The sequence below is a fragment of the Streptomyces coeruleorubidus genome (assembly GCF_008705135.1).
Classification (GTDB): Bacteria; Actinomycetota; Actinomycetes; order Streptomycetales; family Streptomycetaceae; genus Streptomyces; species Streptomyces coeruleofuscus.
Genome location: NZ_CP023694.1, coordinates 4,847,311 through 4,961,020, shown reverse-complemented (window position 1 = coordinate 4,961,020; position 113,710 = coordinate 4,847,311). Strand labels below are relative to the sequence as shown.

The following is a 113,710-nucleotide window of genomic DNA, read 5'->3' as shown; positions in this document are numbered from 1 at the left end:
TCGCGGAGGACGCCGTCCTCCTGCGGGAAGGTCTCGTCCACCTGCTGGAGCGCTTCGGCCACCGGGTGCTCGCCGCCGTGGGCGACGGCCCGGCCCTGCTCGCCGCCACCCGGGAGCACCGCCCCGACCTGGTGATCACCGACGTCCGTATGCCCCCGGGCCAGACGGACGAGGGTCTGCGCACGGCCCGCCGGCTCCAGGCCGAGCAGCCCGGGCTGGCGGTCCTCGTGCTCAGCCAGTACGTCGAGCAGACCTTCGCCGACGAGCTCCTGGACGACCGCGGCAACAGCGTCGGGACGGGCTACCTCCTGAAGGAACGCATCGGCGACGTCGAGGAGTTCGCCGACGCCGTGGCCCGTGTCGCCGCCGGTGCGACGGTCGTCGACCCGGAGGTCGTACGCCAGCTCCTCGCCCGCCGCCGCGACCCCCTGGACCGGCTCACGCCCCGCGAACGCGAGGTCCTCGGCCTCATGGCGGAGGGCCGCTCCAACGCGGCGATCGCCCGCCGCCTGGTCGTCACGGACGCGGCCGTCGCCAAGCACATCGCGAGCATCCTCCAGAAACTGGACCTGCCCCCGGCGGCCCCCGACGACCACCGCCGCGTACTGGCGGTACTGGCCTACCTGCGCGCCTGACTCCCCACCGGCGCGCCGCTCAGGGACCTCGTCCCCACCTGCCGAGCCCGCACCGCGCGCAGCCCCAGGAACACCAGCAGCCCGAACGGCGACAGAAGGATCGTGAGAACCAGCAGCGGTCCCATCAGCAGGGCGGAGATCTCCAGCCGCCTGCCCTCCCGGTACATCCACTGCCCGATCAGCAGGTCCCAGGCGATGACCTGCGCCCAGACGGCACCGGCACCGTCCGGGAGGGCCGTCAGCTCGCGGAAGCTGCCGAGGTCCGGACTGCTGACCGCGGTCCACAACTCGGGGAACACCGGTACCGCCAGCGCGACATACACGAAGAGCACCGGCAGCACGGTCAGCGGTGACCCGGCGATGCGAGCGGTCGGCCCCCACGCCGGCGCGAAGATCATGAGCAGCCAGACGGGCGCGGCCAGGAGGAAGGAGAGCTCGAAGAGGAATCCGGTCATGACACGAGGTCCTTCGACGCGGGAGCACCTGTCGCGTCCGTCGCCCCGCGCGGAGGAGACGTCCGGCCCGTGCGCAGAGCCCCGTACACCCCGAGAGCGACGGCGAGCAGGATCAGCCCGGCCGCCCCCAGCGTCGCCCCGTCCGGACGCATCAGCGGCTGGCCGCGCAACGCCTGCCAGAGGACCAGCGCGAAGACGGCGGCGTACGCACCCGAGGCGACCAGCACGAGACGCGGCCGGACCCGATCGTCGGCGAGACGGGCGAAGCGCGGTGCGAGGACGGTCAGCACCATGAGCAGCAGCGGCAGGAGTTGCAGCGCGTGCATGCCGAAGAAGTGCGGGATCCGCAGATCACCGCCGGTCGTGGACCAGCCGGTCAGAGGCATCGAGGGACCCCCGTCCGGCACGCCCACGCTGTGCGCGCCGACCACCTTGGAGACACCGCGCTCCTGCCCCGGCGCGGGCTGGGTCATCAGGAAGCCGACGGCGGCCCCGGCCAGCGCCAGCAGGATCCCGGAGCGCATCGCCCAGGCGGACGCCCGGTCGGCGATCCGGGCGCGGAGCAGCAGCACGGCGACGACGAGCGTGCCGGCCCACAGGACGACGACCGTGACGGCCATCGCGTTGAACAGCGCCTCGTCGAACGGTGTTTCGTGGTTGAAGTGGCTGCGCTTGCCGCGGACGACCTGCCCGGTGATGATCACCATCTCGACGAGGCTCGCCAGCGCGACGACGGTCCCCGCCCACCAGCCCACGCGCCGCCGGTCGGGGAGCAGCGACAGCATCCAGGCGAGCGACAGGCAGTACGCCACGAACGACACCGCGAACTTGAACGGCTTGGCCCAGATCGGCGCCCCCACGAGGACGCGGTCGTCGACGAGGAGCCCCACCGCGGACACGACGGCCAGGACCGCCATCGCGGCCGAGAACACCACCAGCGGCCGATGCCAGGACGTACGTAAGAACACCATGCCCACCCCTGAGCTAGACACGAGTGAATCGGCCGTAATAGATACCGGCACTATCCACTATCCGATAGCCCCACTATCTATGATTGGCGCCGGGCCGGCAAGGGCCGACACCGCGGGCAGGGCGAATTCCAAGGAGTGGATCGGCGTTGCGCATCGGAGAGTTGAGCCGGAAGACCGGGGTGCCGGTGCCGACGATCAAGTACTACGTCCGCGAAGGGCTGCTCCCCGCGGGCGAGCTGACCAGCCGCAACCAGGCGAGCTACGACGAGACACACGAACGCCGGCTCCGGCTGATCCGTGCCCTGCTCGACGTCGGCGGCATGAAGGTGGCGGAGATCGCGGACGTGCTGGCGGCCGTCGACGACCCGGAACGCCCGCTGCACAAGGTGCTCGGCGCGGCGGCCGACCGCATGGGCGGCACGCCCGCCGGCCACGACGACGCCGAAACGGCGGCCGCCCGCACCACGGTGGCCGGCCTCATCTCCCGACGCGGCTGGCACGCCCACGAGTCGAACCCCGCCGCCGACGACCTCGCCAGAGCCCTGGCCGCCCTGACCCGGCTGGGCCACGGATCCTTCGCCGAACTCCTCGAAACCTACGCCGAAGCCGCCGAACAGGTCGCCCAGGCCGACCTGGCGTACGTGGACCGGCGGGTCGCCCTCGAGGACATGGTGGAAGGCGTGGTCATCGGCACGGTCCTGGGCGAGGCGGTGTTCAGCGCACTGCGCCGCCTGGCCCACGTCGACGCGTCGGCCAGGCTGTACGGGGCGGAGGGGGTGCCGGAGGGCGACAAGGGCTAGCCGCGTGCGGGGCCCGGCCGGTGCTGAACCCTTCGGTAATGTGTTCGCCCGAGGCGGTCCGAACGGCTGCCGGCGTCAGACGGACCGGGGGAACACCGATGACAAGCGCTCACGCCTTATCCGAGGCAGGGAGCAGCCCACCGCCGGGGCACGACAGGGTGATCGACGTACGGGACCTGCGGATGCGCTACCGCACCCAGGACGTCCTGAAGGGGGTCGGGTTCACGGCCCGGCGAGGCGAGGTCGTCGTGCTGCTCGGGCCGAACGGCGCGGGCAAGACGACCACGATCGAAGTCCTGGAAGGCTTCCGGATGCGCTCGGCCGGTGACGTGAGCGTCCTCGGCACCGATCCGGCCCGCGGGGACGAGCGGTGGCGTGCGCGCCTGGGCATCGTCTTGCAGTCCTGGCGCGACCACGGCAAGTGGCGCGTGCGGGAACTGCTGGCCCATCTCGGCTCGTACTACGCGCCGTACTCCACCGACCTCGTACGGCGGCCGTGGGACGCCGACGAGCTCATCGCGGCCGTGGGCCTGACCGGGCAGGCGGACAAGCGGATCGGAACCCTGTCCGGCGGGCAGCGCAGGCGTTTCGACGTGGCCGTCGGCATCGTGGGCAGGCCCGAGCTGCTGTTCCTGGACGAGCCGACGGCGGGTCTGGACCCGGAGGCCAGGAACGAGTTCCACGGCCTGGTCCGGGGGCTCGCGGACGAGAACACCACCGTTCTGCTGACCACGCACGACCTCGCCGAGGCGGAGAAGCTCGCCGACCGGATCCTCATCCTGGCCGGTGGCCGGATCGTGGCCGACGGCCCGGCCGAGGAGCTGTCCCGGCAGGCGTCGGCCGAGGCCACCGTGCGCTGGACGCGGGACGGGCGGCCCTTCGAGGAGTCGACGCCCGAGCCCACCCGGTTCGTCCGCCGGCTGTTCGAGGAGCACGGCGACGCGATCGGCGGACTGGAGGTGCGCCGGGCGAGCCTGGAGGACACCTACCTGACGATGGTGCGGGAGCTGGAGGCGGGGAGCGTCCCCGAGGAACGGGCGGCGGCACACGCCTTCGGGGAGGAAGCGCGATGAGTCCGGTGTGGTACGCGGCGGGACTGGGAGTACGGCGCGGCTGGACGGAACTCCGGCAGACCTTCACCACCGGCCAGGACGTGTTCGGTTACGCGCTCTGGACGGTCCTGGTCATGGTGCCGCTGTTCCTGGCCGGGGACGATCCGCTGAAGGGCGCCGGCATCTCGGCCGGCGCGTTCATGCTGCCGAGCCTGCTGGGCATGACGCTCGCCTTCACCGGGATGACGACCACGGCGCAACTGCTCGCGACCGAGCGCGAGGACGGCACCCTGCTGCGGGCCAAGGCCGTGCCGCACGGCATGGTCGGCCACCTCGTCGGCAAGATCGTCATGGTGTCGGGGACGGCACTCGTCTCCATGGCCCTCCCCTTCGCCGCCGGCGTGTTCCTGGTCGACGGGGTGGCCCGGCAGGGCGGCGGAGCGCTGCTGACGCTGGTGTGGGTGATCCCGCTGGGCCTCCTGGCGACCCTGCCGATCGGCGCGGTCATCGGCTCACTGGTCAGCAGTCCGCGCACCGTCGGGTTGCTGATGCTCCCGGTGATGGGACTCGTCGTGGTCTCCGGGATCTACTTCCCCTTGTCGGAGCTGCCCGAGTGGCTTCAGACGGTCGCGCAGATCTTCCCCGTGTACTGGCTCGGCCTGGGCCTGCGGGCCGCGTTGCTGCCGTCCGAAGCGGTCGCCGCCGAGATCGGCGCCTCCTGGCAGCACCTGGAGACAGCCGGCGTACTGGGCGCCTGGGCGGTCGCCGGGCTGCTCCTCGCACCGTCCGTCCTGCGCCGGATGGCCCGCCGCGAGTCCGGGGCCGCGATGGCGGAACGGCGCCAGAAGGCGATGCAGCGGGTCGGTTAGTGATGCGCGGGGAGCTGCGAGGGTGGTGGGAGCGCGGCCGGGCGTCGGCGGAGGCCAATCCGCTTCTCGTCGACATCGGTGTCGCGCTCCTGGTCCAGGCCGCGATGACCATGCCGTTCGTCGTGCCGCGGGCGGCCGGGGCGCCGCCGGCGACCTGGGCCGCGTACGGGCTCAGCGCGCTCTCCGTGCTGCCCCTGGTCTGGCGGCGGCGCGCGCCCCTCACCGTGCTGTTCGCGGTGCTGGCCGCCAACGCGCTGTACCGGCTGACCGTGGACGGGCCCGGGCAGCCGTTGCCGTACACCGGGCTTGTGGTCGTGTACACGATCGCCGCGCTGTCGCCCGCGCGGGGGCGGCTCGTCGCCGGGGCCGTTCTGCTGCTCGCAGTGCCGGCGGGGGTGTGGCTCAACACCCGCTCGGCTCGTGAACTGACCTTCTCCGTCTTCGTGTTGGCTGCCGCCTATGTCTTCGGGCGGCTCACCGACGCCCGCCGGCGGGCCCACCGCGTCGAGGCCGAGCAGGCCGCCGCCCGCGAACGCGCCCGGATCGCACGGGAGATGCACGACATCCTCTCCCACGCCGTGAGCCTGATGATCGTGCAGGCGGAAGCCGGGCCGGTGGCCGTGCGTGCCGCGCCCGAGCGGGCCGAGGCCGCCTTCGACGCCATCTCCGCGACCGGGCGGGACGCCATGGTGCAGTTGCGCCGGATGCTGGGCGTGCTGCGTGAGGACGACGACGGGAGCGGTGCTACCGGTTCGCGCGAACCGCAGCCCGGGATCGCGGAGTTGCCCGGTCTGATCGACCGGGTGCGGGCCGGCGGTGGGCTGGATGTCGTGTACGGGACGGCGGGGCGCGTCCGGCCGTTGCCGGGGGCGGTCGCGGCGACCGTCTTCCGGGTGGTCCAGGAGGCCCTCACCAACACCGTCAGGCACGCCGAGGCCCGTACCGTGACCGTACAACTGACTTACGGAGACAGTGACTTGTGTGTGCGAGTGACCGATGACGGGCGCGGGCCGCAGGTGGGGGGTACCGGCCGCCGGGGCGGGCACGGGCTCGTCGGGATCCGGGAGCGGGCGGCCGCCCTCGGGGGGAGCGCGGTGACCGGGCGGAGGGCCGACGGGCGGGGGTTCGAGGTGCGGGTGCGGCTTCCCCTGCCGGCCGCGGTGGAGGCCGGGCTGTGACGATCCGGGTGGTGGTCGCCGACGACCAGGAGCTGGTGCGCAGCGGCTTCGCGCTGATCCTGGACGTCCAGCCGGACATCGAGGTCGTCGCGGAGGTGGGCGACGGGGCCGAGGCCGTCGAGGCGGTGCGGCGGCACGCCCCCGACGTGGCGCTGCTCGATGTGCGCATGCCGCGCATGGACGGGATCGAGGCCTGCCGTGCGATCAGTGCCGCGAGCGACTGCCGGACGGTGATGCTCACGACCTTCGACTCCGACGAGTACGTGTACGACGCGCTGCACGCGGGCGCGAGCGGCTTCCTGCTCAAGGACGTCCGCCGGGACGACCTCGTCCACGCGGTACGGGTCGTCGCCCGGGGCGACTCGCTGCTCGCGCCGACCGTGGCCCGGCGCCTCGTCGAGCAGTACACGCGATCCACGAGGCACCCGCGGCCCGCAGCCCGGCTGGACGTGCTGACCGCACGGGAGCGCGAGACGCTGCTGCTGCTCGCCCGGGGCCTGTCGAACGCCGAGATCGCGGCGGAGCTGGTGGTCAGCGACCACACGGTCAAGACGCACGTCGGCAACGTGCTGGCCAAGCTCGGACTGCGGGACCGGATCCAGGCCGTGATCTGCGCGTACGAGACCGGGCTCGTCGCGGCCGGGGACCCCCCGCCCGGGGGAGCGGACCGGGCCGGCCCCTCCCCCACGTCGGCGAGGAACTGACCCTCCGAGACCCCCCGCGGGGGCGATCCGCGCGCACGCGCAACTCCCGAGGATGGAGCCGTACCTCACAACGACGGCTCACACTCACGGAGTTGACCATGTCCCGTACCGCTTCCCTGCTGGCCGCCGTGCTCCTCGCGGGAGTCGTGGCGGGGCCGTCCGCCCTCCCGGCCGCCGCCGCCACGCCTCCTGACCGGGCCCCCGCCCACTTGGCCGCCCAACACCAGAACCCCGCCCTCGCCGCCGCCATCGCCGGCCTCCCCAGCGCCGACGCGACCGCCGCGCTCGTCCGCGTCGGGGGCGACGAGGGCGTCTGGCGCGGCAGTTCTGGCGTGCACGACCTGCGCACCGGCCGGCCCGCCGATCCGGGCGCCCGCTTCCGCGCCGGTTCCGTGACCAAGGTCTTCACGGCGGCGGTCGCCCTGCAACTGGCCGCCGAGGGCAGACTGGACCTGGACCGCAGCGCCCGCTCCTACCTGCCGGAGCTGATCCCGGCGTCGTACGGGGGCGTCACCGTCCGGCAGCTCCTGAACCACACGCACGGCATCCCGGCCCCGGACTTCCCGGCCACCACGGTCGAGGAGGCATACGCCGACCGCTTCCGGGTTCACGACCCCCGGGACATGGTCCGCTCGGCGACCTCCAAGAAGCCCGAGTTCGCGCCGGGCGAGCGGCAGCACTACCTCAACATCGGCTACACGATCACCGGCCTGCTGATCGAGCGCGTCACCGGTGACACGTACGAGCGTCAGGTCGCTCGGCGCATCCTGCGCCCGCTCGGGCTGCACGACACGTACCTCCCCGGGAAGAACCCGCGCATCGCCGGCCGGCACAACCACGGCTACCAGACCATGCGGCTGGACGACGGCACGACCGGCCTGCGCGACGTGTCCGTGTGGAGGGCCACGGACGGCTGGGCGGCCGGGGACATCATCTCGACCACGGCCGATCTCGAACGGTTCACCAACGCCCTGTTCCAGGGCCGGGTCGTGCGCGGACCGCTCCTGGAGGAGATGTTCACGCTGCCGGAGGTGACCGACTTCAGGACCGGGAAGCCGGCCGCGTACTCCATCGGCCTCTCGATGAAGGAGCTGGGCGGCCGCGAGGTGTGGGGCAAGACGGGCGGGCGCTGGGGCTACAACGCCGCTATCGCCTCCACCCGCGACGGCAAGCGCACCCTCGTCTACAGCGTCAACTCCACCGACGCCAAGGGCCAGGACATGAACAAGGTCGCGGAGAACATCATGGTGGCGGTGTACGGGCGGCCGTAGCAGCCCTCACACGGTCGGCGGAGCCGCCCGTACCAGGCCCGTCTGGTAGGCGATGACGACCAGTTGCGCACGGTCGCGGGCGTTCAGCTTGGTCATGGCGCGGTGGATGTGGGTGCGTACGGTCAGCGGGCTGAGTGTGAGGTCCTCGGCGATCTCGGTGTTGGACCTGCCCTCCGCGGCCAGGGCCATCACCTCGCGTTCGCGGACCGTGAGGTCGGCGAGGCGCTCCGGTGGGGCCAGGTGGGTGTCGGGGGCGGGTGCCAGGAGGAAGCGGGTGATGAGGGAGCGGGTGGCGACGGGTGAGAGGAGCGCCTCGCCGGAGGCCACCGTGCGCAGGCCGGCCAGCAGGGTGTCGGCGGTGACGTCCTTGCCGAGGAAGCCGCTGGCACCGGCGCGCAGTGCCTGGGCGACGTAGTCCTCGGTCTCGAACGTGGTCAGGATGAGGACGCGGGTGGCGGACAGGTCCGGGTCGGCGCAGAGCGTGGCCGTGGCGGTGAGGCCGTCGGTGCCGGGCATGCGGATGTCCATGAGGACGATGTCGGGGTGGTGGGCGCGGGTCAGCTCCACCGCCTCCGCGCCGTCGGAGGCCTCGGCGACCACGTCCATGTCCGCGCAGGAGTCGATGAGGATCCGGAACGTGGCCCGCAGCAGGGCCTGGTCGTCGGCGAGCAGCACCCTGATGGTCATGGCGTGGTTCCTTCGGCGGGGAGGGGGGACGGTTGCAGCGGGAGCGCGGTGGCGACCTCGAAGCCGCCCTGGGGGCGGGGGCCCGCGCACAGGTGGCCGCCGATCGAGTGGGCCCGTTCGCGCATGCCCATGACGCCGAAGCCGCGGCCCTGGGGTGCCTCCGCCTCCGGTTTGCCGGTGCCGTCGTCGGTGACCGTGATCAGCAGGCGCGAGCCGGTGTATGCGAGGCGTACGCGGGCGGCCTCGGCGGTGGCGTGCTTGGTGACGTTGGTGAGCGCCTCCTGCACGATCCGGAACGCGGTCAGGTCGACCCCGGGTGAGAGCGGCTGCGGCTCCCCCTCCGTGGTGACGCTGACCTCCAGGCCGGCCGACTCGCACGCCGCGACCAGCTCGGGCAGGCGGGCGAGGCCCGGGGCGGGTTCCAGTGCCGTGGAGCCGGGGTCGGCGTCGTGCTGGTCGTTCTGGCGCAGCAGGCCCAGGGCGGCCTTCAGCTCCCGGAGCGCGGAGGACGTGGTGCCGGTCAGGTCGGTGAGGATCTTCTGCGTCTGCTCCGGGTGGGTGAGGGCGAGGTGCGCGGCCGTTCCGGCCTGGGCGTTGGCCAGGGCCATGTGGTGGGCGACGACGTCGTGGAGCTCGCGGGCGATCCGCATCCGTTCCTCGGTGACGCGCAGGCGGGCCTCCTCCTCCCTGGTGCGCTCGGCGTGTTCGGCCCGGGCCTGCACGGCGTGGAGGTAGGCGCGCCGCAGCCGCGTCATGTTGCCTGCGGCGAGGGGCAGCATCAGCCAGAAAAACGGGCCGATCGTCCTCAGCAGCAGCGAGAGGTGGTCCATGGAGTCGGTGAACACGGCCGCGAGGATCACCGCCAGCGTGGTGATGATGCCGTAGAGGCGGGTGGTCCTGCGGTCGGTGAGGGTGGCGAGCCAGTACAGCGCCGCCATGACCGGGGCCAGCAGCAGCGGCGTGACCAGATAGCCGAGGGCGACCGCTGCGACCGTGCAGCCGCCGGCGACGACGACGGCGGTGCGCGGGTGGGTGCGGTGCTTGAGCAGGACGAGACAGGCGACGCCGGTGAGGACGGTGGCGGTCATGTCCTGGTCCGGCGGTTCGGCGCTGGGCAGGGTGAGCGAGCCGCCGAGGGCCGCGCAGCCCATCAGCGCCAGGACCATCGCCAGATCGACGAGGAACGGGTGGCGCGCCGAGAACTCCTCCAGGCGATCCGCGTAGCGCCGCTCCAGGCTGATACTCATCGGGCTCTCCGGGGTGTGGGCTGGGGACCATCGTGGTCGACATCGGGCGGGAACGCCCGAGCGGCCGCCCGTGTCCTTCGCCACGGGCGGCCCTGATGCCGGGGGGTGTGTGTCAGGTCCGCGCCGGTTCCGGCTCGGGTGCGGTGTCCGCCGCCGGTTCCCGCGCCTCCGGCCTGCGGGCGAGCGCCTCTCCCTCCACGTCGACGCGGGGCAGCACCCGGTCCAGCCACTTCGGCAGCCACCACGCCTTGTGGCCGAGCAGGGCGAGGACGGCGGGCACGATGGCCATCCGGACGACGAACGCGTCGAACAGGACGGCGGAGGCGAGCCCGAACCCGATCATCTTGATCATGGAGTCGCTCTCGCCGATGAACCCGGCGAACACCGCGATCATGATCAGGGCCGCCGCCACGACCACCCGGGCGCTGTGCCGGAAGCCGGACGTGACCGCCTGCGCGGGCGACTCGCCGTGGACGTACGCCTCCCGCATCCGTGAGACGAGGAACACCTCGTAGTCCATCGCGAGGCCGAAGACGATGCCCACCAGGAAGATCGGCATCAGGCTCATGATCGGGCCGGTCTGCTCCACGCCGAGGAGTTCGGCGCCGTGGCCCTGCTGGAACACCACGACGACCACGCCGAGCGAGGCGAGCACCGACAGAAGGAAGCCGAGGGCCGCCTTGAGCGGGACGAGCAGGGACCGGAAGACCACCAGCAGCAGCACGATCGCCAGGCCGACGACCACCGTCAGGTAGGGGACCAGCGCGGCCTGCACCTTCTGCGCGATGTCGATGTTCATCGCGGTGGTGCCGGTGACCTCGTAGCTCGCGCCCGTTCCGGACTCGATGCCGGACCGCTCGTCGCGGATCGTCGTCACCAGGTTCTTGGTCTTCTCGTCGGTCGGCGCGGTGGACGGCACGACCGAGAAGACGGCGGTGTCCCCGGCGTCGTTGAAGCGGGCCGCGGAGACGGACACGACGCCCTTGGTGGCGCCGATCTCCTCGGCGATCTCGTCCGCTGCGCCCTTGGGGTCGGCGGCGCCCTTGCCGTCCACGACGACGGTCAGCGGGCCGTTGAAGCCCGGCCCGAAGCCCTCGGCGAGCGCGTCGTAGGCGCGGCGTTCGGTGGTGGAGACCGGCTTGGCCTCGTCCCCGGGCATGCCCAGCTGGAGGCCGGCCGCGGGCAGGGCCAGGGCACCGAGGCCGACGACGCCGAGGAGCAGGACGGGTATCGGGCGGCGCAGCACGAACCGGGCCCAGCGGGTGCCGCCGTTGTCGCCGCCGCTCTCCTCGATCCGGCCGCTCTTGCGGGCCCGCCGGGTGAGCACGGCGTTCGGCCAGAAACCGAGCAGGGCCGGGACGAGCGTCAGCGCGATCAGCACGGCGACGACGACCGCGCCGGCGGCGGCCAGGCCCATCTTGGTGAGCATCGGGATGCCGACCACGGCGAGCCCGGCCAGCGCGATGACGACGGTGAGCCCGGCGAACACGACAGCGGACCCGGCCGTGCCGGCGGCGAGTCCGGCCGCCTCCTGCGGCGCACGGCCCTTGGCGCGCTCCTCCCGGTAGCGGGACACCACGAACAGGGCGTAGTCGATGCCGACGGCGAGGCCCAGCATCATCGCCAGGGTGCCGGTGGTGGTGGACAGGCCGAGGGCGCTCGACAGGGCGAGGATCGTGGCCATGCTGACGCCGACGCCGACGAGGGCGGTCAGCAGGGGGAGCCCGGCGGCGGCCAGGGAGCCGAAGGTGACGAGGAGGACGACGGCGGCGATCGCGACGCCGATCACCTCGGCGGTGCCGCCCGGCCCGGCGTTGGACTCCAGCGCGGTGCCGCCCGCCTCGACGGTCAGCCCGGAGTCCCGGGCCTGGTCGATGGCGCGCTCCAGATGGGTCCGGCTGGCGTCGGTGAGGTCGTTCGCCCCGACCTTGTAGGTGACGGTCGCGAAGGCGGTCGAGCCGTCCTTGCTGATCGTCTTCACCCGGAACGGGTCGACGGCGCTCGCGACCTGCGTACCGTCGCCGAGACCGGTCACGGCCTTCTCGATGGCCTGCTTGTTCCCGGCCGCGGTGACCTTCTCGCCGCCGGGCGCGATGAACACGACCCGGGCGGTCGCCCCGTCGGCCGTGGCCCCGGGGAAGCGCTCTTCCATCAGGTCGAACGCCTTCTGGGACTCGATGCCGGGCATCGAGAACTCCTCGTCGGCGGCCCCCGGCGCCTTGAGGGCGCCGAGCCCGACGGCGGCCAGGACGGCCGCCCAGACCAGGGCGACGTACCAGCGTCGCCGGAAGGCCAGTCGGCCCACTCGATACAGGAAAGTTGCCACGGCAGCAGGTCTCCACATCTGGTGTCGATCGTCTGCCAAGGCTCTCTGCGAGCGGGCCGTCCCGTCGTCGTGCGGCTGCCGACAATCCCGGCTACTCGGAACGCAGTACGAGCGAGGCCTCCGTCCACCTCGGGTACGAGATTCCCGAGCCATCCGGCGAGTCCTGTGCTACCGTCGTTGTTGTTGCAGTTTTGGTTCCCAGAGACTTCGAGTGCTCTATCGACCTTTTGTCGACGAGCACTCTTTTTAGTTTTCGAGGATTTTCGGATCTCTCCGAGGGTGATCATTTCAGCAACTCCGAGTCCGTAAAGTGCGGGTCTCGGGTTTGTCCCCCTAAGGGAGATTCAGCATGGCATCTGGCACTGTGAAGTGGTTCAACGCGGAAAAGGGCTTCGGCTTCATCGAGCAGGAGGGCGGCGGTCCCGACGTGTTCGCCCACTACTCGAACATCGCCACCTCCGGCTTCCGCGAGCTTCAGGAAGGCCAGAAGGTTACCTTCGACGTCACGCAGGGCCAGAAGGGCCCGCAGGCCGAGAACATCGTGCCCGCCTGACGCTGACGCGTCCGACGTGACCGGGGCCCGCACCGTGAGGTGCGGGCCCCAGCCTTGTTTGCATCCAACACCCGGCTCAGTCTGCGAATCCTGGTGCGGCCCGTTCACAGCCGCCGGGAATTCCCCGATACGTGCCGCATCGAGGAAGGATCCCCTTGGATCGCACCGCTCGCAAGAACAACGGCTCGCCCCACTCCCGTAAGGCCGGGGGCCGAGGCACGTCGGCCCGTGGCGCCGGAGCGGCCCGCGGCGGCCACGGACGCCGCCCCGCGCCCGGCGGGGAGTTCGCGCCGCCGGCCACCATCACCCCGGCGCTGCCCCCCGTCGAGGACTTCGCCGGTCTCGGCCTGCCCGACCGGCTGCTGGCCGCACTGGGCGCCGAAGGCATGACCGTGCCGTTCCCGATCCAGGCGGCGACGCTGCCCAACTCCCTGGCCGGCCGGGACGTGCTGGGCCGCGGGCGCACGGGGTCGGGCAAGACGCTCGCCTTCGGCCTCGCCGTACTGGCCCGCATCGACGGGCAGCGGGCCGAGCCCCGGCAGCCGGTGGCCCTCGTCCTCGTCCCCACCCGGGAACTGGCCCAGCAGGTCACCGACGCGCTCACCCCCTACGCGCAGGCGTTGCGCCTGCGGCTCACCACGGTGGTCGGCGGCATGTCGATCGGCCGCCAGGCGAGCGCGCTGCGCGGCGGTGCCGAGGTCGTCGTCGCGACGCCCGGCCGGCTCAAGGACCTCATAGACCGCGGCGACTGCCGGCTGGACCGCGTCACCGTCACCGTCCTGGACGAGGCCGACCAGATGACGGACATGGGCTTCATGCCGCAGGTGACCGCGCTGCTCGACCAGGTGCAGCCCGGGGGCCAGCGGCTGCTGTTCTCGGCCACGCTGGACCGCAACGTCGACCGCCTGGTCCGCACCTACCTCCACGACCCCGTGGTCCACTCCGTCGATCCGTCGGCCGGCGCGGTCACCACCATGGAGCATCACCTGCTGCACGTGGAGGACGCCGACAAGCACGCCACCACGACGGAGATCGCCGCCCGCGACGGCCGTGTGATCATGTTCCTGGACACCAAGCACGCCGCCGACCGGCTGGCCAAGAAGCTCCTGGCCGTCGGGGTGCGCGCCTCGGCCCTGCACGGCGGCAAGTCCCAGTCCCAGCGCACCCGGACCCTGGCCCGGTTCAAGGACGGCGAGGTCACGGTCCTGGTGGCCACCAACGTCGCCGCCCGCGGCATCCACGTCGACAACCTCGACCTCGTCGTCAACGTGGACCCGCCCGCCGACCACAAGGACTATCTGCACCGGGGCGGCCGTACCGCCCGGGCCGGCGAGTCGGGCACCGTCGTCACGCTGGTCCTGCCCCACCAGCGCCGCGAGACGGCCCGCCTGATGGCCGACGCCGGCATCTCCCCGCGCGTCACCCGGGTCCGCTCGGGCGAGGCCGAACTGAGCCGCATCACCGGTGCGCAGGCGCCGTCGGGCGTCCCCGTCGTCCTCACGCCGCCGCCCTCCGAGAGCGGCCCCGCGCGCACGAGTTCCGCCCCGCGCGCACGGCGCGGCAGGCCCGCCCGGGGCCGCCGCCGCTGACCCGCTCCCCGGAGCGTTCGCCGGGTCCCTCCCCGGATCCCCCCGGGATACCTCCCGTGAGCGGAGGCCTGGCTCGGCGCGGCCCCCGGCGGGGCGCCGACCGCCAGGTCTTCCGCCTCGACGCGGGTGCCGCCCGTCGTCAGGGCGGCCGGCCGGCGCAAGCGTTGAGCGGCCCCGCGCGCACGGGTTCGGGCCCGGTCCCGGCAGGCCCGCCCGGGGCCGCCGCCGCTGACCCGCTCTCAGGAGCGGAGGCCGCGCGGCCGCGTCACGTGCCGGTCCGCGCCGGAGACAGCCGCACCACCGTCCCCTCCCCGTTCGACGACAGGAGCAGGGAGCCGTCCGGGGCGGTGGTGAGACCCGCGAACCGGGGGGCCACGCCGGGCAGTCCGTGGGCGAAGAGGGCGGGGGCCTGACGCGGCGGCGTGCTGCCACGGGGGATGCCGACCGCCAGGTCTTCGGCCTCGACGCGGGTGCCGCCCGTCGTCAGGGAGACGGACCAGAGCCGGCGGTTCGCGGTGTCCACGGTGAAGAGTTCGTCGCCGTGGACGGCCAGCCCCTGGGGAGCGCCTAGGCCGTCCGCGACCGGCACCGGCTCGCCGTCGTCGATGCGCAGTACCGCCCCGCGCCGGTCGTCGCTGACGTAGCAGCGCCCGTCGGCGTCGAGCGTGACGTCCACGGGGTGGTCGAGGCCTTCGGCCAGGACCGTGACCGTGTCCGCCTCGTCGATGGCGATGACGCGGCCGGCGCCCGTCTCGGCGACGACGAGGGTGCCGTCGGGCCGGACCGTGATGCCGAGGGGCTGGTTCAGGCCCGTCGCCCTGGTGCGGGTGGCGCCGGTGGCGGGGGCGTAGGTCTGGACCGTGCCGAACTGCGAGGTCGTGTGCAGGACTTCGCCGTCGGCCGTGATGCCGTGGACGAAGGGCTGGAGGATTTCCGTGGTGACGTCGCCCGAGGCGCCGGCGTCGGGCTCCTCGGGGCGGGCCACCCGGTAGTGGTCGGCCGCGTACACCGTGCCGCCGAGGTCGATCGTCACGCCGTAGGGGCCGTCCAGGCCGCGCGGCACGACGGGGCGGGTGCGGCCGTCGGGGCGCAGTTCCGTGATGCCGCCGCTCGCGAAGCTGGAGACGAACATGCGGTTCTCCGCGTCGAACGCGGCGTTGTCCAGGCCCGTGACACCGCTGGTGACCAGCGAGCGGGAGCCCGTGCCGTGCAGGTCGACGCGGGTGACGATGCCCTCGGGGCCACGCGACAGGACGTGCAGGACGCCGCCCTGGTCGAAGCGGACCGCGACCGGGTCGTGCACGTCCTCGGCGACGACCTCGGGCACACCGCCGTCGGGCGGTATGCGCCAGACCTGCCGGCTGACCATGTGCGGGTAGTACAGGCAGCCGTCCGGGCCGAGTTGCATGGCGTTGCCGAGGGCCAGTCCGTCGGTCAGGACGACCGGGTCGCCGCCCTCGGGGAACAGCTCCAGCAGCCGGCCGTTCATCCTCATCTCGTTGACGAAGAGCCGGTCGCCGACGCACGTGATGCCGTTGGGCACCTTCACCTCGTCGCATACGAGGCCGTACCCGCCGTCGGGACTGCGGCGCCACACCCGGCCGGGGACGAGGTCGGCGATGTACATCGAACCGTCCGTCCCGAAGGCCAGGTCGTCGGGCGACTGCACCGGGCCGTCCGGCGGGACCACGACCTCGACGTCCCCGGTGGCCGGGTCGACGGCGCTGATCTGCCCGGCGAGGAACTGCGCGACGTACAGCCGCCCGTCGGGGCCGAACGCGACGCCGTTGGAACCCCAGAGGGGATTGGGTGAGTTGAGGCGGCGGGCCTGCCAGCGGGTGCTGCGCACGCCACTCGCTTCGTACCTGCCCGAACGCCCCGTCACGAGCCCAGCACCTCGTCCATGCCGCCCTCCGCCCGCCAGCGCCGGATCAGCTCGTAGAACGCGATCGGGCCGTCGCCGTACGACTCGCTGCGGGGTCTCGGCATGCCCTCGGCGTTGTAGTAGCCGGGGGTGCACTCGGACTGGAACTTGTACAGGTCCACCGACTTCTCGCGGATCACGGCCCCCCAGGAGGCCTCCGCCCCGGCCGTCGGCTCCACGCACCGGACCCCGCGCCTGCGGGCCTCGCCGATCACCTCGGCGACGTGCGTGGCCTGCTCGTCCAGGACGTGCACGTAGTTCACGGAGCTGGCGGACTGCACCGAGCCGAGCATGAACAGGTTGGGGAAACCGCGGCTGTAGAAGCCGTGCAGGGTCCTCGGGCCGGTCTGCCGCCAGGCGTCCAGCAGGGCGACGCCGTCCCTGCCGTGCGCGGGGAGCTGCCCGGACAGCAGGCCCGAGACGCCGACCTCGAAACCGGTGCCGAAGATGACGCAGTCGACCTCGTGCTCGACCCCGCCGACGACGACGGCGTGCTCGGTGACGCGCTCCACGCCCCCGTGGTCGGCCGTGTCCACGAGGGTGACGTTCGGCCGGTTGAAGGTCTCCAGGTAACTGTCGCTGAAGGTGGGCCGCTTGCACATGTAGCGGTACCAGGGCTTGAGCTTCTCGGCCGTCGCCGGGTCCTCGACGATCGCGTCGACCCGGGCCCGCAGCTCGTTCATCTTCTGGAAGTCGGCGATCTCCTCCAGACGTTCGCGCTCCTCGGGCGTGAGACCGGTGAAGCCGTCGGTGGGGATGAGCTTCTGCTGGAGGCGGGCCGTGCTGGTCCAGCCGTCGGCCACCAGGTCCTCCTCGGCCGGGCCGCCCGTGACGACCGCGAGGAAGTTGTCCCGGCGCCGCCGCGCCCAGCCGGGCTTCAGCGAGCCGGCCCACTCGGGGTCGGTGGGGCGCTGGCCGCGCACGTCCACGGAGGACGGCGTGCGCTGGAACACGTACAGGTGCCGGGCGTCCCGCCCCAGGTGCGGCACGACCTGGATGGCCGTGGCGCCGGTGCCGATGAGGGCGACGCGCTTGTCGGCGAGCTTGTGCAGTCCGCCGTTCGCGTCGCCGCCGGTGTAGTCGTAGTCCCAGCGGCTGGTGTGGAACATGTGGCCCTTGAAGGTCTCGATGCCTTCGATCCCGGGCAGTTTGGGCTGGCTGAGCAGCCCGGTGGCCACGACCACGTGGCGTGCGGTCATGCGGTCACCGCGGTCGGTGGTGACGACCCACGCGGACTCGCCCTCGTCCCAGCGCAGTTCGCTCACCTGCGTGCGGAAACAGGCGTCGCGGTAGAGGCCGAAGTGCCGTGCGATCGCCTGTGCGTGCTGCCGGATCTCCTCGCCCGGCGCGTACTTCCACTTCGGGACGTAGCCGAGCTCCTCCAGCAGCGGCAGGTAGACGTACGACTCGATGTCGCAGTGGATCCCCGGGTACCGGTTCCAGTACCAGGTGCCGCCGAAGTCGGCGCCCTTCTCGATGATCCGGACGTTCTCCACGCCGGCCTGGCGCAGCCGGGCGCCGGTCAGCAGGCCGCCGAACCCGCCGCCGACGACCACCACGTCCATGTGGTCGCGCAGCGGCTCCCGGGTGAACCCGGGCTCGGCGTACGGGTCCTCGTCGAAGTGGCCGAACTCGCCGGTGGTACGCCGGTACTGGCGGTTGCCGTCGGGGCGGATCCGCCGGTCCCGCTCGGCCCGGTACCGCTCGCGCAGGGCGTCCGGGTCGAAGCCGAGGGTGTCCGGGGTGTGGGGGGCGGACATGGGTGTCCTCTTCCTCTCGTGGGGCGTCGTGGGGCGCAGTGGGGCATAGCGGGGCGCCGTGGGGCGATCAGACGGCGGCCCAGGCGTTGTCCACCGGCAGGACGACGCCGTTGACGCCGCTCGCCGCGTCGGAGGCGAGATACACGATGGCGGCTGCCTGCTCCTCCGGTTCGCAGATGCGGCCCATGTTGACGAAGTGCCTGCCGACGACGGCCGGTCCGTGGGCCTCCCGGTCGATGTGGACATCGGCGGTGATGTCGGTGGCCGTGCCGCCCGGGGCTATGGCGTTGGTGCGGATGCCCTGGTCCCGGTACATCACCGCGAGGGAGCGGGTGAGCCCGAGGACGCCGTGCTTGGAGGCGGTGTACGCCGTGCCGGCCGCGCTGCCGCGCAGCGCCGCCTCGGACGCGGTGTTGACGATGGCGCCGCCGCCCGCCGCGATCATGTGCGGCAGGGCGGCACGGGTCAGCAGGAACGGTGCGGTGAGGTTGATCCGCAGGACCCGCTCCCACTCGGCGTCCGTGACGTCCGCGGCGGCGGACATGCTGTCCATGACTCCGGCGTTGTTGACCAGCACGTCGATGCCGCCGAAGGTGTCGACCGCGGCGGCCACGACCGCGTCGACGACGGCGCTGTCGCTCAGGTCGCCCGTGACGGCGACGGCCGTTCCTCCGGCGGACTCGATGGCACCGACGACGCTCTTGGCCCCCGCGGCGTTCAGGTCGGCGACCACGACCCGCGCTCCCTCCTCGGCGAACCGCAGGGCGGTGGCGCGGCCGATGCCGGAGGCGGCTCCGGTGACGATGACGCTCTTGCCCGACAGACCCGTGGCACCCATGGCGCTCCTCTGCTCGTCGCGTTGACCCGGCGTCAGGCACAGTACTGGTTTTTGTCTCAGTGCGACATAAAGACGCGGAGTGCCAACAGGTCGTTTCACGCCATGAAGGCAGGGCTCGACGTAAAATAGAGTGGGCGCGCGGCAAGTCGAGGAGGGCGCATGGCCGGACGATCGGGTGGGGCCACGGGCCGGCCACCACTGACGGAGCGGCGACGCGCCGAGACGCGTATGGAGATCGCCGAGGAGGCGGTCCGGCTCTTCGCCGCGAAGGGCGTGGCGGCGGTCACGGCGGAGGACATCGCCTCCGCGGCAGGGGTGTCGACGCGCACGCTGTGGCGGTACTTCCGCTCCAAGGAGGAGTGCGTACGCCCCCTGCTCACCACGGGCCTCGAACTGCTGACGGACCATCTGCGCGACAGCGGGAGCACTCACGACTCGCTCGCCGAGGCGATCCTGGGCATCCGCTACGACGACGACACCGCACCGCGCCTGCGGGCACTGCGCGATCTGCTGCGGCTGTGCCGTGACGAGCCCGGGCTGCGGGCGGTGTGGCTGGAGGCCCACTACGACGCGGAAGCCGCGTTCGCCGCGATGATCTCCGACCGTACGGGCCGGCCCGCCGGCGATTTCGCGGTCCGGGTGGAAGCGGGCGTGCTGAACACCGCGATGCGCGTCGCGGTGGAGGACTGGGCCCTGCGGTCCGACGGAGTGAGGGGGCCGTCCCTCGCGGAGACCATCACGCGCGCGCTGCGGATGATCGACGTCGCCGAGCGGGGTTGAGGACTCGGCGCAGGCCCCCCTCACCGCCAAGTCGTCTCCGGACGGACACGGGGAGAGCGGCTGAGGTCGCCTGCTACAAGCTGGGCGGGCCCTGCTCGATCCGGCGCAGCACCGGTGCGAGCCGGTCGATCGACTCGCTGGTCTGGATCTGCCGCTCGTCCCACCAGGTGGCTCCGGCCTCGGCCAACGGCCCGATCACATCACGGGTCCGCTCCACGTCGCCGCCCGGCGTGGCACCGCCGAGGACGATCTCGAAGGGAGCTTCGGACGGGCCGCCCTCGCGCTGCCCACGGACGTAGGCGACGAGGTCACGGACCTGGTCGAGGGGCGGCACGTGACCGTGCCTGGCGTCGGTGAACAGGGGAACGACACCGTCCCAGCGGGCGGCCCGGCGCATGGGCGGGCGGTTGGGCCAGAAGCCGGCGACCCAGACCGGCGGCCGGGGACGTTGCACCGTGGCGGGCAGCAGCGTCACGTCCCGGACCCGGTAGTGCCGTCCGTCGTGGTGCACCGGCTCGCCCGACCAGTATCGGCGGAGCAGCTCCAGGCCTTCGTCCAGCCGCTCGGCCAGCACCTTGGTGTCCGTGGTGTCGCCAAAGCTGGCGTACTCGTCCTCGACGGGCCCGCCCAGCCCCGCGCCGAACGTGACCCGGCCCCCGCTCACGGCGTCCAGGGTCGCCACCTGACGGGCGAGCTGCTGCGGACGCCGCCGGGCGACCGGAGTCACCAGGGTGCCGAGCCTGATCCGGGACGTCGCCAGCGCGGCGGCGGTCAGCAGCATCCAGGGATCCCCGAACGGCCTGTCCTCGTGCTCGCGGTGCACCACGTGGTCCCAGACGAACAGCCCGTCCCACCCTGCCTCTTCCACCGCCACGGCCACCTTCGCCACGGTCCTGGGATCGGCGAAGTCACCGAAGTTCGGGATGTTGACCGAGAAACGCATCCCCGCATCGTGCTGCACGGCACAGGCACGGACAACGGATCATCCGGCCAGACTCCGCACCCTTCGCCGCACAGCCGCGCCCCCGACCCGGCCGTCACCATGCGGTGCGGCGGGCCGAGGGCGTCTTATGGGCGTGTGCGGGACGAAGGGCTAGTCAGCCGTCACGTCCGTCACCTTCCAGCGCTGGTTGGAGCCGGAGTTCGGCTGCCAGAGGCCGACCGAGGCGCCTTCGTTCGTGGACTGGCCCCCGACGTCCGGGAGCTGGCCGGTGGCGGCGTTGACCAGGGTCCAGGTGCCGTCGCCGGTCGTGGACATGATCCACTCGGTGGCCTTGTCGCGGCGGCCCTCGTCGGGCTCGGCGACCAGGGCGCCGTCGCGCACGGCCAGGCGCTTGTCCGACGCGGTCTCGGTGAAGACGTACCGCTTGCGGTTGTCCGTGCCGCGGATCTGCTCCACCCGCCACTGCTGACCGCTCGGGTCGGCGGCGTTGGCGCTCTTGATGACCAGACCCGTGCCGTTGTCGGCGAGGGTGAGGTCCTTGCCGCTCTGGACGCCGGTCAGCCGGTAGGTGTGGCCCTTCTTCAGCTCGGCCGCGTCCTTGGCGACGCCGGACACGCCCTTGACGAGGAGGGACGTCACCGACTGGGCCGGCACGGTGACCGTGGCCTGCTTGCCGGAGACCCGGACCGCCTTCTGCTTCTCCAGCTTGCCGTCGGCGCTGGTCACCACGGGGGTGACGGTGGCGCGGGAGGAGACCCGGCCGAACTTCGACAGGTCGAGGGTGACCTCACGGGACTCGGTGGCGCTGTTGACGTGGACGACCGTCGCCGCGTCGCCCTTGCGGGAGACCGCCGCGGTGCTGGAGGTGTCGTCCGTCTTGATCAGCCGGTCGCCGGGCTTGATGAAGTGCGTGAAGTTGCGGGCCGTGTCGAACTTGGTGTTGGTGTAGACGGGGCAGGTCTTGAGCGTGTCCTTGGAGGTGCAGCTGAACGGGAGCTGGATCTCGCCCCAGTTGCCGCCCTTCGCGGACTCGCCGCCCGGCTTCATGTTGTCGTAGTCCTCGACGGGCTGCCAGAACACCCAGGCGCGGGGCTCCAGTTCACGCAGGTCGTCGACGATGCGCTGGGCCAGGCCCAGGCCGGGTCGCATGTCCGTGAAGCTCTGGCCGTCGCCCCAGTCGCCCTCGACCTCGCTCATCCACAGCGGCTTGTCGGCGGCCTTGGCCAGGTCGCGGACGGTGGTGCGCTGGCCGGTGCCGTAGGTGTGGACGTTCATCTGGGCGACCAGGTCACGGACCTCCTGGGGGTAGGAGTTCCAGTTGGTGGCGAAGGTGCCGGGGTTGGTCTCGTCCATGGCGGATATCTCCGCGCCGCTCCTGGACTTCTCCAGGACGGGGGCGAGCGCGCGGAGCACCTTCTGCTGGAGCTCGGGGCCCATGTGGGCGCCCTCCTGGCGGCCTCCGGTCGGCTCGCCGTCCGGGCCGAGCTTGGTGCCCCAGTAGTTGGTGTTCGGCTCGTTGAACGGGTCGAGCGTGTCGACCTTGATGCCGTGCGCCTTCTCCAGCCGCTCGGTCGCGCCCACCAGGTACTTGGCGAAGTCCTCGACGGACTCGGGCTTCAGCTGGTCCTTGCCCGCGTCGAAGTTGCCGGAGACGTAGCCGCTCTCGGTCATGAACCAGGGCGGGGAGTTGCTGAAGGTCTCCCAGTGGGTGATGTCCTTCTTGATGCGGTCGACCCACCAGCGCTGCGTCTTGTCGGCGTGTCTGTTCCAGTCGGCCGGGTCCTCGGCGTCCCACCAGTCGACGTCCTCGCGGGTGGTGCCCGCCGGGGCCTTCCACCAGCCCTCGACCGCGCCGCCGGCCCGCAGGTAGTCCTTGACGTCCGGGGCGTTGCCGCCGCCGATGTTGTAGCGGGCGATGTTCAGCGCGAGGCCCTCGTCGCCGAAGAGGAGCTTGTAGAGCTTCTCGCGGACGGCGGGCGGGTAGTCGCCGGTAGCGTTGGCGAACCAGACCAGGCTCGTGCCCCAGCCTTCGAACTTCTCCTGCTTGTAGGAGGGGTCGGGGCGGACGGTGACCCCGGCCGCCTGAGCGGCGGGCTCGGCGTGCGCGGCGGGCAGGGTGGTGGTGGCCAGGATGGTTCCGGTCGCCACGGCGGTGACGCCGATGGCCCCGAGGAGCCTTCTCTTACGGGTGCGGTGTGCCATCTCGAGTACTCCAGCTCTTCTGCGTCCGCGTGTCCCGGCGGGGGCAGAGATCGGGGCCCGCGTGGGGCGAGTTGTACTGTTTCGCGGCTTTCTCGTACGGTTTCGACTAGGCAATGTTTACGTAAACATCCACTGGCGGGATGTCTACACTGTCCGAATCTCAGGGGTCAAGGAGTCGTTCCGGACCGAAATTTGCGCCGGCTGCGCGGCGAGGGAAGCGAGGGGCAGGTGGGCACGGTGGACGGTGAGAGAGAAGCCATGGGCACGAGCCGTACGAGAAGGCGTCCGGCCCGTCCCCGCCAGGGCGCGTCCATGGCGGACGTCGCCCGGCTCGCCGGTGTCTCCTCCCAGACGGTCTCCCGCGTCTCCAACGGCTTCCCGGGCGTCACCGAAGACACCCGCCGGCAGGTCCTCGCCGCCATGCGGGAGCTGGGCTACCGCCCCAACAGCGCGGCGCGGGCGCTCAAGCGCGGCGAGTTCCGCACCCTCGGCGTGATCACCTTCTCCCTCTCCACCATGGGCAACATCCGCACCCTGGAAGCCATCGCCACCTCCGCGGCCCAGCACGGTTACGCCGTCACGCTGCTGCCCGTCGCCGTCCCCACCCAGGACGAGGTGAACGGCGCCTTCTCCCGTCTGGGCGAACTCGCCGTCGACGCCGTCATCGTCATCATGGAGATCCATCTGCTGGACGCGGCGACGGTGTCGCTGCCGCCCGGTGTGCAGGTCGTCGTGGCCGACTCGGACGCCGGCGACCGCTACACCGTGGTCGACACCGACCAGGCGGGCGGCGCCCGGGACGCCGTACGGCATCTGCTGGACCTCGGTCACGAGACCGTGTGGCACCTGGCCGGCCCGGAGGGCTCCTTCGCCGCCCAGCGCCGCGCCAACGCCTGGCGCGACACGCTCACCGCGGCCGGCCGCGTCACGCCTCCCCTGGTCAGGGGCGACTGGTCGGCCGAGTCCGGCTACCGGGCCGGGCTGCGGCTGGCCGACGAGCCGGACTGCACGGCGGTGTTCGCGGCCAACGACCAGATGGCCCTGGGCCTGCTGAGGGCCCTGCACGAACGCGGCCTGCGCGTCCCCGGCGACATCAGTGTCGTCGGCTTCGACGACATCCCCGAGTCCGCGTCCTTCCTGCCGCCCCTGACCACCATCCACCAGGACTTCGCCGAGGTGGGGCGGCTGTGTGTGGAGGGAGTGCTGAGCAAGATGCGGCAGGACGGGGAGGAGCACGGGACGACGCTGGTGCCTACGCGGTTGGTGCGGCGGGAGAGTACGGGGGCGCCGGGGGCGCGGGCGTGAGGCTGGGCGGGGCAGGCCCTGCGGTTGGTGGGAAGACATCCCGACTGCCGGCGTGACCCCAATGGGCCAAGATCGTTTGGCAGGCCATGAACAACATCAAGCGCGTAGTTTCCGCTGTCTCTCTCGGGGCCGCACTCCTCGGAGTTCTCGCGTCTCCCGCCAGCGCTGTTCCCGACCCCCGTAGCCACCGTGGACTGCGCCGTGCAGGATGTCACCGGGCTTGTCGACCCTGCCGGCCTGGGAGTGCCCGCCGAGGTCCCCGTAACGGGCTGCCTGGCCCCCTGAGTCAGCTGTTTGCTCAATGGTGCGGCGAAGCCGTGCGGCAGCGTCATGCCGTGCGGCCCGTCGCCGGGCATGCCCGCCCCTGGGGATCTCTGCCGGCTGATCACGGCGGCACAAGCGCAAGCCCTCAAAACCCGAACAGCCCTGCCGCGTTGTCGTGGCACACCGCCCGCAGCCAGTCGTCTCCGAGGTCGAGCCGTTCCAGGGCGTGGAGCTGGTCCACGTACGGATAGGGGATGTTGGGGAAGTCGGAACCGAGCAGGACACGGTCGCCGAGTCCGGCCAGCCGGGGCAGGGCCCGGCGGGGGAACGGCATGAAGCTCTCGCTGAAGTCGGTGAACGCCATCGTCGTGTCCAGCCGCACCTCCCCGTACCGCTCGGCGAGGCCGAAGAACTCCTCGTACTCGGGCATCCCCATGTGCGCGACGACCAGCCGCAGCCGGGGGTGCCGGGCCAGTACCCGTGCGATCGGCTCCGGGCCGGTGTGCTTGCCGGGCGCGGGCCCGGACCCGCAGTGGATCACCACGGGGATCCCGGCCTCGGCCAGCAGCCCCCACGCCGGCTGGAGGAGTTCATCGGCGGGGTCGTACGCCCCCACCTGCACATGCGCTTTGAAGACCCGCGCCCCCGCCTCGACGGCCTCCTGGGCGTACGCCTCGACGCCCGGCTCGGGGTAAAGGGTCGCGGTGTGGAGACAGTCGGGGGTGCGACGGGCGAAGTCGACCGCCCAGCCGTTCAGCCAGCGGGCCATGCCCGGCTTGTGCGGGTACACCATCGCGGTGAAGGCCCGTACCCCGAACTCCCGCAGGATGTCCGCCCGTTCCGCCTCCTCCTTCCGATAGGTGATCGGCCACTCCAGCCCGCCGGTCATCGGCCCGAGCCCGTCGAAGTACTCCCACACCTTGTGCAGCACCCGCTCGGGCATGAAGTGCGTGTGCACGTCGACCAGCCCGGGAAGCCCGAGGCGCCCCCAGAAGCGGCGGACCTCACCGGCCTCCGCGCTCGTGGACGCGTCACTGTCAGTGGGCGCGTCAGCCGCCACGCGGTGATCATCCATGCCGCCCACGATCGCGCCGTGGGCGGCGGCGAGTCCACTCCTTTGCGCGAGGGGCGCGTGAGGGATCCGTCACCCGGGCTGTGTGGGAGTGGGAGCGGGTGTTACCGCCCAGGGCCGGACTCCGGCCGCCGAGCCGGACGCCGGTCACCGGTCGCGCAGGTGGGCCGCCTCCACACGGTGCAGGTGGATCAGCACGTCGTGGCTGCGGGCGAGTGCTACGTCGTGCTCCGGCTCCGGGTATGCCGTGCCGATGCTGCGGGTCGGCCGGGCGGCCAGTAGCCAGTTCCGGGCCGGTTGCGGCGCGGTCCGCAGGTCGACGACGTAGTCCCGGTGGCGCACCCGGTCGAGTGTCCGTTCGTTGCTGCCGGGCCCCGCCGGACCGAGGGTGAACCGCCGCACCTCCCCCTCGGGTCCTGTCGCATGGAACGAACCCCGGGCGAAGGTGAAACCGACGCTCACGTACCCGTCACCGAACCGGTCGCGCAGAAACGCGCCCTGCATCTTCGGGTAGTGGACGGGGTCGTCCGGAACGTAGGCGACGTGTGCGTTGTGCGCCGACAGCAGGACCTTGTTCCCCGTGTGCTCCGCCCACCAGGCCACGTTGTCCGCCATGACCGAGTCACGGAAGCGCAGGGCGGCCCGTAGCTGCTCCGGGTCCTCGAAGTCGAAGGCGTAGCCGCGCGCGGTCTGGTCGATGGCCGTGGCGTGCCGCACCGCCCAGTCGTACGCTGCCCGGTCGGCACCCGGCGCCTGCTGCTTCAGCAGCTTCAAAGCCTTACCGGTCCGGTCCGCCCTTTCCTTGCGTTCGGCGTACGGCAGTTGCAGATACTGCTCGATGTACGCGCCCGCCGCCGTCGTGGGCCGCAGCCCTCGGTACAGCGCGGTGAAGCGGGCGAGGAGGCCGGGGTGAGCACGGGCCACGTAGCCGGTGACCTCGTCGTACAGCTCGGGGCCGGCCCACGCGAAGTCGTCGCCCATGAATTGGACCGGGTCGTCGGGGTGTCGGCGGTTGTACGACCGCATCCATTCCACGAGCGCCAGATACTCGGCGTTGTTCCACCACAGGTAGTCCCGCTGGAACTCCTCCCGCATGATGCGCCGCGGGTCCCCCTCACCGCGCAGCACGTAGGCGTTGAGGCGCAGGCCGGTGCTCCAGGGGGCTTCCAGGGCGAAGGTACGGAAGCCCTGTTCCTCGACGAGGTGGCGGAAGACGCGGTGCTTGAGGGCGAAGAACTCGTGCGAGCCGTGGGTGGCTTCGCCCAGGCCGACGACCCGGGCGTCACCGATCATGCGGTCGAGGGGACGCAGGTCGCGGGTGTCCCCACCCGTTTCGACGGTGCGCAACCGGTGGGAGGCGCGATCGAGGGCGTCGACGACGGTGGAGGCGGGCGCGGTGACATGTGCGGTGGTCGGTGCGCTGTTCGGTGCGCCGGCCGTGACTGCCGGGCCGGCCGGCGCAGCCACGGCCGGGATGCCGACTGCGACGGCGCCGAGTGTGACGAGCAAGGTCAGAGCGATGGCGGTCCGATGCCGTGTCATGATCCAAGGTTTCCGCCGCACGGCCACGGAAACCATGCGGTTGACCGCCGACCTGAGGTGGGGGAGGCCTCCAGGCGGACACGGGGGTTTTCCGCAGCGCACAGGCACAGATCAAGTCGCCCACCCAGGGTCTCCGCTCGCCGGCCTGTGCGCGGGCTCGGCCACTCCGAAGTCACGGCTTCGGGCCGCCCCTTGGAGGCCGGTACGCCGCCGCGACCCGCTCCCGGAACGGCCGGCGCCCCACCGCCTCCGCCACCTCCCTCAGCAACTCCCCCAACGGCATCGAAAGCTCCGCGTCCAGCTCCGCCATCGCCGCCACCGTCGCTTCCCACTCCGCCTCGATCTGCGGCAGCAGGGCACGGGCCTTCGGCGTGAGGGCGACCAGGCGGCGGCGGGCGTCCAGTGGGTCGGGGGTGTGGGTGACCAGGCCCACCCGGGCCATCTGCGCCGCCGTCTGACTCGCGGCCGAGTGCGTGACGCCCACGGCCGCGGCCAAGTCGCGCACCGACAGGGGGCCTTCGGCCAGGAGGGCCCGTACGACCGGGGAGAAGCGGGGCCGGTACTCGGCCAGGCCCTGCTCCTCGTAGACCTTGGCCACGTCGCCGTCCAGGAGCTCCAGGACGTGGCGGAGGAGAGTGCCTACGGCGACCGGATCCGGGTGATTCCTCGCACTGTTCACGCTGATAATCTAACAGCGCTGTTACATCTGCCGAGGGTCGAGGAGAGTGCGTCTCACATGGCCGAGCTCTATCCCCCCATCGAGCCGTACGCGCACGGCATGCTCGACGTCGGCGACGGCAACCGCGTGTACTGGGAGGGTTGCGGGAATCCGGAGGGCAAGCCCGCACTCGTACTCCACGGCGGGCCCGGGTCAGGCGCGGGGCCGTTCTGGCGCCGGCTGTTCGACCCGGCGGCGTACCGCATCGTGCTCTTCGACCAGCGGGGGTGCGGACGCAGCACACCCGACGCCGCCGATCCGCGAACCTCGCTCGACGCCAACACCACCCCGCATCTCATCGCCGACATCGAGCTGCTGCGCCGGCACCTCGGCATCGGGGAATGGCTCGTCATCGGCGGCTCCTGGGGCGTGACCCTCGCGCTGGCCTACGCCGAACAGCACCCGGGACGCGTGTCCGAGCTGGTCCTCTTCAGCGTCACCAACACCACCCGCCGCGAGGTGGAGTGGGTGACCCGGGACATGGGCCGGATCTTCCCGGGGGAATGGGACCGGTTCCGTGACGCCGTGCCCGAGGGGGAGCGCGACGGCAGCCTGGTGGATGCGTACGCCCGGATGCTGGCCGACCGCGATCCGGCCGTACGGGAGCGGGCCGCGCGGGAGTGGTGCCGGTGGGAGGACGTGCACGTGTCCACGCACCCCGGGCACAAGCCCGATCCCCGTTACCAGGACCCGGACTTCCGGCTGCGCTTCGCCCGCCTCGTCACGCACTACTGGCGGCACGCCGGCTTCCTGGAGGACGGGGCGCTGTTGCGCGACGCCGGGAAGCTCGCCGGCATCCCCGGCGTGATGATCCACGGCCGCATGGACATCAGCGGTCCTCCGGACGTCGCATGGCGGCTGGCCCAGGTGTGGCCGGACGCGGAACTCGTGCTGATCGGCGAGGAGGGGCACGGGCTGTCGGGCGATGCCACGACGGAGGCGGTGCTGGCGGCCACGGACCGGTTCCGGCCGGTCCGCTCCGCATGAAATGCCCCGCCTGAGTGACCTGTCACCGGCCGCCGGCCGACCGCTTGGCACCGCACGTCGCCAGACTGCACCACCGGCGCCGCCCGCTCTCGTCGAGGAACAGCCAGCCGCAGTCCCGGCTGAGGCAGCCGCGGACGGTGAACCGCCGCGGATCGGCGAGCAGTTCCCCCGCGCTGCGGGCCACCGCGCAGACGGGCAGGCGCAGACCGGCGGAGGGTGACGGCTGCCAGCGTCCGAGACCGTCCTCGCCACGCGTGAAGACCGACAGCCGCGCGGCGTCCTCCACCGCCGCGGCCACCGCCTTGAACGCCCGGCCGTCCTGCGGATCGGTCAGGCAGGAGTACAGGTCCGTACGCAGCCGGCGGGCCTCGGCGAGGACGGCGGCGGCCTCGGCCGGCTGGCGCAGGGCCTGTTCCCGCAGCCGGGTGACCTGCCGGTCCTCGATCAGGTCGAGGTGACCGGCCCATACGGCGAGGGTGGCGTAACCGCGCAGCCAGTCCGACCCGGGCAGCCGCTCCCCGCCCCACCCGGCGTAGGTGTTGCAGAACTCCAGCGCGGGGTGTCCGCTCGTACTCCATGGCAGCCACTGGTCGCCGACCCGGACCGCGTAGACGGGCACGGGAGGCCGGTCCAGCCGGGGGTCGGCGCTCAGTATGCGCTCGTGGAGCGTGCGCAGTTCGCGCCCGGGCTCGATGCCGAGTTCGTCCGCCAGCAGGGCGCGGGTGCGGTCGTACAACTGGAGAGCGTCGGCTTGGCGGCCCGTCCGGTACAGGGCGGTCATCCGGGCGCCGACCAGCCGCTCACGGGTCGGGTGCTCCTCCAGCAGCGGTGTCAGGTCCGCCGCGACACGGTCGTGCAGACCCATGGCGAGCTGGGCCTCCGCCCGCCGCTCCAGGGCGGACAGGCGCAGTTCGCCGAGCGTGCCGCCGAGGCGCGAGCGCAGCCGGTCGTCGGCGACGTCGGCGAGCAGCGGGCCGCGCCAGAGCCCGAGGGCCTGGTCGTACAGGCGGATCCGCTCCGCGGGGTCACCGGCATCGGCCGCCTGCCCGACGAGCCCGACGAACTCCTGGACGTCGAGCCCATGAGGCCCCTGAGGGCCCTGCTCCACGGCGTAACCGTCGTGCCGGGTCTCGACGGACACCCCGTGCGGCCTGAGGGCGGCACGCAGGCGACCGACGTAGGTGTGGACGGTGGCGCGGGCGGAGACGGGCGGCTCGTCGTCCCACAGCAGGTCGATGAGGCGGTCCGTCGGAACGGCGCGGCCCGCGTGCAGCAGCAGGACCGCCAGCAGGCACCGCTCCTGGCGGCGGCTGCCCACCAGCACCTGCCGTCCCTCGTGGCGGGCGGCGAACGGACCGAGCAGTTGGAACTCCATGGCTGTCCGGCAGCCTAACGGGACGTCGATGGTCAGGCTTTGGTCAGAGGCCGGGGAGAGACTGGCGCACGCCGCTTCCTTCACACCTCTGCCCAGGGAGAACCATGCGACGAACCGCCCTCGCGACGCTGACACTTGCCGCCGCGCTCGCCGGGACGCAGCCCGCGTCCGCGGAGACGGTCGCCGCGGAGGCGAAGGGCTGGGAACCGGCACCCTCCGCGCCGTGGGACGTCGGCGCCGGCGTGCGGTGCGACTTCCCCGTCCACGGCGAGCCGGTCGTCGACGAGGTGGTGCGGCGCGTGCTGAGCACCTACCCCGACGGCTCCGTGCGGCGGGTCGCGTACAAGGGCGATCTGGTCGTACGCGTCACGAACACCGAGACCGGCGCCTCCTACGACGCCGACGCGAGCGGCTCGGCCGTCGTCGAGCACCGGCCCGACGGCTCCCAGCTCTGGGCCGTGCACGGACCGGTGCTCGTCGGGGTCGGCCAGGACCAGGGCAGCCTGCCGCGCGGCCTGTACCTCGTCGACGGCGTCTACACGATGGAGATCAGCCCGACGGGATACAAGTCCGTACGCCTCCTCCACGGGACGACGGACGACCTGTGCGCCCGCATCGACTGAACGGGCATCACGTCCCGGCATCTCCTTGAGCCTCCTCGGCCACGGGACGACGAACGACCGTCTGCCTCCGTCAAGGAGAGGCCAGGTAGGTTGATCATTCGCGTCACGAGGGGGGGCCGGGGGACAGCATTCGCCCCTGCCGGAAGAAAAATTGAAGAAAGTTGTCGTCGGATGTCGAGCGCTCGTTCCCGGCTCCGACTCAGGGGTGACAGCGCGCCGGCGGGGCGCGCGGGATGAGGGGACACCCGAGATGAAGTACGTCGCGATGATCTACGGCAACCAGGCCAAGTGGGACGCCTTCCCGGCCGAGGCATGGCCGGAGGCCATTGCCAAGCAGGAGGCGTTCAACAAGAAGTACCGGGAAACCGGAGAGCTTCTGGGCGCCTACGGCCTGGCGGACGCGGCCAGCGCCCAGCTCGTGCGCCGCAAGGACGGGGCCCCGGCGGTCACCGACGGGCCCTACCTGGAGACCAAGGAGTACATCGCCAGCTTCTACCTGCTCGACTGCGAGAGCCAGGAGCGCGCTCAGCAGATCGCGGCGGACATGCCCCTCGCCGACGTGGAGCCGGTCGAACTGTGGCCCGTCCTGCACGAGTCCGCGGCGGACGTGTGAGCGTGGATCACGGCGTCGAGGACCTGCTGCGCGAGCTGGCGCCGCAGGTCCTCGGCGTGCTGCTTCGCCGGTACGGCGCCTTTGACGCGTGTGAGGACGCCGTACAGGAAGCCCTGCTTGCCGCGGCGCTGCAGTGGCCCGCCGAAGGAACGCCGGACAATCCGAGAGGCTGGCTGGGCACCGTCGCCTCGCGCAAGCTGGTGGACCACGTGCGCAGTGAGCAGGCACGGCGGCGCCGTGAGGACCGTATCGCCCTGGCCACCCCGCAGGCGGAACTGCTCAGCCGCGCCGCCGACGCCGAGCCGGCCACCGACCGGGACGACTCCCTCGCGCTGCTGTTCCTGTGCTGCCACCCGGCGTTGTCCGCGCCGAGCCGGATCGCTCTGACGCTTCGCGCGGTCGGCGGCCTGACCACCGCTCAGATCGCCGCGGCCTTCCTGGTCCCGGAGGCGACCATGGCCCAGCGCATCAGCCGGGCCAAGCAGACCATCAAGACCTCAGGCCTGCCGCTGCGCATGCCCGAGGCGGCAGACCGCGCCGAGCGGCTGGCCGAGGTGCTGCACGTGCTGTACCTGATCTTCAACGAGGGATACACCACCACGGACGGCGCCGACCTGACCGCGCCCGCGCTGTCGGCCGAGGCCATCCGGCTCACCCGGCTGCTGCGCCGTCTGCTGCCCGACGACGCCGAAACGGCGGGCTTGCTGGCGCTGATGCTGCTCACCGACGCGCGCCGTCCCGCTCGCATCGGTCCCGGCGGTGACCTGGTGCCGCTGGCGGAGCAGGACCGGGGCCGGTGGGACCGCCGGCTCATCGCCGAGGGCATCGACCTGATCAGCAAGACCCTGCCACGAGGCCAGACCGGCCCTTACCAGTTGCAGGCCGCCATCGCCGCCGTCCACGACGAGGCGGAGCATGTCGACGCCACGGACTGGCCGCAGATCCTCGCGCTGTACGAACTGCTGGAGCACGTCGCTCCCAACCCGATGATCACCCTCAACCGCGTGGTCGCCGTCGCCATGGTGCACGGGCCGGCCGCCGGACTCGACCTGCTCGCGACACTGCAACCCGACAAGCGCATGGCACGCCACCACCGCCTGCTCGCCACCAGAGCCCACCTCCTGGAGATGCTCGGCCGGCACGACGCGGCGGCGGACGATTACCGCGATGCCGCCCGACGCGCCACCAGCTCACCGGAACGGCGCCACCTCGCCTCCCGTGCGGCACGACTCTCACCAGGAGCGAGTTGACCGGCGATGTCCGAGCCGGCGGTACCAGCATGGGGCGGAGGCCCGGACATTGATCGTCCGGGCCATCGACGCCCTGCACTGATCCGGCAGCGCGAGGTCAGCCGTACAACGCCACCCGCGGCTCCACCGTCCCCCCGGCCTCCGGATTGAGGACGGTCACCCGGTACCGCTCCTCAAGCGTCTCCCCCGCCCCCAAAACCCGCTCCGCGCCCACAAGGTCCGTGAACAACGTCCCCGTCTGGCTGCCCAGCCGCACGGCCACCCAGCAGCCATGCCCCGTGCGCCGCTCGACCTTGATGTCCGACGGCGCCAGGAACGGTCCGGTGTCCGGGGACGTCACCAGGAGTTGGGGGGCGACGGTCGTGGGTGCCGGCGTGGTGTTGCGGTAGGTGACGGTGAACTCCTGGGGGGCGTCGGCCCGGAGGGGGCCCGTGGGCAGGTCGACGAAGTCGGTGGGTATGGCGGGGTCCTGCGCCTGGGAGGACGTCACGGTCACCGCGGGGGCGACCGCCGGTGTGGCCGCGAGGGCGGGTCCCGCCGTGGCCAGGCCGGTGACGGCGATGACGGCGGCAAGGAGGGCGATTCTGATACGACTGTTCTTCGACGACACGTCGGTTGTCCTTCGGTGGGGGGAGGGATTCGCTCGGGTGAACTGGTCGGCCGAACAACGGTCTTGGCCAGGTATGGCCTCAGACTACGCAGCGGATCCTAGGCAACGACCCGGCCCCCGCAGATCGGCCGAACCGCCGACGCACCCCGCATCGCCGCCGCGTACCCTCCACCGTTCCGAAAGTGAACGGCACGGCAACTACCGCCGGGTATCGGAGAGATCGCGTGGAAGTAGGTCCACAAGGCCGACCTCCTTCCCCTCCCACCTCCGAGTGAGCTAGAAACTTCAACGACCCAGCCACACCACAGGGTGCTCGACGGCTCATGCGTCGCACCCGAGGGGGAAACACCACAGTGAACAAGCAAGCTCATGGACCGAGACGGTCCGGCACCCGCGCGCGCAGACGCCTCCCGCGTCTGAGGATCGCCATCGCCGCCGCCGTCTCCTTCGCTCTCGCCGGAACCGCCGCCCAGGTGATGGCCGCCGAGCCCGACGGGAGCGACGGGCAGCCGCCCGTGCCGTCCCTGTCCTGGTCCGACTGCCAGGGCGGCTTCGAGTGCGCGAACGCCGACGTGCCGTTGGACTACCGCGACCCGCAGGGCAAGACCATCACTCTGGCGGTCATCCGCAAGAAGGCCCCGGACCAGGCCAAGAAGAAGGGCACGCTCTTCCTCCAGCCCGGCGGGCCCGGCAACTCCGGCGTGGACTTCGTGCGCAACAACCACGCCGGCCTGCCCGCCGCGATGCGCGACTCCTTCGACGTCTTCGGGTACGACGTACGCGGCGTCGGGCGCAGTTCAGCGGTCACGTGCTGGGACGACCAGACGTACACGCAGGCCATCAGAGCCGCCAAGGGCGTCCCCGGCCCGGACGCCTACGAGCCCGCCGTGAGCCAGGCCGCCGCGTTCGCCCAGGCCTGCCAGGACAACGCGGGCGAGCTGGCGCCGTACGTGGGCACCGAGTACGTCGCCCGCGACATCGACCTGTTGCGTCAGGCCCTCGGTGAGGACCAGCTGACGTACTACGGGCGGTCGTTCGGCAGTTACATCGGCACCGTCTACGCCGCCCTGTTCCCCGAGCGGGTGCGTGCGCTCGTGCTGGACGGCGGCTACGACCCCGAGCACTACGCGAACCGGCCCTACGCCTACGACCGGCCCCAGTACCTGGCCCTGGACGGCGCGATGAGCCGCTTCCTCGACTGGTGCAAGGCGGACCAGGACACGTGCGGGTTCGGCGACGGCGATCCCCGGGGCGCGTTCGAGAAGCTCAAGGCCGACCTGGACGCCAATCCCGTGCCGACCGCGAACGGCGGGCAGGCGAACGGCTACACCCTCGTCTACCGCCTGATGTTCAACATCAACGAGGGCAAGGTCATCTGGCCGTCTCTCGGTCAGGCCCTGCGCAAGGCGCAGCAGCGCGACAACACCTCGTTCCTGCTGCGGCCGCCGTCCCCGGCCAGCTACGACTTCCTCAACCCGAACGTGGCCGTCGAGTGCGTCGACAAGGACTACCCGCGTGACCCGGCCCTGCTGAAGCGGCAGGTCACCAGGAACGCCGAGCTGGCGCCGCTGCTGGGCCCGGCCATGGCGTACGGCCCGCCGACCTACGACCACCAGCACGCCACCACCTGCGTCCAGTGGACCGGCGAGAAGCCCAGCCGCTACGACGGTTCCTTCCGGGCGAAGGGCTCCGCGCCGATCCTCGTGCTCGGCACGACCGGCGACCCGGACACCCCGTACCGGGACGCGGTGGCCCTGTCCCGGCAGCTCGACAACGGCCGGCTGCTCACCTTCAAGGCCGAGGGCCACACCGCCTTCGGGCGCAGCGCCTGCGCGACGGACGCCGTCACCGGCTACCTGGTGGACCTGAAGGTCCCGGCGCGTGGCACGACCTGCGCGGACGAGACCCAGCCGCCGTCCGCCACGCCGAAGGTGGCCCCGCCGGGCACCACCCTCGGCGAGCTCCGCAACGGTGTGAACGAGCGCCTGGACCGCCTCGGTTCCCTGCGCTGACCGACCGCACCACGGCACCCCGGGTGCCGGGCCGCATCAGGCCCGGCACCCGGGGTGTTCGCGTATGCCCGAAGCGGTTCCTGCGGTTCCTCCCTCTTGACCCCACCTTGCGCAGGCACGTACAACTGCACTCGCCCCCCGCAGAAAACGGTTACTACCACTTACTGCCCACCACTGGGGAAGGTCCCTCACCATGAGAGCTTCGGGAGAACGGCAAGAGCCCGCCGCGGACACAACGGCCGGTCACCCGACGGCCGCGTCCCGCCGGGTCGTGCTCAAGGGCGCCGCCGTCACCGCCGGACTGGCCGCGGCCGGGATCGCCGCGACCGGCCCGGCCCGCGCCGCGGACGCCCCGCCGGGCGGCCGGGAGAGCGTCACCGCGCGCATGGGAGGCACCTCCATCACCCTGTCCCTGGTGGACGGCACGCTCCGCTGGTCCGCCCGCCGCGACGCCCGGACGGTGATCGGCACCTCGGCCCTGGGCCTCAGGCTCGGCGACGGCACCGTCCTCGGCGCGGACGTCAGGGTGACCGGGCAGCGGTACGGCACCCACCGCACCACCTGGACCCCGGTCTACGGCCGCAACGCGACCGTCACCGACCACTACCAGGAGCAGCGCTGGCACCTGGAGGACCGGGCGTCGGGCATCCGCTTCGGCGTCCAGGTCCGCGCCTACAAGACCGGCGTCGCCCTGCGCTACCTCCTCCTCGACGAAGGCACCGCCACCGTCGCCGACGAGCTGACGACGTTCGCCTTCCCCGACGGCACCACCGTCTACAGCGCCCGCGACGAGAACGCCTACGAGCCGGTCGCGCCGGGCTCCATACCGGTCACCGGCGCGGCCGGCACCGACAACGGCCCGCTCACCGACCTTCCGCTCACCGCCACCCTCGCCGGCGGGCTCATCGCCTGCGTCTGCGAGTCCTCGCGCGTCGACTACCCGCGGCTGATGCTCGGTTCCGTCGCCGGCGAGCCCCACACCCTCTCCGCGTTCCTGATGGAGCACACCGCCCGCGGCACCGGCCCGGTGGAGACGACCTCCACCGTCACCACGCCCTTCGCCACGCCGTGGCGCGCGGTGGTGATCGGGGCCACCCACGCCGAACTCGTCGACAACGCCGAGCTGGTGCTCAACCTGGCGCCGCCGAACGCCCTCCCCGACACCTCCTGGATCAAGCCGGGCAAGGTCTTCCGCTGCGAGCTCTCCACCGCCGCCGGGCTGGCGGGCGTCGACTTCGCCGTGGCCCGGGGCATCGAGTACATCGAGTACGACGCCGGCTGGTACGGCCCGGAGTTCACCACCCCGGACGCGACCGAGCCCATCGCCGCCATCGACCTGCCGTCGGTCATCTCGTACGCCACGAGCAAGGGCATCGGTCTTTTCCTCTACGTCAACCGGCTCGCACTGACCGACGCTGACTCCCTCTTCGGCCTCTACAAGAGCTGGGGCGTGCAGGGCATCAAGCTCGGCTTCATCAACGACGGCACCCAGTCGATGACGAACCAGATCATCGACTGGGCGAAGGCGGCCGCCAAGTACGAGCTGCTGATCGACATGCACGACGACGTCCGGCCGTTCGGCTACGAGCGGACGTACCCGAACTGGATCAGCCTGGAAGGCGTACGCGGCAACGAGCAGTTCCCGACCGCCACGCACAACGTGACGCTGCCGTTCGCGCGCAACATCGGCGGCCCGATGGACTACACGATCTGCTACGGCCAGTCCCGCGACAAGACGACCAACGCCCACCAGATGGCGATGGCCGCGGTGTACTACCAGCCCCTCAACTTCCTCTTCTGGTACGACAAGCCGTCCAAGTACGGCAACCCGGCCAACTGGCCCGGCCTGCCGTGGTTCAACGCCGTGCCGGTGACCTGGGACGAGAGCCGCACCCTGGCCGGCGCGATCGGCGAGTACATCGCGGTCGCCCGCCGCAGCGGCTCCGCCTGGTACCTGGGCGCGATGACCGACGAGTCGTCCAGGACCCTGTCCCTGCCCCTGTCCTTCCTCGGCAGCGGCACCTACACGGCGACGGTCTACGCCGACGGCACCCCGGGCACCAGCCCGTTCCGGACCCCGGTCGTGGTCAGCACCCGGACCGTCACCGCCGCCGACACGCTCGACGTGGCCATGGCGCCGGCGGGCGGACAGGCGGTCGTCCTGAAGCCGAGCTGATCCCCGGGCGGGTGGGGTTCTCCCCAGGGCCCGGGTCCACCGTCCGGTGGACGGCAGGTTCAACCGAGTACCTCTGTCCGCCAACTGGCCAGCTCGGCAAGCATTTCGGGCATGAATTCATTATCTGTGCGCGTGGCGCGCTGGAGTGCGCGGCACCCCTGGCGGGCGGTCGCCGGCTGGCTGGTGTTCGTGGCGCTGTGTCTGGGGGCCGGCAGTGCCGTCGGCACGAACAGCGCGAAGACGGCGGACTACCGGGTCGGCGAGGCCGGCCGCGCCGAGGCCCTGGCGGCCGAGGCGCATCTGGAGCGCAGGGCCGCCGAGCAGGTGCTGATCTCCTCCCGTTCGGGCGGTGCCCTCGACGAGGGTGCCGCCCGCGCCGCCGCTGACGACCTGACCGACCGCATGCGGCGACTGCCCGAAGTGGCGGGTGTGGCCGACCCGTTGCTGTCCAAGAACAGACAGACCCTGATGGTCGAGGTGGCGCTGAAGGGCGAGGAGCGGGACGCGAAGGACAAGGTCGACGCGCTCGTGGCGCAGACCTCGGCGGTGCAGAAGAGCCACCCCGGGCTGCTGCTGGAGGAGACCGGAAGTCCCTCCGTCAGCAAAGGCGTCGACAAGCAGCGCAGCGACGACCTGGCGCTGTCGGAAGCGATCACCCTTCCCGTCACCCTGGTCACGCTGATGGTGGTGTTCGGGTCGGTGACCATGGCCGGGGTGCCGTTGCTGCTGGCGCTGTCCTCGATCGCGGCGGCGGTCGGGCTGTCCATGGTCGTCTCGCACGTGTCGCCCGACGCCGGGGTCGGTACCAACGTCATCCTCATGATCGGCCTCGCGGTCGGCGTCGACTACACGCTCTTCTATCTCAAGCGCGAGCGGGAGGAACGGGCCCGCTCCGGCGGGCGGCTGTCCTCCGAGGCGCTGGTGGAGCTGGCCGCCGCGACCTCGGGCCGGGCGGTCGTGGTCTCCGGGCTCGCGGTGGTGGCCTCCACGGCGACGCTGTACCTGGCCTCCGACGTGATCTTCTCCTCCCTCGCGACCGGCACCATCGTGGTCGTCCTGGTCGCGGTGGCCAGTTCGCTGACGGCCCTGCCCGCGCTGCTGGTCAAGCTGGGGCGGCGGGCGGAACGCCGGGCGCTGTGGCGGGCGGAGCGCGGAAAGCCGGCGCGGCGGGTACGAGGCGGCACGAGTGGCGGCCGGCTGTGGAACGCTCTGCTGCGGCCCGCCGCCCGGCATCCCCTCGCCACCCTGTGCGTCTCGGTCGTCGCGCTCCTCGCCCTCGTCGTCCCGCTCGCCGGACTCAAGATCACGGAGATGAGCCGGGACACGCACTCCCGCGACATCCCCGCGATGCAGGTGTACGACCGGCTCAACGAGGCGTTCCCGGAGCAGCGGGTGACCCACCAGGTCGTCGTGCGTGCCGATGCCTCACGGTCGCCGGAGGTCGGCGGCGCCCTGCGCGAGGTGGCCAGGCGGGCCGCGGCCGACCCGCTGTTCACCGACGCCTCGCGCATCCGGTCCTCCGCCGACGGGCGCACCAGCACCCTCGAACTGAAGGTGCCGTACCTCGGCAACTCCGACGAGGCGTACGACTCCCTGGACCGGCTCCGGGACGACTTCCTGCCCGCGACCGTCGGCCGGATCACCGGCGCCGAGTACGGCGTGTCCGGCGACGTCGCCCGCTACGCCGACTATCCCGCCCACCAGAACGGCAAACTGCCCCTGGTGCTGGGCGCGTTGCTGCTGGTGACGTTCGCGATGACCGTGTACGCCTTCCGCTCGGTGGTGCTCGGGCTGCTCGGCGTCGGCCTGAACCTGCTGTCCGCCGCGGCGGCGCTCGGGCTGCTCGTGCTGGTCTTCCAGGGGACGTGGGCCGAGGGGCTGCTGGACTTCCGCTCCACCGGGTCGATCGGGTCGCGCGTGCCGCTGTTCCTCTTCGTGATCCTCTTCGGTCTTTCGATGGACTACCAGGTGTTCGTGGTGAGCCGGATCCGGGAGGCGGTGCTCGCGGGCGTGCCCACGCGGCAGGCCGTGCTGGACGGGATCCGCTCCTCGGCGAGCGTGGTGACCAGCGCGGCGGTGGTGATGACGACCGTGTTCACGAGCTTCGTCTTCCTGCACATCATCGAGATGAAGCAGATGGGATTCGTCCTGGCGGCGGCCGTGCTGATCGACGCGTTCGTGGTCCGGGTGATGGTGCTGCCGGCGTCGATGCTGCTGCTGGGCGAGGCGAGCTGGTGGCCCTCGCGCCCGGGGCGCCGGTCGACGGCCGCCCCGGAGAAAAGGTCTCCCTCCCGCCCGGCGGTCGACGTACGTTGACCGGCATGACCGCTCTCGCCGGGGCCACCCCCGACACCCTCTGGGCCACGTCACTGCGCCGCTGGAACACGGTGTGCTGGCTGCTGTTCGCCGTGATGGCCGTCGGGCTCGTCGCCATCGACCGGCCCGGCGAGAGCAAGTACGTGGCGCTGGTCCTGCTGGGCGGCGTGGTGCTGTCGTACGCGGTCCTGGAGCGCTTCCCGGCCAATCCCGTCGTACGGCCGCACGTCTATCTGTCGGTGCTGGTGGTCGCGCTCGGCGGGCTGGCGTATCTGCGGGGCAACTACGCGGCGCTGTTCATGGTGACGCTGCCGCACTACTGGATGTTCGGACGGACGCCGAAGGCCTCGACGGTGTTCCTGGGCCTCGCCGCGGCCGCCACCCTGGCCGCGAGTGTGCTGCGGCAGGACGGCTGGACGGTGGAGTTCTTCACCGAGACGCTCGTGTCCACGGTGCTCGTCGTCGCCGTGGGGGCGCTGATCGGGCTGTGGGCCCATTCGGTGGTCGGGCAGAGCGCCGAACGGGCGAGGCTGATCACCGAACTGGAAGCGGCCCAGGCCGAGTTGTCCGAGGCCCACACGCGGCAGGGCGCGGCGGACGAGCGGGAGCGGATGGCCCGGGAGATCCACGACACCCTCGCACAGGGCTTCGCCTCGATCATCGTGCTCGCCGAGGCGGCCCGGGCCGGCCTCGACTCCGAACCGGCGCGCAGCGCCCAGCAGTTGCGGTCGATCGAGTCGACGGCCCGGGAGAACCTCGCCGAGGCCCGGGAACTGGTCGGCTCGCCCCAGCGCCCCGGCCAGGCGGCCGCCGGTTCGGTGGCACAGACCCTCCGCCGGACCCTGGACCGTTTCGCGGAGGACACCGGCCTCACCGTCGACGCCGAACTGGCGGACCTGGAGTGCGACCAGCAGACCCGGATCGCACTGCTGCGCTGCACCCAGGAGTCCCTGGCCAACGTGCGCAAGCACGCGCGCGCCTCGACGGTCGGTGTGGTCCTGGCCCGGCAGCCGTACGGCGTGGAGCTGGAAATCACCGATGACGGGACCGGGTTCGTGGTGGAGTCGTCGTCCGGCTTCGGCCTGGACGGCATGCGCAAACGGCTGGCGGAGCTGGGCGGGAGGCTGACGGTGACGAGTTCGCTGGGCGACGGGACACGGGTGCTGGCGCTGATACCGCCGGCCGCCGCGGAGAGCGGGGTAACGGCATGACCGGCGGAGCGCTCCGCGTCATCGTGGTGGACGACCACACCGTCATGCGGGCCGGAGTGGTGGCCCTCCTCGCCTCCGAGACCGGCATCGAGATCGTCGGCGAGGCGGGCGACGGCCGCGCGGCCCTCGGCCTCGTCGAGCGCCACGAACCCGATGTCGCCCTGGTCGACCTGCGGATGCCGGTGCTGGACGGAGTGGCCACGACGACCGAGATCGTGCGGCGCTTCCCCCGCACCCGGGTGCTGATCCTGACGACGTACGACACCGACGCGGAGATCGAGCGCGCGGTGGAGGCCGGGGCGATCGGCTACCTCCTGAAGGACACCACCCGTGAGCAACTGGCCGACGCGATCCACGCGGCGGCGCGCGGTGAGACGGTGCTGGCGCCCCGGGTGGCCGAACGGCTGGTCGCCCGCATGCGCCAGCCCGCCCAGATCCCGCTCACCGCCCGGGAGTCGGACGTCCTGAACGCGGTGGCGGACGGCCTGACCAACGCCGAGATCGGCCGCCGCCTCGTCATCGCCGAGGCCACGGTGAAGACGCATCTGCTCCGGCTGTTCGCCAAGCTCGACGTCAACGACCGCACGAGGGCGGTGGTGGTGGCGATGGAACGGGGGCTGTTGCGGCGGCCCTGAGCGTTGAGCCGGCGCGACCGCACGCGATCCGGACTTTGCCATCTCTTTACAACCTGCCCCCCGGCCACCTCGTCTCTCCGCACGACCCGTCACCCGCCCCGCCCTTCACCGGGCGGGACCGACGAAGGAGAGCATTCCCATGCGCCGAACCGTCCTCACCGCCCTGACCCTCGCGGGCACCGCCGTACTCCTGGGTACCGGGCCCGCGTTCGCGAGCGAGACGGCGACCCCGAGTCCGGCTCCGACGGCCGCCGCGCCCACCTCCGAGCCCGAGGAGAGCGCCGAGCCGACCCGCGCGCCGGCCGACGCCACCCCGGTCCCGGCCGAGGAGCCGACCCGCGCGCCCGCCGACGCCACCCCGGTCCCGGCCGACGAGCCGACCCGGGCACCGGGCGAGGACCAGGTCTCCGTCGTCCCGAGCGGCGCGCCCGACACCGGCGTGACGGCCGCGTCCCAGGCCTCCGACTCCGGCTTCGGCGGCACGGCGGTCGGCGCGGGCGCCGCCGCGGTGCTCGCCGTGGGCGGCGGTACGGTCCTCGTCGTGCGGCGTCGCCGGGCGACCGGGGCATGACCCCGTTCTCCAGGCGCGCGTTCACGACGGCGGCGCTCGCGTCGCTGCTCACGGCATGCGGAGGCCAGGGGACGCGTCGGACGACGCCGGACTCCTCAACCACCGCGGCACAGCCGCAGTCCTCCCCTCGGCCGGTCCCGGCCGAGGGGGCGCGCCCCCTGGCCCGTTCGGTCCCGGTCCGGCTGCTGGTGCCGGCCATCGGTGTCGACACCCCGGTCATCCGGCTGGGCCTGGCCCCGGACGGCACGGTGCGGGTACCGCCGGTCACCGCGGACGACCGGGCGGGCTGGTACCGGCACTCGCCGACGCCGGGCCAGAGAGGCCCGTCGGTGATCCTCGGGCACGTCTCGGTCGGCGCGTACGGCGACGGCGTCTTCCGTCACCTCACCCGGCTGCGCCGCGGCGACCGGATCGTGGCGCGCCTGGAGAACGGCAAGGCGGCGGAGTTCGCCGTCACAGCGGTACGGACCGTCCCCAGAACCCGCTTCCCGGTGGACGACGTCTACGGGAACGTGGACCGCCCGGAGCTGCGGCTGATCACGTGCGGCGGAGCGCGTACCGGCGACGGATACGCGGACAACGTGATCGTGTTCGCGGCGCTGAGCGGCGCCGAGTCCCCCACCCCTGGAGAGCGTTGAAACGGTCCCGTGAGAAGGCCGCGTCCGAGTTGTTCGCCGCCCTCTACCCGCGCCTGGCCGGCTGGTGCCGCCGGCTCGTCGACGACGACGAGACGGCCCACGAGATCGCCTCGGAGGCGTTCACCCGGCTGTGGGCCCGCTGGACGTCCGTGACGGAACCCCGCGGCTTCCTCTACGTCACCGCGGCCAACCTCGTCCGGGACCACTGGCGCAAACTGGAGCGCGAGCGCAGGGCCATGCACCGCGTCACCTCGGAGGCGGCCGTACGGCCCCACCTGGAGCAGGCCGACCCGTCGGTGCGCCTGCTCGTGCAGTCGCTCCCCGAACGACTCCGCGTCCCGATCCTCCTCCACTACTACGCTGACATGCCGATCCGGGAGGTGTCCGTGCTGACCGGGCGCAAGGAAGGAACGGTCAAGGCCGACCTGCACGCGGCCCGGGAACTGCTCCGCGTCCACCTGAGGAGAAGCCTTGACCACACGTCTTGACGACGATCCGGACGACCGGGAGTACGGCGCCGACGACCCGCTCGCCGTGATCCTGCGGCCCTCCTCCCCCGACTACCTGGGCGCACCGCCCGGCCAGTACGAGGCGGTCCGCCGCAGGGCGACCCGCCGCCGGGTGCTGCGCGCCGCGGCCGGAGCGGGCCTGTGCTGCGCGGCGGCCGCCCTCATCGCCCTCCCCCTGCGCCACACGGCCCCGGAGCCCGCCCGTTCCCCGACGGTCCCGATGGCCCCGCCCCCCGCGAGCACGGCACCTCCGACCCGGGTACCGACTCCCCATCCGTCGGCGGCTTCCCCTTCACCGACGTCTTCACCGGCCTCTCCGTCCGAGGCGCCGGCGCCCGCCACGACCCGCCCCCGCCCGGACGGCCCGGGCGACGCGACCGGCCCGACGGCCGAGCCCCCCACCCCGTCGGCCGCACCGACCTCGGCACGGCCGGTCCCCTCGGCGACCGGGCCGGGCACGGATCAGAGGTCGGCCACCAGCAGCCGGTAGCCCACGTCGACGGCGTCGAGCGCGAGCAGCCCGGCGTGCCGGGTGTGCCAGCGGCCGCTCGCCAGGTCGTCCGCGAGCCGGGCCAGACCGGGGGCGATGACGTCCTCGCCGGTCTGGGCGAGCAGGGAGATCCCGGCGCGCACCCGCGGGTCGAGGTAGGCGTGGGGGCGGCGCCAGTACGCGGCGGCGAATCCGTCCGTGCAGTCGTGGGGGACGGGGACCGTCTCCTGCCGTGCTCCGCCGAGCAGGGTGGCCAGCCGGCCGGCGGGGACGGCGCGGGTGTCGTCGAACGGGGCCGCCTCGGGGAGGTACTCCCGTACCAGCCAGAACCGTTCACGGAAGACGTCCTGGTCCCAGGTCAGGACGACGACGCGGCGGCGGGCCACCCGGCGCAGTTCCCTGATGCCGGCCTCGAGGTCGGTCCAGTGGTGGACGGTCAGCACCGCCATCACGGCGTCGACGGCGCCGTCCCGCAGCGGCAGGCGTTCCGCGACGGCCTGCACACCGGGTGCGGCTCCCGGCGGTCGCTGGTCCAGCATGACCCGGCTGGGTTCGACCGCGAGGACCGTCTCCGGTGGTTCGTAGGAGCCGGTGCCCGCTCCGACGTCGAGGACGTGCCCGATGTCGTCGCCGAGCGCGGCGTGGATCCGCGCGGCGATCCGCGGGTCGGGCCGCCGTGTACGGGCGTAGGCCGCGCCGAGCGTGTCATAGGTCGCCATACGGGTCAGCCTGCCCGGCGTCGTGCCCCTGCCGCCGCACCCTTTCCGCCACCTCGCTCTTCTCCGTCTCCCACCAGGGCCGCACCAGTTCGGGACCCGGGCCCGGCTCGGATGCGGGTGCGGCGGGGGCGAGTTCGGCGTCGAGCAGGCGGTCCAGTGCCGCCGTCTGGGCGCGCTCGGCGCGGACCCACTGCGCGAGGACCGCCAGCAGGAAGGGCAGGGCGGCCAGTTCGGCGATGCCGAGCATGGCGCCGCCGCCGATCTGCTGGTCGTGCTGGACGTCGGGGGACCAGGGCGGCGCGTGGTGCAGGTACCAGGCGCCCGCGATCAAGGTGCCGTGCGTCATGACCACCAGCCCGGGGAGGGCGTCGACGACACCGTCCAGGAAGACCAGGGCCGCCCGGACGGGGTGGGTGCACCAGGCGGGCAGCGCCTGTTCGCGCGTGAGCACCGGCAGGACGAACAGGCAGCCGGCCGCCAGCAGATGGAGATACATCAGCTCGTGCAGCCAGCCCACGCGCAGCGCGGTGGCGAAGTACGGCGTGAAGTAGACGGTCAGTTCCGTGGCCAGCACCAGCACCGTGCTGACGAGGGGGAACGTCAGGGTCCTGACCAGCCGGCCGCTCATGACCCGCCGCAGGCGGCCCGCACCGCCCTCCGGCAGGGCCTCGGCCGCCAGCCGCAGCGGGTCACCCAGGGCGAGCCCCAGGGGCGCGAGCAGGTCGAGGCTGACGTTCTGCACGGCGGCGGGCCAGAACAGTTCACGGTCGTAGACGGCCAGTCCGGACATCGTGGCGACGACGATCGTGCCCAGACCGAGCCCGGCGAACGCGGCGAGACGCGCGAGCGGCCAGGAGCCGCCCCGGCCGCGGACACGTGCGACACCCCATCCGTAGAGCCCGCCCAGGACGACGACGAGCAACAGCGCGGGAACGTCCGGCCGCCAGGAGCCGAGCAGCCGCCCGGCGGTCAGCTCCGGCAGGTACACAGCCGACAGTTCGCTCACGGGCGGACGGTAGCCGTCGAAGTCAAGAGGGCGGACGATCGGATGTTCATGAATATGAATGAGAATCATGTACACGTCTATTGACGCGTCCACGGCAAGCTCTTACGTTCCCAGAAAGCGCTTACTCCAGCCAGCCCCATGCGTCCGCTCTCACCCTGGAGACGAAGATGCACCTGAGACCAGTGATCGCTTCCGTCGGCCTCCTGGCCGGCAGCCTCGTCGCGCTGTCCGGGACCACGGCACAGGCGGCGACCACCCGGTACGAGGCCGAGACGTCGCCGGCCGTCTGCGCCGGCGCCATCGAATCGAACTGGGCCGGATACTCCGGCACCGGCTTCTGCAACGGCGACAACGCAACCGGCGGCTACGCCCAGTTCACCGTCACCGCGCCCGCCGCCGGCACCGCCACCCTGAAGGTCCGCTTCGCCAACGGCACGACCGCCGCGCGCACCGCGAACATCGTGGTCAACGGCACGACGGCCGGCACGGCGTCCTTCGAGGGCACCGGCGCCTGGAACACCTGGGCGACCAAGACGCTCACCGTGCCGCTGCGGTCGGGCGGCAACACCGTCCGGCTGGCCCCGACCACCTCCGGCGGCCTGCCCAACATCGACCACCTCGACGTCGAGACGGGCGACAGCCAACCGCAGCCCACCGGCCCGGTCCTGTACGTCTCGCCGAGCGGCACCGACAGCGCGGCCGGCACGGAGGCGAACCCCACGACCCTCACCTCCGCGATCAGCCGCATCTCCGCCGGCGGCACGATCTACGTGCGCGGCGGGACCTACCGCCACTCCCAGACGGTCACCATCCCGGCGGGCCGGAACGGCACCTCCGGCGACCGCACGGAACTCTTCGCCTACCCGGGCGAGACGCCCGTGCTGGACTTCTCCGCCCAGAGCGAGGACCCGGCCAACCGCGGCCTCGCCGTCAACGCGTCGTACTGGCACGTCAAGGGCCTCGTCGTCGAACGGGCCGGTGACAACGGCATCTTCGTCGGCGGCAGCAACAACGTCATCGAGCGCACGGTGACCCGCTTCAACCGCGACTCGGGGCTCCAGCTCTCACGGGCGCTCTCCAGCACACCCAAGGACCAGTGGCCGTCCCACAACCTCATCCTGAGCGCGGAATCGCACGACAACGTCGACTCCGACGGCGAGGACGCCGACGGCTTCGCCCCGAAGCTCACCGTCGGACCCGGCAACGTCTTCCGCTACACCGTGGCCCACAACAACATCGACGACGGCTACGACCTCTACACCAAGACGGACACCGGCCCCATCGGCGCCGTCACCATCGAGGACTCCCTCGCCTACGACAACGGCACCCTCAGCGACGGCTCCCAGGCCGGCAACGGCGACCGCAACGGCTACAAGCTCGGCGGCGAGGACATCGGCGTCAACCACGTCGTCCGGCGCAGCATCGCCTACCAGAACGGCAAGCACGGATTCACCTACAACAGGAACACCGGCGCGATGCAGGTCTCGGACAACGTGAGCGTCGGCAACGAGCAGCGCAACTTCAACTTCGACTCGGGCAGCACGTCGGTGTTCCGGAACAACACCTCGTGCGACAGCGGGTCGAACGACCGGGTCATCGGCGACTCCGACGGCTCGAACCAGTTCTGGTCCGGCTCGAACGGTTCCCGCTGCTCCTCCTACGCCGGGGCCCTGCGCTGGTCCTTCGCCTCGGACGGGCGGCTCGTCGTGACGTTCGGGGGCAGCCGGTAGCCTGGCCGTATGGCATGCACCGGCATTCCGCACTGCTTCCTCTGACACCGCGGTGAGGACGGCGACGTGACCAGGTCACGTCGCCGTCCTCGGCGTGCCCGCCGTCCGCGGGCGCTCCCGACGATCCGCCGTTCACCGCCTGCATCCAGCTCGGCTCGTGGCCTCTTGGCCCGCCGAGCTGTCGAGGAGCATTCATGCCGACCACCCGTCCGGGAACCGGCCGACGCCGCCCGTCCGACCGGCTGCTGACCGTCCTGACCTGCCCCCTGTGCCCGTCCGACCTGGAGCGCGCCGACGGTGCGCTGCGGTGCGCGGGCCGGCACACCTTCGACATCGCCCGCCACGGATACGTCAGTCTGCTGACCGGCCACCGGCGCGCCGCGAGCGCCGACTCCGCCGACATGGTCAGGTGCCGCAGCGCGTTCCTCCGGGCCGGGCACTACGACCCGCTCGCCCGCGCCCTCGCGGGGCTCGCCACGGAACTCGCCCCGCCCGACGGCGTCGTACTGGACGCCGGGGCGGGCACCGGTCACTACCTCGCGACCGTCCTGGACGCGCTCCCCGGGGCCATGGGGCTCGGGCTGGACAGCTCGGCGCACGCCCTGCGCGCCTCGGCCCGCGCGCATTCCCGCGCCGAGGCCGCCGGCTGGGACGTCTGGCAGCCGTGGCCCGTCCGCTCCGGCTGCGCCCACCTGGTGCTCAACGTCTTCGCCCCTCGCAACGGGCCGGAGTTCCACCGCGTCCTCCGGCCGGACGGCGCCCTGCTCGTCGTCACGCCCAGCGACCGGCACCTGCGCGAACTGCGCCGCTCGGTGGGCCTGCTGGCGGTCGACCCCAGGAAAGGGGAGCGCCTGCACCGGACGTTGGCGGACCGCTTCCGGCACGAGCGCGCCGAGTCGCTGGAGTACGCCATGAGCCTCACCGCCGAGGACGTCGCCGCCCTGGTGACCATGAGCCCGGCCGCGCGTCACGTCGGTGAGGCGGAACTGCGGCGGCAGGTCGGGGAGTTGGCAGCTCCGGTGCGGGTGACGGCCTCGTTCGTCGCGTCGGTGTACCGGCCGCGGGAGCGTTAGGAGGCGTTCCCGGGGGGCGCTGCCGGTGCGGTCTCGTCCATGCGCTCCTGCTGGGCGGTGGTGAGCGTGCGGATCATGAGGGCGGCGGTTCCGGCCGCCGCCACGATCACCACGTCCGCGGCGAGCAGGGGCAGGACGCCGGTGTAGGCGCGGGCGATGACCTCGTCCGTGGAGTCGGCGTAGACGAGGCCCACGCCGCCGGCCAGACCGGCCAGCCACAGGGCCCACCACCAGTTCACGACGGCCGGCAGCCGCCGGTCGGGGAAGACGGACCGGTGGGCGTCCGCGACGATGCCCCGGGGTATCCACAGGTTCACGACGGGGACGATCCAACCCAGCAAGAGCCACGGATTCCCGTACCGCGGTTCCGTGCCCGAGAGGGCACGGGCGTTGTCGCGGACGCGGTCCAGCCAGAGCAGGAACGCGAGCGCGCAGAGCAGCGTGACCGCGCCGCCCCAGGAGCTGACCAGGTGGTAGGAGTCCTCCAGGGCGGTCAGCGGGCGGTGTTGGCCGCCGCCCTGGTCCGGCGGGCCGGACGCCGGCTGCCCCGCCATGGCGAGCCGGACGTGCCAGACCGCCCGGGCCGCCCAGGCCAGCGCGGCGAGGGCGAGCGCGGCGACGGCGCAGCGGGCCGCGCCACGGACCGGGCGCAGGGCGGGGCCTGGAGTGGGGGCGGTGACGGGGGCTTCTTGATCGCTCACCCGGTCATCCTGTCGTACCGCTCACCCGTCCCTGTCCACCAGTCCCACCGCCCGGCCCTGCTCGTCCCACCGCACCTCGAGGACGTGGTCGACGGCGTCCCGGTCGAGGGGGCCGTACACGTGCGGGAACAGGGTGCCCGCGTCGACCCCGGGCGGCGGGGCGGGGTCCGCCGCCTCCCACTCCACCCGCGCGGTGAGGCGGGCCTCGTCGAGGGCGAGCACCAGCAGGGGCCGGGGCGCGTCCCGGTAGAAGGCGTTGACGACGGCGAGCGTGGTCGGCTCGTCCGGTGAGCAGTGCACGAAGCCCTCCTCTGCGAGGGAGGCGGGCGCGTACGGACCCTCGGGGGCGGCGTGCCAGTCGGTGAGCGGTACGGAGTGGTAGATCATGGCCCCCGTTATAGGCCACCTGGGGCCCGGGGGCCCCTGGACCGGGGATCTCTGGCCCGGGGATCTCTGGCCCGGGACCTCTAGAGCCCCAGGGCGGTGATGGTCCGGGCGGTGGCTTCGGCGATCAGGGCGTTCGAGGGTTCGGCGTCGTAGCCGGGCCGGTCGGTCATGACGGCCAGGACGAGCGGTTCGGTGCGGGGCGGGCGGACGATCGCGATGTCGTTGGCCCTGCCGTAGTTGCCCGTGCCGGTCTTGTCGGCCACCTGCCAGTCCTTGGGGAGTCCGGCCCGGATGCGGCGGGCGCCGACCGGGGTGGCGTTGTGCGAGAGCCAGTCCGTCAGCAGCGCCCGTTCACCGGCGGGCAGGGCCGTGCCCAGGAGCAGCTTGCGGAAGTCTGTGGCGACCGCGCGGGGGGTGGTGGTGTCGCCGGGGTCATCCGGCGGTACGTCGTGCAGTTCCGGTTCGTAGTGGTCCATGCGGCTGACGGTGTCGCCGAGTCCGCGCAGATAGGCGGTGAGCTTCGCCGGGCCGCCGAGGTCGCGCATGAGCAGGTTGCCGGCCGTGCCGTCGCTGTGGCGGACGGCGGCGTCGCAGAGTTGGCGGAGGGTCATGCCGGTCGCGACGTTCCGTCCGGTGATGGGCGTGGTCGACTTGAGGTCGGCCCGCGTGTAGGTGACACGCCGGTCCAGGCCGTCGAGGGAGCGGTGGTGCAGGACCGCCGCGGCGGCCAGGGCCTTGAAGACCGAGCAGAACGCGAAGCGCTCGTCGGCGCGGTGGACCGCCGTGGCGCCGGTGCCGGTCGCGAGGGCGTAGACGCCGACGCGGGCGCCGTACTCGCGCTCCAGGTCCGCCAGGCGCGGGCGGTGGACGGGCGGCGCGGGGGCGCGGCGGCTCGGCTCCGGGGCGGGCCGGGTGGTCGTGGTGGCCCGGCCCGCGCGGTCGGTGTCCCGGCCGGCCGTGCCGCATCCGGCGACGGGGAGCAATGCCGCGGCGGCCAGGAAGGCGCGGCGGGACGAGGCGGGCGCGTCGGCGGGCATGCGTCGTGTTCCTCTCACTCGGAGTCGCCGGGGACGGCGGCCAGCAGACCGCGGACGACGGGCCCGGCGGAGCCGCCGCCGGTGACGCCCTCCTCGACGACACAGGCGACGGCCACGTTGCCGCGGTGCGCGACGAGCCAGCCGTTGTTGTCCTGGTCGTCGGAGACCTCGGCGGTGCCGGTCTTGGCCCCGATCTCGCCGGGCAGGTCGGACAGGACGCGCGCGGTGCCGTCGGTGACGGTGGCGCGCAGCATCTGGCGGAGCTGGGCGACGACCCCCTCCGGCAGCGGGGTCGTGCTGGTCGTGTCCTCGTTCCCCTCGGTGAGCGAGGGCTGGTGGAAGGTACCGGAGACGGCCGTCGCGGTGACGGACGCCATGATCAGCGGGTTGGCCTGCACGCGGCCCTGACCGATCATCGAGGCGGCCTTCTCGGTCTCGTCCTTCGGCACGGGCACCGAGCCGTCGTACGAGGGTGCCCCGACGTGCCATTCCTGGCCCACGCCGAAGTACTTGCGGGCCACGTCGCCCAGTTCCCCGTCGTCGAGCCGGTCGCGCAGGCTGATGAAGGCGGTGTTGCACGACTCGGTGAAGTCCTTGTGGAAGGTGGCGCCGGGGTGCTCGGACAGCTCCACGTTCTGGAACCGCTTCCCCACCGTGAGGTACTTGGGGCAGTCCACCACGTCGTCCGGTGCGACGGCGTCCTTGAGGAGCAGGGCGCTGCTGGTGACGACCTTCCAGGTGGAGCCGGGCGCATAGGTGCCGGACAGGGCGCGGTTGAAGCCGGACGACGGGGAGTTCGCCACGGCCAGGATCTCGCCGTCGTCGATCCGCAGGGCGACGAGCGCGGCGTTCTTGCGGTCGGCGTGGGCGGCCAGGGCCTTCTCGGCGGCGGCCTGCCAGTCGGCGTCGAGGGTCGTGCGGACCGGGCCCGCGTCCCGGACCGTCCGCGCGCCGAATGTGGCCTCCGTGCGCTCGACCTTCCCGGTGGTCCGGTCGACCAGGTGGATCGCCCCGCGCGGGCCGGTGCCCTCGCCGCCCCCGCCGAGCCGGGCCATGACCGGCCCCAGGGAAGGAAATTCCGCACCCGACAGGGCCGTTCCCTCCCGGTCGGTGACCTCCGGGGGCTTCGTCTCCTCCCTTTCGAGGCGGAACTTCTCGGTATCGCTCAGGCGCGGGTGGACGAGGGAGAGCTTCCAGTCCACCTTCCAACTGCCGTCGCTCTGCTCGCGCAGCGGCAGCTTCGACTCGTAGGTCCAGGTGCCCAGGCCCTCGACGGGCATCCGGGCGGTGAAGGGGACGGTGACCGTGCCGTCCTCGCCCTCGGCCGCGGACTGGGCGGTGAGCTTCGGCTTGCTGATGTCGAGGCCGGTGGTGAAGCTGTCCAGCACCCGCTGTGCCGTGCCGGGGCTGGTCGTACGGCCGGCCGCGCTCGGCAGCCGGCCGGCGGCCCAGTCGGCGAGGAACGCGCGGGCCTGTTTCCCGGCCGCGGGGTCGGGTCCGGTGTCCCGCTCGAAGGGGCCGAGACCGGCTGCGAACGCCCCGCCGGCGGCGACGGCCAGCACCACCGCGCCCGCCGTGACGGCCCGCAGGGCCGTCCGGCGCGGTCTGCGACCCTCGGTCGTGACACTGGTGTTGTCGTGGTGATCCATGCCACGAGAACAGCAGCGTCCAGGCATCTTGTCCAAGACCGCTATCGATCTCGGATCAATATCGAACCGATATGCTTACTGCTCGTGGACCTGGTGCGGCACCTGGAGTGCTTTGTGGCTGTTGCAGAAGAGTCACACTTCGGCCGGGCCGCAGCTCGTCTGGGCATGGCCCAGCCGCCGCTCTCGCAGCGCATCCAGCGCCTGGAACGGCGCCTGGGCGTACGGCTCTTCGAACGCACCAGCCGCCAGGTCGCCCTCACCGAGCCCGGGGCGCTGCTGCTGGCGGAGGCCCGGGAGGTGCTCGCCCGCTCCGAGGCGTTCATGGCCACCGCGCGCCGCGTCCGGGACGGCGAGACCGGCCTGCTGCGTGCCGCGCTGCCGCCGGACCTCTCCGGGGAGACCGTCGCCGCGCTGCTGGCGGGCTTCAGCGGAGCGGGCGCGAGCGGCCTGGAGCTGGAGCTGCACGAGCTGTCCACCGCCCAGCAACTGGAACGGTTCGCCGCGCACGAGCTGGACGTCGGGCTCATCCACCACCCGTGTGACGTCTCCGGGCTCGAACTGGGCCCGGTGCTGCGGCGCGAACTGGGCGTGCTGCTGCCGCGCGGCGCGGCGGCGGCCGGGCTCGACGAGGTACCGCTCTCCTCCCTTACCGGCCACGACCTGATCCTCTTCCCCCGCGCCGGCGCCCCCGCCGTCTACGACGACCTCCTGACCACCTGCGCCCGCAACGGCTACACCCCACCCGCCGTACGCCACGCCCTGGGCTCCAGCTTCGTACGCGGACTGGTGCTGTCCACGGAGGCGGTGGCCTTCGGCCCGCGGGACACCCACGGGCACGCGAAAGAAGGCACGGAGGCCGCAGCGGGCGTGGACACGGAAAAGGGTGTCGTATGGCGGCCCCTCACCGGCGCACCGCTGGCCCTGCGGCACTCCGTCGCCTGGCCCGCGGGACGCGGGGACGCCGCCGTGTCCGCGTTCGCCGAGGCCGCCACACACGCGCTGCGCACCACCGCCGGCGCGGCCCCCGACCTGCCTGCCCGCCCGCTGCACCTGCGCCCGGCATCGGAGTACTGGCTGTGACCGACGCCCTCACCCGCATCCACGCGGCCTTCGCCGACGCCGGGGTCACCGGCCGGCTGCACGCCGTCGACATCGACAGCGGCGCGCAGCTCGACGCCGGGGCGGACCAGCCGGTCTGCACCGCCAGCGTCCACAAGCTCTGTCTGCTGGTCACGCTCCACGAGCAGGCCGCGGCGGGGTTCCTGGACCTCACCGAGCAGGTCGAGTGCCCGCCCGAGGGACGCACCGCCGGCCCGACGGGACTCGCCGCCATGCTCGACGGCGCCCGGCTGTCGCTGCGGGACCTCGCCTATCTGATGATGTCCGTCAGCGACAACGCCGCCGCCGACCTGCTGCTGGCCCGCGTCGGTCTCGACGCCGTCAACCGCACGACGGCCCGCCTGGGCCTCACCGGCACGCACGCCGTCCACACCTTCGGCGAACTCCTCGCCACCATCAAGGAGGACGCCGGCCCCGGGGGCGCACGGTCGCTGGCCGACCCGCACGTCGTCGCACGGCTGCGGGCTCTGGACCCGGCCCGTACCAACCACAGCACCCCGCGTGACATGACACGGCTGCTCGCCGCCGTCTGGCGCGACGAGGCCTGCACGCCCGAGCACGGCGCGGCCATCCGCCGGGTCCTCGGGCTCCAGGTGTGGCCGCACCGGCTGGCGTCCGGGTTTCCCTTCGACGACGTCCACGTGGCGGGCAAGACGGGCAGTCTGCCGACCGTGCGCAACGAGGTCGGCGTGGTCGAGTATCCCGACGGGGGCCGCTACGCCGTCGCCGTCTTCACGCGCACGGCCCGCACCTCCGCCCTTCAGCCCGCCGCCGACGCGGTCATCGGCACGGCGGCCCGCCTCGCCGTGGACGCGCTGCGGGCCCCCCAGGCGGGACCGAGGGGGGCCTGGCCGGATCGCTGATCAGAGCGGAACCAGGGGTCGAATCAGAGCCGGGACTCAGAGCTGGAACTCGGCCGGGGACAGCCCCAGCGTCGCGCAGGCCTCGCGCAGGACCGTCGCCTCTGCCTGGGAGAAGTGGCCGTCGGCACCGGCGATGACCATGCCGGTCTGGATCACGGCCCGGGCCTCGGTGGGCTTCTTGGCGGCCTTGGCGATCTCCTGCATGGCCTCGGCCTTGCCGTGCTGGAAGTTCATCGTGAGCTGGTCGACATGCTTGTTGAAACGCTGTCGCAGCTGCTCCGGCGGGAAGTTCTGGAGCACGTCGTTGCTGAGGATCATCGACTCGACCTGCTGCCGCTCGGCCGGATCCACCTGCCCGTCGGCCGCCGCGACCAGCGCGCACACCGCCATGCTCGCGTCCCGGTAGGCACCGCTCTTCAACTCCGTCTTCAGCGAGCCGAGCTGCGTCTTCAGCACACCGATCAGCTGGGCCTTGCTGCCACCGCCGGACCTCGTCCCCCCGCTGTGCCCACCGGTGGCGCCACGCCCGCCCTGATTCTGCTGGAGAGCCTTGGCCTGGTCCTTGAGCTTGTCCCAGACTGCCATTGAGTCACCTCGGTAATCGTCGGAAGTCATCTCGCGAACCCGCTCCCGCGCGCTCACTGGCCCAACGCCCGACCCCCGGGCAAAGGTTCCGCAAAACGCGCACCTCTCTCATCGCCTGTTTCTCCGGCGCCCGAAACGGCGACTGCCCGCACCCGGTGATCGGGTACGGGCAGTCGCGGTGACGCGTGGTGCCAGTCGCGGTGACGCGTGGTGTCAGTCGCGGTGACGCCTGGTGTCAGGCGCTGTGCCGCCGCGTCACGCGTCGTCGCGCGAGCGGAGCCTCAGGCGCGGGGCGAGGCGGAACGCCGCGAAGCCCACCGTGGCCAGGGCCGCGGCCGCCGCGAGGAGGAGGCCGATGCCGCCGGTGCCGGTCGAGGCGAGGCTGCCGCTGTCGAGGTCCGTCGACGTGCCGCCCGTGGTCGAGGAGCCGATGCCGCCGGTCGTGCCCGAGGTGCTCGTGCTGGACGACGGGCTCGGGGACGCCGAGGCGGTCGGGTCGGCCGAGGGGCTCGGGGACGCCGAGGGCCCGTCACCGGCGACGACCTCGACCGCGAACTGGGTCATGGCGTCACCGACCGACGCGGCGACCGTGTACGTGCCCGTGCCCTCACCTGCGGTCAGGGTCGGCGCCGTGGCCTTGCCCGAGTCGTCGGTCCTGACGCGGACGACCTGCTCGCCGTCCTCGAAGCGGGGGGCGTCGTCGCTGTCGTCCTCGACGCGGAACTCGACCTCCGTGCCGGCCGGTGCCGTGGCGCCCGACCTGACCACGCGGGCCTGGAGGGCCTCCGCGAAGTCCTGGCCCTGTTCGGCCTGCTGGCCGTCACCGCCCGCGACGGTCACGGTGTAGGACGACTTCTTCACCCTCACGGTGAAGACCGTCGAGGCGCCGCCGGCCTCGGCGCGGACCGTGAACGTGCCTTCCTTGTCGTTGCCCGCCTGGAGCGGCGCGGACCGGGCGCGGCCCCGGGCGTCGGTCGGCACGGCCAGCTCGGTGGTGTCGGCGCCGCCCTTGACGAAGAAGAAGGCGCCGAGCTTGTCCGGGTCCTCGACCGTGAAGGTGACGGAGGCGTTCTCGACCGGGTTTCCGGCCTTGTCCCGGGCCACCACGGCCACCGGGTCCGCGCCGCCGCCCGGCGGGACGGTCTGGCCGCCTCCGGCGACCTGGGTGAGCTCCGCGATCGCGGAGGTCTTCCACTGGAAGACGATCCGCCCGTGGCCGGAGCGGTCGGTGTTGACGCCGCCCTCGGCGATGCCGCCGCGCACCGGCTCGTCGGATGCCTGCCAGAAGGGGTCGTTCTCGGCCGGGGCCTGGGTGCGGTCGCCGATGAGCAGCCGGGCGCCGGTCACCCGGTTCGGGTCGACATAACTGCTGCCGCCCGCGCCGCTGCCGGCCACGCCCCGGTCTTCGTCCGTGCCGCCGCCACCGCCGCCGCCCGCGTAGCCGGCGCCGCCGCCTCCGCCTTCGCCGCCCGAACCGGAACCGCCCGCACCGCCCTTGCCGCCCGCGGACGCGTCGGCGCCGGGGGAGCCGTTGCCGCCGCCCGCGCCGCCGGTGGGACCGGCCGCGCCCTTGCCGCCGCGCTCCGGCTTGGTGCCGTCCTGGCCGCGCTCGCCGCCACCGGGGCCGCCCTGGCCGGACTCCGGGCTGCCGTACCCACCGCCGCCACCACCGGCGGCGATGAGCAGCGGCTTGCCGTCGCCGGTGCGGACGCCGCTGCTGTTGCCGCCGACCGCGGCGCGCTTGCCGCCGCCCGCGCCGCCGAGCGCGTCACCGAAGCGCTGGACGCCGACCGCGAGCGACAGCCGCTCCCCGGGCGTGACGCTGAGCGTGCCCGCGGTGTAGCCGCCCGCGCCGCCGTTGGCGGAGGGGGTGCCCTCGCCGCCCTGGCCCCAGGCCCGCACGTCCAGCGCCGTGACGCCGGCCGGGACCTGGAACTCCTCGCGGGCGCCCGTCGGATCGAACAGCCGGCAGCCTGAGAAGCCCTCCGTCGGCGTGCAGGTCGTCCCTGCGAGGGCCGCGCTGCCGGCGGCCGTGGCGACCGGTACGCCCGTCAGGGCGGTGCCGGCGGTCAACGCCACGAACGTCAGAGCCGCGGCGCCGCGCCGGAATCTGGCGCGGCGCAGCACGACGGAATCGTGATGCATCAAGGAAACTCCCCCACTTGTCACAAGCTCCTCCCCTGGGAGCCGTGCGATGCTCGATCAGAATCGAACAAGACCAGTGAGACAGCTGATCAAAGTTGAGGCTCATGGGCAACGGAGATTCGGCCATGTGACGGCAGAAAGCGGTCACGTCGGAACCACGCGGCCAGCACCAGCGGATAGACGAGGTAGCCGAAGCGCGTGGCCGGCATCAGGCACATGGCCAGGGCCAGTCCGAGCGCCGCACGGTCCGCCGCGGCGACGACCGTGCGCGGCGGGCGGGCCAGGAGCCAGACCGCCATTCCGACGGCGGTCCCGGCCAGCGCCGTCACGGCGATGGCGCGGCCCCCGGGCACATGGGTGGCGAGCAGGTGACCGGGCAGCGGACTGGTCGCCGGCGATCCGGCGCCGGCCGCGCCGAGCGGGAACAGCACCACGTGCTCGACGAACGCGTGCGGATCGACGAGGGCGAACGGCACGACACCGGCCGCCGCCACCGCCAGGGCCGTCACCGCGGCCCGCACGGCGGCCCGGCGCCCCGCCGTCACCGCGAGCAGCACCAGCGCGACCGGCAGCAGCGGCCAGGCGGTCCACTTCAGCGCCGCCGCGGCCCCCATCGCCGCCCCCGCGCCCACGGCACCCCCCACGCCGCCCCGCGAGGGCCAGCCCCAGACACATCAACCCGATCACCGGCAGATCGACCCCGCCCACCGCCAGCGCCAGCGCGACGGCCGGACAACTGGCCAACAGCAGAACAGGGTTGACCGGGTCGGCCGGGGCCGTACGTGCGGCGGAAGGAGCCCCGCGCCTCCAGCCCCCGCGCACCCGGCCGCCCCCGGGGCGTGCCGCCACGGCCAGCGCGCCCACGAACACCGCCGCGAACCACAGCCGGGCGTCCGTCAGCGGGCTGTCGCCCAGCAGGGCGTGGGGGAGGCCGAGCAGGGCCATGCCCGGCAGGTACGGGTTGAAGTCGTCCACGAGCGACGGATGCGGGGCGTAGGGACTGCCGGTGGCGAGCAGCAGGTCGCCGGAGTGCTCGACGACTCCGACCTCCGACTGGGCCGTGCCCAGCACCATCAGCACCGCCAGCGGCAGCAGTACCGAGCCCGCGACCGCCGCGACCGCGCTCGCCCGGCCCCAGGCGTACGGGGTGCGGCCTGCCAGGACGGCCGCCCCCGCATAACCGACGGCCGCGCACGCACCCCACACCCGGTGGGCGGGCAGCGTCGTCACCGCGGCCAGCACGAGCGCGAACACCGCCGACCCGGCCCAGTAGAGGCCGTCCCGGCGCGCTCCTCGCGGGGGCTGTCGCAAGCCCTCCCGGTGACGGAGCGCGCGCGGGGCGGGGACCGCCGGCGCGCTCGACGCGGGCCGGAACTGAAGGGCCATGGCCGTACTCCTGTGACAGGGCGGAGGGACGGGCCCTCACTCACCTCTGTCACGGGGTCGAGGACCGACCCTCAATCTCCTGCCGGGGCCGGTCCCGCCACCTCGGCCGAACGGCCACCGTTCGCGACCACGCGAGCCACTCCCTCGGCCGAACGGCGGACCCGGAGCCGGGTTCGCCGAAGATCGCCGTGGGCCCCGTCGTTGCTTCCGACCGCCACCGGGCGGGAAGGCCGGGCCGGGCTCCCGAGCGGCACACGCGGGGACGCGACGGCCCGGCCCGGCCTTCCACTGCCCGCAATCTGCCACCCGGCGCCCCGCGCCGCCTCTCGGACGGGCCCGAACGAGGACGGCGGGGCGAGGACCGGCCGGGCGGGCCTGCGATGATGCGGCCCATGTCGACCCTCGCCACCCTCGCGGTGCTGGTTCTCGCCGCCCTCCACGCCTACATCCTGGTGCTGGAGATGTTCCTGTGGACCACTCCGCGGGCCCGCGCGGCCTTCGGCACCAGCGCCGAGTTCGCGGAAGGCACGAAGGCCCTGGCCGCTAACCAGGGCCTCTACAACGGCTTCCTCGCCGCCGGCCTGCTCTGGGGCGCGGTGGCGTCCGACCCGGTGGGCTTCCAGGTCTCGGTGTTCTTCCTGGTGTGCGTGGCGGTCGCGGGGGTGTACGGCGCGGCCACCGCCAGCCGGAAGATCCTCTTCGTCCAGACCGTCCCGGCGCTGGTCGCCCTGGCGCTGGTGCTGCTCGCGCACTAGCTCCCCGGCGTCACTCGCCCTCTGTGACGGCCCGCTCCATGAGTCCGACCGCCTCCGTCTCCGTCGTCGCGGGCGGCACCACCAGAAGGTCCCAGCGGCCCCGGCCGGGCGTGAGCAGGCAGACGGTGTCCGGGGTGATCGGCGAGTCCCTGCGGCCCACGTGGACCTCCTGGCCGGCGACGTCCAGGTGCTCCGGGCAGTCGAGCCAGGTGTCCCCGTGGACCAGGACGCTGCTGATCCGGCCCCAGGAGCGCGGCAGCACGGCCAGCAGGCCGGGCAGTTCCGCGGCCAGGTCGTACGACCGGGGCCACCACGCCCCGTCGATACGGCGGGCCGTGCGGCCGAGGCGCGGCTGGACCGCGAGTCTCAGCCGGACCTCGGAGGGGGCCGGGAAGGGCGGAGAGGGCGAGGAGGCGGACGTCATCGGGACTCCTGCTGCGGACGGGGGGGGCGTGGCCGGGAGACCGCCGGCCACCGGTTGCGGAATACCCCCGGTTCTTCCACCGTACGCCGGAGAGCGGCACGGGAGCCGGGGCCGCCCGCACCGCCCGGAGCCGGTCAGAGGCCGTAGCGGCTCTTCAGATGGCGCCAGAAGTCACGCAGCATCCACTTGTCGAACTCGGTGATCTGCGTGGCGCTGCCCGCCTTCATCAGGAAGCAGCACTGGCCGGTCGGCGACCAGTCGTAGAAGTCGTCGAGGCCGAAGGTGTGGCCGACCTCGTGCAGGTAGATGTGGATGTTCTCCTGGTTCAGGGCACCGGTGAAGTACTCCTGGCCCATGCGCTGGCCCCAGTCACCGCCCGCGCCGCCGCCGAAGCCCTTGGTCAGCCACAGTGACTGGTCGTAATGGCGGGCGGCGCCGCCCGGGCACTTCGAGTAGTTGCCGTCCTGGTGGAAGAAGCGGCCGCAGTCCGGGGCGCACTGCGGGGCGCCGCCGCTGTCGAGGATGCCGGTGTAGATGTCGACGGAGTTGTCGGTCCACTGGAGGGTGGAGCGGTTCTTCACCGCCCAGCCGACGATGTTGACGGGGACGTTCGTGTAGGGCCAGGCGTTGTGCCCCTTGCCGTTCTCGGTCATGGCCGTCATCCACTTGCCGAACTGCTTCTTCAGCGCGGCGTGGATCCGGTCGCGCAGGGCGGCGCTGACCGGGGCGTCGGACTCCCAGCGGACGCAGTAGTTGACGCTTCCACGGTTGGCCATGACCTGGTCCCAGCCGTAGTTGCGGAAGCCGTACAGGTTGCCGTAGGTCGACTCGACGTGGTTCCACACCTCGTTCAGGGGCTGGACGAGGTGCGCGGGCGGGTTCCACTCGTCGGCGGCCTGCGCCTTGCCGCTCGCCATGCCGGGGGTGGCCAGCGCCGCCGCCAGCACGGCGAGCACGGTGAGCAGCCGTGCGAGGTGTCTGCGCATGGTGATCTCCCTCGTGTGTGGGGGGGGACGGGGTATCACCGTCAGGTCGTCGCAGGCGCCGCGGAGGTTGCCCGCGCGTCCGGGGCGGATGGCCAGGTCGGGACATTGCGGGCGCTTTATCGCATTACGTCGGCGATAATCGGAGCATGAGTACGGCAACGTATGAACTGCTGGCGGCGTCCTCAGATCACGCGGTCGCCGTGACCATCGCCTTCATCGGCGGGGCGGTCATCGCCCTCGCGCTGATCTGGTCCGTGCGGGTCGGCATGCGGGTCATGGACAAGGACACCCACCACCCCGCCCCCGAGGAGCAGCCGCACCTCCCGGACGGCGGGCCGGTCCATGAGATGCGGGAGATGCGGGAGCCCGACGAGATGCCGGTCGTGACGCGCGACGGCCAGCGGCTCCTTCCCCATGAGCTGCACCACGCGAGCACCAGGACGGGCAAGGACCAGAAGCCCCGCCGCTGGCTGCCCGGGTCCAGCGGATCGTTCGGCGGCGGCGGCCTCGGGCACACGTGACGCCGCGGCGCCGTGAGGCCGTAAGACGTCGTCCCAAGGACCAGGGAGGCGACATGGCTGCTGCCCGCCACCGGACGCGCTGGGCGACGGGCGGTGCGGCGCTGGCGCTCGCCCTGTCCGCCGTGCTCACCGGCTGCGGCGGCGACAGCCCCGCGGACACCGCCCGCAAGGCGGAGTCCGCGGTCGGGTCGATCGCCTCGCAGGCCTCCGAGGCCGTGGAGTCGGCCACGGCGGAGGCCGGACGCCGGCTCGACGACATCCGCGGCGGCATCGACGTCAAGGGCGATGTGAAGGTCGGCGAGACCACCGTCGGCTCCGACGACCGGGCCCGGGCCGAGGTCACCGTCGACAACACCGACGACTCGGCCAGGTCCTTCGCCGTCCAGGTCGACTTCGACGACGCCGGGGGCCGGCTGATCGACACGGTCATCGTCACCGTGGAGCACGTGCAGGCGGGCGACTCCGCCACGGCCACCGCCCGCAGCACCCACGACCTGTCCGGCGAGGTCCGGGCCGAGGTCGCCCGGGCCGTGCGCTACTGACCGGCGCCGGCGTCCGCCACCGAGATGTCGATCTGCTCGCTCAGGGCGCTCACCCCGTTCAGGGTGGCGACCGCCTGGAGCCGGTTGGCGCCCGCCGGGAACGCCGGGCCCGGGGTGCAGGCCCAGGTGCCGTCGGGGGCGGCGGTGGTCACGCAGGCCTCCCGGTCGTCCTTGTCGCGGACGGTGATCCGGGCGCCGGGGTGCGCCGTACCGGCGATCGGCGGCCGGACGTCCAGCGGCACGCCGGACAGCGGGCGGGTCAGCGTCGGCCCGGCCAGCCCCACGGTCACGGCACACCGGCCGCCCGCCTGCCGCACGCCGTGCGCGTCGGTGATCAGCAGGACGCAGTCGCGCAGCCGCGTGCCGGGCACGGCGTCGGCGGGGACCGCGAGCACGAAGGGGAACGTACGGCTCTGCCACGCCTGCCCGGCCGCGTCGCCGGTGACGGTGTACGTCCCGCTACGGCCGTCGGCGGCGACCCGGCCCAGGTAGCCGGGCGCGTCGAGCGGCGTGGCCGTCACACGGGCGCCCCGGGGCGCCGTCAGCGTCAGCGTGGCACCCGGCGCCACGCCATGGGAGCCCGCGACCGCGACGATCCCCTCCCGGCCGGGTGCGATGGTCGCGGCACCCCACAGCTCGCCGTCCCGGGCCGTCGCCGACGGGCCGGGCAACGCGAGCACCCCCGCGACGACGGCCCCCGCCACGGCTGCTGTCTTCCTGGACCTGTTCATGGCGGGCGGGGCTCCCTGTGCGGACGTCGACGGCACTCTGCCGGCGATTCTCGCGGGGCCTTCCCGCAGGTGGCGCCTATTGCTGGGCCGTGCGGGTGGCGGACGCCGGGCGCCCGCACAGCGGTGGGCGCCCCACGCGGGCGCGTACCGGCGCAGGGCACGCACCGGCCGCCGTGACCTGTACGCCGCCCGGGCCGCCGTGCCCGAGCGCCGTCCGGCCCCCTGCCGGTGCCGGACCGGGCGCCCCGCACAGCGGTGGGCGCCCCACGCGGGCGCGTACCGGCGCAGGGCACGCACCGGCCGCCGTGACCTGTACGCCGCCCGGGCCGCCGTGCCCGAGCGCCGTCCGGCCCCCTGCCGGTGCCGGACGTTCGGGCCCGGCCGCCTCCGCTCGCCCCGCCGCGTCGGTACCCGGCGGGGCGAGCAGGGCCCGGGGCTACCGCCCGAGCCACACCGTCGTGTCCGGCCCCAGCCGGCCGTCCTCCAGTGGGGCGCTGCTCAGCAGCACCTCACCGGCGGGCAGCGGGACCGCCGTGCCGGACAGGTTCGTCACGCAGCGCCAGCCCTCGCAGCGGTCGAACTGGAGCACGCCGTCGGGGACGTCCGCCGCCCAGGTCAGCTCCTCCCCGTCGAGCAGTTTGCGGCGCAGCTTCAGGGCCGTGCGGTACAGCTCCAGGGTCGAGCCCTCGACGCCGTCCTGCGCCTCGACGGCGTAGGCGGCGAAGCCGGGCGGCTGCGGCAGCCAGGCGCCGCCCGGCCCGAAGCCGTACGACGGTCCGGTCGTGGTCCACGGCAGCGGCACCCGGCAGCCGTCGCGGCCCTTGCGGACGTGGCCCGTCTGTTCCCAGATCGGGTCCTGGAGCACCTCGGTGGGCAGGTCGGCGACCTCGGGCAGACCGAGTTCCTCGCCCTGGTAGACGTAGGCCGAGCCGGGCAGCGCCAGCATCAGCAGGGTGGCCGCCCTGGCCCGGCGCAGCCCGGCCGCCTCGTCGACGGCCGGGGCGTGACCGCCGGAGAGCAGCCAGGCGTTGAGGTCGGTGCCGGGCGGGAGCATCAGCCGGGAGGCGTGGCGGACGACGTCGTGGTTGGACAGCACCCAGGTGGCCGAGGCACCCGCCGCCCGGGCGGTGGCCAGCGACTCGGTGATGACCTGCCTCAGCTCTGCCGCGTCCCAACCGGCCTCCAGATACTCGAAGTTGAAGGCCTGGCCGAGCTCGTCCGGACGGGCGTACAGCGCGCGCCGTGCCCCGGGCACCCACGCCTCGGCGACGGCCATCCGGGGCGGGCGGTAGGCGTCCAGGATCTTGCGCCAGTCGCGGTAGATCTCGTGCACGTCGTCGCGGTCGTAGAAGGGGTGCGTGCCCGGCGGCATGCCGGTGAGGGCCTCCTCGCGGCTCAGCTCGGGCGCGCCGAGGTCGCGCAGCGGTTCGCTCAGGTCCTTGACGAGGGCGTGGGCGACATCGACCCGGAAGCCGTCGACCCCGCGGTCGGACCAGAAGCGCAGGGTGGTGCGGTAGTCGGCGCGGACCTCCTGGTTCTCCCAGTTGAGGTCGGGCTGTTCGGGGGCGAACAGGTGCAGGTACCACTGGCCGTCGGGGACCCGTTTCCACGCGCTGCCGCCGAAGACGGACTGCCAGTCGGTGGGCGGGAGTTCGCCGTGCTCGCCGCGGCCGTCGCGGAAGACGTACCGGTCGCGGGCCGCGGAGCCGGGCCCGGAGCGCAGCGCTTCCTGGAACCAGACGTGCTGGTCCGAGGAGTGGTTGGGCACGATGTCGACGATGACCTTCAGGCCGAGCCGGTGCGCCTCGGCGACCAGGGCGTCGAAGTCGTCGAGGGTGCCCAGGCGCGGGTCGACGCCGCGGGGGTCGGCGACGTCGTAGCCGCCGTCGGCGAGCTCGGACGGGTAGAAGGGGCTCAGCCACAGGGCGTCCACGCCCAGGGCGGCGAGGTGGGTCAGGCGTCGGGTGATGCCGCGCAGGTCGCCGAGGCCGTCACCGTCGGCGTCGGCGAAGCTGCGGGGATAGATCTGGTAGACGACGGCCTGGCGCCACCAGTCGGGGTCCCGGGACGACAGGTCGAGGGTGGAGCGATCGGTCACGCGGTCTCCTTCGCAGGGCATACGGGCGACAGCATTGAATCTGTCCAGAATGCCGGAAAAAGGAACCATCGCGTTGATCGGAGTGATCCATTCCCGCTGTGATGAAAGTGTGATGACGGAGCAACTCTCCTTGCATACCCGCAGGTTGACAGCCTGCTGCGGCACGGCCACGATGGGGGCGCACTGAGGCGCATGTGACCAATGAGCCCAGTGTTTCTCAGACCACTCACCCCGGTGTGGCCCCCGGCAGCCGTGCGCCGCGCGCTGCCCGCTTGCCGTCACCCGGGTTCAGGCACACGCCAAGAAACGGGATACCCCTATGTCCATAGCGAGACGTGTCACCGCGCGCCGCCTGCTGGGGACGGGCGCCGCGGCCCTCGCCCTCTGCGCCGCATCCGCCACCACCGCGTTCGCCACCGGTTCGCCCGGTGGTGACGGCTGGTCGTCCGGCGGCACCTACAAGCCCGGAACCGGCGCGGGCACGGAGACCGGGACCGACCGCTGCCAGTTCTCGCTCGACGGCGTGAACTTCTTCGACTCGGTGAAGGTCGACGACCAGAACCTGAAGCCGACCGAGGACGGCAAGGTCCACATCAAGGTCCGCACGGCCGGCGACGCGACGACGTGCACGGCCTCCCTGGCCTCCTACCTCGCGCACGGCGCGACCTTCGAGACCTCCGGCGAGCAGGTGTTCGTCGACTTCGACACGGTCACGGTCAAGCCGGGCGGCACCGACTCGCTCGACATCGCCATCCCGGACAAGGGCTGCTTCGGGCAGATCGACCTCTACCGGGGCGCGGTGAAGTTCGACGGCGACCTCGAGGCGAAGGACGGCTTCGAGCACGGTGAGCTGCCCAAGGGCCCGGACCGTCCGGTCATCAAGGACAAGCTGATCGCGGCCTGGAACGGCGGCACGAAGGACTGCACGACGACGCCCCCGCCGGCGGAGCCTCCGGCGAGCTCGACGCCCCCGGCCACCCCCTCGAAGCCGGCCGAGGAGACCACGCCGCCGGCCACCCCGTCGGAGCCCGCCGAGCCCTCGACGCCCCCCGCCACGGAAACGGACACCCCCACCCCGTCCGCCTCCGAGTCGACGACGCCCCCGGCCCCCAAGCCGAACGGCGGCGGTGGCGACCTCGCCGAAACGGGCGCCAACAGCAGCACGGGCCCGATCGCCATCGGCGCGGCCGTGCTCCTGGCGGGCGGCGCGGCCATGGTGGTCGTGACCCGCAGGAAGCGCGCGACGCGTTGACGTCCGATGGGGCCCGGGGCTTCCGAGCCCGGGGCCCCATCTCTCTAGGGCAGAACGGCCGTCGGCGTCGCCCGACCGTAGAGCTCGTCGAGGCCGATCAACAGGACACCACCCCGCTCTGCCTCGTCCCGCAGGGCATCGCTGAAACCGGCAGCGCTGAAGCACGCCAGACCGCATCGCGTGGTGTCCATCCCCCGCCCGGCAAGGAGTTCCCGGGCCCGCTCCAGACGCCCCAGGTGGCTCACTCCCATGAGGGTCCCCCACTTCGCCTCACCGAGCAGCGTGACCGCGGACTTGTTCCCACCGGACCCCGGCTCCACCACGGCTACGTCGATCTGGATCTGCCGACGCTCCCTCGAGTCGGTCACCACGCCGCTGCCGATCTCGCCCAGTGACGTGTCGAGCAAGGAGCGGCCCGGTCCGAGCACGTACTCGCGGCACATCGCCTCGAAATGCGGACCGGCCACCTGCGCCGCGAAGCGCTCCGACGACTGCGCCCAGACCTCCGCGGCCTGACCGCTCTCCAGGCGCGCCCAGGCCGGGCGCATGACGGCCTCATAAAAGGTGATCAGCGGCTCGGTGATGCGGTACTGGGACTTGCCGGCCCGGAAGATGTCCGCCTCCCGCACCAGGAGGTGACTGTCCTCCAGGACGTTCAGCGGATGCGAGATGTCGACGGACTTGCGACCGATGTAGCCGGCGATGCCGCCTCGCGTCGTGTTGCCCTGCGCCACGGCCGCGAGCACCGAGTGGTACAGCGCGGTGTCACGGATGTCCGCCTCCTCTGCAAGCAGATACCGGGCCTCTCGGAAGAGCGGACTGAACGGCGCCAGGACGGTGCGGCACACCCAGTCGTCGAAGTCGCTCATACCCGCGGGAACGTCATCCGCCAGGAACTGGCGGCGGTACGCGGGGGTACCTCCCACGATGGCGTGCAGTCGCGCGGCCAGCGCGGGATCGTCGGCGACGCTCCAGAAGTCCGCCGCGGGCCGGTATCCGAAGGGCCGTACGACAAGTTCCAGCTGCGCCCGGCCACGCAGAGGTGCCGTGGGGGCCAGCAGCCCGCCCATGACGGACATCGCTGAACCGCACAGGAGCAACCGCATACGGCTCTCCTCCACCTGGAAGCGGTCGATCGCGCGCTGGATGAGCGAAGGCAGTTCCGGGGCCACCTTCACCAAGTACGGGAACTCGTCGATGACCACGAGGAACGGGCTGTCCCTCCGCCCCGCCCCGGCGAGATCGAAGAGATACGAGATCGCGTCATCCCACGTGGCGAAGGAAAAGGGCACTGGCGAACCCGAGTGGTCTGCCAGAGCTGCACTGAACTGGCGGAGGGACTCCGCCTCCGTCCCCGCCGTGGCTCCGAAGTAGAAGCCTCCGCACTGCTCGACGAGCGCCCGCAGGAGGTACGTCTTCCCCATGCGTCGCCGGCCGCTGACGATCCCGAGCATGGCGTGCGGCCGAGGCCGGTTCACGAAGGAGGTGAGCGCGTCCCACTCGCTCCCGCGATCGTAGACACGCGACGGCTTGTCCGGCCTTGCCCGACGGTTCATGGGGCTCCTTGGAAGACTGCGGACGAGGAGTACACCCCTAAGGAGTGTACTCCTACGCTCTCCTCGCGCCCCGAGACGAGGCAGACCACGCAAAGGGAGCCGGCTTGTCCCAGGCTCAGTCCAGCGTCTTCAGCCACAGCTGCACGTACCGCTCCACGTCGACGCCCAGCGCCACGTCCACCAAGGGCTGCTCGCGCATGCCCTCGTGGATCTCGGACTCCCCGAGCCGTGGCCGGCGGTCGACGATCGTCTGGCCGCGCGCGGGCCCCGGCGCCAGGACGACCTCGACCGGCAGGCGCTCGGTGGTCAGGCCCTTCGGGTCGACGACCGCGCAGACCGCACCCGCGTCACCGAGGCCGCCCGTGGGCGTGGGGTCGCCCGACGTGGCCGGGTCCCGGTGGGCGAGCAGGTCACCGGCCATCCGCAGGCTCGGCTCCGCACTCGACCGCAGCCGCTGCACCTCCCCCGCGGGCACCAGAACCTTCTTGAACACGTCCAGGCCGTACATCGTGATCGGCACACCCGCGGTGAGCAGGACCGCGGCGGCCTCCGGGTCGTGCCACACGTTGAACTCCGCGACCGGGGTGGCGTTCCCGGTCGCCACCGCGCCGCCCATGAACACGATCCGCTCGATGTTCCGGGTCACCTCGGGGTGCGTCCGCAGCAGCAGCGCGATGTTCGTCAGGGGCGCCATGGGAATCAGCGTGACCGGCCTCGGCGAGGCGAGGATCTCGCGACGCAGCAGCGTCACCGCGTCCACGTCGACCGCCACGCGGGTCGGCGCGGGCAGCCCCAGGTCGCCCATCCCGTCCTGCCCGTGCACATGCCGTGCCGTCCGCACGGGCTCGATCAGCGGACGCTCGGCACCCCGGGCGACGGGGATGTCACCGGCACCGGCCACCTCCAGCACGGTCAGGGTGTTGCGGACCACGCCGTCCACGTCCGTGTTCCCGGCCACGCAGGTGATCGCCCGCACGTCGAGTGCCGGGTGCCGTACGGCGAACAGCAGGGCGAGGGCGTCGTCGACGCCTGTGTCGCAATCGATGATCACCGGAATACGCTGACCGTCCGTCACGGCGGTGGCTCCTTCCACTGTTCGAGCGCCGGGCCCGGACCGGGCTCCGCACGAGCGACCATACGGCCTGCGCCGACTCCGCCTCCGGGACGGGTCCCCGCCGGACGGACGGGGGCGCGAACCCGCTCCTACGCCGCCTCCCACAGCTCGGCGCCCCGAGCGGCCACCCGGTCCGCGATACGCCGCAGGAACTCGGCGGCGGGCAGGGCGGCCGGCCGCCGCCCGTCCCGCAGCCGCGGTGCCACCTGGCCCGCTTCGGCCTCCCGGCCGCCGATCACCGCCTGGTACGGGGCCAGTCGAGCGGCGCGGATACGGGCGGCGAGAGTGCCCTGGCCGGGGCCGGAGACCTCGGCGCGCAGGCCGAGTCCACGGGCGCGGCGGACGAGTTCGTGGGCGTGGCCGGCCTGGTCGTCCGCCACCGGGAGCACCACCAGCTGCACCGGGGCCAGCCAGGGCGGGAAGGCTCCGCCGTGGGCCTCGACGAGGTGGGCGACCGCGCGCTCCACGCTGCCGATGACGCTGCGGTGCACCATGACCGGGCGGTGCTTGGCCCCGTCGGGGCCGATGTAGTGCAGGTGGAAGCGTTCGGGCTGGTGGAAGTCGATCTGGACGGTGGAGAGGGTGGCCTCCCGCCCGGCGGGGTCGGCGATCTGCACGTCGATCTTCGGGCCGTAGAAGGCCGCCTCGCCCTCGGCGGCCTCGTAGGGGATGCCCGAGCCGTCCAGGACTTCGCGCAGCAGGGCGGTGGCCCGCCGCCACAGGTCCGGGTCCGCCACGTACTTGCCGCCCTGGCCGGGGAGGGAGAGGCGGTGGCGGGCGGCGCGGATGCCGAGGTCCGCGTAGGCCCGGCCGATCAGCTCCAGCGCGGCACGTGCCTCCTCGACGGCCTGCTCCAGGGTGCAGAAGATGTGCGCGTCGTTGAGGGTGATGGCCCGTACCCGGGTCAAGCCGCCGAGGACACCGGACAGCTCCGAGCGGTACATGCCGCCCAACTCCGCCATGCGGAGGGGTAGTTCGCGGTAGCTGTGGGAGCGGGAGCGGTAGATCAGGGCGTGGTGGGGGCACAGGCTCGGGCGGAGCAGGACCTGCTCCGAGCCGAGGTCCATCGGCGGGAACATGTCCTCGCTGTAGTGGTCCCAGTGCCCGGAGATCTCGTACAGCTCGCGTTTGCCGAGGACGGGCGAGTACACGTGCCGGTAGCCGGCCCGCTGTTCCGCCTCGCGGACGTACTCCTCCAGGGTGTGCCGCACGATCGCGCCGTCGGGCAGCCAGTACGGCAGCCCCGCGCCCATCAGCGGGTCGGTGTCGAAGAGGTTCAGTTCACGGCCGAGCCGTCGGTGGTCGTGCATGTGGTCCTGCATGGCGGGCTCCTCGGGTCTTGAGGCGAGCTCCCCCACCACGGCAAAGCCCCGGGGCACTCGCCCCGGGGCTTCGGACATCTGCGTCAGCTGTCAGCGCGCCGGGACACTCTCCGGCGTCGTCGTGAGAGACGGGAACGGCTTGGCGCGCTTCATGGGCGGGACCGTAACAGGAGGGCGGTGTGCGGGGCGACGGCTTTATGGCGGGCACCGGCCGCACATGCGCCCCCTCACCCGAACAGCCCGTCGCACTGGTGTGCCGCCCGTCGCGGTGGTGCCGTAAGAGCACGTACCCGATCTTGGAGAGTCCGCCCCGCCCCGAGGCACCTCCATGAACTTCCCGCAGGAGGCCCTCCGATGCCCCAGCCCCCGGCCGGCCCACGCGGCCCAGGTCCCCGCGCCCTCCTCGCCACCGCGCTGTCCGTGACGGCCCTGCTGGCCACGACCGCCTGTTCCGTCCAGGACGAGCCGCGGCCACGGTGGTTCTCCGCCTCCGCCACCCCCACCGGCGCGTCGCCCGCCGGCGAGCGGCCCGCGCGCTCCGGGGCCGGCCTCACCGAGGCCCAGGCACAGGCGGCGCTGATCACCGCAGCCGATCTGGGGGAGCCGTGGGGACCCACGCGGGGTGCCAGGACCTGGCGCGACGGGCTGCTCAAGGCGACCACGAAGAACCCTGACTGCCAGCGGCTGCTCGACGTCCTCTACTCGGAGGAACTCTTCGGCACCCCGGCCGGCCCGCAGGCGACGGCCGCGTTCGACGGCGCCGACACCGACGCCCAGTTGCGCTACCACGTCGCCGCCCATCCCCCGGCGGCCGCCGACCGCGCCCTGGCCTGGCTGAAGTCGCTGCCGGAGAAGTGCGGCGAGTTCACGGCCACGACCACGCGCGGCGGCGTCCAGACCGTCCAGGTCGGCGACATGCCGCTGCCGCCGGTGGGGGACGCCCGGCAGGCCCTGCGGGTCACCCTGGCCGGCGAGACGGAGGACGGGGAGCTGACGTACCTGACGATGGACCTCGCGGCCGTGCGGGTCGGCGAGGACACGATCACACTCACCAACGCCGGCCTCGACGAGGTGCACGAGGAGGTCACGCAGCAGACCGCGGAACTCGGGGCGCAACGCCTGTCCGAGATCAGGAAGCAGGGAGAAGCACGGATCTGACCGGCGCCGGCCGGGTCTCAGTACCGGTCGAAACGCCTGCGGTGGGCGATCACGTCGCGGGCCGCGTCGAGGGCCGTGCAGCCGCGTGCGAAGGCGTCTGCCCGCAGGCGCGCGAGCGCGTCGTCGGCGCTGATGCCGAGCTGCGCCATGATCATGCCGACGGCCTGGTAGACCTCCCCGTGGTCCGCGCCCAGCCCGCTCAGCCAGGGCTCCTCGTCCCGCCGCTCGGCCTCGGCCTCGCGCGGCAGTGCCATCAGGGCCACCGTCATGACACCGGCCACGAGCCGGGCCACGTGCAGTTGCCGGTCGGTGAGCCCGCCGGGGCTGTCGCGGTACAGGTCGAGGGTGCCGACGCACACCGCGTCGCTGCCCAGCGGCACCGCGTACACCGCCCGAACCCCGGCCTCGGTGGCCTGCTGGGCGAAGACCGGCCAGCGGCCCGCGTCACGGCCGGTCGTCAGGTCGCAGGCGAGCACGGGTGCCCCGTCCTGCACCGCGCTCTGGCAGGGGCCGTCGCCCAGCGTCGCCTGGATCTGCGCCAGGTGCGCGGCGTGCGCGCTGCTCGCGCTCAGCTGTACGGGCATGCCCTCGCTGCGCAGCGACACGCTCGCGCCGACCACCGGCAGCAGCTCGACCGCCACCTCGCACAGCCGTCCCGGGACCTCTCCGGGCTCGGCGCCGCGCACGCCCCTGGCGATCACATCGGCGGCCCGGAGCCCGTCCAGGTCCAGGTCACCGCCTCCTGTGCGCGGACCGGGGTCGTCGCCTGGGGCACCTGGGGGATCATCCCTGGGCCGCACGACCACCGCCTCCTTCGATCACCGGCCTTCACCATCGACGCTCTTCCGGGCCTGGCCCCGCCGGCTGCGGGACGGGCCGGTGAGCGCCTCCCGCCCGGGCCGGCCGGTGTGCGGCGGCCGCCGGGCCCTCCCGGAACCGTGCCCCGACGTCCTCCCGGAGTCGTGCCCCGAGTCCTCCCGGAATCGTGCCCCGACTACCCGTCGCAGGTGCGGCGAAACCCGTGCGACGGGCCACCGCCGCGGGTCCGGCCCTCAGCGCTTCTCGTACGGATTGTCCGGCTGCGGCACCCTCCGTACGGAGGTGGCGTCGAGGACCGGCGGCCAGGCGGCGTCCGAGCCCGGCTCGCCCTCCGGGTGCCAGGTGCCGGTGACCGTGACCCAGGTGTCGACGGGCGGGGCGCCGGCGCCGCGCACCTCGGCCTTGGCGGTGGTGGCGTCGGCGGCGCAGCAGGAGACGAGGAGGCGGGTGATGTACCAGGTGCCGCCGGCGTCGCGGGTGACGAAGCCGGTGAGCCGGACCGTGCGTCCCTTCAGGGAGCGGCCGGTGTCGTAGACCGCCCGGGAGCCGAAGTCGCCGAGGGTGAGGTCGAGCGGGTTCCCGGCCGGCAGGGCCGGGAAGGTGCCGACGCCCCGGGCCGCACGCCGGTCGGCCTCGCGATCGGCGCTGTAGGAACCGAGGGCGGGCGGCGGGAACAGCAGCAGGGCCAGGGCGGGGAGAGTGAGGAACCAGGCGACGCGAGGGCCGGCGGGGCCGTGGGTGTGGCCGGGGTGCGAGTCCGGATTCTCCGGGTCCTCCAGGACCTCCGGATCCTCCTGCTCCCCCGCCGTCCGCACCAGCACCGCCACCACCACCGCGAGCAGGACCAGCACCACCCCCGACACCACCAGATACGGCCGCAGCCCGACCTGCACGTACCGCAGATACAGGTCGCTGAAGAGCGACACCCGCAGGATCGCCGCGCCGACGAGGGCGAGCAGTACGGCCGGTCCGTAGCGCCTCACAGCAGCCACCACCCCACCAGGACGCTGCTCGCGACGGCCACCAGCCAGGTCACGGAGGAGAACCGCAGCGCGAAGGCCCTGCCGAACGTGCCCGTCTGGAGCGCGATCAGCTTCAGGTCGACCATCGGACCGACCACCATGAACGCCAGCCGCGCGGTGGGCGAGAAGCCGCTCAGCGACGCCGCCACGAACGCGTCGGCCTCACTGCACACGCACAGCACGACCGCCAGTACGGCCAGGAGCAGCACCGAAAGCCAGGCCGACCCGGTGAACACCTCCAGCAGCGACGTCGGTACGACGATGTCGAAGGTGGCCGCGGCCGCCGCGCCGACCACGAGGAAACCGCCGGCGTGCAGGAAGTCGTGCTGGAGGCCGGAGACGAAGGCACGCGGCCCGCCGCCCGGCTCGTGCGCGGTGGGGCGCTTCGGCGGCCGCAGCCACTCTTCCCGCCCGAACCGCGCCCACAGCCACCCCATCGCCACGGCCGTGGCGAGCGAGGCGACCAGCCGGCCGAGGACCATCTCCGGCTGCCCCGGGAAGGCGACGGAGGTCGCCACCAGGACGACGGGGTTGATCGCGGGCGCGGACAGCAGGAAGGCGAGGGCGGCCGCCGGGGCGACACCCCGCCGCATCAGGCTGCCCGCCACCGGCACGGACGCGCACTCGCAGCCGGGCAGGACGACCCCCGCAGCCCCCGCGACCGGCACGGCGAGGGCCGTACGGCGGGGCAGCAACCGCTGGAACACCCGCTCGGGCACGAACGCGCCGATCGCCGCCGACACGACCGTGCCCAGCAGCAGGAAGGGCACGCCCTGGACGGTGATCGCGGTGAACACCGTCCACCAGGCCGCGACGGGTGGCGTGTAGAGGTCGAGCGCCAGCATCGGCCCGAGCACCGACACGACCGTCCCGATGGCGAGCAGCGCGGCGCCCCCGAGGACGGCGTACACCAGGGCCCGCAGGCCCAGCCGTATGCCGTCGGCCACCGTCCGTTGGTTCTCCACGCTCCCCGCCCCGGTCGTTCGCGTCCCCGGAGGAGGCTAACCCGCACGACGGTGGGAAGCCCCTTTTCCCTCAGAGGGGAGGCTGTGCGGGCGCGGGCCCGAGGGTGGTGGTGCCGGGGGCCGTACGGTGGCCGAGACCCGTCCGGTAGGCGTCCAGGGCCGCCTCCACCCGCCCGGTGCGGCGCAGCAGGTCGCCGAGCAGGCGGCACAGGTCGGCCAGGTCGCCGGCCGCGCCCGCCCGCTCCAGCAGGCTCAGGGCGCGGACGTAGTGCTCCTCGGCGTCCTCGGTGCGGCGGGCGTCCTCGGCGATGATGCCGAGGAGGCGGTGCGCGGCGGCGGAGTGGACGGCGCCGCGCTCGGGGGACAGGTCGTCGAGGACGCCGTGCAGCAGGGCCGCCGCCTCCTCGGACTCGCCGCGCCGGTGGAGCACGTCGGCCAGTTCGACGGCGACCTGGCTGCTGTAGAGGGCGGCGCGCTTGGCCGACAGCATGCCGAGGGCCTCCCGCAGCTCGGCCTCCGCCCGCTCCAGCCGGCCGTCCTGGGCGTAGACGTAGCCGCGCATCCAGTGGCAGTTGGCGAGTTCGGTGCGGATCTGGAGGCCCCGGTACAGCTCGGCCGCCTTGGCCAGCGAGGCGTCGGCCTCGGCGAGGCGGCCCTCGGCGACCAGGGTGCGGGCGACCGACCGGTGCATGCGTGCGACCAGGGCCGGGTCGCCGGACTGGGGGGCGAGTGCCAGGGCGAACTCGGCGGCCTGGGCGGCGCGGGCGTGCGCGCCCATGTCCATGTACGGTCCGATGGCGCTGGCGTAGAGCAGCAGGAGGGCGTCGGGATCGTGCAGCCCGCCGCGATTCAGCTCGTCGAGGGTGGTCTCCAGCAGGTAGACGGCGTACCGGAGTTCCCCGGCGAGATAGTGCGCGACGGCCCGCCCGCGCAGCGCCGGGACCCGTGCGGGCAGCGGCGCGCCGGCCAGACAGGCCTCGGCCCGCTCGAAGTACTGCCGGCCGGCCACGAGTTCGCCCGTCTCCAGGGCGCACTCACCGAGCCCGAGCAGCGCGGCGGCCTGCTCCCCGGCCAGCCCCTGTGTCTCGGCCTCGACGAGCAGCTCGGCGTACTGCTCCGCCGCCGCCTCGGCCTCGCCGACGGCGAAGACGCGCTGGGCCTCGGTCAGCCGCAGCCGTAACTCCGTCACGAGCCGGGCCGAACGCCCGGTGGCGAGTTCGTCGAAGGCGACACCGAGGCGCCCGGCGAGATGCCGCAGGGCGTCGTCGGAGGGCCGCACCCGGCCCGACTCCAGGGTGGAGACATAGGCGGGGGTGTACACGGGCTCCGCCAACTGCCGCTGCGTCAGCCCGCGTTCGACCCGCAGCCGCTGCACCCGGCGCCCGATGGTCCCCGGATCATCCCGCTCCCCCACCCCAACTCCCCCTGCCCCTCTTGCCGTTCGGCTCCGACAGCCCCTAGGTTAAACCGAGAGTTAAACGCGCTTAATACACTGCTGTCATAGTCGCCGCCCCTGTTGCGAGGTCGCCGTGCTCGAACGCACACGCACCGCCGAGCGGTATGCCCGAGGCTTCGCCGCCGCCGTCGTCGCTGTCGCGACCCTACTGCTCGCGGCGAACGCGGGACCGGCGAGAGCGGCGGAGCCGCCGGAACTCCGCGGTGTCCAGGTCGCGGCCGAGGGAGGCGGGGGCGCCCCCTGAGGCTGTCTCAGTCGGGTCCGGGGGTCAGCCGAGGGTGTCCCGTCGCGCCGTGCCCCACTCCCACATGCTGCGCACGACCGGCTCCAGCGCCCGGCCCTGGCTGGTCAGGACGTAGCGGACGCGGGGAGGCCAGCCCGGGGTGCGGTGGCGTTCGATGACGCCCGCGCCGGTGAGCTGGGCCAGCCGGTCCGAGAGGACCTTGTCCGAGAGGGCGGGCAGGGCGGCGGCCAGCTCGGAGTACGTGGCCTGACCGCGGCGCAGGAACTCGCGGAGCACCAAGGGCGTCCACCGGCCGCCCAGCGTGGCGAGGGTGATGTCGACAGGGCATCGCGGTTCGTCGCCCGGCGGCACGAGGGCGCTGTCCGGACAGTCCGCCAGAGCACCTTCCTGACCACCCCCCGGTGCGTGTCCAACCGTTTGGTGAGTCACGTAGGCCCCTCCTAACGTCCGACGCGAACAGCCCGCCGCTTCTCCTCCAGGGGGCCTTGTGCGCATCCACCATCTCAACTGCGGTTCCCTACGCAAGATTCCACCGCTCGGCGAAGAGCTCACGGCAGGCGCCGTGAACCGCGAACGGGCCGCCGTCTGCCATTGCCTGCTCATCGAGACGGACTCGGACGGGCTGGTCCTCGTCGACACCGGCCTCGGCACCGCCGATCTACAGCACCCCGACCGGTCACTGGGTGCGGACTGGGTGGCCTACGCCCAGCCCGCGCTCAACCCCGAGGAGTGCGCGCTGCACCAGGTCGTCCGCCTCGGGTACGCGCCGCGGGACGTGCGGCACATCGTGCTCACCCACCTGCATCGCGACCACACGGGAGGGCTGCCGGACTTCCCCCACGCACGGGTGCATGTGCACCCCGACGAGTACCGGTCCGTCACCGACCCGACGGCAGCGCACCACCGGTACAGCCTCGACCGCTTCATGCCTTCCCACCGGGCGCACGACCCGCTGCTGACCCCCGCCCTCGCGGCGGAGAACTCCGAGTGGTTCGGCTTCCCAGGCGTGGCGCGGCCGCAGGGGATGGCGTGCGAACTGCTGCTGGTGCCGCTGCCCGGTCACTCGGCCGGACACGCGGGCGTCGCCGTGCGCGACAGCGGCGGAGGGTGGCTGTTGCACGCGGGCGACGCGTACATGTATCACGGCGAGCTCGAGCACACCCCGCCCCTTTCCCACCCCGTCCTCGAGCCGGTCCAGCAGGGAGCACAGACCGACGCCGCGGCTCGCGTCGCGACCCGCGACCGCCTGCGCGCCCTCCGACACGACCATGCGGACGAGGTCACCGTCTTCAGCGCGCACGACCCGTGGGAGCTTTCCCGCCTCGCCGCCCCCGGGCACGCCACCTGAGGCGTGATGGGCAGAACCAAAGACGAACAGCGCCATTCCTGCCCGATTCCGGGCAGGAATGTAGATCTTTCGGGAGTCCGGCCCTAGGGTGATCACTCATGATCTCCCTGGAGGCAATGGGGACTTTCACGCTGATAGTGGGACTCCTCACCCTCACTCCCGGACTGGACACCGCACTCATCCTGCGCACCGCGGCGCTCGGACAGCACCGTCGCGCCTGGGGTGTGGTCCTCGGCATCCAGAGCGGCACGCTGGTGTGGGGCACGCTCGCCTCTCTCGGTGTGACCGCGCTGCTGACCACGTCTCACCTCGCCTACCAGACCCTTCGCTGGGCCGGAGCCGCGTACCTGGTGTGGATGGGCGGCATGATGCTGTGGGCCACGTGGCGCCGTTCATCGAGCGAGAGCCCGCGGACGGCGGGGGCCGGGGCCGAGGCCGAGGCCCGGGCAGGCGCCGGTGACACCCTGCTCGGCGGCTGGCGGCAAGGCACTGCGACCAATCTCCTCAACCCGAAGATGGGCGCCTTCTACGTCGCGGTCCTCCCGAACTTCATCCCCGCCGGGACCTCGCACCTCGGTGCGGGCGTGCTCCTGGCCGGTGTGCACATCCTCCTGGCTGTCGCCTGGGCCTGCGCCCTGATCGCCTTCGCGCGCGTGCTGCGCGACCGCCTGCGCCGGCCCTCGGCCCGCCGCTGCCTCGACCGCGTCACCGGCACGGTCATCGCCGCTTTCGGCATCCGGCTCGCGCTCGGACAGTGAGCCGCGCGATCCACGCATCCTCCCGAGCGAAAGGACATCCGCATGCGCCCGCTCCCCACCAGCACCGAGGCCGTGGTCTTCGACTGCGACGGCCTGCTGGTCGACACCGAAGCCTGCTGGACCGTCGCGGAATCGGCCATCTTCGCGGCACACGGGCACCCCTTCGGCCCTGAACAGAAGGCGCTGGTCATCGGCCGTACCGTGGAGGCCGCCGGCGAGGCCATGGCGCAGTACCTCGGGCGCCCCGGCGCCGGCGCCGAACTCGCCGCCGAACTCCTCGAAAGGGTCCGCCAAGAGCTGTCCCGAGGCGCCGCGGCGCTCCCCGGGGCGGTGGAACTGGTGCGTGCCTGCCGGGCGGCCGTACCCGTCGCCGTAGCCAGCAACAGCCCCCGGGAGCTGCTGGACGCGGCCCTGCGATCGGCCGGCCTCGCCGACTGCTTCACCTACTCCTTCGCCGCCGACGAAGTGCGCTCCCCCAAGCCCGCACCCGAGCTCTACCTCACGGCATGCGAAGCACTCGGCACGACTCCCCAACACTCCGTCGCCTTCGAGGACTCGGCCACGGGCATCGCCTCAGCACGTGCCGCCGGGCTCTACGTCGCGGTGGTGCCGTCTCTTCCCGGAGCCGACCTCGACCACGACTGGCGGGGGGCCAGCCTGCTCGAACCCGAATTGTTGGCGTGGGCCGGAGAACTGCGAGACGGCACGGCCCGCTGAACCACTCCCACCCACGCACACGAGCAGTCCCCGACGGCCAACTGCCCGTGTACACCGGCGTCTTGATTTCCGGTTCCCGGGTGTCAGTGGAGTGCTCTAGCCTGCGCAGGCTGATCACCTCTTCCTGCTGATCACTTTCGTTCCGGGGGGTTCGAAAACCGTGCACAGACGCACTCTCTCGGCCGCGACGACGCTCGCGGTCCTCTTCAGCTCGGTCGCACTGGTCGCGACCGGCGCAGGGTCGGCGGTGGCCGACTCCAGTACGACCCTGCCCCTGAAGTCGACCGGCGACATCGTCGTCGACGGGCTCCACCAGCGGGTCTTCATCAGCGATCCGACGGCCGGCCGGGTTGTCGTCACCGATTACGCGGGCACGGTCGTCGCCACCGTCGGTTCGCTGCCCGGCGTCCACGGCCTGGAGCTGTCGCCCGACTCGGGCACCCTGTACGCGGCCGTGCACGACGCGACCGCGATCGTCGCGATCGACACGGCCACGGCGACCGAGACCCGTCGCTGGTCCACGGGCCAGGGCGCCGGCCCGGCGTACGTCGCCCTGGCCGGCGGCAAGCTGTGGTTCAGCTACGGCGCTTCCGGCGACGGCAACATCGGCTCGCTCGACCCGAACGCCACCGACCCGGGCCTCACCCTGGGCCAGGACACCAGCCGCACCTTCTACGAGGCCCCGATCCTGGACGCCTCCCCGGGCGCCCCGGGCACGCTCGCCGCGGGCGCGCCGGGCCAGAGCCCGGTCGAACTCGCCGTGTACGACGTCTCGTCCGGTACGGCGACCCGTACCGCGTACGCACGCGACCCGGGCGACACGGGCGGCGGCAACCTCCAGGATCTCGCGGTCACGCCGGACGGCAAGGGCGTCGTCACGGCCAGCGGCGCCCCGTACTACCAGCCGGTCTACAAGCTCTCGGACCTGTCCGCGGACGGCAAGTACGTCACGAACACCTATCCGAACGCGGTGGACATCGCCCCGAACGGCGACGTCGCGGCGGGCACGTTCTCCTGGTACGACCCGGACGTCCATGTCTTCAAGCCGGGCACGTCGTTGCCGCTGAAGCAGTACGACTTCCCCAACACCGGCACCAGCAGCGGCTCCGACACCCTGGCCCCGGCGGGCCTGGCCTGGGCACCCGACGAGAGCAAGCTGTTCGCGATCTCCCAGAGCGACAACAACGTCTACTCGCTGCGGATCCTCGACGCCCCGGCGAAGACGTCGACCACCCTCACGGCGAACGCGCCTGCCACAGCCACGCGCGCCAAGTCCCTCACCCTCACCGGCACACTGTCATCCTCGGCGGCGTTCCCGGCGGGCACGAAGGTCTCCGTCACCCGCACCGACGACGAGTCGCCCTCCGTCAAGCCCCTCGGCACGGCGACGGTCGCCGCCGACGGCTCGTACTCCTTCACGGACACCCCGCCGGCTGGCGGCAAGGTGACGTACACGGTCAGGTACGCGGGCGACGCGGACCACGCGGGCGCCACGGCCTCCGCCTCGACGACCGTGGCCAAGACGGCGACCACGCTGACGCTGAGCAACGACGGCACGGTGTACGACTACGGCCGTGACGTCACCTTCACCGCGCATCTCGGCACGACGTACAAGAACCGCACGGTCGAGATCTGGGCCGACCCGTACGGCTCCGACAAGCCGAACGCGCTGGTGAAGAAAGGCAAGGTGAACTCGGCCGGCGACCTCTCGGCGACGATCCGCCTGACCCGTGACACGAAGGTCAGCGCGAAGTTCACGGGCGACACCCGGTACGCCCCGAAGACGGTCACCAACTCGGTCTACACCAGGGTCAAGGTCTCGACGTCCCTGAGCGGCTACTACAAGTCGGCGACCGCGTGGAACCAGAAGTACTTCTACTTCCGGAAGTCCAAGGACCCGGTCCACAACACGACGATGTCGATGTACCCGGGCCGCAAGTACCAGCTCCGGGTCCAGCGTTACTCCGACGGCGCGTGGCGCACCACGACCACGGAGTACTTCGCCCTCGACCGCTACGGCAAGGACGCGGCGACGCTCGACGGCACGCCGCCGGTCGGTCCGCGTTTCCGGATCCGCTCGTCCTACATCGACACGAAGTCGGGCGACAACGTCAACACGACGACGTACGGCGCGTGGAAGTACTTCGTCTTCACGCGGTGACGAAGGTCATGAAGGCGGCGTAGACCTCCGGAGAGACGGTGAGGATCCCGGCCTCGGGCTTCTTGGAGTCGCGAACGGCGACGCCGGGTCCGAGGTCGGCGACCTCGACGCACTCGCCGCCAGTGTTGCCGCTGTACGACGACTTACGCCACCGCGCGTTGGTCAGGTCCTTGCTGCTCCCCATAACGCTCCTCCATCACGCGGTTGATCAGTGCTGCCGAATCCTTTACGGAGAGGGCTGCGGCCTGCAAGTGAGCGTAACGGAGCGCAGCTTCCCTGACAGTGTCAGGGTTGGCCGTCATGTGGCCGGAGATGAGGTCTTCGGTGTAGATGATCTCCGGGTCGTCGTAGAAGCGCAGGCTTGTGAACGACCCGATCAGGCTGGCGTGTTCCCCCGCCTCATACGGAAGGACCTGGATCCGCACCCATCGGCGGTCGGCGAAGCTCAGCAGGTGAGCGAGTTGCCGACGCATGACCTCGTGCCCACCGATCGGCCGGTGCAGGGCGGCCTCGTCCAGGATCACCCAGGACATCGGCGGCTTCTCGCGAAACAGGATGCGCTGGCGCTCCATGCGTGCGGCGACCAGCTCGTCGAGCTTGTCCGGCATGCCTGTCGCAAGCACGGCACGGGCGTACTCCTCCGTCTGAAGAAGGCCGTAAATCATCTGTGCCTGGTACGTCGAGATGTACTCGGCCCGCGCTTCCAACTCCGCGAACTGTTGGAACCAAGTCGGCAACTGACTCCGCAGAACCAGCCCCACCAACCGCGAGAAACACCCGTCCGTCATCAGCGCCGCATCCGCCCGCTCCGCGAACTCCCTGGTCGGAACCTTGTGCGCGGTTTCGATCTGGCCTACCAGCGAGCCCGTGCAGAAGATGCAATCCCCCAGTTCCTTCTGGGACAGCCCCGCACTCTCCCGGTACCGGCGCAGTTCCGAGCCGAAGTAGTCCAACGGCGAGGCGGTGGGGTCGAGTCGGCGGATGTTGGGCATGAAGCGGTCACCCCCAGGTCCGAACGCGGCGCGGCGTTCATTTCGGTCTGTAGCCGAGAGTAACCACACGACTTCACGCTGGTGGCATGAATCACGCAACTGCCGCCCGGCATCTGCGCCGCATCCTCCGGGCCTACCTCACCGCCTGGGAGATGGCCGAACTGTGCGACCCGGCCTGTCTCGCGCTCACCGAGCTGGTCGCCAACGTCGTACGCCACACGCCCGACCGGCGCGCCGCGGTACTGATGACGCGGCGGCCGGACGGGCGTGGGGTGCGTGTGGAGGTCACGGACACGTGCCCGCGGCCGCCGCTGTCCACAGCTGTGGACGAACTCGCCGAGGACGGACGCGGCGTACTCATCGTCGACACCGTCACGGACCGGTGGGGGTGGACTCCACTGCCCGGCCGGCCCGGCAAGACCGTCTGGTTCGAGTGCGACGTGAGCAAGGAATTCGGGGGGTGAATTCAGCGAGCGAATTCCCGAATTCACCCCCCAAGAAAATTCAGCTACTGTGAATTCTCGCGGGCGCGAATGTAACGCCAGCCGAAGTAACAAACCCCGACCGCTCCACCGGCGGCGCCAACCGCACAGGCCGCCGTCGCCCACGCCGCCATGTCCTGCGTGATCCACAACAGGCTCACCACGACCAGCGCCATGGAGAACAGCAGGCGTTCTCCATGGCCCGGGCCACGGCGGCCGGTCAGTCCCCGGTAGCCGTGCACTTGTACGTCACGCCCTTCATCTTGATGTCGCGGTACCCCACCTTCACGGTCGGGTTGGCGGGCGCGACATCGGTGCCGCCCCCACCACCGCCGCTCTTCTTACGGCAGTAGTAGCCCAGCGCATCGAGCTTCTCGATGTCGCTCATCGCCTGGTACTTCTTGTAGGAGGCGATCATGGCGGCCCGCTTCTGTGCAGGCGTGGCCTCCTTCGCCTTGGTGTACGCGTAGCAGCCGATGCTGGCGCCGATCCCCACCCATGAAGCGCCCTTGGCCAGTGCCTTGGTGAGGCCGGCCGCGCCGCTGCCGATCCCCAGGACCGCGCAGATCTCGTCCGCTCCGGCGCGGAGTTCCGGCTGGGCCGGAGCCGCCTGTGCCGCCTGCGCCCCGGCGCCGCACAGCGCGCCCGTCATGGCGAAGGTGACGGCAGCAGAAATTCCCTTGCTTCGTATGCTCACGAAGTCCATCCCCGTTTTCGCTTTTTCGAATTGCATGGTCAGTGCGAAAAAGACGCTACCCACCGGGACACACGTAAGCAATGGAGGAAATGTGAACATCACCGGGAGGATATTCAACCGGGCAAAATCTTCCTCAATGCCTCGTCAAGGCTTTTCGCTATCTCCGCGACGCCCGGCCGACTTCCGCCCGGCCCTCGTGGCGGGCCGTACAGGGCGTCGAGTTCGGTGGTGAGGGTGTGGGTCACCGCTCCGTACAGGGGCGTGCGGGGGCGTTCCACCGCCGCGCCCAGGGCCGGGCGCAGGATGTGGCGGAAGTAGCTGGTGCCGTCGGCCAGGTCGGGCGGCATACGGCCCGTGCTCTCGCCGGTCGGGGACGCCGTGGGCCCTTCGGCGTACGCGCGGGCGTGCCGGCAGTCGGGGGCGGTGTCGGCCTCCTCGTAGGCCGAGGTGCGGGTCGCGGCGAAACCGGCCCGCAGCAGGCAGCGTTCGCTGTCCGGGTCGGTGAGGAACGCGATCAGTTCGGCCGCCTTCGCGGCCCGCCGCTCGGACGTGGACGAGGTGACGGCCAGGCTCTGGCCGCCGAGCACCGCCTTGCCGGGCAGCCGGGCCACACCGAGGTCCTCCCCGAAGGTCTCGTGCAGGGTCGGGTAGACGTACGGCCAGTGCCGCAGGAAGGTGGTGCGGCCCTCGGCGAAGGCGCTGAGCGATTCGGCCTCGCGGGACTCGGCGGACCCCTCCAGGAGGTACGGCGACTGCGTGCGCTCCCACAGTTCGGTCATCCCCGTCGTCAACTGCTCCTCGGTGGCGACATAGTTGCCCTCGCCGTCGGTCAGCCGGAAGTTCGGTACGGCGGAGGCGAACGCCTCGATCGCGTTGACGGTGCGGCCCTCGTAGGCGGCGAGCTGGGTGGTCCAGATCGCCTCGTAGTCGTCGATCCCGGCGTCGTCGAGGGGGCCGCGCAGTTCCCGCAGTCCGTCCCAGCTCACGTCGTCGCCGCCGAGGTCGGTCCGGGACGCGCTCGCCTTCACCAGGTGGTCCTTGCGGTAGTACAGCAGGCCCACGTCGCTGTTGAAGGGGACCGCGTACCGCTTGCCGTCCCAGTACGACGTCCTGTCCACGGACTTGATGAGGTCCTCGGGTTCCTCGACCGCCGCGTCGTCCAGCGGGCGGATCCGGCCGGCCTCCGCGAACTCCGGGATCCAGGTCACGTCCAGGTTCACCACGTCGTACTCGGCGCTGCCGGACTGGAGGGCGCCGAGCAACTGGCTGCGCTGCTGGTCGGCGGAGCCGGGCAGCTCCACCAGGCGGGCCCGGTAGCCGTGTTCGCCCTCCTTGGCGTTCCAGGCGTCGATGAGCTGCTGGCGGATGCCGTTCTTGCCGGTGACGTCCTGGCCGCTGGCCACCACGATCCGGGGAGAGGAGTCGGCGTCCGCCGGCTGCTCCTGTGCGTCACCGCCGGTGCAAGCCGTGAACGTCAGCAGCGACAGCAGGGACAGCGAGGCGGCCGTCAGGCGTCGGGCCATCATTCCTCCCCCGTTCCGGTGCGGGCGACCTCGTCGCGCAGGGCGGGCACGAGGTCGTCCCCGGCGTCCAGGCAGCGGCCCCGGCCGGCCTCCGCGATCAGCGTGCCGGGACGGTCCCGGTCACAGGCCCCGTTCTTCAGGGTCACCATGGCCACGGGCACGCCGGCGGACCGGGCCCGGTCGAGCACCCGCTCGAGTCCGTCGCCGGACAGGCGGCTGTCGTCCTCGCCGTCGGTGAGGTACACGATCAGCTGCGGCCGCTCGTCCCCGGCGCCGCGTTCCCGCATGAACTCCAGGGCGTCCAGCAGGGCGGCGGACGGATCGGCTTCCGCGTTCCGCACCCGGGCGGCGCCCAGGGCGCGCTCGACGTCCCCGCGGGCGTGCGTGCCGAAGGACAGGAGGTCGGTGTGCGTGCGGCCCTTGAGACCGTGCACCGCCCACGCCCCGAACTCGTCCTCCCCGCCGAGCCCGGTCAGGGTCTGCTCGATGATGCCGGGGCCGCCGCTGGGGCCGTCCCACAGACCGGCCATCGAGCCGGAGCTGTCGAGGAGGAACAGGACCCGGCCGGGGCCGTGCGCGTTGCCGTAGCTCTCCAGCGCGTCGTCCATCTCCTTCGGTTCGGCGGAATCCGCCGGCCGGACCTCGTCGATCAGCCCGTCGCGGACCGACTTCGGGTCGAGCAGGCGTCGCTCGCCCTGTGCGGACCTGAAGCCGTGCTCGCCGAGCACCTTCCGGCCTTCGTCGCCGGTCAGCCAGGAGCGCAGGCGGTCCGTCTCGGTGGTCCGCGCGTCGTCGTCCCGCGTGGCGTCGTCCCAGCGCACCCGCACGAACGTGGGTTCCAGGCCGGAGACGTCGTCCGGGTAGACGGCGGTGCGCGGGGCGCGCGTGGCCGGGTGGCAGCCGACGCCGCTCCTGAGCAGGAACTCCGGGACCAGGGCCGCGCTGCGGTCGTCCACGGCGTGGGTGTCGGCCAGCGTGCACAGCAGCCTGACGGCCGAGGGCTCGGGCCGGCCGGACTGCGTGATGTCCAGCTCCGCGCCGCGCGGGTCGGCTCGGCCGCCGTACAGGCCGACGGTCGCCAGCAGCGCCGCGTCGGCGAACGCCGGGTCGGGGCGGTGCACTTGGGCCTCGCCGGGCGCCTGTTCGAGATCACTGATCAGGCGCGACAGTGTCCGCCCGGTGGGCTCGACGGCGTCGTCCAGGCCCTTGGGGACGGCCAGGACGACCGGTGAGTACGCGAACGGCTCGTCGTCCGCCGTCAGATCGGCGAAGACGCGGTCCTCCTGGGACGCGGTGACCCGGCGGACGTCCGCGCGGGTGGCGGGGATCCACACGTCCGGCTGGGGGCCGATGTCCCGCTGCGGGTTGTCGTCGTCGCGCGGCTGCTGCCAGGCGTCGGTCCGCTTGCCCAGCGCGGTCACCACGCCTGCGGCACCGGAGCTGTAGACGGTGACGCCGCTGCGCCGGCAGCCGTCGTCCGTGGTGTTGGCGTCCGAGGCGACGTAAGCGTCCGCGAGCGCCTTCATCGCCGGTTCCAGATCGGGGTCGGTGAGGAGACGCAGCTCCAGTGCCGGGGCGCAGTCGCCGGAGTCGCCGGCCAGGACCAGGAAGCCGTAGCCGCCGGCTCCGGTGGCGATCAGCGCCAGCACGGCCACCAGGCCGGTGCGGCCGAGCCGGCGGACGGCCTTGCCGGCGCGGGCGAGCGTGCGTTGGAGCCAGGAGGGCTTCGGCAGCGGCGGTGGCGCGGCCGGGCCCGCCGCAAGCAGGACGTCGTCCGAGTCCCAGGGGGGAGCCAGCGCCTGCGGCCGCTGCGAGTCGTTGGCCTCCGCCTTGTACTTCGCCTCGGCCATCCGCTGCTTCACCGTGGCATACAACTGGGAGAGCCACACCTCCCCGCCCCCGTCGAGGACGCGCACCACCTCGCGGGTGAACGGCGTCGCCATGTCGGCGTCCCCGCCCAGGATGCAGCGGTTGGGCTGCACGCTCATCAGCAGCAGGACCTTGTGCTTCTTCCGATCGGGATCGTCCAGGCGGTGCCAGATTCCCGCGGCGTTGCCCGCGTAGCAGCAGTCGAGGATCACCACCACCTGCTCGGCGTTGCTCTCGGCGAGCTCGCCGAGCACCAGGCTGAAAGTGACCGAGCCGGGCAGCCCGTTGCCCGTGAGCACCCGCGCGGTGCGCATCTGGAGATGCAGCTCGTCGCCGGCGGTGGAGGTGACGGCGTGCCCGGCGAAGTAGAGCAGCAGCAGTCCCCTGGCCTCATCGCAGGCACGGCGCAGCGCCCCCGTGAAGTCGTCCGGGGTCGGTGAGGGCAGTGTCTTCACCTCGCCCGCGCCGAAGACACTGCCCCGGTGCAGCGCGTCGTCGAGCAGCATCCGGTTGTGCCGCACGGCGGGGAGCTGGCCGTTGACGCCCTGTGGATGATCCGGTGCCGTGTGGTCGTACTCGGACACACCGACCAGCAGCGCCCGGTTCACCCTGCCGCGCGGGTCGAAGCGGACCACCGCCCTACTCCCTGCCGGGGTCCAGCGGGCGGATCTGTGGATCGGGATCGCCGCGCTGGAGCCTTCGGCGGTTGTTGGTCCAGGTCTTCACCGCGCGTGCGGTGTACTCGGTCAGTGCCGCGAGCGTGACGACGTCACCGAGCACTCTCAGAACGAGTTCGAGGTCGGGCCCCATCCGCCCGTCGGGCCCGTCCGTGCCGGCCTGCTCCTCGATGGTCAGGTGGCGTTCGGAGACGAGTTCCTCCAGCGGCTCTTCCCGCTCCAGCCACGTCTTCAGGGCTCTGACATCGTCCACGGTCGCGTCGGCTCCCAGCCGCACGCGTACGCCTAAGACAGCCACTCGGTCCCCCTCTGTCATGTCCGACATCATGACACCGGGTCAGGCCTCGGCGGCAGACCTGTGACGAGACCTGTGCAAGCGATTGCACGCCCCCTTCACGCCAGGCACACACGGCGCACGCGTGGTCAGGGCTGGGTCTGCAACTGCCTCAACTGCCGCTGCACATGATCGAGCGCCCCCTCGCGCCGCCCGGGGACCCGTCCCCGCAACTCGGCGAGGGCAGCGCCCAGTTCGCGGGCGCGCGTGGTGTCGCGGACCTGGCCCCACTGGTGGTGGGCCCGGTCCACGGCGGCCTCGACGGCGGGCGCGTCCGGCGCCTGCCCGGCGTTCAGGCGGACGGTGGCCACCGTCAGCCAGGTGTGGCAGCTGCGGCCCGCGTCCCCGGCGAACATCGCCAGGTCGGCCCGGACCTCGGCCCAGTGCAGGGCCTCCTCGGAGGCGGGCCCGTGCGCGGCGACGGCGGCCTGCTCGTGCCGGGCGGCGAGCGCGTCGGCGTCCAGGTGGCGGCCGGACTGGACGGCGGCGGTGATGGCGGCGTGCGGATCACCGGCCGAGGGGCCCGGCGTGCTCAGCACGATGTCCGTGCCCGCGCTCTCCGGCGCGATCCGGGACAGCGCCTGCTGGTGCAACTGCTCCAGCGGCGGCCGGAAGCCACTGCGCAGGATCGTCGCGACGGCCTTCATGTACGCCGGTGCCGCGACCGCGCGTCTGGACGGCGGGGGCGCGATGCGGCCGTAGACGGCGTTGCCGCGGCCCGCGTCCAGCGGGGTGCCGCGCAGCAGCTCCCAGGTCTCGGCATCCGCGTGCAGGTCGAGCATGAGGGTCGTCGCGCCGGCGGGCCTCAGCCGCAGTTCGTCCCGGAACCAGTGCCAGGGGAAGGCCGTGTAGCGGGCGGTGGACGCGGTGGTGCGGGCCAGCGCCAGGTGGGGCAGGCGCTGGCGGCGGTCGAGCTGGAGCTGGCCGGTGACGTACACGGTGAGCGGGCCGGGGGCCGCCGCGGCGGCGCGCAGCCGGGTGAGGACGGCCTGCGGCTCCAGCGGGTCGGCGAGTTCGACGACGTTCGCGGTGTCCGTACCGGCCAGCACGCCGGGCGGTACGGCGGCCAGGACGGGGAGTACGGACGCGGCGTCCACCAGGCGCCCCTTGCCCACCGGCGAGGCCGCCAGCAGCAGCACGGTTCCGGGCATCTCGTCCCTCCCCCTGTCGATCACGTACGGCAGCACCGTAACCGCTGCGGCTGCAAAGGTGGGCCACAGGACCGCAAACGTCCGCCTTCGGGTGCTTCGCCCCCCTCCCCGGGGACGGTCCGACGGCGCACGGCGAAGACGGTGGTGCCACCGGCCGGGCGCCCGCCGCAGCGCCGCGCCGTGCCGTCCCGACTTGCCGGGGGGTCCCCGCCGGTGTGCCCTGGTAGGCAGGGAGAGAGGAGAGCTCTCATGGCTCATGCGGCACCCGCCTCACGCAAGGTGACCACGCGACGCCGTACACCCGATGTCTTCAGCCCGCGCACCCACGCGATGGCGAAGGTCGCGGTACCCGTCGTCCTCGGGCTCGTCTACGGCTACTGGGCCGCGGCCAACCGGCGCGACGCCGGGCCCATCACGGGCTGGAACCTGCTGTTCGGCTTCCTCACCGCGCTCGTGTTCGCCGTGCTGTACGCCGCCGTGCGGGAGGTCGCCCCGCGGCTGCGGCGCGAACTCCACGCGCTGCTCTGGTTCGCCTTCACCGGCTGCGCGATCGGCTTCCTCTACAGCCAGACCGGCGAGTCCGTGCTGCGGTCCACCGGGCTGGGGCTGGTGGTCGGCGCGGGCGTCCTCGTGACGCTGTTCTACCGCTACTACACACACGAGGACGCCTCCGGCCGACGCCTCGACTGACGACGTACCAGTGGGGCAGTGCGACCCGTTCGGCTCGGCATGTGGGCCCGAATGCAGTCACGCCGGTCGCGGGCCGGGCCCCTGACGCCTTGCCTGGAAGGGTGTCCGAGCACGACCGGGCGCCCCTACCCGACCAGGCGCCCCTCCGACCACCGCGGAACGCCCTGTCGGCCGTTCTGCTGGCCCTCGCGTGCCTGCTCGCTCCGTTCGGGACGCTCGCCTCCTGGGCGGCGCACGGGCTGGCCGACACCGGCCGCTACGTCCGGGCGATGGCGCCGCTCGCCTCCGACCCGGACGTTCAGCGCGCGGTCGCGGATGCCGTCGGCGACAGCATCATGCGGGAGGGCGGGCACGAGCTCGGCACCAGCCTGCCGCGCGGCACGGTCGGGCCCTTCGTGCACGACGCGGTGCGCTCGTTCACCCGGACCCAGGCGTTCCGCACGGGGTGGGACGCAGCGAACCACGCCGTCCACGACGCGGTCCTGCGAGCGGTGCGCGACGACGGCACGCGCGCGGCCGCCGTCACCGTCGACGTCGCGCCGGTCGTCGCCCGGGTCAAACGCCGCCTCACCGACGACCACGTGCCGTTCGCCCACCGCATCCCGGTGCTGCACGCCCGGGTCCCGGTGCTCCCGGCCGACGACCTGGACCGACTGCGCAAGGGGTACCACGTGCTGGACACCGCCGCCTTCTGGCTGCCGCTCACCGCCGCCGTGTGCGCCGTGGCCGGGATCGCCCTCGCCGCGTCCCGCCGCCACGCGGTCACCGCGCTCGGCCTCGGCACGGCGCTGGGCGGCGGGCTGCTCGTCCTGGCCGTCGCGATCGGCCGCCGCCTCACCCTCGCCGACCTGCCCGACACGCTCCACCGCCCGGCCGCCGGCGCGGTCTACGACGCCCTGACGGCCACCCTGCTGACGGTGTCCTGGCTGCTGTTCGCCTGCGGCCTGACGGTGGCGCTCGGCTCGTGGCTCACAGGCCGGTACGGTCCCCGGCTCGCCTCGCGGCGACGTGCGCGAGCGTCCGCAGCGCCCGGCGCAGATCCGGCTCCGGAGCCGAGGCGAGCCCGAGCCTGACGGCGTCGGGCGTGTGGCCGGGGGCGACGGCGAAGGCGGGGCCCGGCGTGACGGCGATGCCGTGCGCGGCGGCGGCCCCCGTGAAGGTGTCCGCGCGCCACGGGGCGGGCAGCTCCCACCAGGCGAAGTAGGCGCGCGAATCGGACCGTACGGCGAAGCCCGCGAGCTCCTCGGCGAGGATCTTCTGCCTGCGCGCCGCGTCCGCCCGCTTGGCCGCCACCAGCCGGGCCACGGTCCCCTCCCCGGCCCACCGCACGGCCGCCTCCAGGGCGAACCGCCCGGCACTCCACCCGCCCGACCGCACGGCACCGGCCACGGCCCCGACCCGATGCGGCGGCACGACGAGGAAACCGACGGTGAGCCCCGGCGCGACCCGCTTGGAAAGACCGTCGACGACATGGGTGAGGGCGGGGGCGTGAGCGGCGAGCGGATCGCCCGGCTCGTGCAGGAAGGACCAGATGCGGTCCTCCACCACGGGCAGGTTCAGGTCGTGTACCAGCCGGGCGAGTTGGAGTAAGCGGGCGCGGCTCGTCGTCAGGGACGTCGGGTTGTGCAGCGTCGGCTGCACGTACAGGGCGGACAGCGGCGCCGTCCGGTGCGCGGCGGCGACGGCCTCCGGGAGCAGCCCGGCCGCGTCACCGGCCAACGGCACCAGGGTGATGCCCAGCCGCGCCGCGATCTCCTTGACCAGCGGATACGTCAGCTGCTCCACACCGACCCGGCCGCCCGGCCGGACCAGGGAGGCCAGCACGGCGGCGATGGCCTGCCGTGCGTTGCCGGTGAACAGCAGCCGGTCCGGGGCGGGGCGCCAGCCGGGGGTGGCGAGGAGCGTGGCCGCGGCCTCCCGGGCGGACTCGGTACCGGTGGCGGCGGCCGGCAGCAGCGCCTCGGCCAGCACGTCGGGACGCAGCAGCGGCGCGAGGACGGGGGCGAGGAGCTCCGGCTGGCCCGGCGCGCTGGGGTAGTTGAGCTCCAGGTTGACGGGGGCGTCGGCCGGTCCGGGCTCGGCGAGCGCCCGCCCCGCCGGCCCGTCCGGGGCGGCCCGTACGTAGGTGCCGCGCCCGACCTCGCCGACGACCAGCCCGCGCCGTACGAGTTCGCCGTACACCCGCCCGGCCGTCGACGAGGCGATCCCCCGGCGCCGGGCGAACGCCCGCTGCGGCGGCAGCCGTTGACCGGGCTTCAGCCGCCCGCTGGCGATGTCGTCGGCGATCCTGTCGGCGATACGGCGGTAGTCACCCATCGATCGGTCTCCCCCTTGGATTGCACCGAGAGCAAAGATCTTATTGCACTGAGTGATGGGAGCTGCCTAGGGTCGTCCCATGGCACCCTTCCTCGCATACGAGGACAAAGGCCCCGTAACCTCCCGGCAGTCCCTTGTCCCCCTGGTCCTCGTCCACGGCCACCCATTCGACCGCACCATGTGGGCCCCGCAGCTCGGCACGTTCTCCACGGCCCGCCGCGTCATCGCCCCCGACCTGCGCGGCTACGGCGCCTCCCCGACAACCCCGGCCCTCGCGGACTTCTCGCAGTTCGCCCGGGACATCGAGGCCCTGCTCGACGAACTGAGGGTGGACTCCTTCGTCCTCGCCGGTCTGTCCATGGGCGGCCAGATCGCGATGGACTGCTACCGACTGTTCCCCGGCCGCGTCCGCGGCCTGGTCCTCGCGGACACCTTCCCGGCGGCCGAGACCCCGGAGGGCGTCCGCACCCGCGACGCCATGGCGGACCGCCTCCTGCGGGAGGGCATGCGCGGCTACGCCGACGAGGTCCTGGAGCGGATGGTCGCCCCGTACGCCCCCGCCGAGGTCAAGGCACACGTCCACCGCATGATGACGGCCACCTCCCCCGAGGGCGCCGCCGCGGCCCTGCGCGCCCGTGCCCGGCGCCCCGACTACGCCGCCCTGCTGACCCGCGTGACCGTCCCGGCCCTGGTCGTCGTGGGAGCCGACGACACCTACACCCCCGTCTCCGACGCCCGGGCCATGCACGCGGCCCTCCCGGATTCGGCCCTGCACGTGATCGACGGCACGGCCCACATGCCGAACCTCGAACGCCCCGAGGAGTTCGACAAGGCACTCGGGGAATTCCTGGCCCGCGTCGACGCACGGCCCGGGGACGTCGGCCGACGGCAACCTTCCACCGCCCCACCCCGTCTTTGAGGGAGGATTCGGGCACCCCACCCTCGAACCCTGAGGGAGGATTCGGGCACCCCACCCCTCGAACTTCGAGGGAGGATTCGGGCACCCACCCGCGAACGGAAGGCCGGGCCTTGGACACCGCCGCTGCCGAGTGGACCGCCACCGACGGGCCGGACCACCGTCCGCCCGGACGGCGGCCCGGCGCCTGGTGCGCCGCCCTGCTGTTCGCCGCGGTCAGCGTGGTCGTCGGCTTCCGGACCGCCGACAGCGACGGCATCACGCCCGTCCCGCAGGTCCTCGCCTTCCTCCCCTGGCTGCTCGCCCCCACCGGCCTGGCGCTGCTGCTCGCCCTGCTGTCCCGGTGGTGGCTCGGGACGGCCTGGGGCGTGGTCCTGCTCGGCCTGCTGGCCTGGTTCATCGAGCCGTACGGCAAGGTCGGCGACCCCGTCGGCCGCCCGGTCGCCGAACTGCGCGTACTGACCTCGAACGTCGAGTTCGGGCAGGGCACCGGGCCCCTGGTCGCCGCCGTCCGCCGCGAGAAACCGGACATCGTCTTCGCACAGGAATGCGAATACGAGTGTGACGCGCGGCTGAAGGACGATCTCTCCCAGGACTACCCGCACCGCCGGGCCGTCGAGGGCGGCGGCTCCGAGGGCTCCGTCATCCTCAGCCGCTTCCCGCTGCGGCCCACCGACGGCGTCTCCGGCACCATGGGCATGCCCGGGGCGATCGCCGACGTCGACGGGCATCCCGTACGACTCCAGCTCGCCCACCCCATGCCCCCGATCCCCGGCCAGGTGGACCTCTGGAACAGGGAACTCGACGCCCTGCGCGACGCCGCCACCGCCGACCGCGGCACCCCCCTGGTCCTGGCGGGCGACTTCAACGCCTCCCAGGACCACGCCGCCTTCCGCCGCATCCTCGACACCGGTTTGAGCGACGCCGCCCGCCTGGACGACGCCGACCGCACGGCCACCTGGCCGGCCCGGACCGCCCCGACGTTCGGCACGCAGATCGACCACGTCCTGGTGTCGAAGCACTTCGGGGCCGACCGCACGCGCATCCTGGACGTGGCCGACACGGACCACCGGGCGGTGGTGACGGATCTGACGCTGCACGAAGGCAGGTAGGGGGCGCCCCGTCGGGCGCCCCCTGCTTGCTGCTGTCGTGGCTCGGTCAGACGCCGATGTCGCAACCGTCCGCACGCCACACGGCAACGACCGCCGGCCGGACGTACTTCCCGGGCCCGTCGGGCCAGGTGCTGGCGGGCTTCTCCACCGACGCGCCGTCGATCTCACCGGGGTGCTGCACGGCGACCAGCACGCGCCGGTCCTGGACGATCGGACCGCAGGTCTCGGCACCCTTCGGCACGGTCAGGAACTGCTTCAGCTCACCACGCCGCTCACCCCGGGTCGCCACGCCGAACAGGCCGTCGTGCGAGCCGAGCTGGGCGCCGTCGGTGGAGATCCACAGGTTGCCGTAGGGGTCGAAGGCGACGTTGTCCGGGCATGAGATCGGGCTGACGCCCTCCTTCGGGAACCCGGCGAAGTAGGTCGCCGGGTCGTCCGGGTCACCGGCGACGAGGAACAGCGACCAGGCGAACCTGGTGCTCTCGGGCCGGTTCCAGCGCTCGGTGAGCTCCAGCACGTGCCCGTGCTTGTTGGCGTTGCGCGGATTGGCCTCGTCCGCCTTGGCGTTGGAGCCGACACCACGGTTGCTGTTGTTGGTCAGGGCGACGTACACCTTGCCGGTCACCGGGTTGGGCTCGATGTCCTCGGGCCGGTCCATCTTCGTCGCGCCCACCTTGTCACCGGCGAGACGCGTGAAGACGAAGACCTCCTCGGCGCTCATCCCGTCCACGTGCGAGACGGCACCGTCGGCGGTGGCGGTGGCCAGCGGAATCCACTCGCCGCTCCCGTCGAACTCGCCGTCGTTCGGCAGCTTGCCCGTGCCGTCGATCTCGATGGCGGGGGAGTCACCGGTGAGCTTGGCGACGTACAGCGTCCCCTCGTCGAGCAGGGACATGTTGTGCTCGCGGACCGCGCGGCCGTGGCCGCGCTTCATCCGCTTGCTGCCGACGAACTTGTAGAAGTAGTCGAACCGCTCGTCGTCACCGGTGTAGACGACGGGACGGCCGTCCGCCGTGAGCCGGACGGTCGCGCCCTCGTGCTTGAAGCGGCCGAGAGCGGTGTGCTTGCGGGGCGTGGAGGTCGGGTCGTACGGGTCGAGCTCCACGACGTACCCGAAGCGGTGCACCTCGTTCGGCTCCTGAGCGACATCGAACCGCTTGTCGAAACGCTCCCACTTGCGCTCGCTGGCCCCGGTCCCGATGCCGTACCGCTTGTCGCTCGCCCGGCTGCTGTTGGCGAAGTACTGGTTGAAGTTCTCCTCGCCGTGCAGGGTCGTCCCCCAGGGCGTGGTGCCACCGGCGCAGTTGTTGAGGGTGCCCAGAACCTTCGTACCGGTCGGGTCGGCGGAGGTCTTCACCAGGTCCGACCCGGCGGCGGGGCCGGTGAGCCGGAACTCGGTGGTGACGGTGACACGGCGGTTGAGCTGGTGCCGGGGAACGGGGGTGAGCTTCCCGGTCTTCCGGTCCCCCTCCACGACGACGGCGGACAGCCCGTGCGCGGCCCAGGCGATCTCGGCCTGCTCACGGGTGGGGTTGGCGGCGTCGTACCCCCGGAACATGAGCACCTCATCGGTGTACTCATGGTTGGCGACGAGCAGCTGCCTGTTCCGCTCCCCGGGCAGCGGGAGCAGGGCGAGGAAATCGCAGTTGTACCCGAACTGCCCGGCCTGCGCCTTGGCGGTCTGCTTCTCCGGGTCGAAGGCGGGCGCACCGCGCAGGATGGGCTCGCCCCAGCGGATGACGACGTTCTGCCGGTACCCCTCCGGCACGGTCACGGCGTCGGTGGTGTTGGGCGCGACGGGCGCGAAGCGCAGCCCGCGCGCGCCCTTGTGTTTGCGCCGAGCGGCCTCGGCGGCGGCGTCGGCCGGGACGGCGCCGGCCTGCGGAGCCTGCGCGACACCCACGGCCCCCGCGCCCGCGGCGGCCACGGTCACCACGGCCGCGGCCCGCATCATCGACCGGCGGCTGAGCGCACCGGCGATCACATCACCGACGTACTCGTTGGAGCTGGTGTTGGGCACCTCGTGGAAGCAGGCGTCACCACACCGGAAACGACAGGTCATGGCGGACCGACCGCCAGGGTGCGAACCGGACGGCGTTCCGATCAACGGCAGCAGCTTTCGCACTTTGCTCTCTCCTTGGATGCCCATGGTGTCAGCGTGACCGTAGGGGCACATATGTGCGGCAGCCGGGCGCCAGGGTGAACAGCGAGTGAACCTGCGGAAGCCTTACGGCAGTTACGGCGATTCAGCACGGCGACACCTTCGCAGGCCGGATGTCCCTCTTGACAGCCGGTACCCCGCACCCCTGACCCTGCCCAAGATCACCCAGGAGGGCCGCTAACCTTACGTGTCCGTCCTGGCCAGGGATTGACGGGCTTCAACTCACGCGAAGGGTTGCGCGCACATGGGCATTCTCACTCTCTTGCGGAACGCGTTCGGACGGTCACGCAAATCACGGACCGCCGAGGCGGAGGGTGCGGCGCAGACCACCCCGACGGCGGAGACCCCCTCCCAGGACTCACCGACGCCGCAGCCCCCCACGCCCGCCGCGACGGAACCGAAGGTCCCGTCCCCCTCCCCGGAACCGACCCCCGGCCCGACGGCCGACGTCCCGGAGCCCCGCGGCGAACACGACCTCGTGTCGATGATCTTCGACAATGTGACGGTGCCCAGGCCTGCGCGGTCGGCGGAGGAGGAGCCGGAGCCGAAGACCGCGGAGAAGCCCGGGGGTGAGGAGCGGGCGGTCGCCGCGGAGCCGGCGGTTGAGGAGGAGCCGGCGGTCGACGGGAAGCCGGCGGCTGAGGAGGAACAGACGGTCGCCGAGAAGCCGGCCGTTGAAGAGGAACCGACGGTCGCCGAGAAGCCGGCCGTTGAAGAGGAACCGACGGTCGCCGAGAAGCCGGCCGTTGAAGAGGAACGGGCGGCCGTCGAGGAGCCGGCGGCGGAGAAGCCGCAGGTTGTGGAGGAGCCGACGGCCGCGGAGAAGCCGGCGGCGGTGGCACCGGAGGCAGAGGCTGCCGCTGAGCCGGAGGCCGAGCCCAAGCCGACGATGGAGGAGCCGACGGAGGCGACTGCGGCTGAGAAGCCGACGCCGACGGACCCGGCGGAGGAGGCGACCGTCGCCGAGGCCCAGGAGCCCGAGGAGCCCGAGTCGTCCTCCGCAGACAAGCCGACGCCCGAAGCGGCGGACGCGCCCGCAGCCGCCGACGGCGACTCCGCCCCCCAGGGGCCACCCGCACCCGACGACGAAGGCAGCACGGGTGGTGCGGGTGGGAACGACACGGCCGAAGCCGAAGGCGAGGCCGAACCCCAGGCGACGGCCAAGGCCGTGGACACTCCCGCACCCGCCGACGCAAGCAGCAAGGGCGCCGCGGCCGGGAACAACGACACGGCCGAAGGCGAAGGCGACACGGCCGATGCCGAAGCCGAAGGCGAGGCCGAGCCGGCCCCCACCCCCGCCGTCCCCCTCACCCGCGTCAAGACCCGCGCCCCCAGCCTCACCACCGCCTACAAGGCCGCCACCACCACCCTCAAGCAGCACGACCTCACCGGCACCCGGGCCAAGGTCTACCTCGTCCTCGACCGCTCCGCCTCCATGCGCCCGTACTACAAGGACGGCTCGGCCCAGGCCCTCGCCGAACAAACCCTCGCCCTCGCCGCCCACCTCGACCCCGAGGCCACCGTCCAGGTCTTCTTCTTCTCCACCGAACTCGACGGCACCGGCGAGATCACCCTCACCGACCACGAGAACAAGATCGACGACCTGCACGCCGGCCTCGGCCGCATGGGCCGCACCAGCTACCACGCAGCCGTCGAAGCGGTCCTCGCCCACCACGGCAAGGAAGCGACCCCCGACACCCCGGCCCTGGTGATCTTCCAGACGGACGGCGCCCCCGACGCCAAGACCCCCGCCACGAAGTCCCTCACCGACGCGGCAAAGTCCCACCCCACCGTCTTCTTCTCCTTCGTCGCCTTCGGCGACCCGGAGAACAAGGCCTTCGACTACCTCCGCAAGCTCAAGACCCCCAACACGTCCCACTTCCTCGCCGGCGAAACCCCCCGCGAGCTCACGGACAAGGAGCTCTACGAGGGCGTACTGGCGAACTGGCGCCCCTAGCACCCGCCCGCACAACCCCCCGGGGGGTGGACGTGGACAGAGCCCCTGTCCACGTCCACCCCCCGAAACGCATGTGAGTCGATCTTCAGCGGACCAGTAGGATTTCGCCCATGGCGGCCACTGGATCCGAGAAGCAGGGGGCGAAGGCGTACTACGTCTCGACCCCCATCTACTACGTCAACGACGCTCCTCACCTGGGCCACGCCTATACGACCGTCGCAGGCGACGTGCTCACCCGCTGGCACCGCCAGCGCGGCGAGAAGGTGTGGTACCTCACCGGCACGGACGAGCACGGTCAGAAGATCATGCGCACGGCCGAAGCCAACGGGGTCACTCCCCAGGCGTGGGCCGACAAGCTCGTCACCGAAGCGTGGAAGCCTCTCTGGGAGCACCTGGAGATCGCGAACGACGACTTCATCCGCACCACGCAGAAGCGGCACACGGACCGCGTCCAGGAGTTCGTCCAGGACCTGTACGACAAGGGCGAGATCTACAAGGGCGGCTACGAGGGCCCGTACTGCGTCGGCTGCGAGGAGTACAAGCTCCCTGGCGAGCTCCTCGACGGCGAGGGTGAGTACGCGGGCCAGAAGCTCTGCCCGATCCACAAGAAGCCGGTCGAGATCCTCAGCGAGGAGAACTACTTCTTCAAGCTGAGCGAGTACGGCGAGAAGCTCCTCGCCCACTACGAGGCCAACCCCGGCTTCATCCAGCCCGAGTCCGCGCGCAACGAGGTCGTGAACTTCGTACGGCAGGGCCTCCAGGACCTCTCCATCTCGCGCTCGACGTTCGACTGGGGCGTCCCGGTCCCGTGGGACGACAAGCACGTGATCTACGTGTGGGTCGACGCCCTGCTGAACTACGCCACGGCGGTCGGCTACAACGAGAACCAGGCCAAGTTCGAGGAGACCTTCCCGGCCGACGTCCACCTGGTCGGCAAGGACATCCTCCGCTTCCACGCGGTGATCTGGCCCGCGATGCTGATGGCACAAGGGCTCCCCCTGCCCGGCAAGATCGCGGCCAACGGCTGGCTGATGGTCGGCGGCGAGAAGATGTCGAAGTCGAACCTGACCGGCATCAAGCCGCAGGACCTCACCTCGCACTTCGGCGTGGACGCGTACCGCTGGTACTTCCTGCGCGCGATCGCCTTCGGCCAGGACGGCTCCTTCTCCTGGGAGGACTTCTCGGCCCGCTACACCAGCGAGCTGGCGAACGACTACGGCAACCTGGCGTCCCGCGTCGCGGCGATGGTCGGCAAGTACTTCGGCGGCACGCTGCCGGAGGCCACGGCGGCCGGTGAGGCGGAGAAGGCGATCCACGAGGGCCTGGCGAAGGCGGTCAGGGAGGCGGACCGCCGGATCGGCGAGGACCTGGACTTCCAGGGCGGCATCCTGGCGATCTTCGACTTCGTCAAGCAGGTCAACGGCTACATCACGGAGCAGGAGCCGTGGAAGGTCGCCAAGGACACTTCCGACGAGGGCAAGGCACGCCTGGCGACGATCCTCTACACGGCCGCGGAGTCCCTCCGCGCGGTGGCGGTCCTCCTCAACCCGGTCATGCCGGAGACCTCCCAGAAGCTCTGGGACTCGCTCGGTGCGGGCGCCTCCCTCGGCGCCCTCGCGGACCAGAGGATCGGCGAGGCCGGCGAGTGGGGCCGGCTCCCCGTCGGCACGACGGTCACCAAGGGCGCGGTCCTCTTCCCGCGCCTGGAGGAGAAGCCGACGGCGTAACGGACCGCGTAACGGCGTAACACGCTCGCTACAGCACGGGGCCCGGGAGAACGAGAACCTTCTCCCGGGCCCCGTGCTTTGCGAAGATCGCGTGAGAGCGGCCACCCGGCCGCCGCCACACACCCGGGGGCTCCCATGGCACTGTTCGGCAACGCACACACCGTCGATCCGGCATCGGCCCAGCAGGACTACGCCCGCCTCCTCGGCCACGGCGAACAGGTCCACGCCGCGTACCTCCTCATCCGCGACACCATCCTCTTCACCGACCGCCGCCTGATCCTGATCGACAAGCAGGGCATCACCGGCAAGAAGGTGGAGTACCACTCCGTCCCCTACCGCAGCATCACCCACTTCGCGGTGGAAACGGCCGGCACCTTCGACCTCGACGCCGAACTGAAGATCTGGATCTCCGGCACCCCGACCCCCATCGAGAAGACCTTCACCAAGGGCGTCGACATCTACGAGGTCCAGGCGATCCTGACCCAGTTCGTGGCCAGGTAATAGCACCCATGAAGTGAACGTTTTTGCCGCTCTCGCAAGAGTGAACGATGGCCCGCGGCATGCGGTCGTTCGACAAGGCAACAGCGAAGTACTGGTGCGAATGGCTTGAAGTCGGGCTGGAGGACACTCCGGTCCGGGAGACATGGAGAGAGCTGGAGAAGATGGTCGCCACATACTTTCCGGGCAGGGGAACCCTCTTCGAGGAGACGTACCTGGAGGGCAAAGCCGAGGGCAAGGCCGAAGGCAAAGCTGAAGCCAGAGCCGAGTCCATCCTCAGCGTGCTGGAGAAGCGCGGCATCCCCGTCCCCGAGGACACCCGCGACCGCATCACCTCCTGCACCGACCTCGACACCCTCACCCTCTGGTTCGACCGCTCCCTGACAGCCACCGCGGTGGATGACCTGTTCGCCGGGAACTGATCAAGCCCCGAAGGCCGGGACCCGCCCCCACACAAGGAGCGGGCCCCAGCCCGGAGTCGGCTCGGTCGGCGCGCTTACCTGACAGCCGCCTTCCCCGTCACCCCCGCACGATCCCCGGCCCCCGCCCGCGGCCCCTTGGTGGTGTGCCGTACGAACGCCACCCCGAGAACCGCCAGGATCGACGCCGCCGACAGCGTGTACAGGCCCCCGGTCGTACTCCCCGTCGTGTCCTTCAGGTAGCCGAACAGGGTGGGGGACACGAACCCGCCCAGGTTTCCGATGGAGTTGACCAGCGCCAGGCCCGGCGCGGCGATCTTCAGGTCGAGGCCGGACTGGGCCATCGGCCAGAACAGGGTGGCCGCGCACTTGCCGCCGACCGCGGCGAGCGTGAGGGCGGCGAGGCCGAACCAGGGCGATCCGAGGGTCGCGAGGAACGTGCCGATCGCGGACAGGACCAGGGCGATCGCCAGGTAGGGGCGACGGTCCGGGGCCCGGTCGGTGAAGTGGCTCATCGTGTACATCGCGATCACCGCGCAGATCCAGGGGATCGCCGACAGCAGCCCGATCTGGAAGGGGGACAGTCCGCCGATCTCCTCCACCAGGCTCGGCAGCCAGAACGTGATCGCGTACCCGGTCAGCGCCATCGCGAAGAAGACCGCGGTCAGGACGGCGACCTGGGGGTGGAAGATCAGCTTCATCCGCGACACCGACGGCGCCCGGTCACGGGCCTCCTTGTCGCGCTCCACCGCCTCGGTCAGCGCGTCCTTCTCCTCCTGCGTCAGCCACTTCGCGTCCTGGATCCGGGAGACGAGGAAGAACCCGGCGATGAAGCCGACCACGATGGAGAAGGCGCCCTCCAGGGCGAACATCCACCGCCAGCCCGCGATACCGCCCGCGCCGTGCAGCTCCAGCAGGGCACCGGTGATCGGGCCGGTGACGATGTACGCCGTGGCCGAGCCACCCAGGAAGATCGCACTGGCCCGGCCCCGGCTGGAGTCAGGCAGCCACTGGGTGAAGTAGAGGAGCACACCGGGGAAGAAGCCGGCCTCCGCGACACCGAGCAGGAAGCGCAGGCCGTAGAACATCCACACGTTGTGGATGAAGCACATCGCCACGATCACCGCACCCCAGGTGATCATGATCCGGGTCAGCCAGACCCGGGCCCCGAACCGCTCCAGGAGCATGTTGCTCGGCACCTCGAACAGGGCGTATCCGATGAAGAACAGGCCCGCACCGAGCCCGTAGGCCGTGGCGCTCACGCCGACATCGGCCCGCAGTTCGTTCTGGACGAAGCCGACGTTCGTCCGGTCCATCTGGTTGACCAGCAGCATCAGGACCAGGATCGGGAGCATGCGGCGCAGGAATTTGCCGACCGCACGCTGCTCGGCCTCGGGGATGGCTGTTACGGCGTCTGACATCGTCGTCTCCCTCGATGTGCACATACGTGAACAGCAGTCACGTACGCGTTGTCGAAGGGACAATATGGAGGCACAGGTTCCGGGTCAACGGATTGAGCAGAAGTACATGTATGTGAACGACAGCCAGGCGCCACGCGCCTGGATATGGAAGTGGCCCGGAACCGACACCGGTTCCGGGCCACCCCAGTCGCTTACGACTTCTCCGAAGGCCTACTTCGGCTGCGGCTTGCGCACCGACAGGTGCAGCTCCTTCAGCCGCGCCTCCTCCAGCTCCGTCGGCGCGCCCATCATCAGGTCCTGGGCGTTGCCGTTGAGCGGGAAGGCGATCGTCTCGCGGATGTTGGGCTCGTCGGCGAGCAGCATCACGATGCGGTCGACGCCCGGGGCGATGCCGCCGTGCGGCGGGGCGCCGAAGCGGAAGGCGCGCAGCATGCCGGCGAACTTCTCCTCGACCGTCTCGCGGTCGTACCCGGCGATCTCGAAGGCCTTGAGCATGATCTCCGGCTCGTGGTTCCGGATCGCGCCGGAGGACAGCTCGACGCCGTTGCAGACGATGTCGTACTGCCAGCCGAGGATGTCCAGCGGGTCCTGGGTCTCCAGGGCCTCCAGGCCGCCCTGCGGCATGGAGAAGGGGTTGTGCGAGAAGTCGATCGCGCCGGTCTCCTCGTCCTTCTCGTACATCGGGAAGTCGACGATCCAGCAGAACCGGAAGACGTTCTCCTCGAAGTGCCCGGCACGCTTGGCGGCTTCCACCCGCACCGCGCCCATGATCTTGGAGACCTCGTCGAACTCGCCCGCGCCGAAGAACACCGCGTGGCCGGCGGCCAGCGACAGGCGCTTGGTCAGCTCGGCGACGTTGTCCTCGGTGAGGAACTTCGCGATCGGGCCGGTGAGGGAGCCGTCCTCGGCGACGCGGACCCAGGCCAGGCCCTTGGCGCCCTGCGAGACGGCGTAGTCACCGAGCTGGTCGAAGAACTTGCGGGGCTGGCCCGAGACGTCCGGCACCGGCAGGGCGCGCACGTGCTTGCCGGCGAACGCCTTGAACTCCGAGCCCTCGAAGATGTCGGTGATGTCGACGAGTTCGAGCTGGGCGCGCAGGTCGGGCTTGTCGGAGCCGTACTTCAGCATCGCCTCGCGGAACGGGATCCGCGGGAACGGCGAGGTGACGTGGCGGCCGCCGCCGAACTCCTCGAAGAGCTCGGTCATCAGCTTCTCGACGGGCTGGAAGACGTCCTCCTGCTCGACGAAGCTCATCTCGACGTCGAGCTGGTAGAACTCGCCCGGCGAGCGGTCGGCGCGCGCGTCCTCGTCACGGAAGCAGGGCGCGATCTGGAAGTAGCGGTCGAACCCGGAGATCATCAGCAGCTGCTTGAACTGCTGGGGCGCCTGCGGGAGGGCGTAGAACTTGCCCGGGTGCAGGCGGGACGGGACGACGAAGTCGCGGGCGCCCTCGGGGGAGGTCGCGGAGAGGATCGGCGTCGCCATCTCGTTGAAGCCGAGGGCCGTCATCTTGTGGCGGATCGCCGAGATGACCGCCGTGCGCAGCATGATGTTGCGGTGCATGCGCTCGCGGCGCAGGTCGAGGAAGCGGTACTCCAGGCGCCGCTCCTCGTTGACCCCGTCCTCGGCGTTGATCGTGAAGGGCAGCGGGGCGGCCGCGCCGAGCAGTTCCACCTCGCCGACCTCGACCTCGACCTCACCGGTCGGCAGCTCGGGGTTGATGTTCTCGGCGCCCCGGGAGACGACCTTGCCGTCGACGCGGACGGTCGACTCCTTGGAGAGCTTGTCGAGGGCCTCGTAGGCGGGCGTGCCGGGACGGGCCACGAGCTGCGTGATGCCGTAGTGGTCGCGCAGATCGATGAAGAGGATGCCGCCCAGGTCGCGCCGATTGTGCAGCCAGCCACTCAGCCGGACGTCGGTACCGACGTCAGAGGAGCGGAGCTCGCCGCAGGTGTGGGACCTGTACCGATGCATCGTCGTTCATCCAGTCTTCGCTGATCGGGGTCTGTGTTTCACGTGAAACTGGTCCCCAGCGTACCGGCCAGGCGAAGATCGGCTCTCCTCAGTTAACGATCGAGCACACTTCCCTCATCGGTGGCAGTGTTCGATCGCCTCTTCTTAAAGTAGGTCAATGCGCACTGACGAGCCCCTGCCCGCCGTGGAGGAGGCTCTCGCAGCCCTCGCGACCGGCCTGTGGCACTGGGACACCGCCACCGGGCTGGTCACGGTCGACGCCGAGGCGGCACGGTTGCTCGGGCTGCCCGCCGAACAGGTCAGCCTTACGGAGGCCCAGGCCCGGGCCCGGCTTCACCCCGTCGACTGGAACGAGATCACCGGCGTGATCCAGCTCGCCGTCGCCGAGGGCACCCTCGCCGAGGTAAGGGTCCGGATCATGGACGAGCAGGGCCGCATCGTCCGGGTCGTCCGCAGCCGCTCCAAGCCGTCCTTCGACCGGGCCCGTAAGGCGTACCGGATGATCGGCACCCTCCAGGAGGTCACCGAGCCCACACCGGGCACCCCGGCCGGGCGCAGCGCGGTCACGGGCGACTGGCGGCGCTCCCGGGAGGCGTTCCTGCTGGACGCGGGCCGGGCGCTGGCCGAGGCGCGCTCCACGCACGAGGTCCTGCGGGTCACGGCCAATCTGTCGATGCCCGGGTTCTCACCGGACGGGCTGGCGGTGTTCGGCGTGGAGGGCGACCGGCTGACCATCATCGGGCACCACGGGCAGCAGCAGGGTGACGACAGCCCGTTCTCCGACATGGCGCTGGACACGGACTATCCGGCCGCCGAGGTGGTGCGGACCGGCCGGGCGGTGTACCTGTCCTCCCCCGAGCAGTACAAGGCCCGCTACCCGCTGACCTGGCCGCTCGCCGAGCGCTTCGGCCGCCGGTCCTGGGCGTTCCTTCCACTGACCGTGGCCGGCCGCACGATGGGCGCGTGGATGGCGGCCTTCACCTACCCGGTCGCCTTCACCCCGGACGAGCGGTCGGTGCTGGCCACCGTGGCGCGGATGCTGGCACAGGCACTGACCCGGGCCGGCGTCGCCGAGAGCGAGCGGGCGCTGACCGACGGACTCCAGCGCACGATGCTGCCGAGGCTCGGCCCGCAGCGCATCCCGGGCATGAGCGTCGCCGCCCGCTACGTCCCCACCGGCGGCGGCCTCCAGGTCGGCGGCGACTGGTACGACGTGATCCCGCTGCCCAGCGGGCGGTTCGCGCTGGTCATCGGTGATGTGCAGGGCCATGACGTGCGGGCGGCGGGCCTGATGGGCCAGCTCCGCATCGCCCTGCGCGCCTATGCCTCCGAGGGCCACCGCCCCGACGCCGTCCTCTCCCGCGCCTCCCGCTTCCTGCACGGCATCAGCGACGAGGACCCCTTCGACCCGCGCTTCGCGACCTGTGTGTACGTGGAGGTCGACCCGACGACCGGCGTGCTGGACATCGCCCGGGCCGGGCATCCGGACCCGGCGATCCGGATGGCCGACGGGACGGTGCTGACGCGGCCGACGTCGGGCGGCCTGCCCCTGGGCATCGACCCGGACGCCGACTACCCCACGACCCGGCTCGCCCTGGAGTCCGGCGAGACCATGCTGATCTGCACGGACGGCCTGATCGAGACCGGCGGCCACGACCTGGACTCCGGCTGGCGGCGGCTGCGCGCGATCCTGGAGGACCACAAGGGCGACCTGGAGGAACTCGCCGACACCCTGGTGCAGGCCGTGCACGGGCCGTCGTCGCACCACACCACCGGCCCGCTGGCCGACCGCCGCGAGGACGACATCGCGCTGTTGCTGCTGTGCCGGGAGGGCGAGGGCTGCGGCTGCGGCGACACCGTGCTCGTGCCGGCCCCCGTGCGGCGCACGATGCTGACGGTCGCGCAGGCCGAGCCCGAGCGGGTCGCGGTGGCCCGGCAGCAACTGCGCGAGCTGTTGCACGACTGGGCCTCCCCGGACCAGGTCGACTCGGCGGTACTGCTGCTGTCCGAGCTGCTGACGAACGTCCTCGTGCACACCGACTCCGACGCGCTGCTCGTCGCCGAGATCACCGGCCAGGTGGGTGAGCGGCGGCTGCGGATCGAGGTCACCGACGCCGGTGACGACCTGCCGCACAAGCGCAGACCCGGGGTGCTGGCGTCCTCCGGCCGCGGCCTGGTGCTGATGGAACTGCTCGCGCACGCCTGGGGGGTGGACCCGCGCGGCGAGGGCAAGAGCATCTGGTTCGAGCTCTACGAGTCCGTGGACGGCTCGGGCGACGGCTCCTGGTCCCCGTAGCGGGTGCGGAGCTCCTGGAGGACGCCGAAGGCGGCCGCGGTGAGCGGCACGGCGAGCAGCATGCCGAGCACTCCGGCCACCGACGCCCCGGCCGTGATCGCCACCATCACCACCGCCGGGTGCATCTGCACGGTCCGGCTCTGGATCGCCGGCTGGAGCACGTGTCCTTCCAGCACCTGCACCGCGAGCACCACCCCGAGCACCCACAGCGCGATGACGAACCCCCGGTCGGCGAGCGCGACCAGCACGGCAACGGCTCCCGAGATGAAAGCGCCGAGGTAGGGGATGTAGGCGCCGACGAAGACCAGCGCCCCCAGCCCGGCCGCCCCGGGCACGTCGAGGACGAGCAGTCCGACGGTGATGCAGAGCGCGTCGATGAGCGCGATGAAGGTGGTGCCGCGCATGAAGCCCTCGACGGCGTGGAAGGCCCGTCGCGCCATGGCCTCCAGGGTGTCGGCCGAGCCACGCGGGGACAGGGCCCGCAGCGTCCCGGCGGCCTTGTCGGAGTCGCGCAGGAAGAAGAAGACGAGCAGCAGCGCGAGCACGGCCATGGCGATGGTCTCGCCGACCACGCTGACCCCGCTGATCACGCCGGAGGCGGCGGAGCCGCCGAACTTGCCCAAAAGTTGCCGGGCGTTGGAGGCCAGGTCGTCCAGCGAGGTCCCGGCCGCCCCGAAGTGCTCGGAGATGCCCCGGGCTGCCTGCCTGAGCGAGGCGACGATCTCGTCGCCCGTGTCGATGAGCGCGGCGACCACGATGTACACGGCCCCGCCGACCACGGCCACGACGGCGACGCAGGTGAGCCCGGCCGCGACCGACCGCTGCACCCCGGTCTTCACCAGCCGCCGGTGCAGGGGCCCGAGCAGGGCCGTCCCGAGCAGCGCGAGCAGCACGGGCACGACGGCGGTCCGGAACTCGTCGCACAGCCGGATCCCGACGTAGACGACTCCGGACACGAGCAGGAGGAGCGCGCACCAGGCGGCGAGCCGCCGGAGGGGGTCCGGGAGGAGCGGCCTGGGTCCGTCAGCGGTCGGGTCGGAGTCCTGCACGCCTCCACCCGACCATGCCCGGGCCGGACCGTCCCGCCGGAAAGGCCCGCCCGGGTGACGGGGCGTCAGCGCCGTCGGCCCGACCGCCGGTTCATGTCACGTCGTGGCCGACACGGACCTTGCGGACCGCCGCCCGCCCCCACGGGACGACCAACCCGGCCAGGGCATGGGCGTCGGCAACGGCAGCGGACTCGCCGGCTCAGCGCCGTCACCGGCAAGAACCTTGCGGACCACCGCCCGCCCGGCCAGGGCGTGGCCGTCGGCAGCGGACTCGCGGGCTCGGCGCCATCGGCGACAAGGACGTCGAGGCCGCCGCCGGCCCCCACGGGACGACCAGCCCGGGCCGGGCGTGGGCGTCGCCGGCGGCAGCCGGCTCACGGGCTCCGCGCATGCGGGACCGCCCCGGCGGAGAACGCACGGCACCAGGGCCGATGGAGGGGCGTCGCGCGTGCGGCGCCCCCCGTACGACACCGGCGTCAGTCCTGCGGTCCGCTCGCGGTCATCCCGTGCACCGCCGGGACCGTGCCCAGCCGGCCCTTCTGGAAGTCCTCGAAGGCCTGCATGAGTTCTTCCTTGGTGTTCATCACGAACGGGCCGTAGTGGGCCATGGGCTCACGGATCGGCTGCCCGCCGAGCAGGACGACCTCCAGGTCCGGCGTGTGGGAGTCCTGCTTCTCGTCCGCGCGGACGGTCAGCGAGGATCCGGCGCCGAAGACGGCGGTCTGGCCCATGTGGACCGGGCGGCGCTCGGTGCCGACGCTGCCGCGCCCGGCCAGCACGTACGCCAGGCCGTTGAAGTCCTCGCGCCACGGCAGGGTGAGCTCCGCACCCGGGGCGAGGGTCGCGTGGACCATCGTGATCGGGGTGTGGGTGATGCCGGGGCCCGCGTGCCCGTCCAGTTCACCGGCGATGACACGCAGCAGCGCGCCGCCGTCGGGGGTGCTGAGGAGCTGGACCGAGCCGCCGCGGATGTCCTGGTAGCGCGGGGCCATCATCTTGTCCCTGGCCGGGAGGTTCACCCACAGCTGGAGGCCGTGGAAGAGCCCGCCGGACATGACGAGATGCTCCGGTGGCGCCTCGATGTGCAGCAGGCCCGAGCCCGCGGTCATCCACTGGGTGTCCCCGTCGGTGATGGTGCCGCCACCGCCGTTGGAGTCCTGGTGGTCGAAGATCCCGTCGATGATGTACGTGACGGTCTCGAAGCCGCGGTGCGGGTGCCACGGCGTGCCCTTGGGCTCGCCCGGCGCGTACTCCACCTCGCCCATCTGGTCCATCATGATGAACGGGTCGAGGTGGCGGTAGTTGATCCCCGCGAACGCCCGGCGCACCGGGAAGCCCTCACCCTCGAAACCGCTCGGAGCGGTCGTGACGGCGAGCACGGGACGTGCCACGGCGTCGGCAGGCGCGGTCACGCGGGGCAGCGTCAGCGGGTTCTCGACGGTCACAGCAGGCATGTCGGTTCCTCCTCGTGTACGCCCAGTTTAGTTGAGCGTTGAACTTCTTGCCACCCCAAACAGAGAAAACCGGGTGGGCATTCCCGGGCGACGGCGCAGCGAACCACGGGACACCGGCACGGCGAAAGACCGGCACCCCCGCGCTCGGGGTACCGGCCTGTTCGTACGTCCGCGTCAGGCGACCAGCTCGGTCTCCTCGCTCCCTTCCCGGGCGGGCTCGGGCTCGGTCTCGGGCTTGCGGTCCCGCATCACCAGCGTGGCCACGACCGCCGCGGCCAGGACACCGATCGCGCTGATCGTGAAGGTCGTCGACATCGAGGCGGTGAAGGCCTCCCGGGCCGCCCGCACCAGGCCCGTGTCGCCGCCCGCGACCGCCAGGGCCCCGCCGATGGACTCCCTGGCCTGCTCCGGAGCGCCGGCCGGCATCTGGTCCGTGTAGCCACCGGAGAGCAGCGCGCCGAGGATCGCGATGCCGAGGGCGGTACCCGACTGCTGGATGGTGTCGTTGAGGGCAGAGCCGACGCCCGCCTTCTCCTCCGGGATCGTGCTCATCAGGGCGGCGACCGCGGCCGGCATCGCCAGACCGGCCCCCAGGCCCAGGATCCCGAGCGCCACGGCCGGGACCGTGAAGCCGCTGTCGGCAGTGAGCGTGGTCAGCAGCCCGAAGGAGGCGGCCATCAGCAGCATTCCGGCGAGGATGACGAACCGGTTGCCCACCTTCACCGCGAGCTGCGCCCCGGCCGCGTTACCGGCCAGCGCGGCCACCGCCAGCGGCAGGAAGGCCAGACCCGCCTTGACCGCGGACCAGCCGAGGACGAACTGGAGGTACTGGGTCAGGACCAGCAGCAGGCCGGCGTTGCCGATCTGGACGAGCGCCAGCGAGAGCGAACCCCCGCTGAAGTTACGGTGCTTGAAGAGGACCAGCGGGACCATCGGCGAGCGGGTGACGTTCTCCCAGACCACGAAGCCGGCCAGGGCCACCACCGCGACACCCAGGACGAGGAGGGAACGGCCGCCGAACGCGCCGTGCTGCGGGATCTCGATGATCCACCACACCAGGGCCGTCATGCCCACCGCCGACAGCACCGCGCCCAGCGGGTCCGGCTTCTGCCAGGGCGCCTTCGACTCCGGCATCAGCAGCACACCGGCCAGCAGCGCCAGGGCGACGATCGGCACGTTGATCAGGAAGATCGCCTGCCAGGCGAAGTGGTCGATCAGCACACCGCCGAGGACCGGACTGCCGACCAGCCCCAGCATCGACACCGAACCCCACGCCGCCATCGCCTTGGGCCGCTCGTCCTCGTCGAAGACCGTGATCAGGATCGACAGCGTCGACGGCATGATCAGCGCCCCGCCGACCCCCATCGCGATCCGCACCGCGATCAGCTCACCAGGACTGGAACAGAACACCGCCCCCAGCGACGCCGCCCCGAACAGCAACAGCCCGACCAGCATCACCTTCCGGCGGCCGAACCGGTCCCCCAGACTTCCCGAGGTCAGCAGCAGCCCGGCGAAGACCAGGGTGTAGGAGTCGAGGATCCACTGCATGTCCTGGGCACTCGCCCCCAGGTCCTCCGTCAGCGCGGGCACGGCGACCGTCAGCGCCATGTTGTCGACGACCAGCACCAGCGTGCTCAGGCACAGCACGATCAGGATCCACCAGCGCCGCGGATTGCGAGCGTCCATTCCAGTTCCCCTCCTGCGAACACCGTTCCTTCGATGCGCACACTGTACGCATAGCGGAACAGTGTGCGCAAGGCTTGAGTTCTGTACGCTGAATGCGCACGCTGTTCGCACGAAGGTGCCGCAGGTCCCCGCAGGAGGAGCAGATGAGCCGCAGCAAGACGACGGACAAGAACCCGATCCCGTCCGTATGGGCCCGCGAACAGCGCCGCGCCGACCAGCCCGCACTTAGCCGCGAGGCGATCGTCCGGGAGGCGATCGCGATGCTCGACGCGGACGGCATCGAGGCGCTCAGCATGCGCAAGCTCGGCGCCCGTCTGAACGCCGGCGCGACCTCGCTGTACCGGCACGTCGCCACGAAGGACGAACTGATGGAGCTCGCGGTGGACGAGGTCGCCGCCGAGATCCACGTCCCGCCGGCCGGCGGCCCAGACTGGCGCGCGGCGGTGACCGAGGCCGCGGGGTCCTTCCGCACGACGGCCCTGCGGCACCCCTGGCTGACCCTGGTCCTGGGCCAGGCCGGGCTCGCCTACCTCGGGCCCAACTACATGACCTTCTCCGAGCGCCTCGCGGCCCTGTTCACCGCGGCGGGGTTCCCCGAACCGAGCCGTGCGATCGACGCCGTCTTCTCGTACGTCATCGGCATGTCCACCACGGAGGCCGCCTGGCTCACCACGGTCGCCCGCGCCGGTGAGACCGAGTCGGAGTTCGTCGCCCGTCTGCTGCCCACGGCACGGCAGGTCTCCGCCGGCTACGACCACCTGGCGGCCGCCGAAGCCACGACCGCCGCCCAGGCCGTCGACCCCGCCCGGCTCCGCGACGACAAGTTCGCCTACGGCCTGGATGTCGTCCTGGACGGCCTGGCGCTACGCCTGCCGAAGTAGGGTCAGCCGCCGCCTGTGCGGCAAGGGCGGCTGGCCGTCTGCGAAGCGATGGCGTCTAGCCATACATCCGGCGCATCGCGAACTCGACCATCTGCTCGACCGCCTTCGCGTCGAACACCATGCGGTGCTCGCCCTCCATGTCCAGCACGAAGCCGTAGCCGGTCGGCAGCAGGTCCAGGACCTCGGCGCCGGTGATCACGAAGTACTTGGACTCCTTGCCCGCGTACCGGCGCAGCTCCTTGAGCGTGCTGAACATCGGGATCACCGGCTGCTGGGTGTTGTGCAGGGCGAGGAAACCGGGGTTGTCGCCGCGCGGGCAGTAGACCTTCGACGTCGCGAAGACCTGCTGGAAGTCCTCGGCGGTCATCTGCCCGGTGGTGAACGCGCGCACCGCGTCCGTCAGGGAGGGCGGGGACGGCTCCGGGTACAGCGGCGGCTGCTGTCCGTATCCGCCGGACATCGGCTGCTGCGGAGGGGCGTACTGCTGCTGCGGGCCCGCTGTCTGGTCGTAGCCGTACATGAGCGCAAGAGTACCGAGAGCGGCGGGCCGGGCGGTGCGGTACGGCAGCGATGGCGAATCGACAGTGACTCGACAGCGACCTGACAGTCGCCGCTATGGATCGGCACAGCCACGGCTCATAGCGTCGGAGCCATGAACGAACGCCACGACGAGGGCCCGCACGAGCACGACAGAGGCCTCTCCTACGACCTTCCCGTCCTCGCCCGCCGCCGGATGATCCGGCTGATGGCCGGCGCGAGCCTGATCCCGCTGATGGGCTGCACGACAGAGGAGAAGACCCCGGCGTCCTCGGCGTCCTCATCGTCCTCGTCGTCCGCCGCGTGCGCGGAGATCCCCGAGGAGACGGCCGGGCCCTTTCCCGGTGACGGTTCGAACGGCGTGAACGTCCTGAAGGAGAGCGGGGTGGTCCGCAGCGACATCAGGAAGAGCTTCGGCGACTCCGCGGGCGGCACCGCCGAGGGCGTGCCCCTGACGATCACGCTGACGGTGGTGGACGCGGCCTCCGGCTGCGGCACCCCGAAGCGGGGAGCCGCCGTCTACGTGTGGCACTGCGACCGGGACGGCGCCTACTCCCTGTACTCCGACGGCGTCACCGAGGAGAACTACCTGCGCGGCGTCCAGGAGACGGACGACAAGGGCCAGGTCACGTTCACGAGCGTCTTCCCCGGCTGCTACCCGGGCCGCTGGCCGCACGTCCACTTCGAGGTCTACGGCTCTCTGGCCGACGCCACCGCCGCCACCTCGATCACGAACACCTCGCAGCTCGCCTTCCCGAAGGACGTCTGCGACGCGGTGTACGCCACGGACGGCTACGGCGACAGCGTGCGGAACCTGAGCGGCCTCTCGCTGGAGGACGACGGCATCTTCAGCGACGGCCACGAGCGGCAACTGGCGGCGATGACGGGCAGCGCGGGCGACGGCTACACCGCGACCTTGACCGTTCCGGTGTGACCTGTCACAGATGACCGGATGGGGTTGCGCCTTATTACTGACGGGTAGCATCATCGTAGCTACTTGTTGGTACGTGAACTAGCGCGAGGAGCCAGTGCCTCGCCGATCTCTCTAGGGAGCCGGGAGCCGTCGCCATGGGGCACTACAAGTCGAATCTCCGCGACATCGAGTTCAACCTCTTCGAAGTACTCGGGCGCGACAAGGTGTACGGCACCGGCCCGTTCGAGGAGATGGACGTCGAGACCGCGAAGAGCATCCTGGAGGAGCTGACGCGCCTCTCGGAGAACGAGCTGGCCGAGTCCTTCATCGACGCCGACCGCAACCCGCCGGTCTTCGACCCGGAGACCAACACGGCGCCGGTCCCCGCGTCCTTCAAGAAGAGCTACCAGGCCTTCATGGACTCCGAGTACTGGCGCCTCGGCCTGCCCGAGGAGATCGGCGGCACCACCGCGCCCCGCTCCCTGATCTGGGCGTACGCCGAGCTGATCCTGGGCGCCAACCCGGCCGTGTGGATGTACTCCTCGGGCCCCGCCTTCGCCGGCATCCTCTTCGAGGAGGGCAACGAGGTCCAGAAGCACATCGCCAAGTTCGCCACGGAGAAGCAGTGGGGCTCCACGATGGTGCTCACCGAGCCCGACGCGGGCTCCGACGTGGGCGCCGGCCGCACCAAGGCAGTGCAGCAGGAGGACGGCTCCTGGCACATCGAGGGCGTGAAGCGCTTCATCACGTCCGGTGAGCACGACATGTCGGAGAACATCCTCCACTACGTGCTCGCGCGTCCCGAGGGCGCCGGCCCCGGCACCAAGGGCCTGTCCCTCTTCCTCGTCCCGAAGTACCTCTTCGACTTCGAGACCGGCGAGCTGGGCGAGCGCAACGGCGTCTACGCCACGAACGTCGAGCACAAGATGGGCCTCAAGGCCTCCAACACCTGCGAGATGACCTTCGGCGACCAGCACCCCGCCAAGGGCTGGCTGATCGGCGACAAGCACGACGGCATCCGCCAGATGTTCCGCATCATCGAGTTCGCCCGCATGATGGTCGGCACGAAGGCGATCTCCACCCTGTCCACGGGCTACCTGAACGCGCTGGAGTACGCCAAGGAGCGCGTCCAGGGCCCCGACCTGGCGAACTTCATGGACAAGACCGCGCCGAAGGTCACCATCACCCACCACCCCGACGTGCGCCGCTCGCTGATCACGCAGAAGGCGTACGCGGAGGGCATGCGCGCCCTGGTGATGTACACCGCCTCGATCCAGGACGCCATCCAGATCAAGGAGGCCGCCGGCGAGGACGCCGCCACCGAGCACGCGCTGAACGACCTGCTCCTGCCCATCGTCAAGGGCTACGGCTCCGAGAAGGGCTACGAGCTGCTCGCCCAGTCGCTCCAGACGTTCGGCGGCTCCGGCTTCCTCCAGGAGTACCCGATCGAGCAGTACATCCGGGACTCCAAGATCGACACCCTCTACGAGGGCACCACGGCGATCCAGGGCCAGGACTTCTTCTTCCGGAAGATCGTCCGCAACCAGGGCGCCGCGCTGAACTCCCTCGCCGAGGACATCAAGAAGTTCCTGGCCCTCGGCACGGGCGGCGAGGAGCTGGCAGGTGCCCGCGAGCACCTCGCCAAGGCCGCGGTCGAGCTGGAGGCCATCGTCGGCCTGATGCTCACCGACCTCGCGGCCACCGAGAAGGACGTCAAGAACATCTACAAGGTCGGGCTGAACACCACCCGCCTGCTGATGGCCTCCGGTGACGTCGTCGTCGGCTACCTGCTGCTCAAGGGCGCCGCGATCGCCGCCGAGAAGCTGGAGACCGCCTCCGCCAAGGACAAGGCCTTCTACACCGGCAAGATCGCCGCGGCCAAGTTCTTCGCCGCCAACGTCCTGCCGGGCGTCACCCTGGCCCGCAAG

The 113,710-nt window shown here is 72.0% G+C and carries 101 protein-coding genes and 1 pseudogene (2 of these 102 running past the window's edge); 51 read left to right on the top strand and 51 right to left on the bottom strand.

The genetic code is table 11. From position 1 onward, the window contains the following. Positions 1 to 635, top strand: the 3' portion of a protein-coding gene (locus CP976_RS22935; protein WP_150482065.1) for a response regulator. Its footprint begins 25 nt before the window's first position; only the last 635 of its 660 coding nucleotides appear in the window; its start codon lies beyond the left edge, outside the window; the stop codon is at positions 633 to 635. Here the strand turns inward: CP976_RS22935 and CP976_RS22930 are convergent. Both CP976_RS22930 and CP976_RS22925 read right to left on the bottom strand, forming a co-directional pair. Then, entirely contained in the window at positions 620 to 1,090 is a 471-nt protein-coding gene (locus CP976_RS22930; protein ID WP_150482064.1) for an ABA4-like family protein, read from the bottom strand. The two genes, CP976_RS22935 and CP976_RS22930, sit on opposite strands and share 16 nt — an antisense overlap. Further along, a complete protein-coding gene (locus tag CP976_RS22925; RefSeq protein WP_150485459.1) occupies positions 1,087 to 2,007 on the bottom strand; it encodes a hypothetical protein in 921 nt (306 codons plus the stop codon). The genes CP976_RS22930 and CP976_RS22925 overlap by 4 nt, the downstream gene beginning before the upstream one ends. Before the next feature lie 200 nt (positions 2,008 to 2,207). Between CP976_RS22925 and CP976_RS22920 the strand changes: the two genes are divergently transcribed. From CP976_RS22920 to CP976_RS22895, 6 genes are all read left to right on the top strand, one after another. Further along, positions 2,208 to 2,861 carry a MerR family transcriptional regulator gene (locus CP976_RS22920; RefSeq protein ID WP_150482063.1) on the top strand — a complete coding sequence of 218 codons (654 nt, stop codon included), beginning with the start codon at positions 2,208 to 2,210 and terminating at the stop codon, positions 2,859 to 2,861. Positions 2,862 to 2,959: 98 nt separating this feature from the next. Further along, on the top strand, positions 2,960 to 3,934 hold the full coding sequence (locus CP976_RS22915) for an ABC transporter ATP-binding protein (RefSeq protein ID WP_150482062.1): 975 nt from the start codon (positions 2,960 to 2,962) through the stop codon (positions 3,932 to 3,934). Continuing rightward, positions 3,931 to 4,782: an ABC transporter permease gene (locus CP976_RS22910; RefSeq protein ID WP_150482061.1), complete on the top strand. Its 852-nt coding sequence runs from the start codon at positions 3,931 to 3,933 to the stop codon at positions 4,780 to 4,782. The genes CP976_RS22915 and CP976_RS22910 overlap by 4 nt, the downstream gene beginning before the upstream one ends. A gap of 2 nt (positions 4,783 to 4,784) precedes the next feature. After that, positions 4,785 to 5,960: a sensor histidine kinase gene (locus CP976_RS22905; RefSeq protein WP_150482060.1), complete on the top strand. Its 1,176-nt coding sequence runs from the start codon at positions 4,785 to 4,787 to the stop codon at positions 5,958 to 5,960. Further along, the gene (locus tag CP976_RS22900; protein WP_150482059.1) at positions 5,957 to 6,664 is read left to right on the top strand and encodes a response regulator; all 708 of its coding nucleotides are present in this window, start codon (positions 5,957 to 5,959) and stop codon (positions 6,662 to 6,664) included. The genes CP976_RS22905 and CP976_RS22900 overlap by 4 nt, the downstream gene beginning before the upstream one ends. Before the next feature lie 98 nt (positions 6,665 to 6,762). Next, positions 6,763 to 7,935, top strand: a complete 1,173-nt coding sequence (locus tag CP976_RS22895; protein ID WP_150482058.1) for a serine hydrolase domain-containing protein — start codon at positions 6,763 to 6,765, stop codon at positions 7,933 to 7,935. A 6-nt stretch (positions 7,936 to 7,941) separates the two neighbouring features. Here CP976_RS22895 and CP976_RS22890 read toward each other — a convergent pair whose 3' ends face one another. From CP976_RS22890 to CP976_RS22880, 3 genes are all read right to left on the bottom strand, one after another. Next, the gene (locus CP976_RS22890) at positions 7,942 to 8,622 is read right to left on the bottom strand and encodes a response regulator transcription factor (protein WP_150482057.1); all 681 of its coding nucleotides are present in this window, start codon (positions 8,620 to 8,622) and stop codon (positions 7,942 to 7,944) included. Then, the gene (locus CP976_RS22885) at positions 8,619 to 9,869 is read right to left on the bottom strand and encodes a sensor histidine kinase (RefSeq protein WP_150482056.1); all 1,251 of its coding nucleotides are present in this window, start codon (positions 9,867 to 9,869) and stop codon (positions 8,619 to 8,621) included. The genes CP976_RS22890 and CP976_RS22885 overlap by 4 nt, the downstream gene beginning before the upstream one ends. A 112-nt stretch (positions 9,870 to 9,981) precedes the next feature. Further along, a complete protein-coding gene (locus CP976_RS22880) occupies positions 9,982 to 12,195 on the bottom strand; it encodes an MMPL family transporter (protein ID WP_167537393.1) in 2,214 nt (737 codons plus the stop codon). A 349-nt stretch (positions 12,196 to 12,544) separates the two neighbouring features. On the opposite strand from CP976_RS22880, the gene CP976_RS22875 reads away from it, so the two are divergent. Together CP976_RS22875 and CP976_RS22870 are read left to right on the top strand one after the other, a co-directional pair. Continuing rightward, a complete protein-coding gene (locus CP976_RS22875) occupies positions 12,545 to 12,748 on the top strand; it encodes a cold-shock protein (protein WP_010032345.1) in 204 nt (67 codons plus the stop codon). 155 nt (positions 12,749 to 12,903) lie between these two features. Next, on the top strand, positions 12,904 to 14,337 hold the full coding sequence (locus tag CP976_RS22870) for a DEAD/DEAH box helicase (RefSeq protein WP_150482054.1): 1,434 nt from the start codon (positions 12,904 to 12,906) through the stop codon (positions 14,335 to 14,337). Positions 14,338 to 14,602: 265 nt separating this feature from the next. Here the strand turns inward: CP976_RS22870 and CP976_RS22865 are convergent, their stop codons facing one another. The 3 genes from CP976_RS22865 to CP976_RS22855 all read right to left on the bottom strand — a co-directional run bounded on the left by CP976_RS22865 (position 14,603) and on the right by CP976_RS22855 (position 18,859). Next, the gene (locus CP976_RS22865; RefSeq protein WP_229875431.1) at positions 14,603 to 16,186 is read right to left on the bottom strand and encodes an SMP-30/gluconolactonase/LRE family protein; all 1,584 of its coding nucleotides are present in this window, start codon (positions 16,184 to 16,186) and stop codon (positions 14,603 to 14,605) included. 32 nt (positions 16,187 to 16,218) lie between these two features. Next, positions 16,219 to 18,021: a flavin-containing monooxygenase gene (locus tag CP976_RS22860; RefSeq protein WP_150482053.1), complete on the bottom strand. Its 1,803-nt coding sequence runs from the start codon at positions 18,019 to 18,021 to the stop codon at positions 16,219 to 16,221. 67 nt (positions 18,022 to 18,088) lie between these two features. Then, positions 18,089 to 18,859, bottom strand: a complete 771-nt coding sequence (locus tag CP976_RS22855) for an SDR family NAD(P)-dependent oxidoreductase (RefSeq protein WP_150482052.1) — start codon at positions 18,857 to 18,859, stop codon at positions 18,089 to 18,091. Positions 18,860 to 19,018: 159 nt separating this feature from the next. Between CP976_RS22855 and CP976_RS22850 the strand changes: the two genes are divergently transcribed. Next, on the top strand, positions 19,019 to 19,639 hold the full coding sequence (locus CP976_RS22850; RefSeq protein WP_190146858.1) for a TetR/AcrR family transcriptional regulator: 621 nt from the start codon (positions 19,019 to 19,021) through the stop codon (positions 19,637 to 19,639). A gap of 73 nt (positions 19,640 to 19,712) precedes the next feature. Here CP976_RS22850 and CP976_RS22845 read toward each other — a convergent pair whose 3' ends face one another. Both CP976_RS22845 and CP976_RS22840 read right to left on the bottom strand, forming a co-directional pair. Continuing rightward, a complete protein-coding gene (locus CP976_RS22845; RefSeq protein WP_150482051.1) occupies positions 19,713 to 20,582 on the bottom strand; it encodes an LLM class flavin-dependent oxidoreductase in 870 nt (289 codons plus the stop codon). 150 nt (positions 20,583 to 20,732) lie between these two features. Then, positions 20,733 to 22,784 carry an RICIN domain-containing protein gene (locus CP976_RS22840; RefSeq protein ID WP_150482050.1) on the bottom strand — a complete coding sequence of 684 codons (2,052 nt, stop codon included), beginning with the start codon at positions 22,782 to 22,784 and terminating at the stop codon, positions 20,733 to 20,735. Positions 22,785 to 23,096: 312 nt separating this feature from the next. Between CP976_RS22840 and CP976_RS22835 the strand changes: the two genes are divergently transcribed. Then, positions 23,097 to 24,089, top strand: a complete 993-nt coding sequence (locus CP976_RS22835; protein ID WP_150485456.1) for a LacI family DNA-binding transcriptional regulator — start codon at positions 23,097 to 23,099, stop codon at positions 24,087 to 24,089. A gap of 409 nt (positions 24,090 to 24,498) precedes the next feature. Here CP976_RS22835 and CP976_RS22825 read toward each other — a convergent pair whose 3' ends face one another. The 3 genes from CP976_RS22825 to CP976_RS22815 form a co-directional block, all read right to left on the bottom strand. Further along, positions 24,499 to 25,428 (bottom strand): amidohydrolase family protein, encoded by a 930-nt coding sequence (locus tag CP976_RS22825; RefSeq protein WP_150482049.1) that lies wholly within the window; start codon positions 25,426 to 25,428, stop codon positions 24,499 to 24,501. 144 nt (positions 25,429 to 25,572) lie between these two features. Further along, a complete protein-coding gene (locus CP976_RS22820; RefSeq protein ID WP_150482048.1) occupies positions 25,573 to 26,967 on the bottom strand; it encodes an erythromycin esterase family protein in 1,395 nt (464 codons plus the stop codon). A gap of 172 nt (positions 26,968 to 27,139) precedes the next feature. Continuing rightward, positions 27,140 to 27,646: a MarR family winged helix-turn-helix transcriptional regulator gene (locus CP976_RS22815; RefSeq protein ID WP_150482047.1), complete on the bottom strand. Its 507-nt coding sequence runs from the start codon at positions 27,644 to 27,646 to the stop codon at positions 27,140 to 27,142. Positions 27,647 to 27,703: 57 nt separating this feature from the next. On the opposite strand from CP976_RS22815, the gene pip reads away from it, so the two are divergent. Further along, positions 27,704 to 28,672, top strand: coding sequence for a prolyl aminopeptidase (gene pip / locus CP976_RS22810; protein WP_150482046.1), 969 nt, complete (start codon positions 27,704 to 27,706; stop codon positions 28,670 to 28,672). A gap of 22 nt (positions 28,673 to 28,694) precedes the next feature. On the opposite strand, the gene CP976_RS22805 is transcribed toward pip, so the two are convergent. Further along, complete coding sequence (locus CP976_RS22805) at positions 28,695 to 30,047, bottom strand: BTAD domain-containing putative transcriptional regulator (protein WP_150482045.1); 1,353 nt, start codon at positions 30,045 to 30,047, stop codon at positions 28,695 to 28,697. 104 nt (positions 30,048 to 30,151) lie between these two features. Here CP976_RS22805 and CP976_RS22800 point away from each other — a divergent pair, with 104 nt between their 5' ends. From CP976_RS22800 to CP976_RS22790, 3 genes are all read left to right on the top strand, one after another. Then, positions 30,152 to 30,670: a hypothetical protein gene (locus tag CP976_RS22800; RefSeq protein ID WP_150482044.1), complete on the top strand. Its 519-nt coding sequence runs from the start codon at positions 30,152 to 30,154 to the stop codon at positions 30,668 to 30,670. A 250-nt stretch (positions 30,671 to 30,920) separates the two neighbouring features. Beyond that, the gene (locus CP976_RS22795) at positions 30,921 to 31,283 is read left to right on the top strand and encodes a YciI family protein (RefSeq protein ID WP_150482043.1); all 363 of its coding nucleotides are present in this window, start codon (positions 30,921 to 30,923) and stop codon (positions 31,281 to 31,283) included. Beyond that, positions 31,280 to 32,533, top strand: a complete 1,254-nt coding sequence (locus CP976_RS22790; RefSeq protein WP_150482042.1) for an RNA polymerase sigma factor — start codon at positions 31,280 to 31,282, stop codon at positions 32,531 to 32,533. Before CP976_RS22795 ends, CP976_RS22790 begins: the two co-directional genes overlap by 4 nt. A gap of 97 nt (positions 32,534 to 32,630) precedes the next feature. Here CP976_RS22790 and CP976_RS22785 read toward each other — a convergent pair whose 3' ends face one another. Further along, positions 32,631 to 33,143 carry a hypothetical protein gene (locus CP976_RS22785; RefSeq protein ID WP_150482041.1) on the bottom strand — a complete coding sequence of 171 codons (513 nt, stop codon included), beginning with the start codon at positions 33,141 to 33,143 and terminating at the stop codon, positions 32,631 to 32,633. Positions 33,144 to 33,619: 476 nt separating this feature from the next. Here CP976_RS22785 and CP976_RS22780 point away from each other — a divergent pair, with 476 nt between their 5' ends. The 9 genes from CP976_RS22780 to CP976_RS22740 all read left to right on the top strand — a co-directional run bounded on the left by CP976_RS22780 (position 33,620) and on the right by CP976_RS22740 (position 43,701). Then, positions 33,620 to 35,155 (top strand): alpha/beta hydrolase, encoded by a 1,536-nt coding sequence (locus CP976_RS22780; protein WP_373304864.1) that lies wholly within the window; start codon positions 33,620 to 33,622, stop codon positions 35,153 to 35,155. 193 nt (positions 35,156 to 35,348) lie between these two features. Continuing rightward, complete coding sequence (locus CP976_RS22775; RefSeq protein WP_150482039.1) at positions 35,349 to 37,331, top strand: glycoside hydrolase family 97 protein; 1,983 nt, start codon at positions 35,349 to 35,351, stop codon at positions 37,329 to 37,331. A gap of 111 nt (positions 37,332 to 37,442) precedes the next feature. Further along, a complete protein-coding gene (locus CP976_RS22770) occupies positions 37,443 to 39,647 on the top strand; it encodes an MMPL family transporter (RefSeq protein ID WP_150482038.1) in 2,205 nt (734 codons plus the stop codon). Between the two features lie 5 nt (positions 39,648 to 39,652). Then, positions 39,653 to 40,858: a sensor histidine kinase gene (locus CP976_RS22765; protein WP_190146859.1), complete on the top strand. Its 1,206-nt coding sequence runs from the start codon at positions 39,653 to 39,655 to the stop codon at positions 40,856 to 40,858. Then, on the top strand, positions 40,855 to 41,493 hold the full coding sequence (locus tag CP976_RS22760) for a response regulator (protein ID WP_150482037.1): 639 nt from the start codon (positions 40,855 to 40,857) through the stop codon (positions 41,491 to 41,493). Before CP976_RS22765 ends, CP976_RS22760 begins: the two co-directional genes overlap by 4 nt. Positions 41,494 to 41,632: 139 nt before the next feature. Next, positions 41,633 to 42,064 (top strand): Tat pathway signal sequence domain protein, encoded by a 432-nt coding sequence (locus tag CP976_RS22755; RefSeq protein ID WP_150482036.1) that lies wholly within the window; start codon positions 41,633 to 41,635, stop codon positions 42,062 to 42,064. Beyond that, the gene (locus CP976_RS22750; protein ID WP_150482035.1) at positions 42,061 to 42,702 is read left to right on the top strand and encodes a class F sortase; all 642 of its coding nucleotides are present in this window, start codon (positions 42,061 to 42,063) and stop codon (positions 42,700 to 42,702) included. Before CP976_RS22755 ends, CP976_RS22750 begins: the two co-directional genes overlap by 4 nt. After that, entirely contained in the window at positions 42,699 to 43,190 is a 492-nt protein-coding gene (locus CP976_RS22745) for an RNA polymerase sigma factor (protein WP_150482034.1), read from the top strand. The genes CP976_RS22750 and CP976_RS22745 overlap by 4 nt, the downstream gene beginning before the upstream one ends. Then, entirely contained in the window at positions 43,174 to 43,701 is a 528-nt protein-coding gene (locus tag CP976_RS22740) for a hypothetical protein (protein ID WP_167537392.1), read from the top strand. The genes CP976_RS22745 and CP976_RS22740 overlap by 17 nt, the downstream gene beginning before the upstream one ends. Here the strand turns inward: CP976_RS22740 and CP976_RS22735 are convergent. Further along, positions 43,674 to 44,420, bottom strand: a complete 747-nt coding sequence (locus CP976_RS22735; RefSeq protein WP_150482033.1) for a class I SAM-dependent methyltransferase — start codon at positions 44,418 to 44,420, stop codon at positions 43,674 to 43,676. The genes CP976_RS22740 and CP976_RS22735 overlap by 28 nt on opposite strands. Continuing rightward, positions 44,407 to 45,426 carry a cytochrome c oxidase assembly protein gene (locus CP976_RS22730; RefSeq protein WP_150482032.1) on the bottom strand — a complete coding sequence of 340 codons (1,020 nt, stop codon included), beginning with the start codon at positions 45,424 to 45,426 and terminating at the stop codon, positions 44,407 to 44,409. Before CP976_RS22730 ends, CP976_RS22735 begins: the two co-directional genes overlap by 14 nt. Positions 45,427 to 45,593: 167 nt before the next feature. Between CP976_RS22730 and CP976_RS22725 the strand changes: the two genes are divergently transcribed. Continuing rightward, a complete protein-coding gene (locus CP976_RS22725; protein WP_150482031.1) occupies positions 45,594 to 47,156 on the top strand; it encodes a carbohydrate-binding protein in 1,563 nt (520 codons plus the stop codon). A 194-nt stretch (positions 47,157 to 47,350) separates the two neighbouring features. Next, positions 47,351 to 48,229, top strand: coding sequence for a putative RNA methyltransferase (locus CP976_RS22720; protein WP_150482030.1), 879 nt, complete (start codon positions 47,351 to 47,353; stop codon positions 48,227 to 48,229). Here the strand turns inward: CP976_RS22720 and CP976_RS22715 are convergent. The 4 genes from CP976_RS22715 to CP976_RS22700 all read right to left on the bottom strand — a co-directional run bounded on the left by CP976_RS22715 (position 48,226) and on the right by CP976_RS22700 (position 52,003). Continuing rightward, complete coding sequence (locus CP976_RS22715; protein WP_150482029.1) at positions 48,226 to 48,930, bottom strand: DUF4328 domain-containing protein; 705 nt, start codon at positions 48,928 to 48,930, stop codon at positions 48,226 to 48,228. The two genes, CP976_RS22720 and CP976_RS22715, sit on opposite strands and share 4 nt — an antisense overlap. Before the next feature lie 21 nt (positions 48,931 to 48,951). Next, on the bottom strand, positions 48,952 to 49,317 hold the full coding sequence (locus CP976_RS22710; RefSeq protein ID WP_150482028.1) for a DUF952 domain-containing protein: 366 nt from the start codon (positions 49,315 to 49,317) through the stop codon (positions 48,952 to 48,954). Between the two features lie 80 nt (positions 49,318 to 49,397). Further along, positions 49,398 to 50,354 carry a class A beta-lactamase gene (gene bla / locus CP976_RS22705; protein WP_150482027.1) on the bottom strand — a complete coding sequence of 319 codons (957 nt, stop codon included), beginning with the start codon at positions 50,352 to 50,354 and terminating at the stop codon, positions 49,398 to 49,400. A gap of 14 nt (positions 50,355 to 50,368) precedes the next feature. Next, positions 50,369 to 52,003, bottom strand: coding sequence for a penicillin-binding transpeptidase domain-containing protein (locus CP976_RS22700; protein WP_150482026.1), 1,635 nt, complete (start codon positions 52,001 to 52,003; stop codon positions 50,369 to 50,371). An 84-nt stretch (positions 52,004 to 52,087) separates the two neighbouring features. Here CP976_RS22700 and CP976_RS22695 point away from each other — a divergent pair, with 84 nt between their 5' ends. Next, positions 52,088 to 53,083, top strand: a complete 996-nt coding sequence (locus CP976_RS22695; protein ID WP_150482025.1) for a LysR family transcriptional regulator — start codon at positions 52,088 to 52,090, stop codon at positions 53,081 to 53,083. Then, the gene (locus CP976_RS22690) at positions 53,080 to 53,985 is read left to right on the top strand and encodes a serine hydrolase (RefSeq protein ID WP_150482024.1); all 906 of its coding nucleotides are present in this window, start codon (positions 53,080 to 53,082) and stop codon (positions 53,983 to 53,985) included. The genes CP976_RS22695 and CP976_RS22690 overlap by 4 nt, the downstream gene beginning before the upstream one ends. A 36-nt stretch (positions 53,986 to 54,021) precedes the next feature. Here the strand turns inward: CP976_RS22690 and CP976_RS22685 are convergent, their stop codons facing one another. The 3 genes and pseudogenes from CP976_RS22685 to CP976_RS43800 form a co-directional block, all read right to left on the bottom strand. Next, on the bottom strand, positions 54,022 to 54,570 hold the full coding sequence (locus tag CP976_RS22685; RefSeq protein ID WP_086850379.1) for a tellurite resistance TerB family protein: 549 nt from the start codon (positions 54,568 to 54,570) through the stop codon (positions 54,022 to 54,024). 255 nt (positions 54,571 to 54,825) lie between these two features. Beyond that, entirely contained in the window at positions 54,826 to 56,715 is a 1,890-nt protein-coding gene (locus tag CP976_RS22680) for a glycine-rich protein (RefSeq protein WP_150482023.1), read from the bottom strand. 89 nt (positions 56,716 to 56,804) lie between these two features. Beyond that, positions 56,805 to 58,101 (bottom strand): annotated as a pseudogene (locus CP976_RS43800) (glycosyltransferase 87 family protein). 392 nt (positions 58,102 to 58,493) lie between these two features. On the opposite strand from CP976_RS43800, the gene CP976_RS22670 reads away from it, so the two are divergent. Continuing rightward, complete coding sequence (locus tag CP976_RS22670) at positions 58,494 to 58,856, top strand: DUF1304 domain-containing protein (protein ID WP_150482022.1); 363 nt, start codon at positions 58,494 to 58,496, stop codon at positions 58,854 to 58,856. Positions 58,857 to 58,866: 10 nt separating this feature from the next. Here CP976_RS22670 and CP976_RS22665 read toward each other — a convergent pair whose 3' ends face one another. Further along, entirely contained in the window at positions 58,867 to 59,280 is a 414-nt protein-coding gene (locus tag CP976_RS22665) for a DUF5994 family protein (protein WP_150482021.1), read from the bottom strand. A gap of 134 nt (positions 59,281 to 59,414) precedes the next feature. Further along, on the bottom strand, positions 59,415 to 60,266 hold the full coding sequence (locus CP976_RS22660; protein ID WP_150482020.1) for a hypothetical protein: 852 nt from the start codon (positions 60,264 to 60,266) through the stop codon (positions 59,415 to 59,417). Positions 60,267 to 60,412: 146 nt separating this feature from the next. Between CP976_RS22660 and CP976_RS22655 the strand changes: the two genes are divergently transcribed. Both CP976_RS22655 and CP976_RS22650 read left to right on the top strand, forming a co-directional pair. After that, on the top strand, positions 60,413 to 60,787 hold the full coding sequence (locus CP976_RS22655; protein ID WP_150482019.1) for a DUF6479 family protein: 375 nt from the start codon (positions 60,413 to 60,415) through the stop codon (positions 60,785 to 60,787). 53 nt (positions 60,788 to 60,840) lie between these two features. Continuing rightward, a complete protein-coding gene (locus CP976_RS22650; RefSeq protein WP_150482018.1) occupies positions 60,841 to 61,329 on the top strand; it encodes a hypothetical protein in 489 nt (162 codons plus the stop codon). Here CP976_RS22650 and CP976_RS22645 read toward each other — a convergent pair. After that, a complete protein-coding gene (locus CP976_RS22645) occupies positions 61,323 to 62,060 on the bottom strand; it encodes a carboxypeptidase regulatory-like domain-containing protein (protein ID WP_150482017.1) in 738 nt (245 codons plus the stop codon). The two genes, CP976_RS22650 and CP976_RS22645, sit on opposite strands and share 7 nt — an antisense overlap. A gap of 436 nt (positions 62,061 to 62,496) precedes the next feature. Next, positions 62,497 to 64,179 carry a glycoside hydrolase family 13 protein gene (locus CP976_RS22640; RefSeq protein WP_167537391.1) on the bottom strand — a complete coding sequence of 561 codons (1,683 nt, stop codon included), beginning with the start codon at positions 64,177 to 64,179 and terminating at the stop codon, positions 62,497 to 62,499. Between the two features lie 298 nt (positions 64,180 to 64,477). Between CP976_RS22640 and CP976_RS22635 the strand changes: the two genes are divergently transcribed. Continuing rightward, positions 64,478 to 65,410 (top strand): LAETG motif-containing sortase-dependent surface protein, encoded by a 933-nt coding sequence (locus tag CP976_RS22635; RefSeq protein ID WP_150482015.1) that lies wholly within the window; start codon positions 64,478 to 64,480, stop codon positions 65,408 to 65,410. A 44-nt stretch (positions 65,411 to 65,454) separates the two neighbouring features. Here the strand turns inward: CP976_RS22635 and CP976_RS22630 are convergent, their stop codons facing one another. From CP976_RS22630 to thrS, 3 genes are all read right to left on the bottom strand, one after another. Beyond that, positions 65,455 to 66,966: an AAA family ATPase gene (locus CP976_RS22630; protein WP_150482014.1), complete on the bottom strand. Its 1,512-nt coding sequence runs from the start codon at positions 66,964 to 66,966 to the stop codon at positions 65,455 to 65,457. A 115-nt stretch (positions 66,967 to 67,081) separates the two neighbouring features. Further along, positions 67,082 to 68,041, bottom strand: coding sequence for a nucleoside hydrolase (locus tag CP976_RS22625; RefSeq protein ID WP_150482013.1), 960 nt, complete (start codon positions 68,039 to 68,041; stop codon positions 67,082 to 67,084). Between the two features lie 128 nt (positions 68,042 to 68,169). Beyond that, positions 68,170 to 69,390 (bottom strand): threonine--tRNA ligase, encoded by a 1,221-nt coding sequence (gene thrS / locus CP976_RS22620; RefSeq protein ID WP_190146872.1) that lies wholly within the window; start codon positions 69,388 to 69,390, stop codon positions 68,170 to 68,172. A 366-nt stretch (positions 69,391 to 69,756) separates the two neighbouring features. On the opposite strand from thrS, the gene CP976_RS22615 reads away from it, so the two are divergent. After that, positions 69,757 to 70,560 (top strand): hypothetical protein, encoded by an 804-nt coding sequence (locus tag CP976_RS22615; protein WP_150482011.1) that lies wholly within the window; start codon positions 69,757 to 69,759, stop codon positions 70,558 to 70,560. Between the two features lie 17 nt (positions 70,561 to 70,577). Here the strand turns inward: CP976_RS22615 and CP976_RS22610 are convergent, their stop codons facing one another. The 4 genes from CP976_RS22610 to CP976_RS22595 form a co-directional block, all read right to left on the bottom strand. Beyond that, complete coding sequence (locus CP976_RS22610) at positions 70,578 to 71,366, bottom strand: GAF and ANTAR domain-containing protein (RefSeq protein WP_150482010.1); 789 nt, start codon at positions 71,364 to 71,366, stop codon at positions 70,578 to 70,580. Positions 71,367 to 71,612: 246 nt separating this feature from the next. Further along, the gene (locus CP976_RS22605; protein ID WP_150485453.1) at positions 71,613 to 72,362 is read right to left on the bottom strand and encodes a TIGR03943 family putative permease subunit; all 750 of its coding nucleotides are present in this window, start codon (positions 72,360 to 72,362) and stop codon (positions 71,613 to 71,615) included. Then, positions 72,359 to 73,366: a permease gene (locus CP976_RS22600; protein WP_150482009.1), complete on the bottom strand. Its 1,008-nt coding sequence runs from the start codon at positions 73,364 to 73,366 to the stop codon at positions 72,359 to 72,361. The genes CP976_RS22605 and CP976_RS22600 overlap by 4 nt, the downstream gene beginning before the upstream one ends. Positions 73,367 to 73,436: 70 nt before the next feature. Further along, positions 73,437 to 74,780 (bottom strand): helix-turn-helix domain-containing protein, encoded by a 1,344-nt coding sequence (locus CP976_RS22595; protein ID WP_150482008.1) that lies wholly within the window; start codon positions 74,778 to 74,780, stop codon positions 73,437 to 73,439. Positions 74,781 to 74,895: 115 nt separating this feature from the next. Between CP976_RS22595 and CP976_RS42995 the strand changes: the two genes are divergently transcribed. Continuing rightward, entirely contained in the window at positions 74,896 to 75,066 is a 171-nt protein-coding gene (locus CP976_RS42995) for a hypothetical protein (RefSeq protein WP_167537390.1), read from the top strand. 24 nt (positions 75,067 to 75,090) lie between these two features. On the opposite strand, the gene CP976_RS22590 is transcribed toward CP976_RS42995, so the two are convergent. Then, complete coding sequence (locus tag CP976_RS22590; RefSeq protein ID WP_229875433.1) at positions 75,091 to 75,417, bottom strand: winged helix-turn-helix transcriptional regulator; 327 nt, start codon at positions 75,415 to 75,417, stop codon at positions 75,091 to 75,093. 211 nt (positions 75,418 to 75,628) lie between these two features. Between CP976_RS22590 and CP976_RS22585 the strand changes: the two genes are divergently transcribed. From CP976_RS22585 to CP976_RS22570, 4 genes are all read left to right on the top strand, one after another. Continuing rightward, the gene (locus tag CP976_RS22585; RefSeq protein WP_229875435.1) at positions 75,629 to 76,414 is read left to right on the top strand and encodes an MBL fold metallo-hydrolase; all 786 of its coding nucleotides are present in this window, start codon (positions 75,629 to 75,631) and stop codon (positions 76,412 to 76,414) included. Between the two features lie 98 nt (positions 76,415 to 76,512). Then, positions 76,513 to 77,172, top strand: coding sequence for a LysE family translocator (locus tag CP976_RS22580; protein ID WP_167537389.1), 660 nt, complete (start codon positions 76,513 to 76,515; stop codon positions 77,170 to 77,172). A 42-nt stretch (positions 77,173 to 77,214) separates the two neighbouring features. Further along, entirely contained in the window at positions 77,215 to 77,889 is a 675-nt protein-coding gene (locus tag CP976_RS22575; protein ID WP_150482005.1) for an HAD family hydrolase, read from the top strand. 160 nt (positions 77,890 to 78,049) lie between these two features. Beyond that, positions 78,050 to 80,050, top strand: coding sequence for a YncE family protein (locus tag CP976_RS22570; protein WP_150482004.1), 2,001 nt, complete (start codon positions 78,050 to 78,052; stop codon positions 80,048 to 80,050). Here CP976_RS22570 and CP976_RS22565 read toward each other — a convergent pair. Continuing rightward, on the bottom strand, positions 80,040 to 80,234 hold the full coding sequence (locus tag CP976_RS22565) for a DUF397 domain-containing protein (RefSeq protein WP_150482003.1): 195 nt from the start codon (positions 80,232 to 80,234) through the stop codon (positions 80,040 to 80,042). The two genes, CP976_RS22570 and CP976_RS22565, sit on opposite strands and share 11 nt — an antisense overlap. Beyond that, the gene (locus CP976_RS22560) at positions 80,194 to 81,042 is read right to left on the bottom strand and encodes a helix-turn-helix domain-containing protein (RefSeq protein ID WP_150482002.1); all 849 of its coding nucleotides are present in this window, start codon (positions 81,040 to 81,042) and stop codon (positions 80,194 to 80,196) included. The genes CP976_RS22565 and CP976_RS22560 overlap by 41 nt, the downstream gene beginning before the upstream one ends. 86 nt (positions 81,043 to 81,128) lie before the next feature. Between CP976_RS22560 and CP976_RS22555 the strand changes: the two genes are divergently transcribed. After that, on the top strand, positions 81,129 to 81,506 hold the full coding sequence (locus CP976_RS22555) for an ATP-binding protein (protein WP_150482001.1): 378 nt from the start codon (positions 81,129 to 81,131) through the stop codon (positions 81,504 to 81,506). 238 nt (positions 81,507 to 81,744) lie between these two features. Here the strand turns inward: CP976_RS22555 and CP976_RS22545 are convergent, their stop codons facing one another. From CP976_RS22545 to CP976_RS22525, 5 genes are all read right to left on the bottom strand, one after another. Then, positions 81,745 to 82,230 (bottom strand): hypothetical protein, encoded by a 486-nt coding sequence (locus CP976_RS22545; RefSeq protein ID WP_150481999.1) that lies wholly within the window; start codon positions 82,228 to 82,230, stop codon positions 81,745 to 81,747. Between the two features lie 104 nt (positions 82,231 to 82,334). Beyond that, entirely contained in the window at positions 82,335 to 83,744 is a 1,410-nt protein-coding gene (locus CP976_RS22540) for an extracellular solute-binding protein (protein WP_150481998.1), read from the bottom strand. Continuing rightward, entirely contained in the window at positions 83,744 to 86,248 is a 2,505-nt protein-coding gene (locus CP976_RS22535) for a caspase family protein (RefSeq protein ID WP_150481997.1), read from the bottom strand. Before CP976_RS22535 ends, CP976_RS22540 begins: the two co-directional genes overlap by 1 nt. Positions 86,249 to 86,252: 4 nt before the next feature. Further along, positions 86,253 to 86,543: an effector-associated constant component EACC1 gene (locus CP976_RS22530; RefSeq protein WP_229875437.1), complete on the bottom strand. Its 291-nt coding sequence runs from the start codon at positions 86,541 to 86,543 to the stop codon at positions 86,253 to 86,255. Between the two features lie 170 nt (positions 86,544 to 86,713). After that, positions 86,714 to 87,775: a serine/threonine-protein kinase gene (locus tag CP976_RS22525; RefSeq protein ID WP_150481995.1), complete on the bottom strand. Its 1,062-nt coding sequence runs from the start codon at positions 87,773 to 87,775 to the stop codon at positions 86,714 to 86,716. Positions 87,776 to 88,024: 249 nt separating this feature from the next. Here CP976_RS22525 and CP976_RS22520 point away from each other — a divergent pair, with 249 nt between their 5' ends. Next, positions 88,025 to 88,465 carry a hypothetical protein gene (locus CP976_RS22520; RefSeq protein WP_150481994.1) on the top strand — a complete coding sequence of 147 codons (441 nt, stop codon included), beginning with the start codon at positions 88,025 to 88,027 and terminating at the stop codon, positions 88,463 to 88,465. A gap of 101 nt (positions 88,466 to 88,566) precedes the next feature. Further along, the gene (locus CP976_RS22515; protein WP_150481993.1) at positions 88,567 to 89,538 is read left to right on the top strand and encodes a hypothetical protein; all 972 of its coding nucleotides are present in this window, start codon (positions 88,567 to 88,569) and stop codon (positions 89,536 to 89,538) included. On the opposite strand, the gene CP976_RS22510 is transcribed toward CP976_RS22515, so the two are convergent. Then, complete coding sequence (locus CP976_RS22510) at positions 89,435 to 90,781, bottom strand: aminotransferase-like domain-containing protein (RefSeq protein WP_150481992.1); 1,347 nt, start codon at positions 90,779 to 90,781, stop codon at positions 89,435 to 89,437. The genes CP976_RS22515 and CP976_RS22510 overlap by 104 nt on opposite strands. Positions 90,782 to 90,860: 79 nt before the next feature. On the opposite strand from CP976_RS22510, the gene CP976_RS22505 reads away from it, so the two are divergent. Together CP976_RS22505 and CP976_RS22500 are read left to right on the top strand one after the other, a co-directional pair. Then, positions 90,861 to 91,700, top strand: coding sequence for an alpha/beta fold hydrolase (locus tag CP976_RS22505; protein ID WP_150481991.1), 840 nt, complete (start codon positions 90,861 to 90,863; stop codon positions 91,698 to 91,700). Between the two features lie 110 nt (positions 91,701 to 91,810). Continuing rightward, positions 91,811 to 92,809, top strand: a complete 999-nt coding sequence (locus CP976_RS22500) for an endonuclease/exonuclease/phosphatase family protein (RefSeq protein WP_150481990.1) — start codon at positions 91,811 to 91,813, stop codon at positions 92,807 to 92,809. Between the two features lie 46 nt (positions 92,810 to 92,855). On the opposite strand, the gene CP976_RS22495 is transcribed toward CP976_RS22500, so the two are convergent. Next, entirely contained in the window at positions 92,856 to 94,934 is a 2,079-nt protein-coding gene (locus CP976_RS22495; RefSeq protein WP_150481989.1) for a PhoX family protein, read from the bottom strand. 280 nt (positions 94,935 to 95,214) lie between these two features. Here CP976_RS22495 and CP976_RS22490 point away from each other — a divergent pair, with 280 nt between their 5' ends. The 4 genes from CP976_RS22490 to CP976_RS22475 all read left to right on the top strand — a co-directional run bounded on the left by CP976_RS22490 (position 95,215) and on the right by CP976_RS22475 (position 99,574). Continuing rightward, complete coding sequence (locus tag CP976_RS22490; protein WP_150481988.1) at positions 95,215 to 96,927, top strand: VWA domain-containing protein; 1,713 nt, start codon at positions 95,215 to 95,217, stop codon at positions 96,925 to 96,927. A 110-nt stretch (positions 96,928 to 97,037) separates the two neighbouring features. Continuing rightward, a complete protein-coding gene (metG, locus tag CP976_RS22485; RefSeq protein WP_150481987.1) occupies positions 97,038 to 98,654 on the top strand; it encodes a methionine--tRNA ligase in 1,617 nt (538 codons plus the stop codon). Positions 98,655 to 98,789: 135 nt separating this feature from the next. Next, positions 98,790 to 99,155, top strand: a complete 366-nt coding sequence (locus tag CP976_RS22480) for a PH domain-containing protein (protein WP_086605805.1) — start codon at positions 98,790 to 98,792, stop codon at positions 99,153 to 99,155. A gap of 59 nt (positions 99,156 to 99,214) precedes the next feature. After that, positions 99,215 to 99,574: an RpnC/YadD family protein gene (locus tag CP976_RS22475; RefSeq protein WP_229875444.1), complete on the top strand. Its 360-nt coding sequence runs from the start codon at positions 99,215 to 99,217 to the stop codon at positions 99,572 to 99,574. A gap of 74 nt (positions 99,575 to 99,648) precedes the next feature. Here CP976_RS22475 and CP976_RS22470 read toward each other — a convergent pair whose 3' ends face one another. Together CP976_RS22470 and aspS are read right to left on the bottom strand one after the other, a co-directional pair. Further along, positions 99,649 to 100,992: an MFS transporter gene (locus CP976_RS22470; protein ID WP_150481986.1), complete on the bottom strand. Its 1,344-nt coding sequence runs from the start codon at positions 100,990 to 100,992 to the stop codon at positions 99,649 to 99,651. A 210-nt stretch (positions 100,993 to 101,202) separates the two neighbouring features. After that, the gene (gene aspS, locus CP976_RS22465) at positions 101,203 to 102,966 is read right to left on the bottom strand and encodes an aspartate--tRNA ligase (protein WP_150481985.1); all 1,764 of its coding nucleotides are present in this window, start codon (positions 102,964 to 102,966) and stop codon (positions 101,203 to 101,205) included. 157 nt (positions 102,967 to 103,123) lie between these two features. Here aspS and CP976_RS22460 point away from each other — a divergent pair, with 157 nt between their 5' ends. Next, the gene (locus CP976_RS22460; RefSeq protein WP_150481984.1) at positions 103,124 to 105,262 is read left to right on the top strand and encodes a SpoIIE family protein phosphatase; all 2,139 of its coding nucleotides are present in this window, start codon (positions 103,124 to 103,126) and stop codon (positions 105,260 to 105,262) included. On the opposite strand, the gene CP976_RS22455 is transcribed toward CP976_RS22460, so the two are convergent. From CP976_RS22455 to CP976_RS22445, 3 genes are all read right to left on the bottom strand, one after another. Then, entirely contained in the window at positions 105,217 to 106,311 is a 1,095-nt protein-coding gene (locus CP976_RS22455) for an AI-2E family transporter (RefSeq protein WP_150481983.1), read from the bottom strand. The two genes, CP976_RS22460 and CP976_RS22455, sit on opposite strands and share 46 nt — an antisense overlap. Positions 106,312 to 106,787: 476 nt before the next feature. Further along, positions 106,788 to 107,765: a pirin family protein gene (locus CP976_RS22450; protein WP_150481982.1), complete on the bottom strand. Its 978-nt coding sequence runs from the start codon at positions 107,763 to 107,765 to the stop codon at positions 106,788 to 106,790. A 174-nt stretch (positions 107,766 to 107,939) separates the two neighbouring features. Beyond that, complete coding sequence (locus CP976_RS22445) at positions 107,940 to 109,451, bottom strand: MFS transporter (RefSeq protein ID WP_150481981.1); 1,512 nt, start codon at positions 109,449 to 109,451, stop codon at positions 107,940 to 107,942. A gap of 143 nt (positions 109,452 to 109,594) precedes the next feature. Here CP976_RS22445 and CP976_RS22440 point away from each other — a divergent pair, with 143 nt between their 5' ends. Beyond that, positions 109,595 to 110,332, top strand: a complete 738-nt coding sequence (locus CP976_RS22440) for a TetR/AcrR family transcriptional regulator C-terminal domain-containing protein (protein WP_150481980.1) — start codon at positions 109,595 to 109,597, stop codon at positions 110,330 to 110,332. Between the two features lie 55 nt (positions 110,333 to 110,387). Here the strand turns inward: CP976_RS22440 and CP976_RS22435 are convergent, their stop codons facing one another. Further along, entirely contained in the window at positions 110,388 to 110,852 is a 465-nt protein-coding gene (locus CP976_RS22435; RefSeq protein ID WP_086600316.1) for an SseB family protein, read from the bottom strand. Positions 110,853 to 110,984: 132 nt separating this feature from the next. On the opposite strand from CP976_RS22435, the gene CP976_RS22430 reads away from it, so the two are divergent. Then, entirely contained in the window at positions 110,985 to 111,803 is an 819-nt protein-coding gene (locus tag CP976_RS22430) for an intradiol ring-cleavage dioxygenase (protein ID WP_150481979.1), read from the top strand. Positions 111,804 to 111,937: 134 nt separating this feature from the next. After that, positions 111,938 to 113,710, top strand: partial view of an acyl-CoA dehydrogenase gene (locus CP976_RS22425; protein WP_150481978.1) — the 5' portion only. 54 nt of this gene lie beyond the right edge of the window; 1,773 of the gene's 1,827 nt are visible here — the first part of the coding sequence; its start codon is at positions 111,938 to 111,940; the stop codon falls past the right edge of the window.

Excerpts from the sequence above, each read along its gene's own strand:
- CP976_RS22925 (WP_150485459.1), bottom strand. The coding sequence starts at position 2,007 with ATGGCGGTCCTGGCCGTCGTGTCCGCGGTGGGGCTCCTCGTCGACGAC.
- CP976_RS22725 (WP_150482031.1), top strand. The coding sequence starts at position 45,594 with ATGCACCTGAGACCAGTGATCGCTTCCGTCGGCCTCCTGGCCGGCAGC.
- CP976_RS22805 (WP_150482045.1), bottom strand. The coding sequence starts at position 30,047 with ATGGAGTTCCAACTGCTCGGTCCGTTCGCCGCCCGCCACGAGGGACGG.
- CP976_RS22460 (WP_150481984.1), top strand. The coding sequence starts at position 103,124 with ATGCGCACTGACGAGCCCCTGCCCGCCGTGGAGGAGGCTCTCGCAGCC.
- CP976_RS22780 (WP_373304864.1), top strand. The coding sequence starts at position 33,620 with ATGGCCGCCGAGCCCGACGGGAGCGACGGGCAGCCGCCCGTGCCGTCC.
- CP976_RS22475 (WP_229875444.1), top strand. The coding sequence starts at position 99,215 with ATGCGGTCGTTCGACAAGGCAACAGCGAAGTACTGGTGCGAATGGCTT.
- CP976_RS22875 (WP_010032345.1), top strand. The coding sequence starts at position 12,545 with ATGGCATCTGGCACTGTGAAGTGGTTCAACGCGGAAAAGGGCTTCGGC.
- CP976_RS22435 (WP_086600316.1), bottom strand. The coding sequence starts at position 110,852 with ATGTACGGCTACGACCAGACAGCGGGCCCGCAGCAGCAGTACGCCCCT.
- pip (WP_150482046.1), top strand. The coding sequence starts at position 27,704 with ATGGCCGAGCTCTATCCCCCCATCGAGCCGTACGCGCACGGCATGCTC.
- CP976_RS22450 (WP_150481982.1), bottom strand. The coding sequence starts at position 107,765 with ATGCCTGCTGTGACCGTCGAGAACCCGCTGACGCTGCCCCGCGTGACC.
- CP976_RS22775 (WP_150482039.1), top strand. The coding sequence starts at position 35,349 with ATGAGAGCTTCGGGAGAACGGCAAGAGCCCGCCGCGGACACAACGGCC.
- CP976_RS22930 (WP_150482064.1), bottom strand. The coding sequence starts at position 1,090 with ATGACCGGATTCCTCTTCGAGCTCTCCTTCCTCCTGGCCGCGCCCGTC.
- CP976_RS22480 (WP_086605805.1), top strand. The coding sequence starts at position 98,790 with ATGGCACTGTTCGGCAACGCACACACCGTCGATCCGGCATCGGCCCAG.
- CP976_RS22630 (WP_150482014.1), bottom strand. The coding sequence starts at position 66,966 with ATGAACCGTCGGGCAAGGCCGGACAAGCCGTCGCGTGTCTACGATCGC.
- CP976_RS22555 (WP_150482001.1), top strand. The coding sequence starts at position 81,129 with ATGAATCACGCAACTGCCGCCCGGCATCTGCGCCGCATCCTCCGGGCC.
- CP976_RS22660 (WP_150482020.1), bottom strand. The coding sequence starts at position 60,266 with ATGCGCAGACACCTCGCACGGCTGCTCACCGTGCTCGCCGTGCTGGCG.
- CP976_RS22915 (WP_150482062.1), top strand. The coding sequence starts at position 2,960 with ATGACAAGCGCTCACGCCTTATCCGAGGCAGGGAGCAGCCCACCGCCG.
- CP976_RS22520 (WP_150481994.1), top strand. The coding sequence starts at position 88,025 with ATGGCTCATGCGGCACCCGCCTCACGCAAGGTGACCACGCGACGCCGT.
- CP976_RS22685 (WP_086850379.1), bottom strand. The coding sequence starts at position 54,570 with ATGGCAGTCTGGGACAAGCTCAAGGACCAGGCCAAGGCTCTCCAGCAG.
- thrS (WP_190146872.1), bottom strand. The coding sequence starts at position 69,390 with ATGCACGACCACCGACGGCTCGGCCGTGAACTGAACCTCTTCGACACC.
- aspS (WP_150481985.1), bottom strand. The coding sequence starts at position 102,966 with ATGCATCGGTACAGGTCCCACACCTGCGGCGAGCTCCGCTCCTCTGAC.
- CP976_RS22615 (WP_150482011.1), top strand. The coding sequence starts at position 69,757 with ATGCCCCAGCCCCCGGCCGGCCCACGCGGCCCAGGTCCCCGCGCCCTC.
- CP976_RS22680 (WP_150482023.1), bottom strand. The coding sequence starts at position 56,715 with ATGCATCACGATTCCGTCGTGCTGCGCCGCGCCAGATTCCGGCGCGGC.
- CP976_RS22505 (WP_150481991.1), top strand. The coding sequence starts at position 90,861 with ATGGCACCCTTCCTCGCATACGAGGACAAAGGCCCCGTAACCTCCCGG.
- CP976_RS22905 (WP_150482060.1), top strand. The coding sequence starts at position 4,785 with ATGCGCGGGGAGCTGCGAGGGTGGTGGGAGCGCGGCCGGGCGTCGGCG.
- CP976_RS22645 (WP_150482017.1), bottom strand. The coding sequence starts at position 62,060 with ATGAACAGGTCCAGGAAGACAGCAGCCGTGGCGGGGGCCGTCGTCGCG.
- CP976_RS22765 (WP_190146859.1), top strand. The coding sequence starts at position 39,653 with ATGACCGCTCTCGCCGGGGCCACCCCCGACACCCTCTGGGCCACGTCA.
- CP976_RS22885 (WP_150482056.1), bottom strand. The coding sequence starts at position 9,869 with ATGAGTATCAGCCTGGAGCGGCGCTACGCGGATCGCCTGGAGGAGTTC.
- bla (WP_150482027.1), bottom strand. The coding sequence starts at position 50,354 with ATGCCCGCCGACGCGCCCGCCTCGTCCCGCCGCGCCTTCCTGGCCGCC.
- CP976_RS22910 (WP_150482061.1), top strand. The coding sequence starts at position 3,931 with ATGAGTCCGGTGTGGTACGCGGCGGGACTGGGAGTACGGCGCGGCTGG.
- CP976_RS22440 (WP_150481980.1), top strand. The coding sequence starts at position 109,595 with ATGAGCCGCAGCAAGACGACGGACAAGAACCCGATCCCGTCCGTATGG.
- CP976_RS22560 (WP_150482002.1), bottom strand. The coding sequence starts at position 81,042 with ATGCCCAACATCCGCCGACTCGACCCCACCGCCTCGCCGTTGGACTAC.
- CP976_RS22800 (WP_150482044.1), top strand. The coding sequence starts at position 30,152 with ATGCGACGAACCGCCCTCGCGACGCTGACACTTGCCGCCGCGCTCGCC.
- CP976_RS22640 (WP_167537391.1), bottom strand. The coding sequence starts at position 64,179 with ATGCCCTGCGAAGGAGACCGCGTGACCGATCGCTCCACCCTCGACCTG.
- CP976_RS22635 (WP_150482015.1), top strand. The coding sequence starts at position 64,478 with ATGTCCATAGCGAGACGTGTCACCGCGCGCCGCCTGCTGGGGACGGGC.
- CP976_RS22855 (WP_150482052.1), bottom strand. The coding sequence starts at position 18,859 with ATGGGTGCCACGGGTCTGTCGGGCAAGAGCGTCATCGTCACCGGAGCC.
- CP976_RS22760 (WP_150482037.1), top strand. The coding sequence starts at position 40,855 with ATGACCGGCGGAGCGCTCCGCGTCATCGTGGTGGACGACCACACCGTC.
- CP976_RS22430 (WP_150481979.1), top strand. The coding sequence starts at position 110,985 with ATGAACGAACGCCACGACGAGGGCCCGCACGAGCACGACAGAGGCCTC.
- CP976_RS22650 (WP_150482018.1), top strand. The coding sequence starts at position 60,841 with ATGGCTGCTGCCCGCCACCGGACGCGCTGGGCGACGGGCGGTGCGGCG.
- CP976_RS22670 (WP_150482022.1), top strand. The coding sequence starts at position 58,494 with ATGTCGACCCTCGCCACCCTCGCGGTGCTGGTTCTCGCCGCCCTCCAC.
- CP976_RS22750 (WP_150482035.1), top strand. The coding sequence starts at position 42,061 with ATGACCCCGTTCTCCAGGCGCGCGTTCACGACGGCGGCGCTCGCGTCG.
- CP976_RS22490 (WP_150481988.1), top strand. The coding sequence starts at position 95,215 with ATGGGCATTCTCACTCTCTTGCGGAACGCGTTCGGACGGTCACGCAAA.
- CP976_RS22655 (WP_150482019.1), top strand. The coding sequence starts at position 60,413 with ATGAGTACGGCAACGTATGAACTGCTGGCGGCGTCCTCAGATCACGCG.
- CP976_RS22820 (WP_150482048.1), bottom strand. The coding sequence starts at position 26,967 with ATGACACGGCATCGGACCGCCATCGCTCTGACCTTGCTCGTCACACTC.
- CP976_RS22835 (WP_150485456.1), top strand. The coding sequence starts at position 23,097 with ATGGCGGACGTCGCCCGGCTCGCCGGTGTCTCCTCCCAGACGGTCTCC.
- CP976_RS22895 (WP_150482058.1), top strand. The coding sequence starts at position 6,763 with ATGTCCCGTACCGCTTCCCTGCTGGCCGCCGTGCTCCTCGCGGGAGTC.
- CP976_RS22755 (WP_150482036.1), top strand. The coding sequence starts at position 41,633 with ATGCGCCGAACCGTCCTCACCGCCCTGACCCTCGCGGGCACCGCCGTA.
- CP976_RS22735 (WP_150482033.1), bottom strand. The coding sequence starts at position 44,420 with ATGGCGACCTATGACACGCTCGGCGCGGCCTACGCCCGTACACGGCGG.
- CP976_RS22575 (WP_150482005.1), top strand. The coding sequence starts at position 77,215 with ATGCGCCCGCTCCCCACCAGCACCGAGGCCGTGGTCTTCGACTGCGAC.
- CP976_RS22845 (WP_150482051.1), bottom strand. The coding sequence starts at position 20,582 with ATGCGTTTCTCGGTCAACATCCCGAACTTCGGTGACTTCGCCGATCCC.
- metG (WP_150481987.1), top strand. The coding sequence starts at position 97,038 with ATGGCGGCCACTGGATCCGAGAAGCAGGGGGCGAAGGCGTACTACGTC.
- CP976_RS22540 (WP_150481998.1), bottom strand. The coding sequence starts at position 83,744 with ATGGCCCGACGCCTGACGGCCGCCTCGCTGTCCCTGCTGTCGCTGCTG.
- CP976_RS22850 (WP_190146858.1), top strand. The coding sequence starts at position 19,019 with ATGGCCGGACGATCGGGTGGGGCCACGGGCCGGCCACCACTGACGGAG.
- CP976_RS22890 (WP_150482057.1), bottom strand. The coding sequence starts at position 8,622 with ATGACCATCAGGGTGCTGCTCGCCGACGACCAGGCCCTGCTGCGGGCC.
- CP976_RS22470 (WP_150481986.1), bottom strand. The coding sequence starts at position 100,992 with ATGTCAGACGCCGTAACAGCCATCCCCGAGGCCGAGCAGCGTGCGGTC.
- CP976_RS22700 (WP_150482026.1), bottom strand. The coding sequence starts at position 52,003 with ATGGATCACCACGACAACACCAGTGTCACGACCGAGGGTCGCAGACCG.
- CP976_RS22860 (WP_150482053.1), bottom strand. The coding sequence starts at position 18,021 with ATGTCCGCCCCCCACACCCCGGACACCCTCGGCTTCGACCCGGACGCC.
- CP976_RS22525 (WP_150481995.1), bottom strand. The coding sequence starts at position 87,775 with ATGCCCGGAACCGTGCTGCTGCTGGCGGCCTCGCCGGTGGGCAAGGGG.
- CP976_RS22545 (WP_150481999.1), bottom strand. The coding sequence starts at position 82,230 with ATGGACTTCGTGAGCATACGAAGCAAGGGAATTTCTGCTGCCGTCACC.
- CP976_RS22580 (WP_167537389.1), top strand. The coding sequence starts at position 76,513 with ATGATCTCCCTGGAGGCAATGGGGACTTTCACGCTGATAGTGGGACTC.
- CP976_RS22795 (WP_150482043.1), top strand. The coding sequence starts at position 30,921 with ATGAAGTACGTCGCGATGATCTACGGCAACCAGGCCAAGTGGGACGCC.
- CP976_RS22510 (WP_150481992.1), bottom strand. The coding sequence starts at position 90,781 with ATGGGTGACTACCGCCGTATCGCCGACAGGATCGCCGACGACATCGCC.
- CP976_RS22665 (WP_150482021.1), bottom strand. The coding sequence starts at position 59,280 with ATGACGTCCGCCTCCTCGCCCTCTCCGCCCTTCCCGGCCCCCTCCGAG.
- CP976_RS22840 (WP_150482050.1), bottom strand. The coding sequence starts at position 22,784 with ATGGCACACCGCACCCGTAAGAGAAGGCTCCTCGGGGCCATCGGCGTC.
- CP976_RS22825 (WP_150482049.1), bottom strand. The coding sequence starts at position 25,428 with ATGGATGATCACCGCGTGGCGGCTGACGCGCCCACTGACAGTGACGCG.
- CP976_RS22445 (WP_150481981.1), bottom strand. The coding sequence starts at position 109,451 with ATGGACGCTCGCAATCCGCGGCGCTGGTGGATCCTGATCGTGCTGTGC.
- CP976_RS22720 (WP_150482030.1), top strand. The coding sequence starts at position 47,351 with ATGCCGACCACCCGTCCGGGAACCGGCCGACGCCGCCCGTCCGACCGG.
- CP976_RS22565 (WP_150482003.1), bottom strand. The coding sequence starts at position 80,234 with ATGGGGAGCAGCAAGGACCTGACCAACGCGCGGTGGCGTAAGTCGTCG.
- CP976_RS22770 (WP_150482038.1), top strand. The coding sequence starts at position 37,443 with ATGAATTCATTATCTGTGCGCGTGGCGCGCTGGAGTGCGCGGCACCCC.
- CP976_RS22710 (WP_150482028.1), bottom strand. The coding sequence starts at position 49,317 with ATGATCTACCACTCCGTACCGCTCACCGACTGGCACGCCGCCCCCGAG.